The sequence below is a fragment of the Streptomyces mirabilis genome, assembly GCF_039503195.1.
GTDB lineage: Bacteria > Actinomycetota > Actinomycetes > Streptomycetales > Streptomycetaceae > Streptomyces > Streptomyces mirabilis_D.
In genome coordinates this window covers 6,174,700-6,290,042 of sequence record NZ_JBCJKP010000001.1, presented here as the reverse complement: position 1 = coordinate 6,290,042, position 115,343 = coordinate 6,174,700, and the positions used below count along the sequence as shown (strand labels likewise).

The 115,343-nt window shown below is 71.3% G+C and carries 90 protein-coding genes, 4 pseudogenes and 1 riboswitch (2 of these 95 only partly in view); of the genes and pseudogenes, 33 read left to right on the top strand and 61 right to left on the bottom strand.

Annotated elements, in window-relative coordinates; genetic code table 11:
• The 4 genes in view from AAFF41_RS29040 to AAFF41_RS29025 are tightly spaced (at most 51 nt apart) and all read right to left on the bottom strand, a layout consistent with a single transcriptional unit that may run on beyond the window.
• Window positions 1-976, bottom strand: the 5' portion of a protein-coding gene (locus tag AAFF41_RS29040) for an ABC transporter permease (RefSeq protein WP_343324859.1). It extends 983 nt beyond the left edge of the window; the window shows 976 of its 1,959 coding nt (coding positions 1-976); its start codon is at window positions 974-976; the stop codon falls past the left edge of the window.
• On the bottom strand, window positions 976-2,097 hold the full coding sequence (locus AAFF41_RS29035) for a quaternary amine ABC transporter ATP-binding protein (protein ID WP_343324858.1): 1,122 nt from the start codon (window positions 2,095-2,097) through the stop codon (window positions 976-978). Before AAFF41_RS29035 ends, AAFF41_RS29040 begins: the two co-directional genes overlap by 1 nt.
• On the bottom strand, window positions 2,097-3,644 hold the full coding sequence (locus tag AAFF41_RS29030; RefSeq protein ID WP_319751711.1) for a GMC family oxidoreductase: 1,548 nt from the start codon (window positions 3,642-3,644) through the stop codon (window positions 2,097-2,099). Before AAFF41_RS29030 ends, AAFF41_RS29035 begins: the two co-directional genes overlap by 1 nt.
• 51 nt (window positions 3,645-3,695) lie before the next feature.
• Window positions 3,696-5,234 carry an aldehyde dehydrogenase family protein gene (locus AAFF41_RS29025; protein ID WP_343324857.1) on the bottom strand — a complete coding sequence of 513 codons (1,539 nt, stop codon included), beginning with the start codon at window positions 5,232-5,234 and terminating at the stop codon, window positions 3,696-3,698.
• 270 nt (window positions 5,235-5,504) lie between these two features.
• On the opposite strand from AAFF41_RS29025, the gene AAFF41_RS29020 reads away from it, so the two are divergent.
• Window positions 5,505-6,428 carry a GNAT family N-acetyltransferase gene (locus AAFF41_RS29020; RefSeq protein ID WP_343324856.1) on the top strand — a complete coding sequence of 308 codons (924 nt, stop codon included), beginning with the start codon at window positions 5,505-5,507 and terminating at the stop codon, window positions 6,426-6,428.
• 7 nt (window positions 6,429-6,435) lie between these two features.
• Here the strand turns inward: AAFF41_RS29020 and AAFF41_RS29015 are convergent, their stop codons facing one another.
• The 8 genes from AAFF41_RS29015 to AAFF41_RS28980 all read right to left on the bottom strand — a co-directional run bounded on the left by AAFF41_RS29015 (window position 6,436) and on the right by AAFF41_RS28980 (window position 15,761).
• The gene (locus AAFF41_RS29015) at window positions 6,436-7,368 is read right to left on the bottom strand and encodes a hypothetical protein (RefSeq protein WP_343324855.1); all 933 of its coding nucleotides are present in this window, start codon (window positions 7,366-7,368) and stop codon (window positions 6,436-6,438) included.
• A 41-nt stretch (window positions 7,369-7,409) separates the two neighbouring features.
• On the bottom strand, window positions 7,410-7,772 hold the full coding sequence (locus tag AAFF41_RS29010; RefSeq protein WP_075028428.1) for a hypothetical protein: 363 nt from the start codon (window positions 7,770-7,772) through the stop codon (window positions 7,410-7,412).
• Complete coding sequence (locus tag AAFF41_RS29005) at window positions 7,765-9,468, bottom strand: hypothetical protein (RefSeq protein WP_343324854.1); 1,704 nt, start codon at window positions 9,466-9,468, stop codon at window positions 7,765-7,767. Before AAFF41_RS29005 ends, AAFF41_RS29010 begins: the two co-directional genes overlap by 8 nt.
• Window positions 9,469-9,705: 237 nt before the next feature.
• On the bottom strand, window positions 9,706-10,695 hold the full coding sequence (locus AAFF41_RS29000; RefSeq protein ID WP_266584999.1) for a malate dehydrogenase: 990 nt from the start codon (window positions 10,693-10,695) through the stop codon (window positions 9,706-9,708).
• An 804-nt stretch (window positions 10,696-11,499) separates the two neighbouring features.
• The gene (locus AAFF41_RS28995) at window positions 11,500-12,819 is read right to left on the bottom strand and encodes an XRE family transcriptional regulator (RefSeq protein ID WP_343324853.1); all 1,320 of its coding nucleotides are present in this window, start codon (window positions 12,817-12,819) and stop codon (window positions 11,500-11,502) included.
• A 396-nt stretch (window positions 12,820-13,215) separates the two neighbouring features.
• The gene (locus AAFF41_RS28990; protein ID WP_343324852.1) at window positions 13,216-13,851 is read right to left on the bottom strand and encodes a helix-turn-helix domain-containing protein; all 636 of its coding nucleotides are present in this window, start codon (window positions 13,849-13,851) and stop codon (window positions 13,216-13,218) included.
• 268 nt (window positions 13,852-14,119) lie between these two features.
• Complete coding sequence (locus tag AAFF41_RS28985) at window positions 14,120-14,587, bottom strand: DUF3017 domain-containing protein (protein ID WP_343326370.1); 468 nt, start codon at window positions 14,585-14,587, stop codon at window positions 14,120-14,122.
• 319 nt (window positions 14,588-14,906) lie between these two features.
• Window positions 14,907-15,761 (bottom strand): bifunctional methylenetetrahydrofolate dehydrogenase/methenyltetrahydrofolate cyclohydrolase, encoded by an 855-nt coding sequence (locus AAFF41_RS28980; protein WP_054233749.1) that lies wholly within the window; start codon window positions 15,759-15,761, stop codon window positions 14,907-14,909.
• A gap of 280 nt (window positions 15,762-16,041) precedes the next feature.
• Between AAFF41_RS28980 and AAFF41_RS28975 the strand changes: the two genes are divergently transcribed.
• A complete protein-coding gene (locus AAFF41_RS28975) occupies window positions 16,042-16,650 on the top strand; it encodes a proline-rich domain-containing protein (protein WP_343324851.1) in 609 nt (202 codons plus the stop codon).
• A 307-nt stretch (window positions 16,651-16,957) separates the two neighbouring features.
• Here the strand turns inward: AAFF41_RS28975 and AAFF41_RS28970 are convergent, their stop codons facing one another.
• Entirely contained in the window at window positions 16,958-17,389 is a 432-nt protein-coding gene (locus AAFF41_RS28970) for a peptidase inhibitor family I36 protein (RefSeq protein WP_060898688.1), read from the bottom strand.
• Window positions 17,390-17,613: 224 nt separating this feature from the next.
• Here AAFF41_RS28970 and AAFF41_RS28965 point away from each other — a divergent pair, with 224 nt between their 5' ends.
• Window positions 17,614-18,729: a helix-turn-helix domain-containing protein gene (locus AAFF41_RS28965; protein WP_343324850.1), complete on the top strand. Its 1,116-nt coding sequence runs from the start codon at window positions 17,614-17,616 to the stop codon at window positions 18,727-18,729.
• A 55-nt stretch (window positions 18,730-18,784) separates the two neighbouring features.
• On the opposite strand, the gene purH is transcribed toward AAFF41_RS28965, so the two are convergent.
• Both purH and purN read right to left on the bottom strand, forming a co-directional pair.
• Window positions 18,785-20,374 carry a bifunctional phosphoribosylaminoimidazolecarboxamide formyltransferase/IMP cyclohydrolase gene (gene purH / locus AAFF41_RS28960; protein WP_067366834.1) on the bottom strand — a complete coding sequence of 530 codons (1,590 nt, stop codon included), beginning with the start codon at window positions 20,372-20,374 and terminating at the stop codon, window positions 18,785-18,787.
• Window positions 20,371-20,991: a phosphoribosylglycinamide formyltransferase gene (purN, locus tag AAFF41_RS28955; protein ID WP_060898685.1), complete on the bottom strand. Its 621-nt coding sequence runs from the start codon at window positions 20,989-20,991 to the stop codon at window positions 20,371-20,373. Before purN ends, purH begins: the two co-directional genes overlap by 4 nt.
• 466 nt (window positions 20,992-21,457) lie before the next feature.
• On the opposite strand from purN, the gene AAFF41_RS28950 reads away from it, so the two are divergent.
• Window positions 21,458-22,291, top strand: a complete 834-nt coding sequence (locus AAFF41_RS28950) for a hypothetical protein (RefSeq protein WP_343324849.1) — start codon at window positions 21,458-21,460, stop codon at window positions 22,289-22,291.
• 237 nt (window positions 22,292-22,528) lie between these two features.
• Here the strand turns inward: AAFF41_RS28950 and AAFF41_RS28945 are convergent, their stop codons facing one another.
• Window positions 22,529-24,073 carry a cell division protein PerM gene (locus tag AAFF41_RS28945; protein ID WP_319751724.1) on the bottom strand — a complete coding sequence of 515 codons (1,545 nt, stop codon included), beginning with the start codon at window positions 24,071-24,073 and terminating at the stop codon, window positions 22,529-22,531.
• A 108-nt stretch (window positions 24,074-24,181) separates the two neighbouring features.
• Here AAFF41_RS28945 and AAFF41_RS28940 point away from each other — a divergent pair, with 108 nt between their 5' ends.
• Window positions 24,182-25,408, top strand: coding sequence for a sigma factor-like helix-turn-helix DNA-binding protein (locus AAFF41_RS28940; protein WP_343324848.1), 1,227 nt, complete (start codon window positions 24,182-24,184; stop codon window positions 25,406-25,408).
• Window positions 25,409-25,470: 62 nt separating this feature from the next.
• Here AAFF41_RS28940 and sucD read toward each other — a convergent pair whose 3' ends face one another.
• From sucD to AAFF41_RS28910, 6 genes are all read right to left on the bottom strand, one after another.
• Window positions 25,471-26,355, bottom strand: a complete 885-nt coding sequence (gene sucD, locus AAFF41_RS28935) for a succinate--CoA ligase subunit alpha (protein WP_075028438.1) — start codon at window positions 26,353-26,355, stop codon at window positions 25,471-25,473.
• A 21-nt stretch (window positions 26,356-26,376) separates the two neighbouring features.
• A complete protein-coding gene (sucC, locus tag AAFF41_RS28930) occupies window positions 26,377-27,555 on the bottom strand; it encodes an ADP-forming succinate--CoA ligase subunit beta (protein WP_060901446.1) in 1,179 nt (392 codons plus the stop codon).
• Window positions 27,556-28,234: 679 nt separating this feature from the next.
• Entirely contained in the window at window positions 28,235-29,179 is a 945-nt protein-coding gene (locus tag AAFF41_RS28925) for a hypothetical protein (protein ID WP_343324847.1), read from the bottom strand.
• A gap of 104 nt (window positions 29,180-29,283) precedes the next feature.
• Complete coding sequence (locus AAFF41_RS28920) at window positions 29,284-30,480, bottom strand: VWA domain-containing protein (RefSeq protein ID WP_319751727.1); 1,197 nt, start codon at window positions 30,478-30,480, stop codon at window positions 29,284-29,286.
• The gene (locus AAFF41_RS28915; protein ID WP_343324846.1) at window positions 30,477-32,834 is read right to left on the bottom strand and encodes a DUF5682 family protein; all 2,358 of its coding nucleotides are present in this window, start codon (window positions 32,832-32,834) and stop codon (window positions 30,477-30,479) included. The genes AAFF41_RS28920 and AAFF41_RS28915 overlap by 4 nt, the downstream gene beginning before the upstream one ends.
• Entirely contained in the window at window positions 32,831-33,997 is a 1,167-nt protein-coding gene (locus AAFF41_RS28910) for an ATP-binding protein (protein WP_343324845.1), read from the bottom strand. Before AAFF41_RS28910 ends, AAFF41_RS28915 begins: the two co-directional genes overlap by 4 nt.
• Before the next feature lie 133 nt (window positions 33,998-34,130).
• Here AAFF41_RS28910 and AAFF41_RS28905 point away from each other — a divergent pair, with 133 nt between their 5' ends.
• The gene (locus AAFF41_RS28905) at window positions 34,131-35,486 is read left to right on the top strand and encodes an SWIM zinc finger family protein (RefSeq protein WP_343324844.1); all 1,356 of its coding nucleotides are present in this window, start codon (window positions 34,131-34,133) and stop codon (window positions 35,484-35,486) included.
• 54 nt (window positions 35,487-35,540) lie between these two features.
• Window positions 35,541-37,221 (top strand): annotated as a pseudogene (locus tag AAFF41_RS28900) (DUF5691 domain-containing protein).
• A gap of 101 nt (window positions 37,222-37,322) precedes the next feature.
• On the opposite strand, the gene icmB reads toward AAFF41_RS28900, so the two are convergent.
• Complete coding sequence (icmB, locus tag AAFF41_RS28895; protein WP_060901461.1) at window positions 37,323-37,739, bottom strand: coenzyme B12-dependent isobutyryl CoA mutase small subunit; 417 nt, start codon at window positions 37,737-37,739, stop codon at window positions 37,323-37,325.
• Window positions 37,740-38,194: 455 nt separating this feature from the next.
• Here icmB and AAFF41_RS28890 point away from each other — a divergent pair, with 455 nt between their 5' ends.
• Together AAFF41_RS28890 and AAFF41_RS28885 are read left to right on the top strand one after the other, a co-directional pair.
• Window positions 38,195-39,067 (top strand): esterase/lipase family protein, encoded by an 873-nt coding sequence (locus AAFF41_RS28890; protein WP_319751731.1) that lies wholly within the window; start codon window positions 38,195-38,197, stop codon window positions 39,065-39,067.
• Window positions 39,068-39,151: 84 nt separating this feature from the next.
• Entirely contained in the window at window positions 39,152-40,831 is a 1,680-nt protein-coding gene (locus tag AAFF41_RS28885; protein ID WP_343324843.1) for a peptidoglycan DD-metalloendopeptidase family protein, read from the top strand.
• 98 nt (window positions 40,832-40,929) lie between these two features.
• Here the strand turns inward: AAFF41_RS28885 and pcrA are convergent, their stop codons facing one another.
• Window positions 40,930-43,473, bottom strand: coding sequence for a DNA helicase PcrA (pcrA, locus tag AAFF41_RS28880; protein WP_343324842.1), 2,544 nt, complete (start codon window positions 43,471-43,473; stop codon window positions 40,930-40,932).
• Window positions 43,474-43,811: 338 nt separating this feature from the next.
• Window positions 43,812-43,983: riboswitch (cyclic di-AMP (ydaO/yuaA leader) on the top strand.
• An 8-nt stretch (window positions 43,984-43,991) separates the two neighbouring features.
• On the opposite strand from pcrA, the gene AAFF41_RS28875 reads away from it, so the two are divergent.
• Together AAFF41_RS28875 and AAFF41_RS28870 are read left to right on the top strand one after the other, a co-directional pair.
• Window positions 43,992-45,161 (top strand): C40 family peptidase, encoded by a 1,170-nt coding sequence (locus AAFF41_RS28875; RefSeq protein ID WP_343324841.1) that lies wholly within the window; start codon window positions 43,992-43,994, stop codon window positions 45,159-45,161.
• A gap of 95 nt (window positions 45,162-45,256) precedes the next feature.
• Window positions 45,257-46,255: a tellurite resistance/C4-dicarboxylate transporter family protein gene (locus AAFF41_RS28870; RefSeq protein WP_343324840.1), complete on the top strand. Its 999-nt coding sequence runs from the start codon at window positions 45,257-45,259 to the stop codon at window positions 46,253-46,255.
• A gap of 65 nt (window positions 46,256-46,320) precedes the next feature.
• Here AAFF41_RS28870 and AAFF41_RS28865 read toward each other — a convergent pair whose 3' ends face one another.
• Window positions 46,321-46,674, bottom strand: coding sequence for a hypothetical protein (locus tag AAFF41_RS28865; RefSeq protein ID WP_319751736.1), 354 nt, complete (start codon window positions 46,672-46,674; stop codon window positions 46,321-46,323).
• A 412-nt stretch (window positions 46,675-47,086) separates the two neighbouring features.
• Between AAFF41_RS28865 and AAFF41_RS28860 the strand changes: the two genes are divergently transcribed.
• The gene (locus tag AAFF41_RS28860) at window positions 47,087-48,169 is read left to right on the top strand and encodes a C40 family peptidase (protein WP_319751737.1); all 1,083 of its coding nucleotides are present in this window, start codon (window positions 47,087-47,089) and stop codon (window positions 48,167-48,169) included.
• 137 nt (window positions 48,170-48,306) lie between these two features.
• Window positions 48,307-48,939, top strand: a complete 633-nt coding sequence (locus AAFF41_RS28855; RefSeq protein WP_060901459.1) for a hypothetical protein — start codon at window positions 48,307-48,309, stop codon at window positions 48,937-48,939.
• A 22-nt stretch (window positions 48,940-48,961) separates the two neighbouring features.
• Here the strand turns inward: AAFF41_RS28855 and AAFF41_RS28850 are convergent, their stop codons facing one another.
• Both AAFF41_RS28850 and AAFF41_RS28845 read right to left on the bottom strand, forming a co-directional pair.
• Complete coding sequence (locus AAFF41_RS28850; RefSeq protein ID WP_319751738.1) at window positions 48,962-49,768, bottom strand: response regulator transcription factor; 807 nt, start codon at window positions 49,766-49,768, stop codon at window positions 48,962-48,964.
• The gene (locus AAFF41_RS28845) at window positions 49,765-51,054 is read right to left on the bottom strand and encodes an ATP-binding protein (protein WP_388412658.1); all 1,290 of its coding nucleotides are present in this window, start codon (window positions 51,052-51,054) and stop codon (window positions 49,765-49,767) included. The genes AAFF41_RS28850 and AAFF41_RS28845 overlap by 4 nt, the downstream gene beginning before the upstream one ends.
• A gap of 178 nt (window positions 51,055-51,232) precedes the next feature.
• On the opposite strand from AAFF41_RS28845, the gene AAFF41_RS28840 reads away from it, so the two are divergent.
• Together AAFF41_RS28840 and AAFF41_RS28835 are read left to right on the top strand one after the other, a co-directional pair.
• On the top strand, window positions 51,233-52,699 hold the full coding sequence (locus tag AAFF41_RS28840) for a PspC domain-containing protein (protein ID WP_343324838.1): 1,467 nt from the start codon (window positions 51,233-51,235) through the stop codon (window positions 52,697-52,699).
• Window positions 52,686-52,910 carry a hypothetical protein gene (locus AAFF41_RS28835; protein WP_319751741.1) on the top strand — a complete coding sequence of 75 codons (225 nt, stop codon included), beginning with the start codon at window positions 52,686-52,688 and terminating at the stop codon, window positions 52,908-52,910. The genes AAFF41_RS28840 and AAFF41_RS28835 overlap by 14 nt, the downstream gene beginning before the upstream one ends.
• A gap of 130 nt (window positions 52,911-53,040) precedes the next feature.
• Here AAFF41_RS28835 and AAFF41_RS28830 read toward each other — a convergent pair whose 3' ends face one another.
• Together AAFF41_RS28830 and AAFF41_RS28825 are read right to left on the bottom strand one after the other, a co-directional pair.
• Entirely contained in the window at window positions 53,041-53,577 is a 537-nt protein-coding gene (locus AAFF41_RS28830; RefSeq protein ID WP_343324837.1) for a DoxX family protein, read from the bottom strand.
• Between the two features lie 234 nt (window positions 53,578-53,811).
• Window positions 53,812-55,116, bottom strand: coding sequence for a hypothetical protein (locus AAFF41_RS28825; protein WP_388412663.1), 1,305 nt, complete (start codon window positions 55,114-55,116; stop codon window positions 53,812-53,814).
• 165 nt (window positions 55,117-55,281) lie between these two features.
• Here AAFF41_RS28825 and AAFF41_RS28820 point away from each other — a divergent pair.
• A pseudogene (locus tag AAFF41_RS28820) lies at window positions 55,282-56,196 on the top strand (DUF4429 domain-containing protein); the annotation flags it as partial.
• Window positions 56,197-56,217: 21 nt separating this feature from the next.
• Here AAFF41_RS28820 and AAFF41_RS28815 read toward each other — a convergent pair.
• Window positions 56,218-57,012, bottom strand: a complete 795-nt coding sequence (locus AAFF41_RS28815) for a class II aldolase/adducin family protein (RefSeq protein ID WP_319751744.1) — start codon at window positions 57,010-57,012, stop codon at window positions 56,218-56,220.
• Window positions 57,013-57,201: 189 nt separating this feature from the next.
• Here AAFF41_RS28815 and AAFF41_RS28810 point away from each other — a divergent pair, with 189 nt between their 5' ends.
• A complete protein-coding gene (locus AAFF41_RS28810) occupies window positions 57,202-57,720 on the top strand; it encodes a pyridoxamine 5'-phosphate oxidase family protein (protein WP_343326369.1) in 519 nt (172 codons plus the stop codon).
• Window positions 57,721-57,729: 9 nt separating this feature from the next.
• Here AAFF41_RS28810 and guaA read toward each other — a convergent pair whose 3' ends face one another.
• Window positions 57,730-59,310 (bottom strand): glutamine-hydrolyzing GMP synthase, encoded by a 1,581-nt coding sequence (gene guaA, locus AAFF41_RS28805; RefSeq protein ID WP_343324836.1) that lies wholly within the window; start codon window positions 59,308-59,310, stop codon window positions 57,730-57,732.
• 530 nt (window positions 59,311-59,840) lie between these two features.
• Here guaA and AAFF41_RS28800 point away from each other — a divergent pair.
• The gene (locus AAFF41_RS28800; protein ID WP_282459373.1) at window positions 59,841-60,164 is read left to right on the top strand and encodes a chorismate mutase; all 324 of its coding nucleotides are present in this window, start codon (window positions 59,841-59,843) and stop codon (window positions 60,162-60,164) included.
• 522 nt (window positions 60,165-60,686) lie between these two features.
• Here AAFF41_RS28800 and AAFF41_RS28795 read toward each other — a convergent pair.
• Window positions 60,687-61,940: a hypothetical protein gene (locus AAFF41_RS28795; RefSeq protein ID WP_343324835.1), complete on the bottom strand. Its 1,254-nt coding sequence runs from the start codon at window positions 61,938-61,940 to the stop codon at window positions 60,687-60,689.
• Window positions 61,941-62,163: 223 nt separating this feature from the next.
• Between AAFF41_RS28795 and AAFF41_RS28790 the strand changes: the two genes are divergently transcribed.
• The gene (locus AAFF41_RS28790) at window positions 62,164-63,144 is read left to right on the top strand and encodes an LAETG motif-containing sortase-dependent surface protein (protein WP_343324834.1); all 981 of its coding nucleotides are present in this window, start codon (window positions 62,164-62,166) and stop codon (window positions 63,142-63,144) included.
• Window positions 63,145-63,241: 97 nt separating this feature from the next.
• Here the strand turns inward: AAFF41_RS28790 and AAFF41_RS28785 are convergent, their stop codons facing one another.
• The 7 genes from AAFF41_RS28785 to AAFF41_RS28755 form a co-directional block, all read right to left on the bottom strand.
• Complete coding sequence (locus AAFF41_RS28785; protein WP_343324833.1) at window positions 63,242-65,047, bottom strand: GMC family oxidoreductase N-terminal domain-containing protein; 1,806 nt, start codon at window positions 65,045-65,047, stop codon at window positions 63,242-63,244.
• A gap of 57 nt (window positions 65,048-65,104) precedes the next feature.
• Window positions 65,105-66,742: a succinic semialdehyde dehydrogenase gene (locus AAFF41_RS28780; protein ID WP_319751750.1), complete on the bottom strand. Its 1,638-nt coding sequence runs from the start codon at window positions 66,740-66,742 to the stop codon at window positions 65,105-65,107.
• Window positions 66,743-67,080: 338 nt separating this feature from the next.
• The gene (locus tag AAFF41_RS28775; RefSeq protein ID WP_343324832.1) at window positions 67,081-68,736 is read right to left on the bottom strand and encodes a serine/threonine-protein kinase; all 1,656 of its coding nucleotides are present in this window, start codon (window positions 68,734-68,736) and stop codon (window positions 67,081-67,083) included.
• A 103-nt stretch (window positions 68,737-68,839) separates the two neighbouring features.
• Window positions 68,840-70,528, bottom strand: a complete 1,689-nt coding sequence (locus AAFF41_RS28770; protein ID WP_319751752.1) for a serine/threonine-protein kinase — start codon at window positions 70,526-70,528, stop codon at window positions 68,840-68,842.
• A 110-nt stretch (window positions 70,529-70,638) separates the two neighbouring features.
• Entirely contained in the window at window positions 70,639-72,387 is a 1,749-nt protein-coding gene (locus AAFF41_RS28765; protein WP_319751800.1) for a serine/threonine-protein kinase, read from the bottom strand.
• 164 nt (window positions 72,388-72,551) lie between these two features.
• Window positions 72,552-75,398: a protein kinase domain-containing protein gene (locus tag AAFF41_RS28760; protein WP_343324831.1), complete on the bottom strand. Its 2,847-nt coding sequence runs from the start codon at window positions 75,396-75,398 to the stop codon at window positions 72,552-72,554.
• 225 nt (window positions 75,399-75,623) lie between these two features.
• A complete protein-coding gene (locus AAFF41_RS28755; protein WP_343326368.1) occupies window positions 75,624-77,921 on the bottom strand; it encodes a serine/threonine-protein kinase in 2,298 nt (765 codons plus the stop codon).
• Between the two features lie 344 nt (window positions 77,922-78,265).
• On the opposite strand from AAFF41_RS28755, the pseudogene AAFF41_RS28750 reads away from it, so the two are divergent.
• A pseudogene (locus AAFF41_RS28750) lies at window positions 78,266-78,524 on the top strand (serine hydrolase); the annotation flags it as partial.
• 136 nt (window positions 78,525-78,660) lie between these two features.
• Here AAFF41_RS28750 and AAFF41_RS28745 read toward each other — a convergent pair.
• Window positions 78,661-80,367, bottom strand: coding sequence for a glycerol-3-phosphate dehydrogenase/oxidase (locus AAFF41_RS28745; protein WP_343324830.1), 1,707 nt, complete (start codon window positions 80,365-80,367; stop codon window positions 78,661-78,663).
• Window positions 80,368-80,628: 261 nt separating this feature from the next.
• Here AAFF41_RS28745 and AAFF41_RS28740 point away from each other — a divergent pair, with 261 nt between their 5' ends.
• Window positions 80,629-81,837, top strand: a complete 1,209-nt coding sequence (locus AAFF41_RS28740) for a nucleotide sugar dehydrogenase (RefSeq protein ID WP_319751756.1) — start codon at window positions 80,629-80,631, stop codon at window positions 81,835-81,837.
• A 123-nt stretch (window positions 81,838-81,960) separates the two neighbouring features.
• Window positions 81,961-82,563: a hypothetical protein gene (locus AAFF41_RS28735; protein WP_343324829.1), complete on the top strand. Its 603-nt coding sequence runs from the start codon at window positions 81,961-81,963 to the stop codon at window positions 82,561-82,563.
• Window positions 82,564-82,646: 83 nt separating this feature from the next.
• Here AAFF41_RS28735 and AAFF41_RS28730 read toward each other — a convergent pair whose 3' ends face one another.
• From AAFF41_RS28730 to AAFF41_RS28715, 4 genes are all read right to left on the bottom strand, one after another.
• The gene (locus tag AAFF41_RS28730) at window positions 82,647-83,771 is read right to left on the bottom strand and encodes a GuaB3 family IMP dehydrogenase-related protein (RefSeq protein ID WP_010986406.1); all 1,125 of its coding nucleotides are present in this window, start codon (window positions 83,769-83,771) and stop codon (window positions 82,647-82,649) included.
• Between the two features lie 127 nt (window positions 83,772-83,898).
• Window positions 83,899-85,404, bottom strand: coding sequence for an IMP dehydrogenase (gene guaB / locus AAFF41_RS28725; protein WP_060901470.1), 1,506 nt, complete (start codon window positions 85,402-85,404; stop codon window positions 83,899-83,901).
• 275 nt (window positions 85,405-85,679) lie between these two features.
• Window positions 85,680-86,255, bottom strand: a complete 576-nt coding sequence (locus AAFF41_RS28720; protein ID WP_060901477.1) for a sigma-70 family RNA polymerase sigma factor — start codon at window positions 86,253-86,255, stop codon at window positions 85,680-85,682.
• Window positions 86,256-86,511: 256 nt separating this feature from the next.
• The gene (locus AAFF41_RS28715) at window positions 86,512-87,123 is read right to left on the bottom strand and encodes a response regulator transcription factor (RefSeq protein ID WP_003948568.1); all 612 of its coding nucleotides are present in this window, start codon (window positions 87,121-87,123) and stop codon (window positions 86,512-86,514) included.
• A gap of 388 nt (window positions 87,124-87,511) precedes the next feature.
• On the opposite strand from AAFF41_RS28715, the gene AAFF41_RS28710 reads away from it, so the two are divergent.
• Window positions 87,512-87,844, top strand: coding sequence for a WhiB family transcriptional regulator (locus AAFF41_RS28710; RefSeq protein ID WP_060901471.1), 333 nt, complete (start codon window positions 87,512-87,514; stop codon window positions 87,842-87,844).
• Window positions 87,845-87,910: 66 nt separating this feature from the next.
• On the opposite strand, the gene AAFF41_RS28705 is transcribed toward AAFF41_RS28710, so the two are convergent.
• Entirely contained in the window at window positions 87,911-88,807 is an 897-nt protein-coding gene (locus AAFF41_RS28705; RefSeq protein WP_319751758.1) for a LysR family transcriptional regulator, read from the bottom strand.
• Window positions 88,808-88,886: 79 nt separating this feature from the next.
• On the opposite strand from AAFF41_RS28705, the gene AAFF41_RS28700 reads away from it, so the two are divergent.
• The 3 genes from AAFF41_RS28700 to AAFF41_RS28690 all read left to right on the top strand — a co-directional run bounded on the left by AAFF41_RS28700 (window position 88,887) and on the right by AAFF41_RS28690 (window position 91,251).
• Window positions 88,887-89,555: an MOSC domain-containing protein gene (locus tag AAFF41_RS28700; RefSeq protein ID WP_319751759.1), complete on the top strand. Its 669-nt coding sequence runs from the start codon at window positions 88,887-88,889 to the stop codon at window positions 89,553-89,555.
• Window positions 89,556-89,685: 130 nt separating this feature from the next.
• Window positions 89,686-90,459, top strand: a complete 774-nt coding sequence (locus tag AAFF41_RS28695) for an SDR family NAD(P)-dependent oxidoreductase (protein WP_343324828.1) — start codon at window positions 89,686-89,688, stop codon at window positions 90,457-90,459.
• An 84-nt stretch (window positions 90,460-90,543) separates the two neighbouring features.
• Window positions 90,544-91,251 carry an ester cyclase gene (locus AAFF41_RS28690; RefSeq protein WP_343324827.1) on the top strand — a complete coding sequence of 236 codons (708 nt, stop codon included), beginning with the start codon at window positions 90,544-90,546 and terminating at the stop codon, window positions 91,249-91,251.
• Window positions 91,252-91,343: 92 nt separating this feature from the next.
• Here AAFF41_RS28690 and groL read toward each other — a convergent pair whose 3' ends face one another.
• From groL to AAFF41_RS28670, 4 genes are all read right to left on the bottom strand, one after another.
• Window positions 91,344-92,972: a chaperonin GroEL gene (gene groL, locus AAFF41_RS28685; protein WP_060901475.1), complete on the bottom strand. Its 1,629-nt coding sequence runs from the start codon at window positions 92,970-92,972 to the stop codon at window positions 91,344-91,346.
• 129 nt (window positions 92,973-93,101) lie between these two features.
• Window positions 93,102-93,410, bottom strand: a complete 309-nt coding sequence (gene groES, locus AAFF41_RS28680) for a co-chaperone GroES (RefSeq protein WP_060901476.1) — start codon at window positions 93,408-93,410, stop codon at window positions 93,102-93,104.
• Between the two features lie 273 nt (window positions 93,411-93,683).
• Window positions 93,684-94,463: a polysaccharide deacetylase family protein gene (locus AAFF41_RS28675; RefSeq protein WP_319751762.1), complete on the bottom strand. Its 780-nt coding sequence runs from the start codon at window positions 94,461-94,463 to the stop codon at window positions 93,684-93,686.
• Window positions 94,460-95,389, bottom strand: a complete 930-nt coding sequence (locus tag AAFF41_RS28670) for a polysaccharide deacetylase family protein (RefSeq protein ID WP_319751763.1) — start codon at window positions 95,387-95,389, stop codon at window positions 94,460-94,462. The genes AAFF41_RS28675 and AAFF41_RS28670 overlap by 4 nt, the downstream gene beginning before the upstream one ends.
• Before the next feature lie 110 nt (window positions 95,390-95,499).
• On the opposite strand from AAFF41_RS28670, the gene AAFF41_RS28665 reads away from it, so the two are divergent.
• On the top strand, window positions 95,500-96,681 hold the full coding sequence (locus AAFF41_RS28665) for a class I SAM-dependent methyltransferase (protein ID WP_319751764.1): 1,182 nt from the start codon (window positions 95,500-95,502) through the stop codon (window positions 96,679-96,681).
• 47 nt (window positions 96,682-96,728) lie between these two features.
• Here AAFF41_RS28665 and AAFF41_RS28660 read toward each other — a convergent pair whose 3' ends face one another.
• Together AAFF41_RS28660 and AAFF41_RS28655 are read right to left on the bottom strand one after the other, a co-directional pair.
• Window positions 96,729-98,045, bottom strand: a complete 1,317-nt coding sequence (locus AAFF41_RS28660) for an RNA polymerase sigma factor (protein WP_415925967.1) — start codon at window positions 98,043-98,045, stop codon at window positions 96,729-96,731.
• A gap of 149 nt (window positions 98,046-98,194) precedes the next feature.
• A complete protein-coding gene (locus tag AAFF41_RS28655) occupies window positions 98,195-98,551 on the bottom strand; it encodes a YciI family protein (protein ID WP_060901481.1) in 357 nt (118 codons plus the stop codon).
• Here AAFF41_RS28655 and AAFF41_RS28650 point away from each other — a divergent pair.
• The 3 genes and pseudogenes from AAFF41_RS28650 (at window position 98,550) to AAFF41_RS28640 (ending at window position 102,460) form a co-directional block, all read left to right on the top strand.
• Window positions 98,550-99,029: a class I SAM-dependent methyltransferase gene (locus AAFF41_RS28650; RefSeq protein ID WP_343324826.1), complete on the top strand. Its 480-nt coding sequence runs from the start codon at window positions 98,550-98,552 to the stop codon at window positions 99,027-99,029. The genes AAFF41_RS28655 and AAFF41_RS28650 overlap by 2 nt on opposite strands.
• A 90-nt stretch (window positions 99,030-99,119) precedes the next feature.
• A pseudogene (locus tag AAFF41_RS28645) lies at window positions 99,120-102,252 on the top strand (Tn3 family transposase).
• An 85-nt stretch (window positions 102,253-102,337) separates the two neighbouring features.
• Entirely contained in the window at window positions 102,338-102,460 is a 123-nt protein-coding gene (locus AAFF41_RS28640) for a hypothetical protein (RefSeq protein WP_319751766.1), read from the top strand.
• Between the two features lie 118 nt (window positions 102,461-102,578).
• Here the strand turns inward: AAFF41_RS28640 and AAFF41_RS28635 are convergent, their stop codons facing one another.
• The 4 genes from AAFF41_RS28635 to AAFF41_RS28620 form a co-directional block, all read right to left on the bottom strand.
• Window positions 102,579-103,097: a hemerythrin domain-containing protein gene (locus tag AAFF41_RS28635; protein ID WP_181649891.1), complete on the bottom strand. Its 519-nt coding sequence runs from the start codon at window positions 103,095-103,097 to the stop codon at window positions 102,579-102,581.
• Between the two features lie 367 nt (window positions 103,098-103,464).
• Window positions 103,465-104,118, bottom strand: a complete 654-nt coding sequence (locus tag AAFF41_RS28630; protein ID WP_230193429.1) for an FMN-dependent NADH-azoreductase — start codon at window positions 104,116-104,118, stop codon at window positions 103,465-103,467.
• Window positions 104,119-104,253: 135 nt separating this feature from the next.
• A complete protein-coding gene (locus tag AAFF41_RS28625; protein WP_057582123.1) occupies window positions 104,254-104,625 on the bottom strand; it encodes a DoxX family protein in 372 nt (123 codons plus the stop codon).
• Window positions 104,626-104,889: 264 nt separating this feature from the next.
• Entirely contained in the window at window positions 104,890-105,501 is a 612-nt protein-coding gene (locus AAFF41_RS28620; RefSeq protein ID WP_319751767.1) for an NADPH-dependent F420 reductase, read from the bottom strand.
• Window positions 105,502-105,685: 184 nt separating this feature from the next.
• Between AAFF41_RS28620 and AAFF41_RS28615 the strand changes: the two genes are divergently transcribed.
• The 3 genes from AAFF41_RS28615 to AAFF41_RS28605 all read left to right on the top strand — a co-directional run bounded on the left by AAFF41_RS28615 (window position 105,686) and on the right by AAFF41_RS28605 (window position 107,865).
• Complete coding sequence (locus tag AAFF41_RS28615; RefSeq protein ID WP_181649889.1) at window positions 105,686-106,159, top strand: MarR family winged helix-turn-helix transcriptional regulator; 474 nt, start codon at window positions 105,686-105,688, stop codon at window positions 106,157-106,159.
• 277 nt (window positions 106,160-106,436) lie between these two features.
• Complete coding sequence (locus AAFF41_RS28610; RefSeq protein WP_143606564.1) at window positions 106,437-107,108, top strand: recombinase family protein; 672 nt, start codon at window positions 106,437-106,439, stop codon at window positions 107,106-107,108.
• 430 nt (window positions 107,109-107,538) lie between these two features.
• Window positions 107,539-107,865: a hypothetical protein gene (locus AAFF41_RS28605; protein WP_343324824.1), complete on the top strand. Its 327-nt coding sequence runs from the start codon at window positions 107,539-107,541 to the stop codon at window positions 107,863-107,865.
• Here AAFF41_RS28605 and AAFF41_RS28600 read toward each other — a convergent pair.
• The 6 genes from AAFF41_RS28600 to AAFF41_RS28575 all read right to left on the bottom strand — a co-directional run.
• Complete coding sequence (locus tag AAFF41_RS28600) at window positions 107,858-108,856, bottom strand: LCP family protein (protein WP_343326367.1); 999 nt, start codon at window positions 108,854-108,856, stop codon at window positions 107,858-107,860. The genes AAFF41_RS28605 and AAFF41_RS28600 overlap by 8 nt on opposite strands.
• Before the next feature lie 202 nt (window positions 108,857-109,058).
• The gene (locus AAFF41_RS28595; RefSeq protein ID WP_343324823.1) at window positions 109,059-110,429 is read right to left on the bottom strand and encodes an endo-1,4-beta-xylanase; all 1,371 of its coding nucleotides are present in this window, start codon (window positions 110,427-110,429) and stop codon (window positions 109,059-109,061) included.
• Between the two features lie 72 nt (window positions 110,430-110,501).
• Complete coding sequence (locus AAFF41_RS28590) at window positions 110,502-111,578, bottom strand: LacI family DNA-binding transcriptional regulator (RefSeq protein ID WP_319751770.1); 1,077 nt, start codon at window positions 111,576-111,578, stop codon at window positions 110,502-110,504.
• 112 nt (window positions 111,579-111,690) lie between these two features.
• On the bottom strand, window positions 111,691-113,916 hold the full coding sequence (locus tag AAFF41_RS28585) for a beta-xylosidase/alpha-l-arabinosidase (RefSeq protein ID WP_343324822.1): 2,226 nt from the start codon (window positions 113,914-113,916) through the stop codon (window positions 111,691-111,693).
• Between the two features lie 42 nt (window positions 113,917-113,958).
• Window positions 113,959-114,840 carry a carbohydrate ABC transporter permease gene (locus AAFF41_RS28580; RefSeq protein WP_319751772.1) on the bottom strand — a complete coding sequence of 294 codons (882 nt, stop codon included), beginning with the start codon at window positions 114,838-114,840 and terminating at the stop codon, window positions 113,959-113,961.
• Window positions 114,837-115,343, bottom strand: partial view of a carbohydrate ABC transporter permease gene (locus AAFF41_RS28575; protein ID WP_388412685.1) — the 3' portion only. It continues 510 nt past the right edge of the window; only the last 507 of its 1,017 coding nucleotides appear in the window; its start codon lies off the right edge, out of view; its stop codon occupies window positions 114,837-114,839. The genes AAFF41_RS28580 and AAFF41_RS28575 overlap by 4 nt, the downstream gene beginning before the upstream one ends.

Below are 115,343 nucleotides of genomic sequence, written 5' to 3'. Positions count from 1 at the left end.
TCACCCGGTCCAGGACGACCGCGAGCAGCACGATCGGGATGCCGGCGGCGAGCGCGGCGCCCACGTCGACGGAGGCCAGCGCCTGGTAGACGCGGTCGCCGAGGCCGCCCGCGCCGATCACGGAGGCGATGACCGCCATGGACAGGGCCATCATGATCGTCTGGTTGAGACCGAGGAGGAGTTCCTTGCGGGCCAGCGGGAGGCGGGCGGTCAGCAGGCGCTGGCGGACGGTGGCGCCGAGCGAGGTGACGGCCTCCATCACCCCGGCGTCGGCGTCACGCAGGCCGAGCGCGGTGAGGCGGGCCATGGGCGGGGCGGCGTACACGACGGTGGCGAGGACGGCGGCGGGCACTCCGATGCCGAAGACGAGGACGACGGGGAGGAGGTACGCGAACGCCGGGAGCACCTGCATGGTGTCGAGGACGGGGCGCAGCGCGCGGTAGGTGCGGTCGGAGAGACCGGCGGCGAGGCCGAGCAGCGCGCCCAGCAGGACGGACGCGAGGACGGCGACCACCATGAGCGCGAGGGTCTGCATGGTCGGCACCCACATGCCGAGCAGTCCGCAGGCGAGGAACGCGGCGGCCGTGCCGAGCGCGAGCCGTACGCCCGCCGTGCGCCAGGCGACGAGTGCCGCGACGGCTGTCACACCGGCCCAGCCCGCCGCGAGCAGCACAACGTAGACGGCGCGCACGGAGAGGACGACGGCGCTGCTGACGTACCCGAAGAAGTACAGGAACAGGGGGTGGCTGTCCCGGTTGTCGATGATCCACTCGCTGGCTCTGCCGAGGGGCGCGGAAAGATCGACGGTGAGGGCGCCCGGCCAGGTGCCGCTCGCCCAGTGGGAGTCGAGGACCGGGACGATCACGGCCGCCGCGACGGCGAGCAGCAGCAGCTTGCCGACGGCCCGGTGTCCGCGGAGGTTCTTGAGCAGCGCGGAGACGCCGGAGTGACCGACGGTCGCGGTGACGGTGGCCATCAGGCTGCCTCCCCACGGGGGCCGTCCGGCGCCCCGGTGGCGGGCGTGTCCGCGCCGGCCACGACGCCGAGCAGCGCCGCCGAGTCCACGACGCCGAGGCAGCGTCCGTGGTCCATCACGCGGGCGGGGTCGCCCGAGCGGGCCACCGCCTCGATGGCCTGGGAGACGGTCGCGTCGGGTGCGAGCGCCGGGCCCCGGGCGGCCTCCGCGGCGGACGCGGCCCGCATGGCCGTACGGACGGTCATGACCTGTTCGCGCGGTACGTCCCGGACGAACTCGCGGACGTAGTCGTCGGCGGGTGAGCCGACGATCTCCTCGGGGGTGCCGAGCTGGACGACACGGCCGTCGCGCATGAGCGCGATGCGGTCGCCGAGGCGCAGCGCCTCGTTGAGGTCGTGGGTGATGAAGACCATCGTGCGGCCCTCGTCCTGGTGCAGCCGGATGACCTCTTCCTGCATGTCGCGCCGGATCAGCGGGTCGAGCGCGCTGAACGGCTCGTCGAAGAGCAGGACCTGGGGGTCGACGGCGAGCGCGCGGGCGAGTCCGACGCGCTGCTGCTGACCGCCGGAGAGCTGGGCGGGCCTGCGCTGTTCCATGCCCTCGAGGCCGACCTTGGCAACGACCTCGGCGGCCCGCTTCCGGCGCTCGGCCTTGCCGATGCCCTGGATCTCCAGGCCGTACGCCACGTTGTCGAGCACCGAGCGGTGCGGGAGCAGGCCGAAGTGCTGGAAGACCATCGCGGCGCGGTGGCGGCGCAGTTCCCGCAGCCGGTTCTTGTCCATGGCGCGTACGTCCTCGCCGTCGATGACGATCGCGCCCGCGGTCGGCTCGATCAGCCGGGTGAGGCAGCGGACCAGCGTGGACTTGCCGGAGCCGGACAGCCCCATGACGACGAAGACCTCGCCCTTGCGGACGTCGAAGCCGACGTCCCGGACGGCGGCCGTGCAGCCGGTGCGGGAGCGGAGTTCGGCGGGGTCGAGGGCGGCGAGCCCGGGGTCGGCGGGGACGCGCTCGGCCTTCGGCCCGAACACCTTCCACAGGCCGTCGACGGAGAAGACGGCGTCGGCGGAACCGGGTGCACTGGCGGGCGGACGGGCAGGGGTGCCGGTGGTCGTACTCATCACGCACCGCCCCCGATCAGCTCGGCGCATTTCTCCCCGACCATGAGCACTCCGATCATCGGGTTCACGGCGGGCATCGTCGGGAAGACGGACGCGTCGGCGATCCGCAGACCGTCGAGACCGCGCACCCTCAACTCGGGGTCGACCACGGCCAGTGGGTCGTCCGTGGCGCCCATCCGGCAGGTGCCCGCGGGATGGTAGACGGTGTGCGCGACCTGACGGGCGTACGCGCTCAGCTCCTCGTCGTCGGTGACCTCGGGCCCGGGGCACACCTCGCGCTTGAGCCAGCCGGCGAGCGGCTCGGTGCGGGCGATCCGGCGGGCGATGCGGATGCCCTCGACGAGGGTGCGGCCGTCGTAGTCGTCCTCGTCCGTGAAGTAGCGGAAGTCGAGGGCGGGCTTGACCGATGGATCGGCGCTGGTCAGATAGAGGCGGCCGCGGCTGCGCGGTTTGGGGATGTTGGGGGTCATGGAGACGCCGTGCGCCGGGCGTTCGTAGCCCAGCCGCTCCGGGTTGTCCGTGAAGGGGATCTGGTAGAAGTGGAACATCAGGTCGGGGCCCGCCTGTTCGGGGTCTCGGCGCACGAACAGGCCCGCGTCGGAGTCCATCGCCGAGTTCTCCGGGATCGGCCCGTCGGTCTCCCAGACGATGACCGACTCGGGGTGGTCGAGCAGGTTCTCGCCGACGCCGGGCAGGTCGTGGGCGACGGGTACGCCGAGCTCCGCCAGGTCGTGGGCGGGCCCGATCCCGGAGTGCAGCAGCAGTCGCGGCGAGTCGACCGCGCCCGCGCACAGCAGGACCTCGCGCCGGGCCCGTACGAGGCTCTCCGTGCCGTCCTTGGCGCGCACGTGCACGCCCGTGGCGCGCGTCCCCTCCAGCTCCAGCCGGTACGCCCAGGTCTCCAGCAGCAGCGTGAGGTTGGGCCGTTCGTCCATCACCGGGTGGAGATACGCGACCGACGCGCTGGAACGCTTGTTGTTCTCGGGGTGGTAGGCGAGGTCGAAGAAGCCGGTGCCCTCGGTGAACGGCTTCTTGTTGAAGCCCTCGACGCGGGGCACGCCCAGCGCGCCCTGGGCGGCTTCGACGAAGTCGCGGGCGATGGCGTTGCGGTCCTTCTCGTCGACCGGGACGATGTTGTTGAGGAGCCGCGCGAAGTATGCCTCCATGGGCACCGCGCCCCAGCCCTTGGCGCCCGCCGCCTCCCACTCGTCCCAGTCGGACGGCAGCGGCTTGAAGGCGATCAGCGTGTTGTGGGACGAACAGCCGCCGAGGACGCGGGCCCGGCTGTGCCGGATGTGCGAGTTGCCGCGCGGCTGCACGGTGGTCGGGTAGTCGTAGTCCAGCTCGCCGCCGAGCAGGCCCATCCAGCGGCGCAGGGTGAGGACGTCCTCACGGCCGACGTCGCTGGGACCGCCCTCGATGACGGCGACCGTCACGTCGGCGTTCTCGGTGAGACGGGAGGCGATGACGGAGCCTGCCGTGCCGCCGCCGATGACGACGTAGTCGTACGTGTTCTCGGACGCGTTCTCGTGAGTGCTTTCGTGCATGGGGGTGCTCCAGGGTGCAAGGGCAAGTGCTGTGTGGGGTGGGGGGCTACGTCACTGGGGTAGGCCCGCGAACCAGCGGACCGGCTTCGGCGCCAGGTTCTGGTAGACGTGCTTGGTCTCGCGGTACTCGGCGAGGCCCGCCGGGCCCAGTTCGCGCCCCACACCGCTCTTCCCGAAGCCGCCCCACTCCGCCTGCGGGAGGTAGGGGTGGAAGTCGTTGATCCAGACGGTGCCGTGCCGCAGCCGTCCCGCGACGCGGCGGGCGCGGCCCGCGTCGGTGGTCCAGACGGCGCCCGCGAGCCCGTACTCGGTGTCGTTGGCGAGCGCGACGGCCTCGTCCTCGGTGCGGAAGGTCTCCACGGTCAGGACGGGCCCGAAGACCTCCTCGCGGACCACCTTCATCTCCCGGTGGCACTGGTCGAGGACGGTCGGCTCGTAGAAGTACCCGGTGGCGGGCCGTTCGGCGGACGGCTCGGGGCGGCGGCCGCCCGCCCGCAGCACCGCGCCCTCCGCGAGCGCGGAGGCGACGTACGCCTCGGTCTTCTCGCGCTGTCCCTCCGACACGAGGGGGCCGCACTCGACGCCGTCCTCGGTGCCGCGGCCGAGCCTGATCCGGCCGGCCCTGCGGGCGAGTTCGGCGACGAAGCGCTCGCGGACGGACTCCTCGACGATGAGCCGGGATCCGGCCGAGCAGACCTGGCCGCTGTGGATGAAGGCGGCGTTGAGTGCCTGGTCGACGGCGGTGTCGAAGTCCTCGTCCGTGGCGCAGGCGTCGGCGAAGACGACGTTGGGGTTCTTGCCGCCGAGTTCCAGGGCGACCTTCTTGACGCTCTCCGCGGCGGCCCGCGCCACCTTCGTGCCGCTGACCAGGCCGCCGGTGAAGGAGACGAGGTCGACGTCGGGGTGCTCGGCGAGGCGTGCGCCCACCGTGTGCCCCGGGCCGGTCACGAGGCCCGCGACCCCGGCGGGCAGGCCGGCCTCGGCGAGCAGCCGTATCAGCGCGACCGTCGTCAGCGGGGTGATCTCGCTCGGCTTGACCACGAAGGTGTTCCCGGCGGCGAGGGCGGGCGCGATCTTCCAACTGGCCTGCAGGAGCGGGTAGTTCCAGGGGGTGATCAGCGCGCAGACACCGACGGGCTCGTGCACGACGACGCTGTGGACGTCGGCTGACCCGGCGTCGACGACCCGTCCGCCACCCTCCCCCACGACGAGGTCGGCGAAGTACCGGAAGGCGTCCGCGACACAGTCGATGTCGACCCGCCCCTCTTCCAGGGTCTTCCCCGCGTCGCGGCTCTCCAGGAGTCCCAGCTCCTCGCGGTCGCGGACGAGGAGGTCGGCGACGCGGCGCAGCAGCGCGGCGCGCTCGGCGACGGGGGTGCGGGGCCACTCCCCCGTGTCGAAGGCGTGGCGGGCGGCGGCGACGGCTGCGTCCGCGTCCCGCTCGTCGCCCTCCGCGACCACGGCGAACGGCTTGGCATCCGCGGGATCGAGGATCTCGCGGGTGGCACGGGAGACGGCCTCCCGCCACTCTCCACCCACGTGAAGGGTCTGTTGTGCCTGCTGAGCCTGGTGCGCTTGGTGTCCGGCCATGGTCGGTGTTGCCTTCCGTTCCTGTTCCGTGCCCCTGCGTGCCCGTGTGTCACACGCGTGTCGCTCTCGGGGACCGGGAGCGCCTGCCCCTCGACCCGGAATGCATGCACAACCAGTGACCGAAAGTGCCCGGCGTCACTGAAAAAAGAGCAGAAATACGACCAAAAACCGCAAAACGCACACCGGCCGACTCGGTCGCCATCTCGCAGCCGGGAAGCGAACTGCAGAAGTTCCGAAGCGGTCCGGGCTTTCTTTGACTAAAGTCAAAGGATGACTCGGTCGGTGTCAGCGGAGGACGTACGGGCGCTGCGGCGCTTCAACCGGTACTTCACCCGGCGCATCGGAGCGCTCGACGACCACTACCTCGGACAGGACCGGCCGCTCGGCGAGGCGCGGCTGCTGTTCGAGATCGGGGACGGGGCCTCGCTGCGGGAGCTGCGCGGCCGGCTCGGCCTGGACGCCGGGTACCTGAGCCGGATGGTCCGGGCGCTGCAGGCTCAGGGGCTCGTGCGGGTGAGCGTCCCGGCCGAGGACAGCCGGCTGCGGGTCGCGGAGCTCACGCCGGCCGGGCGGGTCGAGGTCGAGGAGCAGAACCGGCGGGCCGACGCGCTGGCCGAGGGGCTGCTCGGCTCCCTCGACGAGCGCCGGCGCGGCGAGCTCACCGCCGCCATCACCGCCGCCGAGCGGCTGCTGCGGCTGGCCGCGATCACCGTCGAGTCCGTCGACGGTGCGTCGCGCGACGCGCGCGAGTGCCTCGCCGGGTACGCCGCCGACATCGACGCACGGTTCCCGGAGGGCTTCGACCCCGCCGCCCTCGTACGGCCCGACGAGGTGTCGGGGGTCTCGGGCGCCTTCCTGGTCGCGTACGAGGAAGGGCGTCCCATGGGGTGCGGGGCGCTGCGCAGGCTCGCACCGGACACCGGCGAGATCCGGCATGTGTGGGTGCGGCCCGAGGCCCGGCGGCTCGGCCTCGCCCGCCGGATCCTCGACGGACTGGAGCGGGCGGCCGTCGCGCGCGGGTACGGCGTCGTGCGCCTCGACACCCACGCGGTGCTCACCGAGGCGCAGGCGATGTACCGGGCGTGCGGCTACACCGAGATCCCGCGCTACGACGACAACGTCTACGCCGCCCACTGGTTCGAGAAGCGGCTGCCAACCCGTCGGAGGACCCGCGGAGGATCGGCGCAGAACTGACGGAGGACTAGGTACTGCTCGCGCAGTTCGTGTCGGCGGGGCAGAAGGAGTTCAGGGCCGTGGTGAGTGGGCCCGTCATGTCCACGCCCTCGGGGCCGCTCGCGTTGATCGCGTAGAGCGTGCCGTCGGCGGCCCGGAAGCGGTGGTCGACCACGTGCGTGGCGCCCTTCTGCGGGCTGTCGTAGCGGTAGGTGACCTCCGTCCAGTCGGTGCCGTTCTGCCGCTCGATGAGCCGGTACCCCGGGAGCTTCTGCGAGATCGCCTCGGCCTGGGACGACGACTCCGCCAGGGAGCTCTCCTTGACCTCGAACAGCATGAGCCTGCTGCTGCCGCCGGGGGCCGTGTAGGTGACGACCGGCGCCAGCTTGCCCTGGACCTCCTCGCGTACCCAGCCGTCGGGCACGTCCACCGTGTAGCCCACCGAATCCACCGACCTGCTGTAGCCGGGCAACGGCTCCGGGGTCGTGGGCTGCGTCGCCGGGTCGCTGGACCCGCCCGAACCGGCGTAGATGTCCGGACTCCCGGAGGTGTACCCGGTGTCCGGGGAAGGAACGCTCTGGGTCGCGGTGACGGTCACCGCCGGGCGCGACGGGTCGGCGCCGGTGTGCCCGGACGAGTCGCCCCTGGTCAGCGCCCACACCGCACCTCCGACACCGCCCGCGAGGACGGCGACGGCCACGATCACCACCAGCAGCCGGCGCGAGTCCGTGGGGGCCGGACCCCGGCCGCCGCCGGAACTCCCGCCGGGCCCGGACCACGACGGTGGTGGCAGGGGCGTCTCGGGCGGGCGCGGTGGCCCCGCCTGGGTCGTCGCCGACGCCCACCACTGCTGCTCCGCGTCCGGCGGCACCCCGCCACCACCGGCCCCGCCCCTGCCCTGCCCGCCCGCGCCGTCGTCGTCGACCCACCGCTGGCGGTCCTCGTCCCACCGTTGCGCCACCTCGTCACCCCGTTCCCACTAGACCCGACCCGCGCCGACCGCTATCCAGCCAGCTGCGCGATCACCTGCACCACGGCCGCCGTCGACGCCAGCCCCGCCACGGCCGCGGCGGCGGTCTCCAGGCGCATCCGCAGCCGGCCGAGCCGCGCCGGGTCCGCCTGGCCCGTTCTCTCGATCTCTCCCTGCACCACGGCCAGTTCGCCGTCGAGGCCGGTCGTGTCGTCGGTCTCCGTGAGCAGCCGCAGATGATCGCGCAACGTGCGGACGGCCTCCAGGAGCGCCACGGTCGTCTCGTCGGCGCCGGCCGCGGGCGGCGCCTCGTGATAGTTCGCGGTGCCGTGGTCGCCGAAGTTCACCGCACTGCGCGTGATCCGGTCGACCCGCCCGCCCGAGCCCTCAGTCATCCCTGTTCCCCTCGTTGTACGACGCGCCCCCACTGCCCATGGAGACGGCGCTCTTGCTGATCCGGCCCACCGCGGTGCCGCCGCTCATCTGCCCGATGAACTGGCCGCCCGCGGCCACGTTGAAGATGTTCTGCTCGAAGCTGCCCGTCTCACAGCCGCTGCGCCGCAGCGCCTCGCGCACGCCGCTCGCGATCCGGTCCTCGACGGTCTTGATGTAACGGCTGACGTCCATCTCCTGGAACAGCGACAGCCGGTCGGTGCTGCCCATCTCCCGCACGGACACCAACGGGGCGTCCGGCGGGGCCTGTTCGGGCCGGGCCAGCCAGGTGCGCAGGCACTGGACGAGGGTGCGCAGCATGGAGAACCCGGCCACCACGCCCGTCGCCGGGGCGGACAGCACCGTCCGCAACACCTCACGCCCCGTCGCGCCCTCCCCGGAGGCCGCGATGAAGTCGACGCGCCGGTACTCCTCGAAGATCGGCCCCAGCACGTGCGGCACGACTTCCAGGACCAGCATCCCGCCCTGCGTGTGGACGCGGACCAGCACCGAGACCACCACCTGCTCGTCCCAGGCGCCGACCCTGACCCGCAGGAAGTGACGGCGCGCCTCGCCGCCCTCGTCCACCGCCCCGTCCAGGTGCAGCCGGGCCGACGACGGCTCGTACACACCCTGATTGCGGCCCACGCCGTACGGCAGGTAGACGAACTCCTCGACCTCCAGGTCCTTGAGCCGGTCCCGGCTGGTGCGCGCGGCGGACTCCCGCAGCGCCTCCAGCTTCGGTACGACCAGGTCGAGGATCTGCCGGTTGGTCAACTGCACCGGCGGGCGGCGTCCGTTCGCCGAACCGTCGCCGGTCTGCTCGGGCAGCTTGCCGTTCAGGCCGTCGAACGGCTTCTTGGCGGGGGTGATCTCCATCGCGAACGACCAGGGCTCGTACGGCTTTCCCGCGCCGACGAACGGCCGGTGGGCGTCGTAGAGCGCCACGGACGCGTGCTGCTCCCAGGTGACGGCCCGCGCGACCCGGAGCTGACGCTCGCTGCCCATGGGCAGCGCCACGGTCGTACGGGCGAAGGCGTCCCGGGACAGTTCGACGCTCATGACCGCGGCCACCTGGGAGCGGTGGGCACCGATCACGAAGGTGAGCAGGAGCGGGAAGATCACCAGAAAGGGGTCGTGGAGCAACTGGGTGAACGCGTACACCCAGTAGGCGAGCTCCGCGGCCCGCGCCATGAAGGTGAGCCCCCAGGCGGTCGCCCTGCGCGGCAGCCGCAGCCGGGCGGACTCGTCCCGGCTCGCGGCGTACATGCTCATGCCCCACCCGGACGCGACCCGCGCGGACCACAGCAGAAAGCAGACGGCGGCGTAGAAGAAGACCGCGAGGGCGCCGAACGCCTCCGCGAAACCCTGGGGTCCCGCGTCTGCGACGCCGGTGGCCGCCCGGACCATCTCCACCAGGAAGAACACGACCCAGATGGCCAGCAGCCCGAGCCCGGTCAGCGCCTCCCTGCGGCGCGCGCGCAGCGCGTGCGCGAGCACGGCGACGACGTCGACACCGAGGGACGGTGCCGCGGGCCGCTCCTCGTGCCCTATGAGTTCGTCGATGACCCGTGCCCGGAACACGGTGTCCAGATGTACTCCGGCACACAACAGCCGTGTCGCCTCGCTGTGTGCGTACCGTCTCTCCGATTCCGTCACTGGGACCACCCCCGTGTGTCTCCCCCGGTCGCGCCCCAGCTCTCTTGAGCAGCCCTGCGCTTCCCTACCGGACCGTACGTCACGACGATAGCGAGAGTTACTCCCCGTGCACCCCCGCATACAGCGAGAAAGCACGTACGTTCGATGCGTACTTTCTGTACGCATGCGTCGGCCCCGCCCGGAGCACTTCCCGGGCGGGGCCGATGAGTTGCGAGTGACTCAGGTGAGCCGGGTACGTCAGATCAGACCGAGACCGCGGACCGCGTCGCGCTCCTCCTCGAGCTCCTTGACGGAGGCGTCGATACGGGCGCGGGAGAACTCGTTGATGTCCAGGCCCTGGACGATCTCGTACTGGCCGTCCTTGGTGGTGACGGGGAAGGAGGAGATGATCCCCTCGGGCACGCCGTAGGAACCGTCCGAGGGGATACCCATGGAGGTCCAGTCACCGTCGGCGGTGCCGTTGACCCAGGTGTACACGTGGTCGATCGCGGCGTTGGCGGCCGAGGCGGCGGAGGACGCGCCACGGGCCTCGATGATCGCGGCACCGCGCTTGGCGACGGTCGGGATGAAGTCCTCGGCGAGCCACTTCTCGTCGTTCACGACCTCGGCGGCGTTCTTGCCGGCGACCGTGGCGTGGAAGATGTCCGGGTACTGGGTGGCGGAGTGGTTGCCCCAGATGGTGAGCCGCTTGATGTCGGCGACCGTCGAGCCCGTCTTCTTCGCGAGCTGGGTCAGCGCGCGGTTGTGGTCGAGGCGGGTCATCGCGGTGAAGCGCTCGGCCGGTACGTCCGGGGCGGCGGCCTGGGCGATGAGGGCGTTGGTGTTGGCCGGGTTGCCGACGACGAGGACCTTGATGTCGTCCGCGGCGTGGTCGTTGATGGCCTTGCCCTGCGGCTTGAAGATGCCACCGTTGGCGGAGAGCAGGTCACCGCGCTCCATGCCCTTGGTACGGGGGCGGGCGCCGACGAGCAGCGCGACGTTCGTGCCGTCGAAGGCGACGTTCGGGTCGTCCGTGATGTCGATGCCGGCGAGCAGCGGGAAGGCGCAGTCGTCGAGCTCCATCGCGGTGCCCTCGGCGGCCTTCAGCGCCGGCGTGATCTCCAGGAGGCGCAGCTTGACCGGCACGTCCGCGCCGAGCAACTGGCCGGAGGCGATGCGGAAGAGCAGGGCGTAACCGATCTGGCCGGCCGCGCCGGTGACGGTGACGTTCACGGGAGTGCGGGTCATGGCGTTCTCCGTATGACAGCAGGCGGTGGGGCGTCCCTGCCCCGGGGTGCAGGATCGTCCCCTGCGTCCACCGCAATGATCGATCAAAGGAACCGATGATCGATCTCTCGGCGTCAAGAGAGATCCGCCGTCAGGCTATCGCGCATCCAGGATCCCGGACGGCCGGGTCCCGTGTGGCCCACCCCACAACCCCCCGGCGGGGCGGCCGTCGGTCCGGGAGAGGGTGACGCGACGACCGCCGTCGGGGTGACCGGCCGGGGGCCGGATCCCGTGGGGGTACGTTGCGCCTGCCCCAACGGCGCCGGAACATTCCTGGGCATCGGCTTTCGAGGGTGGGTTTCTTCGACTGCGGGTGAGCGGGGGTTGCTCCCGCAGTTCCCCGCACCCCGGGGGACGGCGCTGCACCCCGAAATTCCGGCCGCCTGTTGCCTTTTGCCTTTTGGCCGACGGTTGGTGGGTGGGGCTCTTGTCGGCCGACGGTTGGTGGGGGGCTCTTGCTCGCGCGGCCCCTCGGGGGTTTCCTCGACTGCGGGACGGTGGGGGCTGAGCGCCAGTTCCCTGCGGGATGCTGCCACGTCCGCGGAACGGTGGGGGCGGGGCACGCAGTTCCCCGCGCCCCTGAAAGCCTCGGCTCGACCGGCGTTCGAGGACGGGGCCGGAGGCCGACGCGGGGGGTCCAGGGGGCGCAGCGCCCCTGGCGGGGTCGAAGGGGCGGAGCCCCTGGGGGAGGGGACGGGTAAGGGCGGCGGGGGCGAGGGACCGTGTTGTGCGTGCCCACCCACCCCAGCCGATCCCCCCGCTACTTCACTTCGTGCAGCCCTTCTGGCCCGATTTCAACGTGACGCACGCCTTCGCCTCGGCGGCATCCTTCACGGCGATCATCGGGGTGTACGCATCGGTGGCGTTGTCGACGGTCCCGGTCTGCTTGGCAGCGGTACCGGCCGTCACCTGCACCGAGTCACCGATCACGGCCTGGGTGATCCGGGCCCAGGCCGCGGCGCAGGTCTTGCTGTAGCGCACCTCGACGAGAGTGGTCCCCACGGTGATGCTGGTGCTGGTCGTCGCCAGCTGCCCACCGCACCCCATGTTCTCCGGGTCCTTGCCCGTGCAGTCGGCGCCACTGCACTTCACCCCGGCCGGCAGATCGGGATTGACCGCGGCGGACGTCGAGGGCGTCTTCGGCGCGCTCGCCGCCTTCTTGCCGTCGCCGCCCCCGGTGAAGTACACGGCCGCGGCTATCACCACGAGCGCACCCACAACCCCCGCGAGGAACATCGTCAGCCGCCGCTTACGCCGCGCCGCCACGTCCGGGCCGGATCCCCCCACGGGCGCACCCGGCCCACCGGCACCGACAGACCCGGCCGCACCCACGGAACCGCCCGGCCCCGACGAACCCCCAGAACCCGCGGAACCCACAGAACCCGCGGAACCCCCCGGCCCCACGGCCCCCGTCGCCGGAGTCGACGGACCGAACCGCCCCCCGTCATCGGACGGCGTGGCGACGACCCCCCAGCCCCCGCCACGCGAGCCCCCACCGGACGAAGGCCCTCCCGAAGACCCGCCCGAAGAGGACCCGCCGTACCCGGCACCCCCACGCGCCCCGCCCCCGAGCGACGACGAAGAGCCGAACGACGAGTCCTCCACCTCCGTGGCGGACGGCTGCGGCGGCACCGTCGGCGACACCCCCGCGGGCCCGGCGATCCCCGGCGTGATGCCGGGCGTCGCGGTCGCGCTGCCCCCCTTGCGGGCCTGCTTGCCGTTGCTCCCCTTCGCCGGGGGCGCCCCGAACTCCCCTAGCGCGGCGCGCGCCTGGGAGATCCGGATCGCTTCCATGGTCATGTCGTGGCGCATCTCCGAGCGGCTCCACGCACGCTCGGCCAGCTCCCACATGGTCGTCAGATGGATGGGATTGGTCCCGGTCACCTCGGCCAGGGCGACGATCGCGCCCTTGGGCGCGAGGAGCCGACCGTTGAGGTACCGCTCCCAGGACGTCTTGCTGTAGCCCGTACGGTCGGCCACCGCGGCGATGCCCAGCCCGCTCCGGTCGACCAGTCGGCGCAACTGGCTGGCGAACTCCCTGACCTGCGGATCGAGTTCATCCGGCAAGTCCCTCCAACGAGGCATTACTGCTCCCCCTGCTTCTTTCCCCCCGTACGTGCCTGACTGTTCCCCCGCGTGTTTCGGCACCCGTCCGCCGAGTCCCCCGGCCCCGCCGGTCCCCGTTCTGGCTACCCACAGGGATGCGATCGGTCAGGATCTCAGTTCCCGGGATGGGGGCGCACGGGAGCATTCGGGCCCGGGCATGCACCGTTGCACGCCCCACGGGCTGCGGCCCATTGTCCCATCGACGTCATGCCCGCCAATCGGACCCTCGTCCTCCGCAACAGGACGTCCGATACCGTCCCGATTGGCCACGCTATCCGGGTTGTTGGGATGGATCAGGGTAAATCCTTGAACTTGTCAAGACATCGACACAACGGGAACACAGGTGCGACCTCACCCGTCACGAGAACGCTCAGCTCACCCGAGGGTGACGGCGCCCACGACGGCGGCGAGGAGGATGACGACGGCGAGGAGGGCCGCGTAGAGGAGGAGGCGGGGCGTACGGGGCCCGGCGGGCCGCCGGGACGACTCCTCGTCGAGCAGGTCCCACCACGGGAGCGTGGGGTCCTCCTCGTAGCCGTCACGGCCACGCGCGGCGGAATCGGCGCGCGCGACGGGAACGCCCTGCACGGCCGGGACGGAGGCCTCGGCGCCGGGAGCGGATTCGCCGCCGGGGACAGAGACGGGGCCGGGGACGGGGCCGGGGACGGGGCCGGGGACGGGACCGCCCGCCGGTACCCGTACGGGCGGCCCGGACGACACGGGCGGCACGGGCTCGCGCGGCCAGGCCCGCACCGCCAGTTCCCAGCGCACCCCGAAGCGTTCGGTCTCCTCGCCCGCGACACCCGCGACCCGGCACAGGGCGACGACCGCCTGCCGCGGCGGCGGCTGGCTCGCGTTGAGGTAGCGCTGCCAGGAGGACTTGCTGTACGCGGTGCGCGTGCCCAGCGCGACCAGGCTCATCCCGGTGCGGTCCTTGAGCAGCCGCAACTGCTCGACGAAGTGCCGTACCTCCGCCGGAAGCTCCTCCGGCAGCGGCTGCCAGGCACTCATCGCTTCACCCACCTCCCGCGGCGCTCACCAGGCGCCCCGTGTCGTTCCCTGTGAGCGATTGACGGCGCCGGGCGGTGGACGGTTCCCGTCACGCGGCGCGGACACCGTGGCGGAATGGTCACTTCCGTGCCACAGGGAACTGACGGCTGTTGTACAGGCGGTGCCTATACAGAAGGGTTGACCCGGGCGGTCCGGCCGCCCGGCCGCGGCCCGTCCTTACTGGGGGAGGGGACGGGCCGCGCCCTGCTTCAGGGCATGCGCGGGGGTCTCAGCGGACCGTGAAATGCAGCGTGTCGTCCAGGAACGGGATGACCAGCCACGGGTTGGGCTGTGCCATCAGCGAGAGCAGCACGATGGCGACGCCCAGCACGCCGTACGTGAGCATGTCCGTGAAGCGGGAACGGACCGCGAGCATGCCCACGTCGGGCAGCATCCAGCGCATCACGGCACCGGCCAGCAGCGCGGCGCCGATCAGGATCGTGCCGAGCCGGAACACGTCGAGGGCGGTCAGCAGCAGGCCGAGTCCGACGGCCGACAGCACGGCGAGGATCGGCCACTGGCGGGCCGGGGCCGGGGCGTCGCCGCCCGCCGCCCGGCCGCCGCCCTCGGGCCGCGCGGTGTCCCTCGTGAACAGGGGAAAGCGCCTTGTGGTGCGGCGCGGCTTCCCCTCGGCGTCGGGCGCGCTCACGGCGTCGAGCGCACCCGGCTCGCCCTCGGCACCCTCGGTCTCCCGCACACCCGCCACGCCGTTCACGGACCCCGCCTTCCCCGAACCGGCCACGCCGTTCACGGACCCCGTCTTCCGCACGACGGACTCACCGCCCACGGACCCCGCCTTCCGAGGACCGGCCTCACCGTCCACGGACCCCGCCTCCCGCACGACGGACTCACCCTTCACCGCCCTCCGCACGGCCGACCCGCCGTTCACGGACGCGGCTCCCCGTACGGCCGACTCGGCGTCGGAGCCGGTGTCGGCGTCGGAGCCGGCGTCGGAGCCGGCGTCGGAGCCGGTGTCGGCGTCGATGTCGCGGGCCGCTGCGTCCTCGGGGCCGCTGTCAGCCGACACTGCGCTCCGCCGCTTCCACCACGTTGACCAGCAGCTGGGCGCGGGTCATCGGGCCCACGCCGCCGGGGTTCGGGGAGATCCACGCGGCGACCTCGGCGACGTCCGGGTGGACGTCTCCGACGATCTTGCCCTCGGCGCTGCGCGAGACACCGACGTCGAGGACGGCGGCACCCGGCTTCACGTCCTCGGCGCGGATGAGGTGGGCGGACCCGGCCGCGGCGACGATGATGTCGGCGCGCTTCAGGTGCGCGGAGAGATCACGGGTGCCGGTGTGACACTGGGTGACCGTCGCGTTCTCGCTGCGCCGCGTCAGCAGCAGCGGCATCGGACGCCCGATCGTCACCCCGCGGCCGACGACCACGACCTCGGCGCCCTTGATCTCCACTCCGTAGCGGCGCAGCAGGGTGAGGACGCCGTTGGGGGTGCACGGCAGCGGGGCCGGCTCGTTGAGGACCAGCCGCCCGAGGTTCATCGGGTGCAGGCCGTCGGCGTCCTTGTCCGGGTCCATCAGTTCCAGGATGCGGTTCTCGTCGATGCCCTTGGGGAGCGGGAGCTGGACGATGTAACCGGTGCACGTGGGGTCTTCGTTGAGTTCGCGCACCACCGCCTCGATCTCCTCCTGCGTGGCGGTCGCGGGCAGTTCACGCTGGATGGAGGCGATACCGACCTGGGCGCAGTCGCGGTGCTTGCCCGCGACGTACTTCTGGCTGCCGGGGTCGTCGCCGACCAGGACGGTCCCCAGGCCGGGCGTGACGCCCTTCTCCTTGAGAGCCGCCACGCGGGCGGTCAGATCGGACTTGATCGCGGCTGCGGTGGCCTTGCCATCGAGAATCTGGGCGGTCATGACCCCATCCTCGCGGATGACCCGCTCCCGGTTCCAATCCGGGCGCCCCTTTCCCCCTGTGACCAGCCGAGATCAGCCGAGATCAACCGTGATCAGCGATGTTGCACTTGCACAACACCTGCACAACACCATCGGAAGGGCTCTGGACAAATAAGTAAGGCATTGAGAACGATGAACATCACAGTGCCGCGGACAGTACCGGGGGGACGGACCGCTCTGTAGAACTCTCCTCCGCACCTTGCCGCGCGTCCCCGCACCAGGCAACGGAGGAACACCCGCCATGAGTTTCGGCGACCCGAACAACCCCTACGGTCCCCCGCAGGGCCAGCCGGCCGGCTACCCGCCCCAGGGCCAGCCCGGCTACGGCTACCCCCAGGGCGCCCCGCAGCAGCCCGGTTACGGCTACCCGCAGGCCCCGCCGATCGGCCAGCAGCCGTACGGCGGCTACCCCGGCGGCGCGATGGAGATGCCCGGCACGGTCAAGGCCGCGCGCGTGATGCTGTTCGTCATCGGCGGTCTCCAGGTGCTCGGCGCCGTCCTGATCGCGATCTCGGCGCTCGCCGTCTCCGCCGCGAAGAACAACGCGGACCTCAAGAACGACGTCCAGTTCCAGCAGCTCGCGGACTACTCGGCCGGTGTCCTGTGGGGCATCACGGTCGCGGTCCTGGCGTGGGGCGTCTTCGCGATCTGGCTCGGCGTCAAGTGCGCGAACGGCGGCAGCGGGGTCCGCATCGCCGCGCTGGTGTTCGGCATCCTCACCGCGATCCTCGGGATCTACCCGTTCATCGTCATCGGTCTGGTGCACACCGTGCTCGCCATCCTCATCGCGGTGTTCGTCGGCAAGGCGGACGGCGCCGCCTGGTTCGACCGCCCGAAGTACGCGGTCTGAGGCCACCGGCGGCACAGCCGCCACGAGGCCGACTCCGAGGCCACGAAGGCGACTTCCCGCCATTCGATTCGCTCCGAGGGCCGTGTCTCACCCTGCGCAGGGGGGACACGGCCCCAGTGCGTCTGTGTGCCGTCAACCACCCGCCGCCAAAGCGACGGGCTGCCTCCATCGGTCGGCGGGAGGCACGTAGACAGGGCGGACCGGGTCTCACAGGCCTGGTTCGCGTGCCGGAACGGCGGTGGTCTCCGCCCCTCCCCCGAGGGGGCCGGAGACCACCGCCGCGCCCGTGCGCGAGCCGCCCTCCGGGTCAGCCGCAGTTACCGGTGATCCACTGGTGGGACCGCACCTTGTAGGTACCGGCGAGGTTGCCGCCCTGCTGCTGCCGGGTGCAGCCGATCCGGCCGTTGTAGTTGGTGTTCGCGTAGAAGGCGACACCGCTGTACGACCCGGTGCCGGCGTTCCACACCGACTTCACGTTCGTCGTGGCGGCCCAGGAACACTTGATGGCGCCGCTCTGCCAGTCGGGGTCGGCGACGCTCCACGAGCACTTGCTGCCGGTGAAGTTGAAGCCGGTCCAGAAGCAGACGTCACCCGACGCGCAGTCCACGGCGGCGGCCGAGGCGGGTGCCGCCGACGCGGAGGCGGGCAGGGCCAGCGTGGTGGCGGCCGCCGCGCTGACGGCGAGGGTCGCGAGCAGCGGGGAGAGTCGGCGCGGACGACGTGTCACGGAAAGGTTCATGGGTCTGTTTCTCCTTGCGATGCGGCTGCTGGTGGTCGGACAGCCAGAAGGTGGCAACGCGTGTCCCGGCCGGGCAAGGAGACCGGGCGGGCTGGGACGCCGGGACGGCCGGACGCCCGCTACTTGGCGCGTTATCTAACCCCTGGGACGGCCGTGGGACGGCTACTGTGTCCAGCCACTGGAACGTCTGACCAGCGTGCCGTAAGTGCCAGGGGGGAACCGCGATGCCCGCGTGCCCGGAAACCGAACGGTTCGCCGCGCTGTTGCGCTCGCTGAAGAACCGGTCCGGTCTGAGTTACGAGGCCCTCGCCAAGAAGACCGGCACGGCCGGATCCACACTGCACCGCTACTGCCGCGGCACTTCGGTGCCCCAGGACTACGGCAGCGTGCACCGGTTCGCCACCGCCTGCGGCGCGACCCCGGACGAACTGCGGACACTGCACCGGCAGTGGGCCCTGGCCGACGCCGCCCGGACGGAACCGGGGACGGGGACGGAGGCCGACGCAGACGTTGTCGAGGTCGTCGATCTCGTGGACAGTGACGGCGCCGTGGAGCCGGGAGCGGTGGAGCCGGGAGCGGTCGAGCCGGGAGCGGTCGAGGTCGGGCCCGTTCGGCCGGTCCGTCAGGGCCGGTTCGGTCGTGACCAGTTCCGGCAGGGCCGGTTCCGTGTCGTGGTGATCGGCGCCGTGGTCCTGACGCTCGGTGTCTCCGCCTGGGCCCTGACGACCGATCACCCGTCGTCCGGCAGCAGCGGCGGCGGCTCCGCGGCGGACGGCCGTCTGCTCTTCTCGGCCGCCTGTCAGCCCGTGGTGGCCATGGGCCAGCACGACGCGTGCGTGGGTGAGGTACAACGGCTGCTGCACGCCAAGGGGGCGGACATCGACGTCGACTCGGACTTCGGCCCGCAGACGCTGCGCCGGGTCACCGCCTTCCAGGTGTTCAGCGGTCTCCAGCCCAACGGAGTCGTCGGGGACGCCACCAAGAAGGCGCTCTACACCTCGAACGTACGCATGACCGTCTGGCCGCCGGCGAAGGTACGGCAGCACATCCGCGCGGTCTTCACCGACGCGCCCGACGCGGCGGTCGCCATCGCGGACTGCCAGTCGTTCCTCGACCCGCTGCACATCCTGCCCAACACCAACGGCACCCGTAACTGGGGTCTGTTCCAGATCTCCGACCTGCGCCTGCGTGAGCTGGGCGGGACCCCGCGTCAGGCGCTGGACCCCGAGTGGAACATCAGGGCGGCCCAACGCCTCTGGAGCAGGAAGCGCGACTTCCACGACTGGCCGAACTGCGAGCGCGCGGTCAAGGGCGCCACCACCACCGCGCCGGCACGGTAGCGGCGGCCCACCGGAACCCCGGTGGACCGCCGCGCACGCACCGACCTACCGCGGATCAGTGGAAGAAGTGCCGCGTCCCCGTGAAGTACATGGTGATGCCCGCCTTCTTCGCGGCCTCGACCACCAGCTCGTCACGGACCGAACCGCCGGGCTGGACCACGGCCCTGACGCCCGCCTCGGCGAGGATCTCCAGACCGTCGGGGAACGGGAAGAACGCGTCCGAGGCCGCGTACGACCCACGGGCCCGCTCGGCGCCCGCCCGCTCGACCGCGAGCTTCGCGGAGTCGACGCGGTTGACCTGGCCCATGCCGACGCCGACCGAGGCGCCGTCCTTGGCGAGCAGGATCGCGTTGGACTTCACCGCGCGGCAGGCCCGCCAGGCGAAGGCCAGCTCGTCGAGCTCGCCCTCGTTCAGGGCGTCACCGGTCGCCAGGGTCCAGCTCGCCGGGTTGTCACCGTCGGCCTGGAGACGGTCGGTGACCTGGAGCAGCGCGCCGCCGTCGATCGGCTTGAGCTCGGTCGGGTTCGCGGGCGCGCGGTGGGCGCGCAGCACGCGGATGTTCTTCTTCTTGGTGAGGGCTTCGAGGGCGCCGTCCTCGTACTCGGGCGCCACGATGACCTCGGTGAAGATCTCGGCGACCTGCTCCGCCATCTCCTTCGTGACCGGCCGGTTGACCGCGATCACACCGCCGAACGCGGACAGCGGGTCACAGGCGTGCGCCTTGCGGTGCGCCTCGGCGACGTTCGAGGCGATCGCGATGCCGCACGGGTTGGCGTGCTTGATGATCGCGACGCAGGGGTCCTCGTGGTCGTACGCGGCACGGCGCGCGGCGTCCGTGTCCGTGTAGTTGTTGTACGACATCTCCTTGCCGTGCAGCTGCTCGGCCTCCGCGAGACCGCCGGCGCCCGAGGTGTAGAGCGCGGCGGGCTGGTGCGGGTTCTCGCCGTAGCGCAGGGTGTGCGCGCGCTCCCAGGTGGCGCCGAGGAAGTCGGGGAACCGGGAGGCGTCGACGGGGGCGTACTCGGAGGCGAACCAGGAGGCGACGGCGACGTCGTACGCGGCCGTGTGCTGGAAGGCCTCGGCCGCGAGCCGCTTGCGGGTGGTGAGGTCGAAGCCGCCGGTCTTCACGGCGGAGAGGACGTCGCCGTAACGGTCGGGGCTGGTGACGACGGCCACGGACGGATGGTTCTTGGCGGCGGCACGGACCATCGAGGGGCCGCCGATGTCGATCTGCTCGACGCACTCGTCGGGCGTCGCGCCCGAGGCGACGGTCTCACGGAAGGGATAGAGGTTGACGACGACGAGATCGAACGGCTTGACGCCCAGCTCTTCCAGCTGCCGCTGGTGGTCGGGCAGACGCAGGTCGGCGAGGATGCCGGCGTGGACCTTGGGGTGCAGGGTCTTGACGCGGCCGTCGAGGCACTCGGGGAAGCCGGTCAGGTCCTCGACCTTGACGACGGGGACCCCGGCCGCGGCGATCTTCGCGGCGGTGGAGCCGGTGGAGACGAGCTCGACACCGGCCTCGTGGAGCCCGCGGGCAAGCTCTTCGAGCCCGGTCTTGTCGTAGACGCTGACGAGCGCGCGCCGGATGACCCGCTTGGTGCCCTCGGTGCTCTCGGCCGTGACTGTGCTGTCGGCGGTCACTGGATAACTACCTTTCGTCCCTCAATGCGATAGCCGTTGCGGGCGAGCCGCCCCACGACATCGACGAGCAGTCTTCGCTCGACTTCCTTGATGCGCTCGTGCAGAGCGCTCTCGTCGTCCTCGTCCCGGACCTCCACCACGCCCTGAGCGATGATCGGTCCGGTGTCGACGCCGTCGTCGACGAAGTGGACGGTGCAGCCGGTGACCTTCGCGCCGTACGCGAGCGCGTCGCGTACGCCGTGGGCCCCCGGGAAGCTGGGCAGCAGGGCGGGATGCGTGTTGACGAACCGCCCACCGAACCGGGCGAGGAATTCCTTCCCCACGATCTTCATGAACCCCGCGGAGACCACCAGGTCGGGCTCGTGGTCGGAGACGGCCTCGGCGAGCGCGCCGTCCCACTCGTCCCGGGTGTCGTAGTCCTTGACGCGGCGGACGAAGGTGGGGATCCCGGCCCGCTCGGCCCGGGCGAGCCCCTCGATGCCGTCGCGGTCGGCGCCCACGGCCACGATCTCGGCCCCGTAGGCCTCCGGCCCGGCCGCGGCGATGCCGTCGAGCAGTGCCTGCAGATTCGTGCCTGATCCGGAGACCAGCACGACGAGGCGCTTGGTCTTGGCCACGACGGGGCCCTTTCTCGGGGGAGCGTTTGTACGGTCGTACGAATGCTTCGCGCCCCTGGATACGGGGAAGTCTACAAAGCGGCCGACCGTCAGCAACGATACCGGCACACCGGGCGGCCCCCACGGGACGGGGGCGTGGCCGGAAGGTAGCGTCTGCGGTGGATCCCTCCGGGAACACCGTTCAGCACGGGGGAACGCCCTGTGCGCTTGGGACGTTGACCTGGGACGGGTAGAACGTTCGGGGTACGAGCCCCGGGGGCGAACGTCCGGGGCGCGGGTCTCGGACGGAAAACCCGGGGCAGGGACTCCACGGAGCGGTATCCGGGGCGAGAATCCCGGGTCCTGATCCTGAAAACGAACGCCCGGGGTGCGAGCCCCGGGCAGGACGCTCGGGGTGAGCGTCGCGAACACGATGCCGTGTGGACACGCCGCCCGCCAGAACCACCAAGGGGAAGACGCACACCTGATGCCGGACCGCAGTCTCCGACTCCCTCCGCTGCTGCTGCGCGAGCGGCGCCCTTCGCCTACCCCGCCGCGGGAGAGCGGGGACACGCCCGCGGGTGGGAACGGTTCCGCGGACGGACACGGCCCGGACACAGACTCCGGCACGGGCTCCGGCTCCGGCTCCGGCTCCGGCTCCGATGACAATCCCTTCGCTCCGCCGCCGGAGGGCACGCCCGACCGCCCCTGGCAGCCTCGACGTCCCGCGTCCGGCCACAGCCCGAACGAGAACGACGGTTCCGGCCCCGGGTCCGACCCCGGACAGTCCCCATGGGGCAGCCAGTGGAGCGACCGGCAGCCGGGGCGTTCGTCCGGTGGCGGTTTCGGCGACCGTCCCGGGGCTCCGCACGGTCAGGGCGGCCCGGAAGGTCCCGGCGGTGGGCCGGGCGCCGGAATGCGCTGGGACCCGACGGACCCCGCCCAGCGCCGCGCGCGCTACGCGCTGCTCTCCGGAATGTGGGCGTTCTTCTTCGCCCTGTTCAGCTGGCCTTACGTGGCGCTGCTGCTCGGTGCGCTCGCCCTGTACTGGGGCGTCAGCGCACTGCGTGCCAAGCCGCGCGCGCAGGACCCGGACATCCCGGCCCCCGACGCGAACACCCGCCCCCAGACGACCGCCGCGGTCAGCGGCCTCGTCACCGCGTCCCTGGCGATCATCATGGTCGCCGCGACCTTCACCGCGCAGCTCGTGTACAGCGACTACTACTCCTGCACGAACGACGCCCTCACCAACTCCGCCAAACAGTCCTGCAACGACCTCCTCCCGAAGGACCTGAGGGGCGTCTTGGGAACACGCGGCTAGCGCAAACGGGACATGCGGGCGTGGTCCCGCCCGCTGAAGGACGCGCCCCGTCAGGGGCGAGGGGAACGGCGCGCCCAGCCCCCACCCACCCGCAGCAAATCAACCTGCCCCCCCGGGGGCGCGGCCCCGGGCGGGGTCTGGGGCGCAGCCCCGGGAATGATGGGGTCCCCCTGCTCGAGCGAAGCCCAGAGCTTGGGGGGTAGGGGCGGCGGGGCGAGGAAGCCGGGGGCCGCTCACTCACCCCATGTCATCGGAGGGCAAGAGGTCGTACGGCTCCAGGCTCGGATCCCGCGCCGGGACCGACCCCGAAGCCGGACCCGCCCCCACCGTCGAACCCACCCCCACCGCAGGAGTCGGCTCCCCCTTCGGCACCGGCTCCACCGGACCCCCCTCACCACGCGACCGCCCCGCCCAGACCCTCCACGAGAACCACGACCGCCACGCCCCCCACGAGGGCCACGAGAGCCGAGAGCGCCACGAGGTTCGAGAACGCCACGTAGGCCAAGACACCCCCCGTCTCCGCCAAAGCCCCCACGCCCACAACCCCACCCCCACAGGAAGCCCCACCCCCACCGTCCAAACCACCGCCGCTCCCCCCACCTGCCACCACACCGGCCCGAAGTGAGCCAACGCCGCCACCCCCAAGGGCCCACCCGCCACCCCGGCCAGCACCGCCATCACCAGCCCGCACCCCACGGCCGCGACCCCCACCCCCAGCACGACCCGCCCCCCCGACCAGGCCTCCCGCCCCTCCCCCGGCGCCCCCGCGGTCACCAGGAACCACGCCACCGTCACCCCCGCCACCACCGGCACCCCCATCCCCACCTCATTCCACACCGCCCCGGGCACCGGCACCGCCGCCAGCAGCGGAAACGCCGGCAGCAACGGCCCCGGCCCCGCCGCGGACAACGGACCCGCGACATGCCCGGCCCCCAGCACGACCCCGGGCCCGAGCCCGTACGCGGCCCCCCACACCGCCGCGTTCGGCACCAGCGCCAGACAGAGCAGAAGTACCGCGAACCGCCCCGACCACACCTCGGTGAGCTGCGGGAACGAGTCCCGGACAGCATCGCCGTGCCACACCAGCGACGCCGCCACCAACAGCGAGCCACCCCCGACGAGCACCGCCGCCCCGGCCCCGGCCGCCCGCGCGGAGGCCCCGAGGAATTCGGGCGGGCAACGGCGTACGCCGGCGAGCAACCGCCGGACCCGCGCGAGCTCGGGGAAGCCGGCGCGTCCGTACGCCGCCCACACACCCACCCCCGCCGCACTCCCGGCGAGCAACGGCAGGCATCCGGCGGTCCACAGCCACGACGGCCGCAACTCCCCGCCCGAGCAGTACAGCGCCGCCGCCAGTCCGACCGTCAGATAGCCCCCGACGACCCCCGTCCACACCGTGCCCGGCTCCGCCTCGGCCCCGGCGTCCGCCACGCCACGCACCGCCCGGTACAGCAGCCACACGGGCAGGACGACCAGCAGCAGCGGTGTCACACCCACCGGCATGGGCAGGCCCGACAGGGTCTCGGTGCGGACCAGCTCCACGCCGTGCGCGAGCAGCCACAACGCGGCGGCCACGTGCAGCGATCCGCTCGGCCCGCTGTCCGGATAGGGCGAGCTGATCCACAGCATCATGACGAGGACGGCGAACGAGCCGAGTCCGAGCCCCGCCGCCAGGGCGCCACCCAGGAGGCTGGCGCCCAGTCCGGACGAACGGTGGCGCATCCGGGTGAGCAGGGGCGGCAACGACAGCCTGCGGTCGGTCATTTGGGTCACGCCCGCCATGTTCCCAACGACACGCGCTTTCTCGTCGTAACAGGCGAACCTTGGATGTGTCGCTCAATATGCAGCTATGTACTTTTTCGTACTAAGGGGCACCCTATGGGGTCCGCCATGACACGCACCCCTGAGACCCCGCTGCCCTCCCCCAAGGAGTGCCGCCGCCTGCGCGAGGCCCAGTCGCTGAGCCAGGCCGACGTCGCGGCCGCGTTGGGCGTCACTCGTGCGACGGTGCGCTCGTGGGAGAAAGGCCGTACGACGCCACGCGGCACCAAACGGGATGCGTACGCACGACTGCTGACGGGCGCCGAGGAGGTGACCCCCCATCAGGAGAACCCGGCTCCCGCCCTGGTCGGCGCCGCCACCGGCCCCGTACAGGCGTCCCCCGACCGTGCCGAACCCGCCCCCGAGCCGCCCTCCGAAACCTCATCCGCCTCCGAACTCGCCCCCAGACCCGCTCCCGAACTCGACCCTGATCCCGCACGCGGCCCCGAACCCGAGCTCGGCTCCGGGCTCAGCCCCGAAGCCGAACCCCTTTCGCCCTCCCTGACGCCCGATCAGGCCTTCGACGCCCTCTACGCGTTCTGCGCCCCCGCCCTCGTACGGCAGACCTACCTGCTCACCGGGCGGCGCGAACTGGCGCGCGAGTCGGTGGAGCGCGCCTTCCAGCTGGCCTGGCACCGCTGGCCCGAGGTGGCCATGGACCGCGATCCGGCGGGGTGGGTGCGGGCGACGGCGCACGAGTTCGCGCTCTCGCCCTGGCACAGGCTGCGCCCCCGGCACCGCAACCCGGAGCCGCCGCCCGCCGCCCCCGCGGACCGCGCGCTGCTCGACGTACTCCTGCAGCTGCCGCCCGTGTACCGGCGGACCCTGCTGCTCTACGACGGGGTCGGGCTCGATCTGCCGGAGACCGCGGCCGAGACGGAGGCGAGCACGCCCGCGGCGGCCAACCGGCTGCTGCACGCGCGCGAGGCCGTGGTCACGCGGCTGCCGGAGCTGGCGGAGCCGAAGGAGTTGCACCGGCGACTCGCCGAGGTCGCCTCCGCCGAGCGGCTGCGCGCCGCGAAGCCCACCACGGTCCGCTGGGGCGGAGAGCAGCGCGCCCGGCACTGGACCCGCGCCGCCATCGCTTTCACGGTCGTCCTCATCGGCGCCACCACACTGACGCTCCGTACGGCCCCGGACCACTACGAGCCGCCGCTGGCGCCCGGCGCCACGGTGTACGGGGTGCCGCCCCGGGTCGCACCCGGACCGCTGTCCGCGGAGGAGCTTGCCCTGCGCGCCAAGCTCAAGGGGGAGACGGTCAGCGGGCCGGAGCGGCTGGTTCCGGAGGCAGGCTGAGCCGGGTACGACGACGGGCTCGCACCCCCGTGGGGATGCGAGCCCGTTCAGTCTGGAGAAGGTCAGCCGGCGAGGATCTCGCGGGCCAGCTTCGCCGTCTCGGTCGGCGTCTTGCCGACCTTGACGCCGGCGGCCTCGAGGGCCTCCTTCTTCGCGGCGGCCGTGCCGGAGGAGCCGGAGACGATGGCGCCGGCGTGGCCCATGGTCTTGCCCTCGGGCGCGGTGAAGCCGGCGACGTAGCCGACGACCGGCTTCGTCACGTTCTTGGCGATGAAGTCCGCCGCACGCTCCTCGGCGTCGCCGCCGATCTCACCGATCATGACGATCAGGTCGGTGTCGGGGTCGGCCTCGAAGGCGGCGAGCGCGTCGATGTGCGTCGTACCGATGATCGGGTCGCCACCGATGCCGACGGCGGACGAGAAGCCGATGTCACGGAGCTCGTACATCATCTGGTACGTCAGCGTGCCGGACTTCGAGACCAGGCCGATGCGGCCCGGCTTCGTGATGTCGCCCGGGATGATGCCGGCGTTCGACTGGCCCGGGGTGATGAGACCGGGGCAGTTCGGGCCGATGATGCGGGTCTTGTTGCCCTTCGACTTCGCGTACGCCCAGAAGGCGGCGGAGTCGTGGACGGCGATGCCCTCGGTGATGACGACCGCGAGGGGGATCTCCGCGTCGATCGCCTCGACGACGGCGGCCTTGGCGAAGGCCGGCGGCACGAAGAGGACGGACACGTTGGCGCCCGTCTTCTCCATGGCCTCCGCGACCGTGCCGAAGACCGGGATCTCGGTGCCGTCGATGTCGACGGACGTGCCCGCCTTGCGCGGGTTCACGCCACCGACGATGTTCGTGCCGTCGGCCAGCATGAGCTTGGTGTGCTTCATGCCCGTGGCACCGGTCATGCCCTGGACGATGACCTTGCTGTCCTTGTTGAGGAAGATAGCCATGGCGGTTGTTTCCCTCGTCCCTTACTTCGCAGCCGCGAGCTCGGCGGCCTTGTCGGCCGCGCCGTCCATGGTGTCCACGCGCTGGACCAGCGGGTGGTTGGCGTCCGACAGGATCTTGCGGCCCAGCTCGGCGTTGTTGCCGTCCAGACGCACGACCAGCGGCTTGGTGACTTCCTCGCCCTTGTCCTTGAGCAGCTGGAGCGCCTGGACGATGCCGTTGGCGACCTCGTCACAGGCGGTGATGCCGCCGAAGACGTTGACGAAGACGGACTTGACGTCCGGGTCGCCGAGGATGATCTCCAGACCGTTCGCCATCACCGCGGCGGAGGCGCCGCCACCGATGTCGAGGAAGTTGGCGGGCTTGACGCCGCCGTGGTTCTCACCGGCGTACGCGACGACGTCGAGGGTGCTCATGACGAGACCCGCGCCGTTGCCGATGATGCCGACCTCGCCGTCGAGCTTGACGTAGTTGAGGTTCTTGGCCTTGGCCGCCGCCTCGAGCGGGTTGGCGGCGGCGTGGTCGACCAGCGCCTCGTGCTCCGGCTGGCGGAACTCGGCGTTCTCGTCCAGCGACACCTTGCCGTCGAGCGCGATGACGCGGCCGTCGGCGACCTTGGCGAGCGGGTTGACCTCGACGAGGAGGGCGTCCTCCTTGATGAAGGTGTCCCACAGCGTCACCAGGATCTCGGCGACCTGCTCGGCGACCTCGGCCGGGAACTTCGCCTGGGCGACGATCTCGCGGGCCTTCTCGATCGAGACGCCCTCGTTGGCGTCGACCGGGACCTTCGCGAGGGCCTCGGGGTTCTCCTCCGCGACGACCTCGATCTCCACGCCGCCCTGGACGGACGCCATGGCGAGGAAGGTGCGGTTGGTGCGGTCGAGGAGGTACGAGACGTAGTACTCCTCGGCGATCTCGGGCGCGGTCTCGGCGATCATCACCTTGTGGACCGTGTGGCCCTTGATGTCCATGCCGAGGATGTCCGTCGCCCGGGCGACGGCCTCGTCCGGGGTGGCGGCGAGCTTGACGCCGCCGGCCTTGCCGCGGCCACCGACCTTCACCTGGGCCTTGACGACGGACTTGCCGCCAAGACGCTCGGTCGCCTCGCGGGCTGCCTCAGGCGTGTCAATGACTTCACCGGCCAGCACCGGTACACCGTGCTTGGCGAAGAGGTCCCTCGCCTGGTACTCGAACAGGTCCACGCGCGTCCGTCCCTATCAGTGATCTCGCGGTTCGTTGGATGCGTGGGCGTGCCGCGAAGGGCAACGTGACGTCCGCTGTCACAAGGGTGGCGCACACGGTGTCCGAGCGCGCGGCATGTCCGTCTCGCAGGTTATCGCCGCAGGACGTGGGTCCCTAAATCGCAGGTCACACCTGAGCGGTGATACCTGTCACAGATCTTGCCGGGACGGGGCCTCACCAGGCTGGGGTTTGCCTGGTGAGGCCCCTCGAACAGCCCCTGAGGGGCCCAGGGAGGGTGATCCCCACCCCAATGGGGACCACCCTCCCCATCCGCGGGGTTCCGGTCGGACACAGCCGACGGCTTTCGGCCGTCCGGGGCCGTGGCCCCGCGGAGTCGGTCAGTGGATACCGCGAGCGCTACGGCGGGAGGGACGGTCAGACGCCGTACGTGCCGTACGCGGCGTGGCGCGGACAGCTCGGCGTGACGGACTCGGCCGCACGTCGTCCGCGACCCCCGCCGCGAAGCCGCCGACATTCACCTGGCCGCCGTAGGCCAGACCGGTGGCGCCGCCGGATCCTGGGCTTCCTTCCGGGGACCGGAAAGGGTCCGGATCGGGCCGGAGAGGGCCGGAGAGGGGCCGGACGGCGGGCAGACCTGTTCTTCCCCGCGCGGCAGGCCGTCAGCGGGGAAGAACCGCCCTAACCGGGGAAGAGCGGAATGTCCCGGTACCTGTCGCGGGTCTCGGCCGCGGTCACCGCCGCGGGAGCGCCGGGCACGAGCCGCAGCGGCGCCCGGTGACTCGGAGTGACGACGGCATGAGGATCGCCGTGGCGCGGCGTGCCGCTGTCGACGGCAGCCTGACCGCCCGGCGCGCCCGTGGGGTCGCCGGGGGGTGCCTGACGGTCGGACCCCGATCCCGGCGCCACACCCCGGTGCTCGCCGCGCACGGCGACACCGTCCGTGTCCGTACCGAGGCGAGCGGGGCCGTAGTACCTCGGACCGACGGTCCCGGCGTCCCCGTGCCGCACCACCGCATGCGACGACGAGGGCACAGCACCCGCACCCGAGTGCTGGGGCCCCGAGCCGGCGGACGGAACCTGACCCCCCGCGCCCGGAGGCGAGGGCGGACCGGGCGGACCGGGCAGCTCGGGCAGGGACGGCAACGAGGGAAGGGACGGCAGGGTCTTCGGCGGAGCCTGGCCCAACTCGCCGGTCACGGTCTCCACGAGATCACCGACCGGTCGTACGACGCTGTCGGCAACCGGCCGTACGACGTGCCGGACGGTGTCGGTCACGCGGGTGACGGCGTCGCCGCCCTGAGCGACGGTGTCCGTGACGGCGGCGTGAGTGACGGCGTCCGTGACGGCGGCGTGAGTGACGGCGGCGTGAGTGACGGTGGGGGCCACCGAGTGCGCCGGGAGCGGAGCACCCGGCTTCACCAGCCGTTCCGGCGAACTCGTCGGAACCGTCGGAACCAACCCGCCCGCCGCATGTGCCCGCTCCCCACAGAGGAGCCCGAGCGCGAACAACCCGGCCACCAGCAGCGCCAGTCGCAGCGCACGTCGCCCCGCCACCGTGTGCGTCATGTGTGTCATGCGCAGAGCGGCACCGGCGAGGGGCAGTTCGGCGGCGGGCGGGGTCAAGACGGGGTGATCCTCCGTGCGGCGGGAAGAGGCGTCGATCCTCGCACGGGTCTCCCGAGGTCGCGCAAGCCCCCTGTCGCCGTCATCACCGATGGCACGTCTCCTCAGGCGGTGTCCGGTATCGGAAGCGGCCGCTTCTCGATCGCCGCCGCCATCACCTCGGGAAACAGGTCGGGCGTACAGGCGAACGCCGGTGCACCCAGCGCCGCGAGCGCCGCCGCGTGCTCACGGTCGTACGCGGGCGCCCCCTCGTCGGACAACGCCAGCAGCGTCACGAACTGCACCCCCGACGCCTTCATCGCCGCGACCCGCTTGAGCATCTCGTCGCGTATACCCCCTTCGTAGAGGTCGCTGATGAGCACGACCACCGTGTCGGCGGGGCGGGTGATCTGCGACTGGCAGTACGCCAACGCCCTGTTGATGTCCGTACCGCCGCCCAACTGGGTGCCGAAGAGGACGTCGACCGGATCGTCGAGCTGGTCGGTCAGATCGACGACGGACGTGTCGAAGACGACGAGCCGGGTCGCGATGGACCGCATCGACGCGAGGACGGCACCGAACACGGAGGCGTAGACGACGGACGCCGCCATGGATCCCGACTGGTCGATGCAGAGGACGACCTCCTTCTTCACGGACTGCGAGGCACGCCCGTAGCCGACCAGCCGTTCGGGCACGACCGTGCGGTACTCGGGCAGGTAGTGCTTGAGGTTCGCCGCGATCGTGCGGTTCCAGTCGATGTCGTGGTGACGGGGTCTGCTGATGCGCGTACTGCGGTCGAGGGCGCCGGTGAGAGTCGCCCGCGTGCGGCTCGCGAGCCGCTTCTCGAGATCCTCGACGACCTTGCGCACGACCGCCCGCGCCGTTTCCTTCGTCGTCTCCGGCATGGCCTTGTTGAGGGAGAGCAGCGTGCCGACCAGGTGCACATCGGCCTCGACCGCTTCCAGCATCTCGGGCTCCAGCAGGAGGGTGGACAGCCCGAGCCGGTCGATGGCGTCCCGCTGCATGACCTGCACGACGGACGAGGGGAAGTACGTCCGGATGTCCCCGAGCCAGCGTGCGACCGACGGCGCCGACGCCCCCAGCCCCGCCGAACGGTCCCGCCCTGCCCGCCCCTTGCCGTCCTTCCCGTACAACGCGGTGAGCGCCCCGTCCATCGCCGCGTCCTGCCCCGCGAGCGCGCATCCGGTGCCGTCCGCCTCCTCACCTCCCAGCACGAGCCGCCATCGCCGCAGCCGCTCGTCGGCGTCGGTGGGTCCGGTCGGACCGTTCGATCCGGTCGCTTCCACAGGTGCCGCTGTCATCGGGTCACCCCCGCAAAGTCGTCGTCGTAGGCCTCGCCCAGCCCCAGCAGCAGGCTCAGCACCGGCAGGACCGCGTCGGCGCGCTCGGGGTCGAGGTCGGGCGCGAACCCGGGTATCCCGGAGGCGGCCTCGGCGCTCCCCCGCGCCCCCGGGCCGCGCCGGACCAGCTCGCCCAGCGTTCTGCGCACCCCTGCCTCGTACGCCGAGAAGGTGCGCCGCAGCAGTGGCAACACATCGGTGAACGCCTCCGTCGGCACCCCGGTCAGCCACGCGTCCACCAGACCGAGCAGCCGCTCGTCGTGCACGAGCAGCATCCCGCCCCCGGAGCCACCGCCGACGAAGCCCTCGATCCACGCGGCCGCGTCCCCCGGCTCCGTACCCGGCGACAGCACGAGACTCATGAGCCGCGCGGCCTCGTCCTGCCCCAACTCCCCGTCGTCCAACAGCAGTCGTACCGCCCGCCCGCGGATCACCCCCGGCACGGTGTCCCGCCCTGCCAGCACCCGGAGTACGGAGTGCCAGCGCTCGCGTATGCCGCCGGAGGCCGCCGTGCCCGGCTCCCCCAACAGCCCCACCGCGCCGTGCACCGCGTCCACATGGCCTCGCATGTGCTCGGCGGCCTCGGCGTCGATGGCCGAACAGGCGGGTGGGAGCCCGACGAAGATCCGCTCGGCGAGGCCCATGGCGACGTCCGTGAGGGCGTGTGTGTCCGTGCCGCGCACATCGCCGTACCGCAGGGAGCGGACCAGCGCGGGCAGGGCCTGGGCGAGATGACCGACATCCGCGTCCAGCGCCGCCCGGTCGGCGAGGACCCGCATCACCACGGGCAGCGCGTCCGGGAGTTCGGCGAGCAGACAGCGCTCGGCCAGTGCCGTGACCTCGGCCAGGGCGTGCGCGGCGACGGCGTCGGCCTCGGCCTTGCCGGTCGCCGCCGACAGCACCGTCGTGCCCCAGACCCCGGCCTCGGCGACCCGCACGGACAGCTCCGGCTCCCAGCGCAGCCGCCAGGTCTCCCGGAAGGTGCCGGTGCTGCCGCGCGAGGCGGTGGGCTCGCCCCACGCGATACCGAGCAGCCGCAGCCGGTGCAGGAGTCCGCTCCGCCCTGCGTCGGTCTCCCCCCGCAGGTCCAGCTCCAACTCCCGCTCCATCGGCTCGGGTTTCAGTCGCAACCGCTTCTGCGCACGCGCCAGATCGCGCTGCAACGGCACCGCGGGAGCGGACTGGGGCACCTCGCCCAGCACATCGCCGACCACGAGCCGGTCGTGCACGAGCCCCAGTGGCACGTCCGAGCCCTCGCACATCACGGCTCGTACGGCGTCGGTGGTCTCGGTCAGCCCGGGCAGTGGGCGACCGCGCATCGCGGCGAGGGTGTCGGCCAGCCGAACCGCCTCGATGACGTGCGCCGCCGACACCATCCGGTCCTCGTCGCGCAGCAGCCTCGCCACCTTCGTCATCCAGCGCTCGACGGGACGGTCCGGGGCGGCGAACAGATGCCCGTACCAACCCGGCGAGTCGATGCCCGCGCCGTACCCGCTGACCCGCGACAGCCTCCGGTGCGTCCACGGCACCCACGTCATGTCGGCCTTGGCCTTGGGTAGCCCCTTGAGCAGCGCCCGATCGGCGGCCACGCTCGGCTTCTGCCGCAGCGCAGGCACGTGCCAGGCCCCGCACACCACGGCCACCTCGTCCCCGAACTCCCGCTGCGCCGCCCGCAACTGGAGCCGCATGTACGCCTCGCGCACCACATCCCGGTCGTGTCCCCCGACCCCGTGGACCTCCCGCAGTGCCCCCATCGCCTCCTCCAGCGCGGTGAACGGCGCGAACGGGTCGGCCCCGACCCCGGCCCCGCCGCGGTGCTCGACCACGTCCTCCCACCAGCGCTCGGGATCGTCGTGACCGGCCGTCTGCGCGAGGACGGCGAGGGGGTCGATCCGCACGTCCGTGTCGACGGAACGGTCGGACGCACCGACCTCCTCCGCCCCCTTCTCCTCCTCCGTCGCCCCCTTCTCCTCTTCGTTCCCCCACGCGAGCGTGTGGGTCGCCGGGAGGTCGATGAAGCGGGCCAGGACTCCGTGCTCCAGGGCCCACCGGATCGCCACCCACTCGGGGGAGAACTCGGCGAGCGGCCAGAAGGCGGAGCGGCCGGGCTCGTCCACGACATGGGCGAGGAGTGCGACGGGAGGACGCATGTCCTTCTCGGCGGCGAGCGGGATGAGCGCGTCCGCCTCCGGGGGTCCCTCGATCAGTACGACCTCGGGCGTCGCCGCCTCCAGCGCGGCCCGCACGGCACGGGCCGACCCCGGGCCGTGATGCCGCACCCCCAGCAGCAACGGCCCCGTCGCGAAGGTCGTCATGCGCTCACCTCCCGGCAGGCCCGGTAGAAGTCCTTCCAGCCGTCCCGCTCGCGGACGACCGCCTCCAGATACTCCTGCCAGATGACCCGGTCGGCGGCCGGATCACGGACGACGGCGCCGAGGATGCCGGCCGCCACGTCGGACGCGCGCAGGACGCCGTCGCCGAAGTGGGCGGCGAGGGCCAGGCCGCCCGTGACGACCGAGATCGCCTCGGCGGTGGACAGCGTGCCGCTGGGCGACTTCAGCTTTGTCCGCCCGTCGGCCGTCACCCCGTCGCGCAGCTCCCGGAAGACGGTGACGACACGGCGGATCTCGTCGATGCCCTCGGGCACGGCGGGCAGGTCGAGGAACCGGCCGATCTGGTCGACACGCCGCGAGACGATGTCGACCTCGGCGTCCGCGCTCTCCGGCAGGGGCAGCACCACCGTGTTGAAGCGGCGGCGCAGGGCACTGGACAGCTCGTTCACCCCGCGGTCGCGGTCGTTGGCGGTGGCGATCACGTTGAAGCCGCGGACGGCCTGCACCTCCTGGCCCAATTCCGGTATGGGCAGGACCTTTTCCGACAGGATCGTGATCAGTGTGTCCTGCACGTCCGCCGGGATGCGGGTCAGCTCCTCGACCCGGGCCGTCATGCCCTCCGCCATGGCCCGCATGACCGGGCTCGGCACGAGGGCGTCCCGGCTGGGGCCGTGGGCCAGCAGCTGCGCGTAGTTCCAGCCGTACCGGATCGCCTCCTCCGGTGTGCCGGCCGTGCCCTGCACCAGCAGGGTCGAGTCGCCGCTGACCGCCGCGGCCAGGTGCTCGGACACCCACGTCTTCGCGGTGCCGGGCACGCCGAGCAGGAGCAGGGCGCGGTCGGTGGCGAGCGTGGTGACGGCGACCTCGACGATGCGGCGCGGTCCCACGTACTTCGGTGTGATCACCGTGCCGTCCGGCAGCGTGCCGCCCAGCAGATAGGTGGCCACCGCCCAGGGCGACAGCCGCCAGCGGGCGGGCCGCGGCCGGTCGTCCTGCGCGGCCAGCGCGGTGAGTTCGGCGGCGAAGGCGTGCTCGGCATGTGGTCGCAGCGCCTCGCCCGCGCTCTCGCTCACGCCTTCGCCCAGGCCCTCGCTCACGGGCGGACGGACGGTCGTCGGTTCAACGGACGCAACGGGCACGGACATGGCTCGCTCCCCCTCCAGCTCGGCCGGTTCGGATCTGGTTCCACCGTGCACCACGCCACTGACAATGCGCTCTGACCTGCGCAAATAAGCTCGCGAAGGTCGATTGTCAGTGGCGGGACCTACCTTCGATGACATGACTCAGCAGGGGGTGCGCTGGACGGCGGATCAGGTGCTGGCACTGGCGCCTGATGCCGCGTCACGTACGGCCAGCAGCAAGCTCGGCGCGGCCGGGCCGTGGTCGGAGGCAGGCAGTTCTGACGAGGGGACGGTATGGGGACTGTGCAGGGGAAGCGGCAGCAGGCCTTATCAGACGGTCATCGACATCGCGGACTCCACCGGGCCCGCGTACACGTGCAGTTGCCCGAGCCGGAAGTTCCCGTGCAAGCACGCGCTGGGACTACTGCTGCTCTGGGCGGGCGCGGACGGTTCGGTACCGCGAGGGCCGGCGCCGGACTGGGCGGAGCAGTGGATAAAGGGGAGACGAGAGCGAGCGGCGGAGAAGGGGACGACGGGCGGGGCATCTGGGACGGCGTCACCGGGCGATCCGGAAGCGGCCCGGCGCAGGGCGCGGCGGCGGGCCGAGCGGATCACCGCGGGGGCGGCGGAGCTGGAGCAGCGGTTGGCGGATCTGCTGCGGGGCGGCCTCGCGTCGGCCGAGCAGGCGGGGTACGGGATGTGGGAGGAGACGGCGGCCCGCATGGTCGACGCGCAGGCGCCCGGACTGGCCGCGCGGGTCAGGGAATTGGGGGCGATTCCCTCCTCCGGACCCGGCTGGCCGGTGCGGCTGCTGGAGGAGTGCGCGTTGCTCCATCTCCTCGACCAGGGCTGGCTGCGCCGTGAGCGGCTGCCGGACGACCTGGCCGCGACGGTTCGCTCGCGGGTGGGGCTGCCTGGTTCGGCGGACGGGCCACCGGTGCGGGACCGCTGGCTGGTCCTCGCCCAGTACGACACGGCGGACACCCGGCTCACGACCCGCAGGATCTGGCTCTACGGCGCGGGGAGCGACCGCACCGCGCTGCTCCTCTCCTATGGGGCCGCCGGCCGTGCGCCGGAGCTGACGCTGCCGGTGGGGCTGGCCTTCGAGGCGGAGGTGTCCGCCTATCCGGGCGCCGGGCAGCTCCGTGCGGCCCTGGGCGAGCGGTTCACGCCGCCCGCCCCCGCGCGGACACGTCCACCGGGGCTGACCGCCTCCCAGGCGGCGGCCCGCTTCGGCGAAGCCCTGCGGGCCGACCCCTGGCTCGACTCCCACCCGGTCACGCTGGTCCGGGTGATACCCACCCCTGACGGCGACACCTGGCAACTGGCGGACGCCGACGGCGACTTCGCCCTCCCGATCGCCTCTTCCCTTCTCTCCCGACCCGGGCTGTGGCGCCTCGCCGCCCTGTCCGGCGGCGCCCCCGTCACGGTCTTCGGAGAGTGCGGCCACCGCGGCTTCACTCCCCTGACGGCCTGGCCGGAGGGCGTCGGGGAGCCGGTGTCCCTGTGCTGACCACCGGCACCGCCCCCATCACTGGCACCAGCACCAGCACCAGCACCAGCACCACTGTCACCGGTCAAACCATCAGCACCGCCTCCCCACGGAAAGGACGCTCATGAACACGACCTCCGCCTCCGCGGGCGCGTCCGTCGGAGGTTCCTGGGAGGAGCTCGTCACGATGGCCCTGCTCGGGACCGAGCGGCGCCCGCCTCCCGCCTGGGCCGCCGGGCGCGAGGCACCGGTGGCCCTGCTGGACGCGGCCGCGGTGGAAACCCTGCGGCGGCGGGCCGGGGTGCGGGCCGCACGGGCGGCCGCCCGTCCCGAGCCCGCCGCGCCCGACCCACGACGGGCCCTCCCGCCCGCCGCGGCCCACCGACTCACGACGCTGCTGGCGGACCGTCCCGGCACGGGAGGCGGTGGTCGCCGGGGCACGGCGCCCGACCTCATGGAGCTGCTGCCGCAGTGGCTCGCGCTGGCGAACGCGCGGGGTTTCGCGCCGCCCCCGGAAGCACTGCCCGCGCTCCTCGACGCCGCCCGGGGCCGTACGGACCTGCGGCCTGCGGCCCTTGCCTTCGCCGGGCCACGCGCCCTGTGGCTCGCCCGGCTGAACCCGGACTGGCGCTTCGCCCTGCGGTCGCTGCCCGGCGGCGGCACCGCGCTGCCCGGCCCAGAGGACCCCGGGCGCGCGCAACGGCTCTGGCAGGAGGGTCTCTTCGCCGAGCGGGTCGCACTGCTCACCTCGATACGGGCCCAGGACCCCGGGGCCGCGCGCGAGCTGCTCGCCACCACCTGGGCGACCGAGCGGGCCGAGGACCGGCTGATGTTCCTCGACTCCTTGCGCTCCGGACTGTGCGCGGCGGACGAACCGTTCCTGGAGCGGGCGCTCGCCGACCGGAGCCGCAACGTCCGGGCCACGGCGGCGGAACTGCTGTCCGCGCTGCCCGGTTCGGCGCTCGCCGCGCGGATGGCGGCGCGGGCCGGCACCTGCGTGGCCGTCGACCGGACGCGGGGCACACCCTCGATCGTCGTCGAGGCGCCGCACGAGTGCGACGCGAGCATGGAGCGCGACGGTGTTGTCCCGAAAGCTCCGGCGGGACGAGGGGAACGGTCGTGGTGGCTGGGCCAGTTGGTCGAAGCAGCGCCGCTCGGGACATGGTCGCGACGGCTCGGCGGACGTACGCCGGAGGAGATCGTGGCGCTTCCGGTGGCGGACGACTGGCAGAGCGAGCTGCATGCCGCGTGGTGCCGGGCGGCGGTACGGCAGCGGGACCCGGGCTGGTCCCGGGCTCTCCTCGGCGCGCCGTCGGCTCCGGAGGCCGGCGGGCCGGGAGCGGTGTCACTGGCGGAGCGGTCGAAACTGCTCGCCACGCTGGGCTCCGCCGAGCGGGCCGAGTGGGTGGCGGGGTTCATCGCCACGCACGGTTTGTCCGAGGCGTTCCAGTTGCTCGGGGTCTGCGCGGTGCCGTGGGCGGGACCCCTGGGACGGGCGGTGGTCGACGCGCTCAATATCGCGCGGGACGCGGGGAGTTATCCATGGAGCTTCAGTGGGGTGATGGGGCTGGCCGAGCGGTGCCTGGATCCGGCGGAGGCGGGGCGACTGGAGGGACTCACGGCAGTCGCCGACGAGCCGGAGAACGCGGCGCCCGGTGCCGGTGGCTACTGGGCGGAGGCCTTCCAGCGCCTCGTCACCACCCTGCGTCTGCGCGCGGCGATGTCCTCGGAGCTGGACGGTGCGGAACCACGCTGACAGGAGCGCCCCTCGCGGGGCACGGGGAACTGCGCGAACAGCCCCCACCCACCCGCGGCCGCCCCACGAGCGGTGGGGACCGCACGTCCGCCGGAGAGGTGCTACGCGCCGGCCGGCTGGCGCACGTTCGCCCGGACCCACTCCACGATCGACGTGGTCGTCGCGCCCGGCGTGAAGATCTCGGCGACGCCCTTCTCCTTGAGCGGCGCGATGTCCGCCTCGGGAATGATCCCGCCGCCGAAGACCTTGATGTCCTCCGCGTCGCGCTCCTTCAGGAGATCGATGACCGCGGCGAACAGTGTGTTGTGGGCGCCGGAGAGGATCGAGAGGCCGATCGCGTCGGCGTCCTCCTGGATCGCGGTGTCGACGATCTGCTCCGGGGTCTGGTGGAGCCCGGTGTAGATGACCTCCATACCGGCGTCGCGCAGCGCCCGCGCGATCACCTTGGCCCCGCGATCGTGGCCGTCGAGCCCCGGCTTGGCCACCACCACGCGGATCGGACCGGCTGCCACACCCATCACTGCCTCCATGAACGGACTTCATCGACCGCCCCGCACCGCACCGGCAGGGGAAGTGAACGAACGTTATCGTCAGATCCGTGCAAACCGCAGTTTCCCGCTGAAGACCGAGGGGGAAATCACACGGTGGGACACATTCGCCGCGCACCGCTCCGCGTCACTGCGGCACGCGCGCCGCAGGGATCTGCGACGCGCGGGCCGTGGCCGGAGCCTGCGCAAGGAGAGCCGCCAGCGGGTGGCAGCACCACCGTCGCATCACGGAGGAGCGACGGCGGTGCGGCGCACCGGCGGGAGCACGACGGCAGGGAATCCCGTCGCGTCACCGGCGCACCACACGCCACGGACGCACCGTCGGCACCCGCCCACGCCATCGCCACCGGCACCACCACCGCGGCTTTCCACGAGGGCACACGGGGGACAGAGCGGTCCCGCTGCGTGCCGACTGGAGGTCGGCCATGAAGGTCACCGGGGCTGAGTTGCCCTTTCTCCCTCTCCGTCAGCGCCTGCTGCCCAGCCGACTGACCGGGCTCTCGGTGGCCCTGTTGAAGGCGACGGCCCTGGAGATCGCCATCCTCGCCGGGCACCTCCTCCTCTATCCGTCCGGCATCACCCAGGAGCGCCGCGGCACCCCCGCGCTCCCCCCGCCCGACGCGCCCCGGCTGCCCACCGGGACCAAGCCGCCGGTCGTGCTGCTGCACGGCTTCATCGACAACCGTTCGGTCTTCGTGCTGTTGCGCCGCAACCTCGCCCAGCACGGCAGGCAGCACATCGAGTCGCTCAACTACTCGCCGCTGACGAACGACATCCGCGCGGCCGCGGAGCTGCTCGGGCGGCACATAGAGGACATCTGCGAGCGCACCGGGCGCGAGCAGGTGGACATAGTGGGGCACAGCCTCGGCGGACTGATAGCGCGCTACTACGTCCAGCGCCTCGGCGGGGACCTGCGCGTCCGCACCCTGGTCACGCTCGGCACGCCGCACGCGGGCACGAAGGTCGTTCCGCTGATGAACGCGCACCCGATCGTCCGTCAGATGCGGCCGGGTTCCGAGGTGATCGAGGAGCTGCGCAAGCCCGCGCCCGACTGCCGTACGCAGTTCGTGAGCTTCTGGAGCGACCTCGACCATCTGATGGACCCGCTGGAGACCGCCTCCATCGACCACCCGGACCTGCTCGCACAGAGCGTCCAAGTGAGCGGAATCGGACATCTCGCCCTGCCCGTCCACCCCGCGGTCGCCGCCGGGATACGGCAGGCACTCGACTTCGAGGAGACACAGGCCCGCCCCGTCGCCGCGCCCGCCGCCGAAACCGGGGGTCTGACAGTGGCGTAACGCCTCCACAGAACACCCTCAACATCGAACGGCAATCGAACGCCAGGCCAAAGCCGTGCCCGCCCTCCCCCGAAACACGGCCGAATGCCCGTTTCCCGAGTGGAGGAAACCTGCGGAAGATTGTCGCGCCCGCGTACCGCCGGGTACAGTCGCCGCACTGCTCTGCCAGCCCCTGTTGTCGAGGCGAAAGAGAAGTTGGTGAACGACCGTCACCCGTCGGGGACCGCAACGCCCCCGGCTCCGGCCTCCGATGCCGCCGCGGCGCCCTATGCGTCGTACGGTGGCCAGGAAGTCCAGTACGGCGACTTCACCTCGTACGACGGCTACGCCACCACCGGTACCTACGCGACCGGAAACTTCGAGACCACGGGTTTCGAGACCGCGGCCTTCGCGGCCGACCCTCTCTTCGGCGACATGTCGGGCGGCGGCGGCACGGGTTCGTACGACGCCACGCAGTGGAGCACCGGCAACCACCAGATGCCGCACTACGATCCGTACGCCGCACAGCACCAGGCGGCGTACGACACGGGTGCCTACGACACGACCGCCTGGGCGAGCGGATACCAGCAGCTCGCCGACATCCCCGCGCAGCACCCGGGCCCCGAGGGCACCGGTCAGTGGGACGCGGCCGCCTGGCTCCAGGCCGAACAGAGTGGCCAGACCCAGCAGTGGACCGCGCACACCCAGGAGACCGGCGCGTACGACGCCACGCAGTGGAACATCGCGGGCGAACACGACCCGTACGACGGGTACGAGCAGCACCAGCAGGCCGAGTCGTACGAGCAGCAGCTCGCCGCCGAGGCCTACGAGCACCAGCCGGTGTCCGAGTCCGACGGGGACGACCAGACCTTCGACCGGCCCTTCGACCAGCAGGCGACCGCGACCTTCGAGCAGGTGTCGTACGAGGAATCCGGCGCCGCGGAGGACGAGTTCGAGGACGCCGGTGACGCGCAGGACGCGCCACTGCTGGAGGACATGGAAGAGGTCACTCCGGTCCCCCGCCCCGCGAACCGGTCCGGGTCCCGTTCCCGGCGGCGCAGCCCGGCGAAGCGTTCCGCCTTGCTGACCGTCGCGGTGCCCTCGGCCTGTGTGATGGGGGTCGCGGGGATCGCCGCCGCCTCCGTGGGCACCATCGGCGGGAACGACAGCAAGGACAACACGACCCTCAGCGCGTCCGACGGGACCGCGGTGAAGCCGTCGGCCGTCAACAACAAACTGGACACGCAGCTCCAGAGCCTCTCCGCGGGCGCGGACGACTTCGCCGACCGGGCCAGCCGGACGCAGGAACGTATCGACCTCAAGGCGCAGCAGGCCGCCGAGAAGCAGAAGGCGGCGGCGGAAGCGGCCCGCAAGGAGCGGCTGCGGCCGAAATTCGTGCTCCCGGTCACGCAGAAGGGCCTCAGCGCCTACTTCGGCCAGGCCGGCGTCAACTGGATGTCCGTGCACACGGGCATCGACTTCCCGGTGTCGTACGGCACGCCGGTGATGGCCGCGACCGACGGCACCGTACGGACGCAGTGGAACAGCGCGTACGGGAACATGGCGATCGTCACCGCGATGGACGGCACGGAGACCTGGTACTGCCACCTCTCCAGCTACAAAGTGCCGTCGGGCACGGTCGTGAAGGCCGGTGAGCAGATCGCGTTCTCCGGGAACTCCGGCAACTCGACCGGTCCGCACCTGCACTTCGAGGTCCGCCCCGCGGGCGGCTCGGCGATCGACCCGCTGCCGTGGCTGCGCAGCCACGGCCTGGACCCGACGTAACCCACGGGGCCTCGGGCCAGACGTGACCAACCGGCCCTTCACTCGGCGACGTGACCGAACGCCGTCGCCGCCGAGTTCCCCGCTGCCGTCCCGTAGGACTACAGCTTCTCCACCGGCGCGTACCGCAGCAGCAACCGCTTCGGCTTCGCCTCGCCGAAGTCGACCGTCGCCTCCGCGTTCGCACCCGTCCCCTTCACGCCGACCACGGTGCCCAGGCCGAACTGGTCATGGGTGACCCGGTCGCCGACCGAGAGCGAGACCACCGGCTTCTCGGAGATCCCGCGGCGCGTCGCGAAGCCGGAGGCGCCGGACGCCGCGGACCGCGAACGCGAGGACGACAGCGAGGCGGCCACACCGGAGACGGGTCCCGAGGGCATGGGAGCGGTCGCGCCGGTGCGCTTCCACTCCAGGTGCGTCTCCGGGATCTCCTCCAGGAAACGGGACGGCGGGTTGTACGAGGGCTGGCCCCAGGCGCTGCGCATGGACGAGCGGGTGAGGTACAACCGCTCCCGCGCGCGCGTGATGCCGACGTACGCGAGGCGCCGCTCCTCCTCCAGCTCCTTGACCTGTCCCAGCGCGCGCATGTGCGGGAAGACGCCGTCCTCCATGCCGGTGAGGAAGACGACGGGGAACTCCAGGCCCTTGGCGGTGTGGAGGGTCATCAGCGTGATGACGCCGTTGCCGTCCTCCTCGTCCGGGATCTGGTCGGAGTCGGCGACGAGCGCGACACGCTCCAGGAACGCGGAGAGCCCACCGGACGCCGCACCAGCACCAGCAGCCGCCGCACCCGCAGCAGCGCCCGCCCCCGTGCCTTCGCCCCCGCCCTCGCCGGTCTCCTGCTCGAACTCCAGGGCCACGGCGGCGAGCTCCTGAAGGTTCTCGATCCGGGTCTCGTCCTGCGGGTCGGTCGAGGCCTGCAGCTCGGCGAGGTAGCCGGTGCGCTCGAGGACCGCCTCCAGGACGGTCGCCGGGCCCGCGCCGGACTCGACGATGGTGCGGAGGTCCTCCATGAGCGTGTTGAACCGCTTCACGGCGTTCGTCGACCGCGCCGCCATCCCGTACGCCTCGTCGACGCGGCGCAACGCCTGCGGGAAGCTGATCTTCTCGCGCTGCGAGAGCGCGTCGATCATGGCCTCGGCGCGCTCGCCGATGCCACGCTTGGGAACGTTCAGAATGCGGCGCAGGGGGACCGAGTCCTCGGGGTTGGCCAGGACCCTGAGGTACGCGAGGACGTCCCGGACCTCCTTGCGCTCGTAGAAGCGGACGCCGCCGACGACCTTGTAGGGCAGACCGACGCGGATGAACACCTCTTCGAAGACACGGGACTGGGCGTTCGTCCGGTAGAAGACGGCGACGTCGCCCGCCCTGGCCTCGCCCGCGTCGGTGAGACGGTCTATCTCGTCGGCGACGAACTGGGCCTCGTCGTGCTCGGTGTCGGCGACATAGCCGGTGATGTTCGAACCGGCGCCCGCGTTGGTCCACAGGTTCTTGGGGCGGCGGGACTCGTTGCGCTCGATGACCGCGTTCGCGGCGGTCAGGATCGTCTGGGTGGAGCGGTAGTTCTGTTCCAGCAGGATCGTCGTCGCGTCCGGGTAGTCCTCCTCGAACTGGAGGATGTTGCGGATGGTCGCCCCGCGGAAGGCGTAGATCGACTGGTCGGCGTCGCCCACGACGCACAGCTCGGCCGGCTCGAGCTCGCCCTCGGCGGGCGGCACGTCCTCGGGCCGGTCACCGGCGGCCGGGCCGACGAGCTCCCTGACCAGGGCGTACTGCGCGTGGTTCGTGTCCTGGTACTCGTCGACCAGGACATGGCGGAAGCGGCGCCGGTAGTGCTCGGCGACGTCCGGGAAGGCGCGCAGCAGGTTGACCGTGGTCATGATCAGGTCGTCGAAGTCGAGCGCGTTCGCCTCGCGCAGCCGCGACTGGTACATCGCGTAGGCCTGGGCGAGGGTCTTCTCGAAGCCGTCGGCGGCCTGGGCTGCGAAGTCCTCCTCGTCGATCAGCTCGTTCTTCAGGTTCGAGATCTTGGCGCTGAAGGACTTGGGCGGGAAGCGCTTGGGGTCGAGATCCAGATCACGGCAGACGAGCGCCATCAGCCGCTTGCTGTCGGCGGCGTCGTAGATCGAGAACGAGGAGGTGAAGCCGAGCTTCTTGCTCTCCCGGCGCAGGATCCGCACACACGCGCTGTGGAAGGTCATCACCCACATCGCGTTCGCGCGCGGGCCGACGAGCTGCTCGACGCGCTCCTTCATCTCGCCCGCGGCCTTGTTCGTGAAGGTGATCGCGAGGATCTGGCCGGGGTGGACATGGCGCTCGCCCAGCAGATGGGCGATGCGGTGGGTGAGCACCCGGGTCTTGCCGGAGCCCGCGCCGGCCACGATGAGCAGCGGGGAGCCGGAGTGCACCACGGCCGCGCGCTGGTTCTCGTTCAGCCCGTCCAGCAGGGCCGCCGGGTCCACGGCGGGGCGGTGCGCGCCGTCGCGGTAGTAGGCGTCCCGGCTCGCGGGCACGTCGAAGCGGCCGCCGAACAGGTCGTCCGGAAGCGGCTCCGGCGCCCCGTCCTCGGGCGGCGGAGGCTCTTCCTCGTGGGCCCCGGAAGGCTGGAGGTCCGCCAGAAAGCTGTCATCAAAGAGGCTGCTCATCGCTCTCCGAGTCTAGGCGGCCCCACTGACAACCCGCGGCCACCCTGGAAACCCGACCGGTTTTTCCGCGACCGCGCATGATCTCTTCCCACGACCGCGCATGATCTCTTTCCGTGACCGCACCTGATCCCTTTCCGCCACTCTTTCCGCCGGGGGCGCCGTCACCGTTCAGGATCGTTTCATTACGGTCAGCCACAGTCGGTCCGGATCAATGGCCCCCAGGATCAAGGTCACAAAAAAGTATCGGGCATATCGCACATCAAACTTCACAGAACACTTATGAGTTGGCTAGCGTGCCGGGCAGGCCGCTCGACCCAACCGGCGAACATCGCCGGGCCGTGCGGCCTCCGCCGAGTCCGGTGCGCCGTACGGCAGCCGGAGCCGGGGACCCAACCGACCTTGGGGTGAATCGGTCCAACTGTCCGCTGGGACAAGGACCGTAGGGCAAACCTTCCGGAATCACCCGCCCGAACCCGACAGCTAACTCGGTAGGCGGAAGACGGAAGGAGTCGCCTCTCTTGGCGTCGCATCGCAAGTGGAGTCCTACGGGTACACGCATAGCGGGTATACGGACCCCCGCCCTCGCCACGGCGGCCCTCACCTCCGTGGCCCTGCTCTCCCAGACGGCGAACGCCGCACCCTCGGCCGACTCCAAGCCGAGCATCGAAGAGGTCGAGAAGAAGGTCGACGACCTCTACCACCAGGCCGAGGCGGCGACCGAGAAGTACAACGCGACCAGGGAGAAGACCGCGCAGCAGCGCAAGCGCGTCGACTCCCTCCTCGACGACGTGGCCCAGCGCACCGAGAAACTCAACACCGCGCGCGATGAGCTGGGTTCGTTCGCCGCGGCGCAGTACCGCACCGGTGCCTCCGCCCCCGACACGGCGACCCTCCTGCTGGCCGACAATCCGCAGGACTACTTCGACCAGACCCAGCTGATGGACCGGCTGACCAGCCGCCAGAAGGTGGCCGTCGACGACTACATCACCGAGCAGGCCGCCACCACCAAGAAGCGCGCGGAGGCCTCCCAGAGCCTGCAGACGCTCACCACGACGCAGAGCGCGCTGAGGACGTCCAAGGCCGACGTGCAGCGCAAGCTCGCCGAGGCGCGCGACCTGCTCTCGAAGCTGACCGCCGAGGAGAAGGCGCGGCTCGCGGCGATCGAGAAGAAGAAGCAGGAAGCGGCCGACCGCAAGGCGGCCGAGCTGGCGCAGCAGCAGGCCGCGGCGGAGAAGAAGGCCCAGGAGGCGGCCGCCCAGCAGCAGACGACCACCGGGACCACCGCCACCACCGGGACCACCGGGAGTTCGGCCACCGACTCCTCGTACACCGCCAAGGCCGACAAGGCCCTCGCCTTCGCCCGCGCCCAGGTCGGCAAGCCGTACGTCTGGGGCGCGACCGGGCCCGGCTCCTACGACTGCTCCGGCCTCACCCAGGCCGCTTGGAAGGCCGCCGGCGTCGATCTCCCGCGCACCACCTGGGACCAGGTCAACGTGGGCACGACGGTGCCGCTCTCCGACATCAAGCCCGGCGACCTCGTCTTCTTCTACGACGACATCAGCCACGTCGGCCTCTACATCGGCAACGGCATGATGATCCACGCCCCCAAGCCGGGCGCGTACGTCCGCGAGGAGTCGATCTTCTACGGCGGCGAGTCGATCATCCACAGCGTGGTGCGTCCGGCCTAACGCCTCGACGCCCGCCGCGCGCGCGTGGGGCTCATCGAGCTCCACGCGCGCGTGGCCCGCCGCCAACCCGCTCGAAGGTCCTTAGCATCGGGCCCATGTCAGCCATCTCCCCGCCCGGCACCCGGTGGACCGGCCTGCGTACCTGGTGGGCGCAGAGTCCGCCGGGCGCCGGAGCCGCGATCCTGGCCACCGGCATCATCTCGATCGGGCTGGAGCAGACCGGCTACGAGATCCTGTCCCGGATCGTGCTGGTCCTCGCGGCCGTCGGCTGGCTCGGGCTCGCCGCGGCCTTCGCCGTACGGCTGCTGCGGGAGCGGGAGCGGTGGCTGACGGAGGCCCGTACACCGAGCGCGCTCACCGCGGTCGCGGCGACGACCGTGCTCGGCACGCGGCTGGTCACGCTGGGCTGGGAGGTGCCGGCCGAGGCCCTGCTCGCCCTGTCTGCGGCACTCTGGCCGGGACTGCTCCTCCTGGTCGTACGGCAATGGCGGCCCCGTATGCCCGGAGCGGTGTTCCTCGGCTGTGTGGCCACGCAGGGGCTCGCGGTGCTGGGCGCGACGCTCGCCCCCGCGACGCACACGGACTGGCTCGCGCACACCGCGCTGGTGCTGTTCTGGCTGGGGCTCCTGCTCTACACGATGGCGCTGTTCTACTTCGACTACCGCGAGGTCGCCACGGGCGCCGGGGACCAGTGGATCGCGGGCGGCGCGCTCGCCATCTCGGCGCTGGCGGGGTCGAAGCTGATCCTCGCGTACCAGGCGAACATCTACCTGTGGAACAACGACGACAACGGCGTGCTGCGCTGGGTGACCGAGGCGCTGCTCGTGCTCGTCCTCGGCACGTACTGCGTGCTGGCCGTGGCGGAGGCCCTGTGGCCCCGACCGCGCTACGACGTGCTGCGCTGGGCGACCGTGTTCCCGCTCGGGATGACGGCGGTGGCGACGCTGTCGGTCGCGGCCGCCATCGGCGTCGGCCGGCTCAGGGGGCTCGGGCAGGTGCTGCTGTGGATCTCGGTCGCGGCGTGGCTGGCGCTGGTGGCCGTAGCGGTCAGGCGCCACGGGAGCCGTAGCGGTCATGCCCCGCAGGAGCCGTAACGGTCGGGCATCCGTAACGCCGTCCGGAAGCGCCGTAGCCGTCCGTGGGGGCCTTCGGGGGGCCGTCAGGTCCAGAGCACCGCGATGAAGATGTTCGCGGTCGTGAGCAGCCCTACGAGCCCGAACAGGCCCTTGTCCACCTTCTCGTCGTCCCGCTTCACATAGACGAGTCCGAGGATCACGATCAGCAGGGCGAGCTTCACGCCGATCTTGATGGTGTTGACCGAGTGGCCGTCGGCCTGGTTGAGGCCGACGAGTGCGACGCCCGTGACCAGCATGGTCAGCGCGCCGTGCAGCATGGCGGGGACGAACCGGGCGGTGCCCTGGCCCATCGCCTTCATCTGGGTGAGGAAACCGCCGAGGAGCGAGGCGATGCCGATGATGTGCAGGCCGACGAAGAGATGGATGAGTACGTCCATGGGGCCGGAGCCTAATCGGCGGCCCTGACCTCTCTTGTCACCGGCCCACCCCCTGTAGACCCGTACCACCTGGGAACCACCGATGGTCCCGGAACCGCCCCATCGGTCATCACACCGCGTGAAGTCGACCGCGCCGGGCCGGGATCACGGTCACATACGGTCGCCCCGCGATCCAGTGGTGCCACTTCCGTACATGACGTTACCGAGACATCACTCTCAGGTTTAGCGTCCTCCACCAGGTGACCGGCTCCCCACCGCCGCCCGGGCCAGGGGCGGCAGCCGGACACCACCGCCGAGAAAGGTCCGGCGGCGGCCCGCTCCCCCTGTGTGGGCCGCCGCCGGACGTGTCCCCGCCGACCGCGCTCGTCCCCGGCGGTCGTAGGCAAGTCCCCCGGGAAGGATGTGGGCCCTCGTGGCAGCGCACCGAAAGCCCAGACAGCGCTCGCTCGGTGGAAACACGGCCCGCACCGCCGCGACCATCGCCCTCGCGGGCGCGGCCACGGCGACGGGCTTCGACGGGACGGGGCACGCGGACCCGCAGCTGTCGCCGGCGCAGGTGAAGGCCAAGGTGGACAAGTTGTACGAGGAGGCGGAGGTCGCCACCCAGAAGTACGACGGCGCGAAGGACAAGGCCGACAAGGCGGAGCAGCGGCTGAACGCGCTGCGCGACGAGGCGGCGCGCAAGGAGGACCGGCTCAACACGGCTCGGGACGCGCTGGGTTCGATCGCCGCCGCGCAGTACCGCAGCGGAGGCCTGGACCCCGCGCTGCAACTCGCGCTCTCCGACAACCCCGACCAGTATCTGGAAGGGGCCGCGTTCGCCGAGCGGGCCGGCAGCCGGCAGGCGGAGGCCGTGGCCCGGGTGCGCAAGCAGTTGCGGGAGATCGAGCAGCTGCGCGGGGCCGCGCATGTCGAACTGGCCTCGCTCACGTCGCGTCAGGCGGAGCTGAAGCGGGCCAAGAAGACGATCACCGGGAAGCTGGACACGGCGCGGCAGCTGCTGTCCCGGCTCACCGACGAGCAGCGCGCGCAGCTCGGGGACCTGGGAGCGGCCGGAGGTACGGGAGGCGCCGGGCAGCGCGCCTCGCGCTCCGCCGTGCGGGACCTCGGCCCGGTGTCGTCGCCCGGCTCCGTCGCGGCACCCAACTCGCGTGCGGCGGAGGCCGTCGCGTACGCCTACGGGAAGCTCGGCAGCCCCTACGTCTGGGGCGCCACCGGGCCCGACGCCTTCGACTGCTCGGGCCTGGCCCAGGCCGCGTACCGCGCCGCGGGCATCTCGCTGCCGCGCACGACGTACGCGCAGATCAACGCCGGACACCGGGTCTCACGGTCCGAACTCCGCCCCGGCGACCTGGTGTTCTTCTACTCGGGAATCAGCCATGTGGGCATCTACGTCGGAAACGGCCAGATGATCCACGCCCCGAACCCATCGGCGCCCGTACGGCTGGCGCCCGTCGACGAGATGCCGTTCGCGGGGGCCACCCGAGTGGCGTGAAAGACGCGGGGGCGACCGCGGTGTGGTGCGGACGGAGAAGTGGATCACGGTAGCGTCGGCGCGGACTCTGTTTCCGTCGTCATCGCTCCGTCGTCCCGTCGTCGCTCCGTCGTCGCTCCGTCGTCCGAGAGGTTCTGATGCCCGGCTCTCTGCTGCCGCCTCCGCCGCCGCCCGCGCACATCAGGACCTGGCCGGACCGCGCCGCGCTGCTGGCCGACCGGGGGCGGGCCCTGGAGGAGCTGCGCAGGCGGAGCCTCGGGGTGCACCGGGTGCTGCTGCTCTGGCTGCTGGCGCTCGCGGCGATCGTCGGCTGGGCGCTGCTGGTGCTGCCGCTGCGACAACTCGAGCAGCGCGACCCCACCGGTTTCGTCCTGGGCCCGCTCTTCGCCCTGCTGGGCCTCGCCGCGCTCGCCCCGACCGTCGTCGCCGTCGCCCTCTCCGTGCGCCGGGACCACCACATACACCGACTGCTGGACGCCTGGTCCGAGTTGGACCGGCACCCCGCGACCGACTCCCGGCTCCGCTCCCCCGGCCTCAGCCTCTTCTGGCTGCTCTCCTCGCTCGGCGTCTGCGCGATCGGTGCCTGGACGTCCTTCACGGCGGCGGCGCGGGCCGAGCCCGGCCACCCCCTGTACAGCGATGTCGTCCAGGGCATGGGCATCGGCCTGATCCTGTGGCTGACCGGCCTCATCGGCATCGTGAAGGCCGTACGTCACTACCGCTGGGCGCTACGGATACTGGGCCGGGCGACCGACGCGGAACACCGGTAACCAACCCTCTCGACGCGATCGGTTAGACCAGCCGACGCGCGGTGGCCCATCGGGTCAGCTCGTGGCGGTTCGACAGCTGGAGCTTCCTGAGGACCGCCGAGACGTGCGACTCGACCGTCTTCACCGAGATGAACAGCTGCTTGGCGATCTCCTTGTAGGCGTAGCCGCGGGCGATGAGACGCAGGACCTCGCGCTCGCGCTGGGTGAGACGGTCGAGGTCCTCGTCGACGGGCGGGGCGTCGGTGGAGGCGAACGCGTCCAGGACGAATCCGGCCAGGCGGGGCGAGAAGACCGCGTCGCCGTCCTGGACGCGGAAGACGGAGTCCACCAGGTCCGTGCCGGTGATGGTCTTGGTGACGTAGCCACGGGCGCCGCCGCGGATCACACCGATGACGTCCTCCGCGGCGTCCGACACGGAGAGCGCGAGGAAACGGACCGGCTGGCGGGCGTCGGCCATCAACGGGGCGCAGCGGCGCAGCACTTCGACACCACCGCCGCCGGGCAGATGGACGTCGAGCAGGACGACCTCGGGCCGGGTGGCCGTGATGACCGTGACCGCCTGGTCGACGTCCGCGGCCTCGCCGACCACCTCGACGCCGGTCCGCTCGGTCTCTCCGATCTCGGCCTGCACTCCCGTACGGAACATGCGGTGGTCGTCGACGAGCACGACGCGCACACGGCGTCCTCCCCCGGCAGAGGCCGCGCCCGCACCGGCGACAGGCTCGGTGGTCGGTCCCGGGGCCGACTCGGCCCCGGCCGTACCCGCGGCGGCATCCTCCGGCCCGTTCGATGCCGGGGTCTGCCCGGTCGGTCCGTTCACGTCGCTCATGACGTCTTCTCCGCCCTTTCCATCTCCAGCTCGACCTCCGTGCCGCCGTCCGGCACCGCGCGCAGTCGCGCCGTGCCGCCGTTGCGCTCCATGCGGCCGATGATCGATTCTCTAACGCCCATGCGGTCGGCGGGTATCCCGTCGAGGTCGAAGCCGGGACCGCGGTCGCGGACGGACACGAAGACCGTCCTGCCCTCGACTTCGGCGTAGACCTGTACGGCGCCGCCCTCGCCACCGTACTTGGCGGCGTTCACCATCGCTTCGCGCGCGGCCTGCATCTGTGCGGTCAGGCCCTCGTCGAGCGGGCAGTCGCCCACGACGACGACCTCGATGGGGACGCCGTGCTTGTCCTCGACCTCGGCCGCGTTGCGACGGACCGCCTCGGCCAGGGTCGTCGGCTCGTCCGCCTCGTCCTTGCCGGTGCCCTCCGGTTTGTAGAGCCAGGCGCGCAGGTCGCGCTCCTGGGCGCGGGCGAGCCGGCGCACCTCGTTCGCGTTCTCCGCGTTGCGCTGGATCAAGGTCAGGGTGTGCAGCACCGAGTCGTGGACGTGGGCGGCGACCTCGGCCCGCTCCTGGGCGCGGATGCGCATCAGGCGCTCCTCGGAGAGGTCCTGGGTCATGCGCACGAGATAGGGGCCGGCGAGGAGCGCTGTGCCGACCAGGACCGCGAGTGCCGCCTGGAGGACCGACCCGAGGTGGGCCGCCGAGCCCTGCAGCACGAATATTCCGGACACGCCCGCGGTGACGAGCAGGACACCGGCCGCGGAGCGCAGCAGCGTGAGCGTACGACGACGACGGCCGACCTCGACCCAGCGGGCCCGCCGCGCGTTGTCCGCCTGGCGCCAGACCAGGGCGACGCCCGCGCCGACGAGAACGGTCGGCCAGAGATAGGCCCGTGCCCCACCGCCGAGATTCACATTGCCGACGAACACCATGGCCACGACGACCATGAGGATCAGGGCGACCATCTGGCCCCGGTCCGGCTTGCGGGCCACGAGTCTGCGGCGGCCGTCGGGGGCGGTCTCGGTGGTGAAGGCCGGGGTGCGCCCGGAGTCGACGCCGCCGACGCCGAGCGGCACGAAGAACCAGAACGCGGCATAGAGCAGCGCTCCGAGGCCGTCCGCCATGAACAGGCCGACGAACACCAGCCGCACCCAGATCACGGGCAGCCCGAGATGCCCGGCGAGCCCTCGCGCCACGCCCCCGAGCCAGCGTCCGTCGCTGCTGCGGTAGAGCTTGCGCGGGGGCCGCGGGTCGTCGAGGGGCACTGCTGCGGCTTCCGGCATGCCATCGATGGTCACACGGGCGGAGGGCAGGAGCATCAGGGTGGACCCCCGAGACTCCCCTGATCTTCGAGAGACCGGTGCGCGAACGGTTCCCTCCGACCCCGTCAGGGCCGATATCAGGGTTCGGCCAGGGTCGTCCCGACTGCCGCCGGGCCTTCCCGCCCGTCACCATGGACACATGACAGATCAGCAGCACGCGGCAGCGGAGCCGGATCCCGGCCCCGGCCCGGGCGCCCCACCATCGGGTGCCGGGCCGCGGGACGCCGCGCCGCCCTCCGTGGGCACCGCCACGGGCTCCGCGGGCGCCGCGGAGGGTGCGGGAGCGCCGGGCGCGACAGGTCAGGAGCCGCGCGCGCACGGGGAGCCGTCGGCGCCCGAGGGCCCGCGCAGGTTCCGGCGCGACCGGCGGCAGAAGATGCTGGGCGGTGTGTGCGCCGGGCTGGGGCGGCAGTGCGACATGGACCCGGTGATCTTCCGGATCGTGCTCGCCGTGCTCTCCGCCACGGGCGGCATCGGTCTCATCTTCTACGGCTTCGTCTGGCTGTTCGTTCCCTACGACGACGAGGAGGAGAACGAGGTCCGCAAGCTCCTCACCGGCCGCGTCGACGGCCACGCGCTGGCGGCCGTGCTCTTCGCGCTGGTCGGCTGCGGGGTGTTCCTGTCGATGTTGAGCAACGGCAGCGTGCTGACGTTCGCCGTCGTCCTGTCCCTGCTTCTCGCGGGCGCGGGGTACTGGTCGCAGCAGCGCGGCGCCCCCGACCCCGACCCGCTCGCCGCCCAGGCGGTGGCGGACGCCCCGCCGGAGGCGCAGGCCCCGCCCGTCCCCGTCTCCTACCCCTCCTGGTGGCGCGACCCGATCGTCAAGGACGGCTCGCACGTGGGCGGCACCGGCTATCTGTGGGGCCCGCCGGACGCCCGGGACCGGGATGTCGCGGCGGCGCTCAACATCGCCCGCGGCACGCCCCGCCCGGACATACGGGACCTCCACGCGGCCCGTGAGCCGCAGCCGCGCGGCCCGCGCTGGATCGGCGGCTGGGTCTTCCTGCTCGCCCTGGTCGCGGGCGGCCTCGGCACGGGCCTGACGTGGAACGACCATCCGCTCGCCACCAGCCTGCAGACCGGTCTGTCCTGCGCGCTCGTCGTGTTCGGCCTGGGCATCGCACTCAGCGCGTTCGTGGGGCGTACGGGCGCGGGGTCGATCTTCCTCGCAGTGATCACGGCGGCGCTGCTGGCCAGCTCCGTGGCCATGCCGAAGGACATCAGCACCCACTGGATGCGGGTCGAGTGGACTCCCAGGACGGCTGCCGCGGTCCCGGAGCGTTTCGACCTCGGCACGGGTGTGGGCACCCTCGATCTCACCCATCTCGGCCTCACCAAGGGCCAGACGGTGACGACGACCGCGGAGGTGGGCGCGGGCCAGTTGAAGGTGATCGTCCCCAAGGACGCGACCGTGAAGCTGAACATCGACGTGGGCGTCGGGGACATCCAGCTGCCGGGCGACGGCAAGAAGGACGTGGATGTGGAACCGGGCAAGCACAAGCAGGTGACCCTGCCGGCCCCGACCGGCGGCAAGAACGGCGGCACGCTCGACCTGAACCTCCAGGTCGGCGTGGGACAGGCGGAGGTGATCCGTGCCACGTCATGAGTTCCAGCCGGGAAAGCTGGTCGCCGGCCTCTTCCTCACCGTCGCGGGCGTCACCTACGCGGGCGACGCGGGCGGTTGGTGGGACACACCGTGGTTCGCGATCATCCCCGTCGTCACGGGTGGGCTCTGTCTGGCGGGCGCGGTGGCGTTCCTGGCCCATGGCATACGTCGGCGACGGTTGCGGCGACGGGGAGCGGGGGTGTCCGGGTAGCGGGGGCGTGAACGGAGCACTGGTGGGTGCAGGGCGCTCCACTCCCTGCACCCACCAGCCCGCGATGCCGTGCGATCCACCCTGCGATGCCGTGCGACGCTCCGCGCTGAACCGCCCTGACCCGCGTTGCTCAGGAGCGGAGGTCTCCGGACCGTTGGCCGCGCCTCGCGCGCAAGGCCGCGTCGACGGAGAAGACCGAGGCACCCGCGAGGACCAGGGGCAGCCAGGCCATCAGGTAGGCGAGGTCGTTGCCGTAGTAGTACGGGTCGGAGGCCCAGCTCACCGTCAGCCACAGGCTGAGGGAGATGAGCGCGCCGCCGAGGGCCGCGAGGCGGGCCAGCAGGCCGATGAGCGTGCCGATGCCGACGGCCAGTTCACCGAAGGCGATGGCGTAGCCGAAGCCGACGGGGCTCTTCAGGGCGAGGTCGACGAGGGCCGGGATCGCAGCGGAGTCGTGCACGTTGTGCATCAGCTCGCCGATCGAGCCGGAGCCGGAGTCGGAGAGGAAGGCGCTGTTGGTGAGTTTGTCGAGGCCGGCGTAGATGAAGGTGACGCCGAGGAAGACGCGCAGGGGCAACAGGGCGTAGCGGGTGGCGGTGTCCCGCCAATCTCGTCCGCCGCCGTCGAGATAGGGGGTTTGGGTGTCCGACCGCATACCGTGAGTCATCGCTCTCCGCCGCCTCTCGCCACGTGCCGTTGACCCCTCAACAGACCATACGTACGAGAGCGGGCTCCCGCTCAACGCTCGGGGCCAGTTTTTTCGATGGCGCGGGCGCGCCCCCAAGAGGCGCGGAGAACTGCGCGAACGGCCCCCACCGGCCCGCGGTCGAACGACTCCGGTGAGCCCACCCGCCCGCATTCGAACTTACTCCGGTGAGGCCCCCGCCCGCAGCCGCGGAGCTCAGTCCGTCACCTCGATCAGGCAGCGGTTCGTTTCCACTCCGGCTGCCGTGACGACCTGGACCTCCACCCGGCCCGGTTCCACGTCGACCGGGACCGGCACGGTCAGGACCGCGTCCGTGGGGTTGCTGAAGCCGCCGGGGACCGGCACCAGGGGGACATGGACGTGCACCGCGCCGATGCGGACGACCATGCGGGACAGACGGTCCGCGCTCTGGGCGCCGGGTGGGACGAAACCGGCGCCCCGGATCTCGATGTCGTCGCCGGTGCGGATCGGCGCGTCGAGGTCGCCGGCCTCACGGGAGCGGACGACGGAGAGGATGACGGGGCGGCCGCCCTCGGCGTACTTCCCGGCGAGGTAGGTGGCCGCCGAGACGAGGACCAGGAGCGCCAGACCCCAGGGGAGGTCGGGCAGTTGCTCCGGGCGCCTGGCGAGCCGTACCGCCGCGAAGACCAGGGCGACGGCGCCGATGACGACGTACTGGATGTCGGCGAAGCTGCCCCGGCCGGAGTCGTCCGTGAGGAGGTCGGCGGCGCGCGGCCGGTCCGCGCGTACCTTCTGCAGGCGTTGCCCGAGGACCCGCAGGCCCACGACCCGGCGTACCACCACCGCGATCGCGCAGACGACGGCGACGACGGTCACCACACCCGCACCGCGGGCGAGTTCGAGTCCGGCGATCAGGTCGTCGCGCTCGCCGTGGGCGGAGGCCGCCGCCAGTTGACCCACGAGGACGAGTACGGCGTAGACGACGAACAGGACCCAGCCGGCGGCCATCGCCCGTGAGGTGGAGAGGCGGTTGTCCTCGCCGACGACCGGGGCGAGTGCCCCGCCCCGCGCCCGGTGCAGACAGCCCGCGCCCGTCAGCCCGGCGGCCACCACCAGAGCGGCCAGCAGGCCCGCCGTGCGCGCCGCCGTCCAGCCCGCGCCGATCGCCGTGAGCGCCTGGACGATGAGCAGGGTCAGAACGGCCCCCCACACCGCGTACGCCGTGCGTCGCCACAGGCGTCCCAGCCATGCCTCGCCGTCGACGCGTCCGCGCTCGGCGACCAGGTCGGCGGACTGGGTGAGTTCGTCGGAAACCCACTGCCGGGACGCGGACGCCGAGTGCGCGACGGCGGCGGGCAGTCCCTGGCCGGACGCCAACTCGTCGCGCCTGGCGAGGAACGCGGCGACGGCGCGCCGGTGCCCCTCGCGCGCCCCGTGCGGACAGTCCCCGCAGGTGCAGCCGCCCGTGTGCGCCGCCCCCTGTCCCGCACCGAGCCCGCCACCGCGCTCCGCGCCGTGTCTCGCCTCCTGCACCGCCACGCCCGCTGCCGCCTTCCCCGCGCCGAGAGCTGCCTCGCAAGCCTTGCAACTGCCTTGCGATGACAGGGCATTGTGCCGCACGAAACAGTGCCCGCGTCGGGCAGGTCCGGTCAGCGTGGGTGAAGCGCGGTTACCCCGTGTTGACCCGGCTGCGAGAATTTCCCCATGGCCGAGATCATCCAGCGCGACGGGACCTGGGCCTTCGACGGCAGCACGGTCAGGATCACGCCGGGGCTCCATCGCTCCGTGCCGTTGTTCCGGCAGACGTACGGAGAGATCGCCGTTCCCCTGGAGGCGGTTTCAGGCATCGTCTACGAACCCGAACGCAAGCGCGGCAGACTGCGCCTCAGGCTCCGTGAGGGTGCCGATCCGCTGCTGCAGGCGACCGGCGGGCGGCTGCCCGACGCGGCGGACCCGTACCGGCTGACGGTCGACATCGACCGTACCGGGGTCGCCGAGTACGTCGCCGAGGAGATCCGGCACGCCCTGCTCCTGGACCAGATCCCCAAGGAGCCGGCGAAGGCCTTCCTCCTCGCGGGGCCGCCCGTGCCCGTGTCCGTCCGGTCCAGCGACGGCACGGTCTCCTTCGACGGCGCGCAGGTGCGGATCGACTGGGCGGACACCTCGGACCGGGTCAAGCGGGCGACGGGGCCGCGGATCATCGCCGTCGGGGACCTGGTGCAGGTGGAGTGGCTGCCCAATTCCGGTTACGAGGACGGGTTTCTGCGGTTCGTGACGCGCGAGACCGTGTTCTCCAAACTGCCGCCGGAGAAGGATCCGTTCGCCCTCGACCTGTGGGGCAGCGCCCGCCGCGACCTGCTCACGGCGCTCGTCGCCGCCGCGGTGACCGCCCGGCTGCCGCATCCGTCCCTCCGGGCGGACGAACACGTCGACCGGCCGCCGCAGCTCACCGCCGCGGCGGGACCAGGATCGGCACCGGTAGCAGCATCGGTACCGGCCCAGGCCGACCATCACGACGTACTGCTGCGGCGGCTGCGGGAGCTGGGCGAGCTGCATCGCGACGGGGTGCTCACGGACGAGGAGTTCGCGGCGACCAAGGCGGCGGTACTGCGGGGTTTCTCAGCCGTCGCGCACCGGAACTCAGCTGAGGAGGTCCGGTGCGCTGCGGCTGATGTCCTGCCACAGCGGCTGGTAGTTGATCCACGCCACCAGGTCGCCGCCGAGCTGCTCCCGGGTCGCGACCGCCTGCTTGTGGTCGATGAGGAGGGGGCGGCCCGCGGCCCGTGCGGTCAGCTGGACCTGGCTGGAGCGCTCCATCGACAGGAACCACCAGGCCGCCGCGTCCACCGAGTCGCCCACGGTCAGCAGCCCGTGGTTGCGCAGCACGAGCGCCTTGCGGGTGCCGAGCGCGGAGGCGATCCGGCGGCCCTCCTCGGTGTCCACGGCGACACCGGTGTACGAGTCGTACAGCGCGTGGTCCTCGTAGAAGGCGCAGCTCTCCTGGCTGATCGGGTCGAGCAGGTCACCGAGGGCGGACAGGGCGCGGCCGTGCACGGAGTGGCAGTGCGCGACGGCGACGACGTCGGGGCGGGCGGCGTGGACCTGCGCGTGCACGGTGAACGCCGCCTGGTTGACGTGGTAGCGGCCCTCGATCACCTGCCCGTCCTGGTTGGCCATGACCAGGTCGCTCACGGTGACGTGCTTGAAGGGCATCCCGAAGGGGTTCACCCAGAAGCAGTCGCTGTACTCCGGGTCGCGCGCGGTGATGTGACCGGAGACCCCGTCCTCGAAGCCGAGCCGCCCGAAGATCCGCAGCGCCCCGGCCAGCCGCTCCTTGCGATGACGTCGCTCGTCGTCCAACGAGTCGTACATCGGCGGCATGGCGAACTGCAGCTGGTCGGTGGGCAGGGGCACGGGCGGCGTGGGCCCTTGCATAGGTCCTCCAGCACTGGCGTGTCCGATACGGAGCGGAAGTTACCTCTGGTCGGTGCAGGAGAACAGAGCCGTTCGGTGAAGAGAGTGCGCAACCGTTACGAGAGGGCCGGAGCCGGGGCCCGAGATCGCCGACCGAGCGCCCGCCCATACCCGACAGCAGGTGTCGGGTATGGGCGCCACACTCACCGTATGAGCGCTGCCAACGGCCTTGCCGAAAGCCCTGCCGAAGAGGTGAACCCCGCGCGCTGGGGCACCTTCGCCGCCACCGAACCCTCACTCGCCCGGTCCGTCGAGGAGCGTTTCGGGGCCTTCCCGCACCACGTCCTCGCGACCCTCCGCAAGGACGGTTCGCCCCGGACCACCGGCCTGGAGGTGCGTTTCCTGCGCGGCGAGCTGTGGCTCGGCATGATGCCGGACTCGCTCAAGGCACTCGACCTGCGCCGCGACCCGCGCTTCGCGCTCCAGGCGAACCCGGGGCCGGGCACGGCGATGGGGGGCGGGGACGTCCGCATCAGTGGACGGGCCGTCGAGGTCGGCGACGGGGCGGCCAAGGCCGCGTACGTGAAAGAGGTGGAACCGCCGGAGCCGTTCCACCTCTTCCGCACCGAGCTGACGGAGGTCGTACGGACCTACGTCGAGGACGACACGTATCTGGTCGTCCAGGTCTGGACGCCCGGAGAGCCGGTGCGGACTCTCAGGCGGACCTGACGGGTGGGACTACTCCCACTCGATCGTGCCCGGGGGCTTGCTCGTGACGTCGAGGACGACTCGGTTGACGTCCGCGACCTCGTTGGTGATGCGGGTCGAGATCTTGGCGAGGACCTCGTACGGGAGGCGGGACCAGTCGGCGGTCATCGCGTCCTCGGAGGAGACGGGGCGCAGCACGATCGGGTGGCCGTACGTGCGGCCGTCGCCCTGGACGCCCACGCTGCGGACGTCCGCGAGCAGGACCACCGGGCACTGCCAGATGTCACGGTCCAGGCCGGCCGCCGTGAGCTCCTCGCGGGCGATGGCGTCGGCCTCGCGGAGCAGGTCGAGCCGCTCCTTCGTCACCTCGCCGACGATCCGGATGCCGAGGCCCGGGCCCGGGAAGGGCTGGCGCTGGACGATCTCGTCGGGGAGACCGAGCTCCTGCCCGACCATCCGGACCTCGTCCTTGAACAGCTTGCGCAGCGGCTCGACGAGCTCGAACTCGAGGTCCTCGGGGAGGCCGCCCACGTTGTGGTGGGACTTGATGTTGGCCGTGCCGGTGCCGCCACCGGACTCGACCACGTCCGGGTAGAGCGTGCCCTGGACCAGGAAGGCGACGTCCTCGCCCTCCGCGGCCTCGGCGATGATCTCCGCCTGGGCCTGCTCGAAGACCCGGATGAACTCCCGGCCGATGATCTTCCGCTTCTCCTCGGGGTCCGAGACGCCCTTGAGCGCGGTGAGGAAGCGCTCCTGCGCGTCCACGACCTTCAGCTGTACGCCGGTCGCGGCCACGAAGTCCTTCTCGACCTGCTCGGTCTCGCCCTTGCGCATCAGGCCGTGGTCGACGTACACGCAGGTCAGCTGGGAGCCGATGGCCTTCTGTACGAGGGCGGCGGCGACGGCGGAGTCCACGCCGCCGGAGAGACCGCAGATGGCGCGCTTGTCGCCGACCTGCTCGCGGATGAGGGCGACCTGCTCGTCGATGACGTTGCCGGTCGTCCAGTTCGGCGTGAGGCCCGCGCCGCGGTACAGGAAGTGCTCGAGCACCTGCTGGCCGTGCGTGGAGTGCATGACCTCCGGGTGGTACTGGACGCCGTACAGCTTCTTCTCGTCGTTCTCGAAGGCCGCGACCGGGACGACGTCCGTGGACGCCGTGACCGTGAAGCCCTCGGGGGCGGCGCTGCACGCGTCGCCGTGCGACATCCACACCGACTGCTCGTCCGGGGTGCCTTCGAAGAGGGTCGATCCGGACTTGGAGACGTGCAGGGGCGTACGGCCGTACTCGCGGGCGCCGGTGTTGTCGACCGTGCCGCCGAGGGTCGTCGCCATCAGCTGGAAGCCGTAGCACATGCCGAAGACGGGGACGCCTGACTCGAAGATCGCTCGGTCGAGGCGGGGGGCGCTCTCGGCGTACACCGACGAGGGGCCTCCGGAGAGGATGATCGCCGCGGGGTTCTTGGCGAGCATCTCCTGGACCGGCATGGTGCTCGGCACGATCTCGCTGTAGACCCGGGCCTCGCGGACGCGGCGGGCGATGAGCTGGGCGTACTGCGCACCGAAGTCGACGACCAGGACGGTGTCGGGGGCGGCGGGGGACGCTTCTGGCACGGTTTGCCTTCCGGCGGTGAGCAGGGGGTGTGGGGTATCGAGTCTACCGGGGGTCCACGCGAGCGTGCCTGCACCGGGTTCTCCGCCCCCGCCGCCCTTGCCCGACCCATCCCCAGGGGCTCCGCCCCTTCGCCCCCGCCAGGGGCTCCGCCCCCGGACCCCCGATCGGCCTGAACGGCCTCGTCCTCAAACGCCGGATGGGCTGAAAGATGGGCGCCAGCGCACTTGAGGGGCGCGGGGAACTGCGCGGCCGGCCCCACCGGGCCCGCGGCCGAACGGACCGGGCCGGTGGGGGACGTGGGGCGAAGCCCTACCCTCCACGAGCCGGGTCCGGGTCTCAGGATCCGAACCCGCTTGGACGTGGCACGGCCCTGTGGGCATACTGCTTGCATGCTCACGCAGGCGACCTTCGTGTTTACCTATGGCAACCGGCCCACCGGCTGCCATGGTCGTGCTGCTTGAGCAACTGACAAGCGACTTCCCAGGCGCCCCGGGCCGACAAGGCCCGGGGCGTCTGTCGTTTCCGGGTCCTGCCGATCCGCGGCACCTCATCCCAAGAGGAGCCCACCATGGCCGACGTACTCGACAAGACCGGCGCCCGTACCGACGAGGCCGCAGACGTGATCACCGGCGCCCGTGAACGCATCGACGCCCTCGACGACCGGATCATCGGCCTCGTCCAGGAACGGATGGCCGTGTCGAAGGTGATCCAGGAGGCCCGGATCGAGTCCGGTGGCCGCCGGGTGAACCTCTCACGCGAGATGGAGATCCTCGCCCACTTCAGGGACGCGCTCGGCAAGCCCGGCACCTCGCTCGCCATGACGCTGCTGGAGCTGTGCCGCGGCCGCGTCTGACCCCGTACGCGACGCACGCACGTACGCATGCCCTCTCACCCGTACGGCGCGTGACCGGGGCGCCGCGGACTTCGTTGGTCCCGGTGTCCGTGCCAGCCAGGGGCGGGCCCGAAAGAACCACGCGTGGCTCCACTGGGGCGATGAGACGTACGGATCGTGCCGTACGTCGTGGGACCTCGTCCCAGGGGTGTGACCGGACGGCAGGGGACAGCAGCCCGGTCACTCAAGAGAACGGTCGGCTCCGGGGACGCCCGGGGCCGTCCGGCGGAAGCTGTTCCACGGGCCGGGCACACCCCCAGGCTTCGGCTTCCGCCCTGCTCCACGGTCCCACGTCCCGTGCCCCGTGTCCGTACCCCCGTAGCCATACCCCGTGTCCGTACCAAGACCCGCGGCGCAACCCCCGGCGCCGCTCCCCAGGCACCGGCGCTGCCCTGACGTCGGTGCTGGCGAAGAAGGGCCCCGCGGTCTCCGTCCCGCGGGGCCCTTCGCGCGCCCTTCGGATCCCATCCCCGTCGGATCCCGTCAGGTGCGGGACACCGTGCCGCACGTCTCCGTGCCGGAGTGCTCGATGTCCCGGCTGCGGTCGTACGGGTCGGTCGTGGGCCCCGTCGGAGGCGCGCCGGTCGGGGCGGCCGAGTCGAACTGGGGGTGCAGGAAACCGTCGTGGACGTCGCAGGCGGTGTTGCCGAGGTCCTGGTCGTACCGGGTGATCGACAGCTTGCCGGGAGTGGCCTGGTACTTCCGCGGGTCGAGGAGTTCGAGGTCGAGGACGCGGCGCACGATGGTGCGGGCCACCTCGGTCGAGCCCCCGCCGGAACCCTCGGTCGGCGCCCCCGACGTCTCCGTCGTCCCCGGCGCCTTCGATGCCTTCGATGCCTGGATCAGGGGGTAGACGAAGGTGTAGTCCATGTGGATGGCGACGGACGCGTGTGCGCCCGCCTTGAACGTCGTCCGGCCACGAACCTTGACCACATCCCCGGCCGGCCGCACCTCGGCCGGATCGAACCGGCTGAAGAGCATCAGCGGATCGTGCTTCTTGCCCGGCGCGCGCAGCCAGCTGTTCACGTCGTCGAGCATGCGGGGCTGCTTCGGGTCGAGGACGGCGAGCGCGCTCTCGGGGCGCTCGCCCCGCAGGGTCCCCGGGGCCAGGTTCGCGCCGACGAGCAGGGTCTTCGCCCGCTTCAGGGCCGCGGCCACCTGCGCGCTCGTGAACGTACCGACCGACGTCGCCTTCGGTACGACGATGGCGGCGGCGCCGTCGGCCCAGCGCTCGGCGGGCGAGCCGGCGAACGGCCTGTCGAGGGTGGGCGTGCCGGGCGCGGCGCTGGAGGGAGCGGCGGTCGGAGACGCGGTCTCGGCGGGCAGCGCGGCGGCGGACGCGCCCCCGGACGGCGTATCGGACGACGCATCGGACGACGCATCGGACGACGTGCCGAAGGGGTCGCCGGGCAGCAGCGACGGCTTGACCGCCACCAGCGCCACGGCGATCGCGACGGGCACGCCGAGGATCGCCCACAGCCGGCGCCGCCGGGCCGCGCGCCCGTCCATCTCCCGCCAGGCCGGACCCGTTCGCCACCCCTCGGGCTGGGCGCCCTTGGCGTCCTTCTGCCGGAGCCGTTCGGTCACCATGCGTGCCCGGGCGGACGGCTCCTTCGGCGCCGAACTGCGGATGTCACGTTCGGTGTCGCGGGCGAACCGCTCCCACACGTCGTCGGGGACGGAGGGTTGCTTGAACTCCCCGGACTCCCCCGCCCCTTCGGGCTGCTTGTCAGACACGAGGATCAGTTCTAAGTGGATCGAAAGCCGGTACACAAGGCAGATCCATGCAGATCCGTGTGTGACACAGCCCACATAAGAATTCTGTGAGTGAAGGCACAACCGTTCACAGGTTTCGCGGGTCACACCTGCAGAACCAACGGCCACACCCGCGCCCCACACGCGGAGGCCTCATCCCATACGCGTACCGTGATGACGCGGTACCGGACTTTCCGAGGTCTTCATGAAGCTTCGCCGTGCCATGGCCCTTGCGGCCGCAACGGCAGCAATAGCCCCGCTGGCGCTGCTTTCTGCGCCGGCCGCATTCGCGACGGACGAGAGCTCCTCCCCCACCGCGACGGCGTCCGAGTCCGCGAGCGAGTCCGCGTCGGCGACCCCGACCGAGACCACTCCCGCGCCCACCGCGACCACGTCCGCGTCGGCGACCGAGACCGCTCCGACTTCGAGCGCCTCCGCCACCACTTCGACCTCCGCGACTCCCGCGCCGAGCACGTCGACGTCTCCCGAGCCGTCCGACACGCCGCAGCCCGAGCCGTCCGAGTGCCAGGACTCCAAGGTCGACGTCTCCATCTCCGGCCTGCCCGGCAAGATCGCGGCGGGCAGTGGTTGGCACAAGTTCTCCCTGAACGTGCTCAACAACTCCAAGTCCACCCTGAACGAGCTCGGCTTCTTCGCCGGCGCGTCCTCCGACAAGGCGGGCGACGACCTCTTCCAGAGCAAGAAGGTCCAGCTCCAGGCGTACAACGAGGACACCAAGGCCTGGGAGGCCGTCGACTCCGAGGGCTACGCGGTCGGTTACGTCGGCTACACCGACGAGCTGAAGCCCGACTACGAGGTCGACATCCCGCTCCGTATCAACGTGAAGTCCAGCGCCCCGGTGGGCGCCGGCTTCTCCCTCGGCGCCAGCATCTACGGCGACGCCGACGGCTCGTGCACGGGCTTCGGCGAGGTCGCGTACAAGTTCCAGATCGTCTCCGCGGGCACCGACACCAACGGCACCAAGCCGCAGGAAGGCGGCCAGGTTCCGGTCTCGGACAAGCCGGCCGACAAGGGCAACACCCCGGTGGTCAACGGCAGCCTCGCCGAGACCGGCTCCAGCTCCGCCCTGCCGACCATCGCCCTCGTCGGCGGTCTCGCCGTCGTCGCCGGTGCCGGTGCGGTGTTCGTGGTGCGTCGCCGCAAGTCGGGCGACGCCACCGCGTAAGCAGCCAGTGGGCCAGTAGGGACGAATAGACCTACGGCTACAAGAAGGACCCGCACTCGGAGGGGGGTGCGGGTCCTTCTCGTATCCGGAGACGGAGTTACGGTTTCGGCGGCACCGTCGGCATCCCCAGGAACGGCAGCCGCAGCGCGCCGAAGGCGTCCGCGGGTACCGCCGGGTCCCGGGGCTCGACCGGCTTCAGACGCTCGTACGCCGCCCCCGGCGCCGGGCGCGGGTCCGCCTCGCCCTTGTTGGGCCAGTACGACATCGCGCGCTCGGCCTGGGCGGTGATGGTGAGCGACGGGTTCACCCCGAGGTTCGCGGAGACCGCGGCACCGTCGACGACGGAGATGCCCGGGTGGCCGTACAGCCGGTGGTACGGGTCGATCACGCCGGTCTCCCGGGAGTCGCCGATCGGGCAGCCGCCCAGGAAGTGCGCGGTCAGCGGCGTTCCCATCAACTCGCCCACGTTGCTGCCCGCGAACCCGTTGATCTCCGCGGCGACGGCGGACGCGGCCTCGGACGCGGCCCTGATCTGCTTGGGGTTGGGCGCGCCGTGCCCCTGCCGGGCCGTCAGCAGGCCCTTCCCCGCGCCCTTCGGCTTCAGGTAGGTCGTCAGGGAGTTGTCCAGCGACTGCATCACCAGACCGATGATGGTCCGCTCGGACCAGCGGCGGTTGGAGAGCGAGCGGAGCACGAGGAGCGGGTGCTTCGCCGCGTTCACCAGCCATCCCGCCACCCTCGACGAGCCCTCCGCGTACGGGACCTGGAGGATGGACAGGCCCCCCATGGCGTTCGAGCCCTTGCCGTAGCGGACGGGCTCGATGTGGGTGTTCTCGTCCGGGTGGATCGAGGAGGTGATGGCGACACCCTGGGTGAAGTCGGCCTTGGGCGTGCCGTGCGCCTTGCGGTAGCGGCGGTTGTCGGTCTGCGCGCCCACCAGCGCCTCGGAGTTGGTGCGGGTCAGCTCGCCCAGCCTCGGGGAGAGGTACGGCAGTTGGCCGCCCGCCTTCATCCGGTGCAGCAGGGTCTGCGTGCCGTAGGTACCCGCGGCGATGACGACCCTGCGCGCCTTGAGCGTCCGCCCCTCGCCCTTGCGTTTCTCGTCCGTGGGCAGGGTGGCGACGGCGTATCCGCCCTGCGAGTCGTCGGTGACGGACACGACGGTGGTCATCGGGTGCACGACCGCGCCCGCCTTCTCCGCCAGGTACAGGTAGTTCTCGTTGAGGGTGTTCTTCGCGCCGTGCCGGCAGCCGGTCATGCACTCGCCGCACTCGGTGCACGCCTTGCGGGCGGGTCCGGCGCCCCCGAAGTAGGGGTCCTCCACCTCACCGCCGGGCCCGGCCTTCGCCGTGCCGTCCGCGTCCTGCCCGTCGCCGAAGAAGACGCCGACCGGCGCCATGTGGAAGCTGTCGCCGACGCCCATCCGCTGCGCGGCCGCCTTGAGATGGACGTCGGAAGGGGTCATCGTCGGGTTGAGCCGCACGCCGAGCATGCGGCGGGCCTGGTCGTAGTACGGCTTCAGCTCCGCCTGCCAGTCGGTGATGTCCTTCCACTGCGGGTCGTCGAAGAAGGCCTTCGGCGGTACGTAGAGGGTGTTGGCGTAGTTCAGGGAGCCGCCGCCGACTCCGGCGCCCGCCAGCACCATGACGTTGCCCAGCAGGTGGATGCGCTGGATGCCGTACATGCCGAGCGCCGGCGCCCACAGGTAGTTCTTGATGTCCCAGGAGTTCTTGGGCAGCGCGTCACGGGTGAAGCGACGGCCCGCTTCCAGCACTCCTACGCGGTAGCCCTTCTCGGTGAGCCTGAGGGCCGTGACCGAGCCGCCGAAGCCGGAGCCGACGACGATGACGTCGTAGTCGTAAGCGGTGTCGTCCGGGTTGTGGACGGAGTTCTCCTGTGACACGTGCTGCTCTCCTCATTGAGAACGTGGTGCGGCCTGACGGAGCCCTTGGCGGAGCCCTTAGCGCAGCCGGAGCGCCTTCATCACCCTCAGGCTGCGGCTCATGAACTGCGCGTACTTCTCGTCGTCCATGCCGAGCGAGGGCGCCATCGGCAGCAGCCGCTGCTGGGCGACGGTCTGTGCCTCGGTGTACTTGAGGATGCCCTCGGAGCCGTGCCGGCGGCCGAGGCCGGAGTCCTTCATGCCGCCCATCGGCGACTGGACACTGCCGTACGCGGGCGCGTATCCCTCGTTGACGTTGACCGTGCCGGTGCGCAGCCGTGCCGCGACCGCGCGTCCGCGCCGCCCGTCCTTCGTCCAGACGGAGGAGTTGAGGCCGTACGACGTGGAGTTGGCGAGTTCGACGACCTCGTCGTCCGTCTTGAAGCGGTAGAGGGAGACGACCGGCCCGAAGGTCTCCTCGTTGCAGACGGCCATGGGGGCTTCCACGCCGTCGAGGATGGTGGGCTCGTAGAAGTAGGGGCCGATGTCGGGGCGGGCGACGCCGCCGGCGACGACCTTCGCGCCCTTCGCGACCGCCTCCTCCACGTGCCGGGTCACGGTCTCCAGCTGCCGCTCCCCCACCAGCGAACCCATGTCGGCGCCGTAGGCGAGGGAGGTGCCGAGCCGCATGGCCTTGGTCCGGGCGGCGAAGCGCTCCGCGAACGCGTCGGCGACGGACTCGTGGACGTACAACCGCTCGATGGAGATGCAGAGCTGGCCGGCGGAGGAGAAGCAGGCGCGGACGGCGCCCGCGGCGGCCTTGTCGATGTCGGCGTCCTCCAGGACCACCATCGCGTTCTTGCCGCCGAGCTCGAGGGAGACGCCGACGAGCCGGGCGGCGGCGCCCTGGGCGACCTCGCGGCCGGTTCGGGTGGACCCGGTGAAGGAGACGTAGTCGGCGTGCTTGACGACCTCCGGCCCGACGACCGGACCGTCCCCGATGACGACCTGGAAGACCTCGGCGGGCAACCCGGCCTCGACGAGCAGGTCGCGCGCCCACAGGGCGGTCAGGCAGGTCTCGGTGTCCGGTTTCATCACCACCGCGTTACCCGCGACGAAGGCCGGGAGCGCGTCGCCGACGGAGAGTTCGAGGGGGTAGTTCCAGGGCGCGATCTGGCCCACGACACCGCGCGGGTGGCGCAGTTCGGTGACCTTGGTGAGGGTGGGCATGGCCCCGGCGTGCCGCTTGGGGCGGAGGTAGGCGGGAGCCTTCCTGCCGTAGTGGCGGGCGGCCACGACGACGGCCTGCACCTCTTCGTGCGCGTGCAGCCGGGCCTTGCCGGTCTCCAGCTGGATGAGGTCGAGCACCTCGGCCTGGCGGGCGAGCACCAGGTCGTGGAAGCGGAGCAGGACGGCGGCGCGCCGCCGCACCGGCGTGGCACCCCAGGCCACCTGCGCCTTACGGGCCCGCTCGAAGGCCTCCTGTACGTCCTCGGGGGTGGACTCGGGCAGGTCTGCCAGCTTCTCGCCGGTGAACGGGGTGTGGTTGGCGGTCCGACCGGAGCCGACGACACCCTTGGTGAGCTGGGCGACCAGCTCGGGCGTGACCACGTCGGCGGCGGTGCGGGCGCCCACGGGAGCGGGGGCGAGGGGATTGGTGCCGGTCTTTTCCGACTTGACCGTGGCGGTGATTTCCGAGGCCTGCGAGTCCGTCATGAGGCGCAGCGTATGACGGAGCGAGGGCTTTGGGTACCCGTTGGTAACCCGCTTTCACCGACTGCACACACCGCGCCAGTGGACACTGGCAGGGAACGCCCTGATCAGGGCGTTGTTCGGGAGCTCGGCGCCGCCTTGCGGATGCCGAGGCGTGCACGGGCGCTCTTGAACAGCGAGGTGCCCCGACGGCGCGCGCGGCGTCCGACGCACCCGTTACGCCCCACTCATGTTCCACTCGCGTTCCACGATCACCGCACGGGAAATCTCCCAGGAAAACCCTCTTTTCCGTCCTGCCTTCTCCCGCGCCGATTACCCGCGAGCCGCAGCAGAAGCCCCCTCTACAACTGGTCGATGTCCAGGTTCGCGATCGCCGTCCTGGCGACTTCACGGCCGCGTGTCGTGAAGTCGCCCTTGCCCGGATAGCTGATCGTGAGCTTGTACATGTCGCCCTTGGACGTCTTGTAGTAGAAGATCTTCACCTCGCGCGGGCGCGGGTTCTGGCTGTCGGTGGTCGTGTAGCCGACGGTGTTCTCGGCGGCCTGCCTGCCGTGGTACTTCGCGTTCTCCGGGGACGTCCGCGGGGACTCGGGCATGCTCAGCTCGTACCCGCCGCTGCCCTTGAAGTCGTCGTTGTCGGCGTACATCTCGGCGGCCGAGGAGTCCTTGATCCGGTGGCTCGTGTCCTCGGACTTCTCGATCAGGGTCAGGCCGATCCAGATGCTGCCGCTCCAGTCGGTGTACGTGACCCAGTGCCCCTTGTCCGACGTCCGGTCCGGCGTCGATCTCTGGTAGCCCGCGGGTGCCGCCAGTGTCGCGGCGACGTCCGTCTCGTGGTGCTTCTTCCAGCCGTCGGGCAGCGGACCCGCGAACGGGTTCGCGAACACCAGGTACGCCGCCACCGCCGCCGCGACGACCACCGCGCCGAGGCCGATGAACAGGGGCTTGCGGCGCACGCGCAGGCCCTTGCCGCCCGGACCCGCGATCTGCACCACCTGCGTCGGCTCCGGGGCGGGTGGCTCGGCGGCCTCCTCCAGCATCCGTCGGACCCGGTCCGCGCCGGGGCGGCGGGAGGGGTCCTTGTCCAGGAGCCCGTTGATGGCCTCCGCCAGCGGACCCCGCGCCGAAGCGGGCGGCGCCGGGGTGGAGTTGAGGACCGACTGGAGCGTCGCGGGCGTGTTGCTGCGGCGGAAGGGCGACACGCCCTCCGTGGCCGCGTACAGGACGACACCGAGCGACCAGAGGTCGGAGGCCGGCCCCGGACGCTGGCCGAGCACCCGTTCCGGCGCGATGTACTCGGGCGACCCGACGAAGCCGCCCGTGGCCGTCAGATTCGTCTCGCCCTCGATCTGCGCGATGCCGAAGTCGGTCAGGACGACCCGGCCGTGCGGGCCGAGCAGCACGTTGTCGGGCTTGACGTCCCGGTGCAGGATGCCCGCCGCGTGCGCCGCCTCCAGCGCGCCGAGCACCTCAAGACCGATACGCGCCGCCTCACGCACCCCGAGCGTGCCCTCCTGGAGGGCGGCGCCCAGCGAACGGCCCCGCACCAGCTCCATGACGATCCAGGGCTGTCCGTCCACGACCGCGACGTCGTGGACGTTCACCACCGCCGGGTGGTCGAGCCGGGCCGCGGCGCGCGCCTCGCGACGCATCCGCTCGAAGACATTGGCGCGTTCACGCTCGGGAAGGTGGTCCGGGACGCGGGGCTCCTTGACGGCGACCTCACGGTCCACCGTCTCGTCCTTGGCCCGCCAGACCGTCCCCATCCCACCGTGGCCGAGCTTGCCGAGCAGCCGGTAGCGGCCCGCGATGAGCCGCCCGGTGCCGGGATCGGGGTCGGGATCGAGGTCGGGACCGGTCGCGGTCACAGGATGGGGCGCGGGTACTGGATCGGGCGCGGACCCGACCGTCGGTTCCGGGGCGACCCGGGTCGGCGGTTGCAGAACGAAACTCGTCGGCTCGTCGGCTCCGTAAGGGACTCCCCCGTTGTTCCTCATGGGTCCATCCCTATCGCGGCACGCTCTCCGGCATCCAGACCCGTCGCGCACCGGTCACAGACCCGTGACGCGGACCGCCCCTTATCTCCCGTTTACCTCCCGCCTACGGGGCGACGAAGGTGTCCAACGCGACGTCGAAGTACTCCTTCGCCTGCGTCACCTTGCCGACCGGGGCCGACACCCACACGTCGTACGTCCGGCCGCCTTCCTCCCAGCAGAGGTCGTACGTGTGCCGCGCGCCCTCCGCCGTGGTGAAGCCGTTCCAGGTGAACTCCCAGAGCGCGGCGGGCTGTCCGTCGTGCGTGGTCGAGGTGACGGTGCCGTCGTGGTAGCCCGGGTTCGTGGACGGCCCGTCGGCGTCGGAGCGCCGCATCACCGCGAGCGGGCCGCCCGCCTCGGGGTCGGTCGCCTTGATGCCGAGGCGGAAGGTCTGGCCCGGCGACATGTAGAAGATCCGCTCGCCCTGCGGATCGCGGGTGAAGCCGTCCGGTACGGCGAGCGAGAACCCGTCCGGGTCATGGACCGTCCGGTAGCCCGAGGGTGCCGGGCCGGAGGCGGCGGTCGGCTTCTGCTGCCGGGTGACGGTGACCGTGGGGGCGGGGCTCGGTGAGGCCGAGGACCCCGGCGCTGCGGGCGCGCTCGGGGAGTGCGACGCGCTCACGGACGTGCCCGGCGCCGAACTGGCGGACGGCGTCGACGTACCGCCCCCGCCGTTGCCCCCGCCGCCCCCACCATGGTTCACCAGCAGCACCGCCGACACGCCCGCCCCGGCCACGGCGGCGACCAGCGCCGCGACGACGAGCGTGGTCCGCGCCGACCGCTTCGGGGCACGGTCGGACCCGGCGGCAGGGGGAGGAACCGGTGGAGGGGAAGGGTGCGCGGCCTGCTGGACGGGTGACTTCCGCTTCGGTACGTCCCGTTGCGTGGGCGTGTAGCCGGCCGACGCGGCCCGCGGCGTACGGCCCGTCTCCAGGAACGCCCTGAGCAGCCGCTCCGCCTCCACCGCGTCGAGCCGCCGCTCCGGATCACGCTCCAGCAGCCCCCGTACGACGGGCAGCAGGGGTGCGGCCTGCGCGGGCGGGCGGATCTCGTCCATGACGACGGCGTGCAGGATGCCACCCAACGAGTCGCGGCGGAAGGGCGATTCACCGCTCAGGACCGTGCAGAGCAGCGCCCCGAGCGACCACAGATCGGACTCGGGGCCGGTTCTGACCCCGGACATCCGCTCGGGCGCGGTGTACTCGGGCGAGCCGACGAACGACCCGCTCTCGGTGAGCGTCGTGGCGCCCGCGACCTGGGCGATGCCGAAGTCGGTGAGCACGACACGGTCGGTGCCCGCCTCCATCAGGACGTTGGCGGGCTTGAGGTCACGGTGCAGGACACCCGCCTCGTGCGCGCGCCGCAGCGCGCCGAGGAGGGCGAGGCCGATCCGGGCGGCCTCGCGCGCGTCGACCGGACCGTCGGCGGAGATCCGCTCGGCGAGCGAGCCGCCGTCGATCAGCTCCATGACGATGTACGGCCGTTCGTCCTCCTCGACCACGTCGTGCACGACGATGATGTGCGGGTGGTGCAGCTGGGCGACCGCGCGGGCCTCGCGCAGGGTGCGGTCGCGCTGCGTCCGGGCCTCGTCGGCGGAGAGCGAGTCGTCGAGGGCGACCTCCTTCACCGCGACCTGCCGGGCGAGCAGCTGGTCGGTGGCGCGCCAGACGACACCCATGCCGCCCCGGCCGATCCTGGCCTCCAGCCGGTAACGGCCGCCGATCACACGGACGTTCTCCCCCTCGGTCCCCATACGCCCCATCATGCCGCACCGGACGGACGCGCTCCGGGCCCCGGACCGCGCGATGGTTGTTATCCGGCCTCGTCAGACCGGTTGTGACCGGTTCGTGTCCGTCCGGCCCGTCAGGTCTTGGGGAGCCAGCTGCGGAGAATCACGTCGAACTGCCGGCGCGCCGTGTCCCAGTCCGCCGCGGGCGAGGACATGTAGATCGCGTACTCGACACCCTCCCGGCTGCGGTACGTCTGCTCGATCGCCCGCCGCTTGCCGGGGAACGGCGTCTGCTTCGGCAGCGCGGTCCAGGTGAAGTCCCACAGGGAGCCCGGGCAGTCGCGGAACGTGTTGGACTGCAGTTGCACCTGGTGGTAGTCGACCAGCTTGGTCAACTGCTGTTCCAGGTCCTGCTGGTGTGCGTACGGCGTGGGGAAGTCCGGCGAGTCGTCGATGGCGATGCGGACGAAGTGCTTGCCGCCGTCGGGCGTGTAGTCGACCTGGTTGCCGTTGGCCTGCCGCTGCCAGGTCTTGTCGGGCAGGGAGATGGTGAAGCCCTCGACGTCGTCCCGCTGCACCCAGGTGTCGGGCACGGCGCCGGACGGCTCCTGGGAGCCCGAAGTCGCGGTCGGGGTGCTCCCGGGCTTGGTGGTGCCGGGATGCGCGGTGCCGGGCGAGGCACTGTTGTGGGTGTCGTCGGTCCGTGCGCCGTTCACATAGTGCATGGCCACGGCGCCGCCACCGCCGATCAGGGCGGCGAGTACGACCACGAGAGCGATCGTACGACCGCGGCGCCGTCTCCCGGACGCGCCCCCGGAGCCGGTGCCCTCGCCCAGGGGCCCGGGCACCGGCGCGTGAAGCGTCGGCGTCGCCCCGTGCGCGCCCGATCCATGCGCCACGGACCCGTGCGACGCCGTCTCGTGCGCCCCCGGTCCGTGGGGCGCGGCGCCGTGCGATCCCGTCCCCTGGGGCGCCGTCCCGTAGGGCGCCACCCGCTGCGCGCCGATCCCCATGGTGCCCGTGTCCACGTGCTGTTGCGTCGGCACATACGCCTGCGCCGCACTCGGCCGGCGCCCCTCCGCGGCCTCGGCGAGCATCTGCTCGGCCTCTTCCGCACCGGGCCGCACGGCCGGGTCCTTGTTCAGCAGCGCGGTGATGACGGGCCCGAGCGGACCGGCGTGCTGCGGCGGCGCGGGCTCCTCGTCGACCACGGCCTGCATGGTGGTCAGCGGCGAGGTCCGCCGGAACGGCGAGCGCCCCTCCACCGCCGTGTACAGCGTCGCGCCGAGCGCCCACAGGTCGGCGGACGGGCCGGGGTCGTGCCCGCGCACCCGCTCGGGCGCCAGGTAGTCGACCGAGCCGACGATCTCGCCGGTACGCGTGATGGTCGTGTCGCCCTCGACCTGAGCGATCCCGAAGTCGGTGAGCAGCACCCGCCGGTCGGAGGACAGCAGTACGTTGCCGGGCTTCACGTCACGGTGCAGCACGCCGGCGGAGTGCGCGGCGCGCAGGGCGCGCAGTACCCACAGCCCGATCCGCGCCGCCTCGGCCGGTTCGACGCGCCCCTTCTCCTTGACCTCGTCGGCCAGTGAGTTGCCCTCGACCAGCTCCATGACGATCCAGGGCCGGTTGTCGTGATCCAGGACGTCGTGCACGGTGACGACGGCCGAGTGGTTGATCCGGGCGGCGGCCCGCGCCTCGGCGTGGGTGCGCGCCAACAGCACGGCCCGGTCGCTCTCCGTCACGTACAGCGCGGCCGTCAGCTCCTTGACCGCGACGGCACGGTGCAGCACCTCGTCGTGCGCACGCCACACGCGGCCCATGCCACCGCTGCCGATGGATTCGACAAGTCGGTAGCGGCCCGCGAGGAGCAGGCCCTGCATCTGATTCACGTTTCCCCGCAATGGTATTGACAGGGTCAGACTAAAGATCGGTCCCCGCGCAGGGAACCGGCGGGGTCGTACGGAGACCGCACTGTGACGGTTCTCCCTTCCGTGTACGGGAGGGAACCATTCGGCGTTCAGCGGTTCATGAGGAAGGAAATCGCTCAGCCGGTGACTTGGTAGGTCGCCGACGCCTGCTCGTACAGCCTCGTGACCTCGTCCCGTTCGGCCTCCGGGCCACGCACCTGCACCACGTGGTAGTGGCCGCCGACGATGATCGCGAGATTGCGGACGTACAGCGACTGACCCGCGGAGTTCTGCCAGGTGAACTGCCCCTCGGCCATGGTCCGTCCGCCCACGTCGATCCGCCGCATCCCGCTGGACGTGGCCCACGTCGAGTCGCGGAACGGCTGCAACTCGCTCTCGGTCTCGCGCTGGTACGTCAGCGGATCGCCGCCGTACTTGCTGGTGCTGTCCCGTCCGGGTACGACGATGAGCTCGAAGTCGCCCTGGGAGTAGACCACCTGGCCGCGCCCGTTCTTGGGCGTGCGGTTCCAGCCGTTGGCCACGGCGACCTGGAAGCCCTCGGAGTCCTTGCGCAGGGTGAAGCCCTGGCCGACCGCTGGGTCGTTGGACCGCGAGGTCGTCGAACTGGCGCCGCCCGAAGGGTTCGTGTCCGCGCCGGGAGAGGTCTGGTCCGGGCGCGGCCGGCTGCTGGCGCTGCCGTCGGCGCCCGTGCCCGCGGTGTTCCCGGGTGCCGGGCTCACCTGGCTCGCGGAGCCGGTCCGTTCGCCGTTCGCGTCGCTGTTCGGGTCGGTCTTCTTCGGCATGAAGACCATCGCGTACGCGACCGCCGCGACCAGCAGGAGCAGGACCAGCAGGAGCAGGTTCCGGCCCAGCTTGCGGGGTTTGGCCGTCTCCGTCGACCTGGCCGGCCTCGCCTGCCGGTCGTGCTTCGCGCGCTTGTGGCGGGCGTGCGCGCTGGTCGCGGGCAGTCCGGCCCGGCGCCTGCGGACGAGCTCGCCCCTGCGCCGTACGATCGGTAGCCGGCTGGGGTCGAGGGGCGGGGCCGCGACCACGTGCGCGCCCGCCTCGGGTTCCGGCGCGGACCGCACCAGCGAGCGCAGCCAGCCGCTCAGCTCCTCGAAGTCCAGCCGCTCGGTGGGGTCCTGCCGCAGCAGCGACTCCACGACGGGCCGCAGTGGCCCGCACTCCTCGGCGAACGCGGGCGGCTCCGCGCACACCAGCTGCACCAGCTCCGCGGTGTTGTCCTCGGGGTAGGGCGCGTGTCCCTGCACGGCCCGGAAGAGCAGGGCGCCCAGCGCCCACAGATCGGTCTGGGGACCGATCGGCGCCGCCAACTGCCAGTTCTCGTGCACCGGCCCGGCCTGCTCCGGCGCCCATCGCTCGGTCACCGGACCGACGACGGCCATCCGCGCCTGCCGGGCCCGCTCCGCGGCGAGCGCGGTGGCGGGACCGCGCCGCGGGGGCGCACCGGCGACCAGCTCGTCCCAGCGGCCGTTGGGCGTCGGGGCGGGGGTGGACTGCTGCCCGGGCACGAGGGCGGGGGTGCCGTGGCTCTGGGCGCCGTGGGGGCCTTGGATTCCTGGGGGAACCGCGGTGCCGCTGTGTGTACTTCCATGACCGGCCGGGGGGCCGGGGAGCGCCGGGTGCCCCTGACCGCCATGGCCGCCGGGAGCTGGGTCGGGACCGGGGCCACCGAATCCGGGGCCGTTGACGCCAGTGGCGGTACCGGGGCCGCTTCCGGGGCGGGGCTGCGCGCCGGGCCACGCGCCCGCGCGTCCCACACCGACGCCGTACGGGTCGGCGATCTGACCGGGGGGCGGGGTCTCCGGCCGCTGCTCCCCACCCTGCCCGGAGCCCTGGGTCCCCGGAGCGGAGCCGTCCTCCGGCGGGGCGGGACGGGGCGCGGGCAGTGCCGCCGGACCGCCCCGCTGCTGCTCGTGCACACGGGCCGCGGCCCGGGCTCCGGCCCGGTACGCGGCGATGGCTCCGGCCCGGGCCGCCCGGGCGTCGCCTCCGGCCTCCAGCGCCCTGCGCGCCAGGGCCGCTCCGCCGTCGACGGGCGGCTCCCCCACGGGAGTGGTGTTCTCGGCCCGCGCCTCGATCGCGGCCCGCCGCGCGGCCTCGGCATCGGCCCCCTGCGCACTGGCGACCACCGCGCCGAACGAGGCTCCGGGCCTCCCGCCGGAAGTACCACCGGCTCCCCCACCGGGCAGTCCTCCGGTCGCTCCACCAGGCGCGGCACCGCGCGCGCCGGCCGCCCCACGCGGGACACCGGCGCCCGTACCCGTACCCGCTCGTGAATCCGCACCGGGACCCGCGAGGGGCGAACCGGCGCCCACGCCTCCCTCACCCCCGGGACCCTCGAAGTCCTGTACCGGCACCGGGTCGTACCCGCACAGTGCCTCCTCCGCGGCGCCGGCGGCCAGGCCGGTCAGCATCACCCGGCCGTCGTCGCAGACGAGCACCGTGCGCACGGTGATGTTGCGGTGGACCCATCCGTGCGCGTGCAGCACCCGCAGCGCGGTGACGACGTCGGCGGCGACCTCGGCCGCCCGGTAGGGGCTCAGCGGCTTCTCGGCGAGCAGTGCGGCCAGCGACCGCGCGGGCACCAGTTCACTCACTATCCACAACGACCCGCCTTCGGCGAACACGTCGAAGACCTGGTCCAGCCGGGGATGGTCGGGAATCTGCGCGGCGGCCTGCGCCGCCTCGATCGCCCGTAGTACGGCGGGTTCGGTGGGCCTGCGCGTGGTCCGTGCGGAGGCGCGCCGCGCCCCGCCGTCCCGCGCCACGAACCCTTCGGGCAGCCCGTCCGCGTCGAGCATCTCCGCCTCGACGACCTCCGGCAACGGCACCTGCCGGACGAGGACTTCCTGACCGCTGTAGGTGTCGAAGGCCCGGCTCTCGGCGAGTTCGTACTCGTCGGAGGGCGGCAGCGGCAGGCGGTAACGGTCGGCGAGTACCCGACCCGCATAGTCGTCCACGACGCCTCCCCCGGCCGCCCGGTGGTCAATTCCGTTCGCCTCGCGTCCCGTTACGGCTTCGTACGGTCCGCAACCACTCACGATACGTGCCGGAGGCAACCCGCAATGTCGGGATGCGAGATGTCACCGCCCCGTGACCGACCCCTACAACAGACACCCCGGGCGAACCGGCCCGAACCTCACGGCATGAGCACGCGGCTCACGACGTGGGCTCGGGCCCGTGCCTCACGACTTCGGCTGGAACGTCGCCGTCAGGGTCTTCCAGGTGTCCTTGCGCAGCTCGCTGTCCCAGTCGGATGCCTTCGCCGTGTACATCAGCCCGTACCCGAGATGGTCGTTCACGACGAACCCGCGGTCGATCGACCGGTACTTCGTGCCGCCGTCCTGATAAGTGAACTCCCAGTCGGCCGTGTTCCAACCGCGGTAGTCCACCTTCTCTATGCGCACCCGCTTGTACTGCGAGCGCACCATGTACCCCTCTTGGTTCTTCCAGTCCGCCACGGGGTCGCTCTTGGGCGTGGTCGTCCAGCCGACGAGGAGCTTCTGCCCGTCGGGACCGGTGAAGCGGGCTCCCGCGTCATCCGTCGACTGGTACTTCCACCCCTTGGGCAGCCCGATCTTGAACCCCTGGCCGCCCTCGTACGTCGACACGGCGGTGGAGCCCGAGGAGCCCGACTCCTTGCCGTCGCCGCCCGTCCCGCTCGTTCCGTTCGTGGCGGCGGCGCTGCCCGACGCGTCGGTGTTCGGCGCGCCGCCCGAACTCCCGTCCCCGGCCGACCCGGTGGCACCGTCCGTCTTGTCGCCCCTGTCGGTGTGAGAGCCGCTGGTCGCGCCCTTGCCGCCGCTGCCCGCGGTCACCCCGTTGGACGCGGCCGCCTTGGTGTCACCGCTCTTGCCGTTCTTCGCCCCGCTGTCGTCACCGCCACCGAGGGTCAGGGCCAGCACGGTGCCGATCACGGCGAGCGCCACGACCACCGCGATGATCACCAGGGTCCGCCGCGACACCACATCGGTGAGCGGTGCCCGCGGCACGGGCCGCGGCGGCCGCTCGGGCGCCACGGGCCACCCGGAGGCAGGCCTGGCCTCGCCGGCCGAACCGGCCGAACCGGTGGAGCCGGTGGAGCCGGAACCTCCCGAACCCGCCGAGCCGAGAGCCCCCTTCGAGCCGGCGGGGCCGGAGGCCGAGCCAACTGGCGCGCCGTCACGCACGCCCGGCTTCGGGGAGCCCTCCGCCGCCTTGTCGCCCTGGCCGGGCGTGACCGTCCCGGACTTCGCCGCAGCCGCGGCGGGCTTCGACACGTCCACGCGCGGCGGAGCCGGGGGAGCCTTCGGAGCGACCGGAGCCGCCCCCTCCACGCCCACCGAACCGGAAGCCGCGGTACCGCCGGCACCACCCGCGCCGCTCGCACCGCCCGTCCCGCCCGCGGCGCCGGACTTCGCACGGGCCGTCGCCGCAGCGGTGGCCGCCGCCGTGGCCGCACCGGCGACCGAGGCGGCCTTCCGCACGGAACGCAGCGCTCCGCGCAGCCGCTCCCCGGCCTCCTCGCCCCGCTTGGCCCCGGAACCGCCCGAGCCACCCGAACTCTTCTTGCCCCGGCCCTCGTCCGGCACCGGCGGCAGCACCACGACCTTCGTCGCGTCCGCCGGCTCCGGCACGGTCTCCTTGGGCTCGGGGGCGTAGACCACCTCGCTGAGCATCGCCCGGGCGCGCTCGTTGTCGAGCCGCTGCGCGGGGTCCTTCACGAGCAGCCCGTAAATCACGTTCTCCAGCGGGCCCGCGTTCTTCGGCTGCTCCACCGGCTCGGTCATCACCGCGGTGAGCGTCGCGATCGCGGAACCCTTGTCGTACGGCGGCACGCCCTCGACCGACGCGTACAACAGCCCGCCCAGCGACCACAGGTCGGCCGCGGGGCCGGGCTTGTGCCCGCGCGCCCGCTCCGGCGAGATGTACGAGGGGGCGCCCACCAGCATGCCGGTCGAGGTGATCGACGGGTCGCCCTCGACCTGCGCGATGCCGAAGTCGGTCAGCACGACCCGGCCGTCGTCGGAGATCAGCACGTTCGACGGCTTCACGTCGCGGTGCAGAATGCCCTCGCGGTGCGCGGAACGCAGCACGTCGAGTATCGCGAGCCCCACCTCGGCGGCGCGCTTCGGCGTGAGCAGGCCGTCCTCGCGGATGACCTCGGCGAGCGACTTGCCCTCGACGAGCTCCATCACGATCCACGGCCGGTTGTCCTCGTCGACCACGTCGAAGACCGTCACCGCGCCGTTGTTGCGAATCCGCGCGATCGCCTTGGCCTCACGCAGCGTGCGCGTGATCAGCCGTCGCTTCTCGTCGTCATCGATGCTCGACGGGAACCGCAGCTCCTTGACGGCGACCGTGCGGCCCAGCGTTTCGTCCTGGGCCCGCCACACCGTGCCCATGCCGCCGCGGCCGAGAACATCTCCCAGCCGGTAGCGCCCGGCGAGGAGACGTTCGCTCTTGTCCTGACGGGATGCTCCCGCCCGCTCCGCCTCCGACATGCGTCCCCTCATGCAACCCGCCCTGACAGAGCCTTCATTGTCCCTCACCCGACAAGCGCTCAGCGCCCAGGGGGCCCTTCGGCCTACAAGCCCCCGACGACCGGCACGCCCCTCACCTGCGGACCACCCGCTCGTGCGCACAGGTCCGTCCTCCCATGATGTGCCGCAACAAGGAAGGAACACCGATGGCTGCGCCCCGGACACCTCGGACACTCCTGGTCATACCCGCGCCTCTGGCCGTCCTGTCGCCGGCCCCGATCGACCTGCCGCGCCTGATGCCGACCGCCGGTCCTTCCCACTCCACCACACCCTCGGCCGCCCGTCACACCCCCAGGTCCGCGGCGCTCCCGCCCCGCCAACCGCGCGAGATGCTCGACACCCGCGCCGCACACGGCCTGTACGGCATGGGTCTGTATCCGGAAACTGTCGTGCGGCACCACGGTGTGGGGGCACGACAGCCACATGTCCGGCAGCTACGTGCGCACCGCGGCCACCGTCGACGGCCGTCGTGTCCTCACCTTCCGGGTGAACACGGACGGGATCGAGGACCCGGAGCTCGAACCCGACCTGCTCGCCGCCGAGTTCTGCCCTGGCACCCAGTAGAACGGCCGGGTTTCGAGCAAAGATCCCAGCTCACGACACCCGTTCGAGTGACGTTCACGGGAACTCCTGGGAACCCCGGGGCCACCGGGAACCCCCTGGAACTCCCGGGCAGGCCCTCGCCGACAGCAGGGCCCGATCAACGCGGCACGATGTCCGGCGCCCCCAGCCGCGCCGCGTCCGCCGTCTGGTCGTCCGGCTGACGCTGGGACTCCCGCTCCGCCTCGACCCGCTTCTCGTAGTGCTCCACCTCGCGCTCGATCTGGTCCTTGTCCCAGCCGAGCACCGGCGCCATCAGATCGGCGGCCTCGCGGGCGCTGCGCGTACCGCGGTCGAAGGTCTCGATGGAGATACGGGTGCGCCGGGTCAGCGCGTCGTCCAGGTGCCGCGCGCCCTCGTGCGAGGCGGCGTAGACGATCTCGGCCTTGAGGTAGTCCTCGGCGGCCGGAAGGGGTTGGCCCAGCGCGGGGTTGGCGGCGATGAGCTCGAATATCTCCTCGGCCAGCACACCGAACCGGTTCAGCAGATGCTCCACGCGGACCACATGGAGTCCGGTGCGCTGCGCGGTGCGCGCCCGCGCGTTCCACAGCGCCCGGTACCCCTCGGCCCCGAGCAGGGGGATGTCCTCGGTGACGCATTCGGCGACCCGCTGGTCGAGGCCGTGCACCGCCTCGTCGACCGCGTCCTTGGCCATCACCCGGTACGTCGTGTACTTGCCGCCCGCCACGACCACCAGTCCCGGCACCGGATGGGCCACGGTGTGCTCGCGCGAGAGCTTGCTGGTCGCGTCCGACTCGCCCGCGAGCAGCGGCCGCAGTCCCGCGTACACACCCTCCACGTCGTCGCGGGTCAAAGGCACCGAGAGCACCGAGTTCACACGCTCCAGCAGATAGTCGATGTCGGCGCTGGAGGCCGCGGGGTGGGCCTTGTCGAGGTTCCAGTCGGTGTCCGTGGTGCCGATGATCCAGTGCCGCCCCCAGGGGATCACGAAGAGGACGGACTTCTCCGTGCGCAGGATCAGACCCGTCGCGGCGTTGATCCGGTCCTTCGGCACGACCAGGTGGATGCCCTTGGAGGCCCGTACGTGGAACTGACCTCTCTCGCCCACCATGGCCTGGGTGTCGTCGGTCCACACGCCCGTGGCGTTGACGATCTGCTTGGCGTGGATCTCGTACTCCCCGCCGCCCTCGACGTCCTGCACCCTGGCGCCGACCACACGCTCGCCCTCGCGCAGGAATCCGGTCACGCGGGCACGGTTGGCGACCTTCGCGCCGTACGCCGCCGCCGTGCGCACCAACGTGGCCACATAACGGGCGTCGTCCACCTGTGCGTCGTAGTACTGCAACGCGCCGACCAGCGCGTCCTTCTTCAAGGCGGGTGCTATGCGCAGGGCGTGGGCGCGCGTCAGATGGCGGTGGGCGGGCAGTCCGCGTCCATGTCCGCTCGTCATCGACATGGCGTCGTACAGCGCGACGCCCGATCCCGCGTACAGCCGCTCCCAGCCCTTGTGCTGGAGCGGATAGAGGAAGGGCACCGGCTTCACCAGGTGCGGTGCCAGGCGTTCCAGAAGGAGCCCACGCTCCTTCAGGGCCTCGCGCACGAGGGCGAAGTCGAGCATCTCGAGATAGCGCAGGCCGCCGTGGATCAGCTTGCTGGACCTGCTGGAGGTGCCCGACGCCCAGTCACGTGCTTCGACCAGACCCGTGGACAGGCCGCGCGTCACGGCGTCGAGCGCCGTCCCCGCACCGACCACGCCCGCGCCCACCACCAGCACATCCAGCTCACGCTCGGCCATTCCCGCCAGGGACTCGGCGCGCTCCGCCGGCCCCAGTTTCGCTGTCCTCACCGCTGCCTCCCGCTGTCTGTCGCGCTGGCCGCACCTGTCCGGCGACGCCCGGCTCACGTCCCCCTGCCCCAAAGTCTGACCGCGATGTCCGTCATCGGCCACCACGCGCCCCCAGCCTGTGGACAACACTCCCGGAAACTCGCCCGCCCAATACCGCGAATCGGTCATATTTACTCCTAGTCTGACATTGCGCTCGCCCGTTCTGTCCACAGGGCTTGCGCACCTGTCCCGCTTCGGTTATTGGGAAGGACGGCCCACGCCATGCCCGCAGATCTCGCCGTCATCGGACTCGGACATCTCGGCCTGCCCCTGGCCCAGGCCGCCGTCGCCGCCGGCATCCCCACGCTCGGCTACAAGACCGGGCCGGAGGGCGGCTCACTCACACCGGCCGAACTGCGCCGGATGCTCTCGGGGGGCTTCCGGCCGACCACCAACCCCGCCGAACTCGGCCGAGTCCGCACCGCCGTCATCTGCGCCCCGACCCCACCCGTCCCCGACGGCACCCCCGACCTGGGCCAAGTGGCCTCGGCCGCCCGCACCCTGGCCGAACGGCTGCGCCCGCACACCACCGTGATCCTGGAGTCGTCGGTCCACCCCGGCACCACCGAGGACTTCCTGCGCCCGCTCCTCGAAGAGGGCTCGGGCCTGCGCGCGGGGCGCGACTTCCACCTCGCGTACTCACCCAGCCGCGTCGATCCCGGCAACCGGGACTTCACCCCCGCCAACACTCCCAAGGTCATCGGCGGCCTCACCTCCGCCTGCACCGAGTCGGCCGCCGCCTTCTACGGGCGCCTCACCGACAAGGTCGTACGCGCGCGTGGTCCCCGCGAGGCGGAGACCGTGCAGCTCCTGGAGAACAACTACCGGCACGTCAACATCGCCCTGGTCAACGAGATGGCCGTGCTCTGCCACGACCTGGGCGTCGACGTGTGGGACGTCATCCGCTGCGCCGAGACCAAGCCGTTCGGATTCCAGGCGTTCCGGCCGGGGCCGGGCGTCGGCGGCCACGGCATCGCCCAGGACCTGGCGGGCCACTCGGGCCGCACCCTCCGAATGGTCGAACTGGCCCAGCAGGTCAACAGCCACATGCCGCGGTACGTCATCCAGCGCGCCGCCACGCTCCTCAACGAACACGGGAAATCGGCCCGCGCCGCGCGCGTGCTCCTGCTCGGCGTCACCTACAAGCCCGATCTCGCCGACCAACAGGGCACGCCCGCCCACGAGATCGCCCTGCGCCTGATGGAGCTCGGCGCGACCGTCAGCTACCACGACCCGCACATCCCGGCCTGGAACGTCCTCGGCCGCCCCGTCCCGCGCGCCGACTCCCTCTACGAGGCCGCCGCCGACGCCGATCTCACGATCCTGCTCCAACAGCACCGCACGTACGACCTCCAGGGGCTCTCCGTGAAGGCCCAGCTCCTGCTGGACACCAGGGGAGCGACCCCGACCGGAGCCGCGCACCGGCTCTGACCCCGGCGAAACCCCTGGACGGGATGTCACTGCCGACTGCTACTGTGCGTCAGCTCTCGCACACCAGTGCGCCCGCGTCCCGGGCGCTCCCAGGTGTGCGCTCACATCCCTGGGGGGAACCACATGAGTCAGTCGTCTCCGCCGCCGTCCGGTCCACCGACCGACAACCCGTACGCGGACCAGAACCCGTACGCCGACCAGCCGGGCCGGCCGCCCGCGCCGCCGCAGGAGACGGCCCAGGCCGGGTTCCCGCAGCAGGGTGCCCCGCAGGGCGCACCCCAGCCGGGCTTCCCGATGGCCCCCGTCGCCCCGGCCGCTCCGGTGCGCGACAAGCTCGGGCTCGGCCTCGCGGCCGCCGTCGGTGCCGCCCTGGTCGCGGCGGGCGTCTACGGAGTCGTCATCGGACTCACCAAGCACGAGATCGGCTGGGCGGCCGTCGGCGTCGGCTTCCTGATCGGCCTCGCCGCGGGCCGCGTCGGCGGACGCAACCCGATCCTGCCGATCGCCAGCGTGATCCTTTCGGTGGCCTCGGTCTACCTCGGCCAGTTGGTCGGCGAGGCCATGCTCGGCGCCAAGGAGGTCGGCGTCGGCTTCAACGAGATCTTCTTCCACCACTTCGGTGTGGTCCAGGAAGCCTGGAAGGCCCAGGCCGACCCGCTGACCTTCCTCTTCTTCGCCATCGCCGCCTACGCGGCCTTCTCCGGCGCCAAGAAGGCCGGTCAGTAACCCAGCCCCGGTATGCGCGAGGGCCCGCCCACCTCATGGTGGACGGGCCCTTCGGCGTCGTACGAACCGCCGTACCGCGTCCGCTAGCGCTTGTGCTGCGCGTCCGCGACCGTCACCTCGACGCGCTGGAACTCCTTGAGCTCGCTGTAGCCGGTGGTGGCCATGGCGCGGCGGAGGGCGCCGAAGATGTTCATGGAGCCGTCGGGGATGTGCGAGGGCCCGGTGAGGATCTCCTCGATGGTCCCGACGGTGCCGAGGTCGACCTTCTTGCCGCGCGGCAGCTCCTCGTTGACCGCTTCCATGCCCCAGTGGTGGCCCCTGCCGGGCGCGTCCGTGGCGCGGGCCAGCGGGGAGCCCATCATCACCGAGTCGGCGCCGCAGGCGATCGCCTTGGGGAGGTCGCCGGACCAGCCGACACCGCCGTCCGCGATCACGTGCACATAGCGGCCGCCGGACTCGTCCATGTAGTCGCGGCGGGCCGCGGCCACGTCGGCGACGGCGGTCGCCATCGGGACCTGGATGCCCAGCACGTTGCGCGTGGTGTGCGCGGCGCCGCCGCCGAAGCCGACCAGGACACCGGCGGCGCCCGTGCGCATCAGGTGCAGCGCCGCCGTGTACGTGGCGCAGCCGCCGACGATCACGGGGACGTCGAGCTCGTAGATGAACTGCTTCAGGTTCAGCGGTTCGGCGGCACCGGAGACGTGCTCCGCGGAGACCGTCGTACCGCGGATGACGAAGATGTCCACGCCCGCGTCGACGACGGCCTTGGAGAACTGGGCCGTGCGCTGCGGCGACAGGGCGGCCGCGGTGACGACGCCCGAGTCGCGCACCTCCTTGATGCGCTGCCCGATCAGCTCCTCCTTGATGGGAGCGGCGTAGATCTCCTGGAGGCGGCGGGTCGCGGTGTCCGCGTCCAGCTCGGCGATCTCGTCGAGCAGCGGCTGCGGGTCCTCGTACCGCGTCCACAGGCCTTCGAGGTTCAGTACGCCCAGGCCGCCCAGCTCGCCGATGCGGATCGCGGTGGCCGGGGAGACGACCGAGTCCATCGGGGCCGCCAGGAACGGCAGCTCGAAGCGGTAGGCGTCGATCTGCCAGGCGATCGAGACCTCCTTCGGGTCTCGCGTACGGCGGCTCGGGACGACGGCGATGTCGTCGAAGGCGTACGCCCGGCGGCCGCGCTTGCCGCGCCCGATCTCGATCTCAGTCACGTGTGTGGCCTTTCCCTCTTCGTTTCTGCGCCTCCCAGTATCCCCGACACCTACGACAAGGGCGGCCCCGGAACCTCCGGAACCGCCCTCACGTACACGCACGGCCAGTCGTCAGTACAGGTGACGGCTAGTCGTTACGGCTGTAATTCGGCGCCTCGACCGTCATCTGGATGTCGTGCGGGTGGCTCTCCTTGAGGCCCGCCGAGGTGATCCGGACGAACCGGCCCTTGGACTCCATCTCGTCGATGGTGGCGGCGCCCACGTACCCCATGGTCTGGCGCAGACCGCCGACGAGCTGGTGCAGCACGTTGGCCAGCGGGCCGCGGTAGGGCACCTGGCCCTCGATGCCCTCGGGCACGAGCTTGTCGTCGGAGGCCACGTCCGCCTGGAAGTAGCGGTCCTTCGAGTACGACCTGCCCTGGCCCCGGGACTGCATGGCGCCGAGGGAACCCATGCCGCGGTACGACTTGAACTGCTTGCCGTTGATGAAGAGCAGCTCGCCGGGCGACTCCTCACAGCCCGCCAGGAGGCTGCCGAGCATCACCGTGTCGGCACCGGCGGCCAGCGCCTTGCCGATGTCGCCGGAGTACTGCAGACCGCCGTCGCCGATCACCGGGACACCCGCGGCACGGGCCGCGAGGGCCGCTTCGTAGATGGCGGTGACCTGCGGGACGCCGATGCCGGCGACCACACGGGTGGTACAGATCGAGCCGGGGCCCACGCCCACCTTGACGCCGTCGACGCCGGCGTCGATCAGGGCCTGGGCACCGTCACGGGTGGCGACGTTGCCGCCGATCACGTCGACGTGCACGCTCGACTTGATCTTCGCCATCCAGTTGAGCGCGTTGCTGTTGTGCCCGTGCGAGGTGTCGACGATCAGGAAGTCCACCCCGGCCTCGGCCAGCGCCTGAGCGCGCTCCAGCGCCTCGGGGCTGGCGCCGACGGCGGCACCCACCAGCAACCGGCCCTCGGCGTCCTTCGCGGCGTTCGGGTACTTCTCGGCCTTCACGAAGTCCTTGACCGTGATGAGGCCCTTGAGGACGCCCGCGTCGTCGACCAGCGGAAGCTTCTCGATCTTGTGGCGGCGCAGCAGTTCCATGGCGTCGGTGCCGGAGATGCCGACCTTGCCGGTGACCAGGGGCATCGGCGTCATGACCTCGCGCACCTGGCGCGAACGGTCGGTCTCGAAGGCCATGTCACGGTTGGTGACGATGCCGAGCAGCTTGCCGCCGCCGTCGGTGACGGGGACACCGCTGATGCGGAACTTGGCACACAGGGCGTCGGCCTCGGCCAGCGTCGCGTCCGGGTGCACCGTGATCGGGTCGGTGACCATGCCGGACTCGGAGCGCTTCACCAGGTCGACCTGGTTGACCTGGTCCTCGATGGAGAGGTTGCGGTGCAGTACACCGACGCCTCCCTGCCGGGCCATGGCGATCGCCATGCGCGACTCGGTCACCTTGTCCATCGCCGCGGAGAGCAGCGGGATGTTCACACGTACGTTGCGGGAGATACGCGACGAGGTGTCGACCGCGTTGGGCAGCACCTCGGAGGCGCCCGGCAGCAGCAGCACGTCGTCGTAGGTCAGCCCGAGTGTCGCGAATTTGGCGGGCACTCCGTCGACGTTGGCAGTCATGACACCTTCCCCAAATGGCCTTGATCGGTGCGGATGTCCATGCTAACGGGAAGCAAGGGTCTCCCATTCCACGGTTCGGATCGCCCTCGGGCTTCGTAGGTTCGTACGGGCGGGGTGGCGACGCCGTTCAGCTGTGGCCCGGGCCCGGTCCCCGCGGCAGAACGACGCGAACCCCACGCCTGCCAAAAAACCGGTCCGCCCCTTGGGAGGGCGGACCCGTCGCGTCGGCCGAAGCGTCCCCGGAGGTCCCGGTGTCGGCGGCCCCTGAGAGCCGCCTACTGCTCCGCCAGCGCCCGCAACCGGCTCAGTGCGCGGTGCTGGGCCACCCGAACGGCGCCCGGTGACATTCCCAACATCTGGCCCGTCTCCTCGGCCGTGAGGCCCACCGCGATGCGCAGCAGAAGCAGCTCGCGCTGGTTCTCGGGGAGGTTGGCCAGGAGTTTCTTGGCCCACTCGGCGTCGCTGCTGAGGAGAGCGCGCTCCTCCGGGCCGAGGGAGTCGTCGGGGCGCTCGGGCATCTCGTCCGAGGGAACCGCCGTCGAACCGGGGTGGCGCATCGCGGCGCGCTGCAGGTCGGCGACCTTGTGCGCGGCGATGGCGAAGACGAACGCCTCGAAGGGGCGCCCGGTGTCCTTGTAGCGCGGCAGCGCGAGGAGCACCGCTACGCAGACCTCCTGGGCCAGGTCCTCGACGAAGTGCCGCGCGTCGCCCGGAAGCCGGGAGAGGCGGGTGCGGCAGTAGCGCAACGCCAAGGGATGTACATGCGCGAGCAGGTCGTGCGTGGCCTGCTCGTCGCCGTCGACCGCGCGATGGACGAGCGCACCGATCACCGTCGTCTCGTCGTCGCGCATCGGTCCATGGTGCCTTGGCGTCGTCTTGTCCGTGGCACCGCGTCCGTAGTTGTGCACCGAAGCGTTATGAGCAGGTGCGCCGGAACTCATCTCCTGCGCCCTCCCCTTCCGCTCGACCGACTCGTCCCCGAGGAACTCCACACCTCAAGCATGCGGCATCCGCGGCGAAACGAGCAGCGGGCACTCGGCGGGCGTTGTTGTCGGCCCCGCCCACCATGAGGTAGGCGGGGTGCGTCGTACCCCCGCGACGGCTCACCTAACGAACCAGACCCCACCGGAAACCGAGCGCCACGGCGTGCGCGCGGTCCGAGGCGCCGAGCTTCTTGAAGAGCCGTCGGGCGTGCGTCTTCACGGTGTCCTCGGAGAGGAACAGCTCGCGGCCGATCTCGGCGTTGGAGCGGCCGTGACTCATGCCTTCCAGCACCTGGATCTCACGCGCCGTGAGCGTCGGCGCCGCGCCCATCTCGGCCGACCGCAGTCTGCGCGGGGCGAGCCGCCAGGTGGGGTCGGCGAGCGCCTGGGTCACGGTCGCGCGCAGCTCGGCGCGGGAGGCGTCCTTGTGCAGATAGCCGCGGGCCCCGGCGGCGACGGCGAGCGCCACACCGTCCAGGTCCTCGGCCACGGTGAGCATGATGATGCGCGCACCGGGGTCGGCGGACAGCAGCCGCCGAACGGTCTCGACGCCACCCAGTCCGGGCATGCGTACGTCCATCAGAATCAGGTCCGAGCGGTCGGCACCCCAGCGGCGGAGGACTTCCTCGCCGTTGGCTGCCGTCGTCACGCGCTCGACGCCGGGCACGGTCGCCACCGCTCGGCGGAGCGCCTCTCGGGCAAGCGGGGAGTCGTCGCAGACGAGGACGGATGTCATGGCCGCCCTCCGCAGCTGATGCGCGTCACCTTGAGCCTCCAGGCTGGTACGAATCGTCATCTGTGCGGTCGACACTCGCCGACGGAACTGCCGTCTGCCCGAGCGCTTGTTCCTTCAACCGCCTCCGCACTCTCAACGACGGTCACTCGAAAGAGTTACGGGGCAGTCGGTCGCCTTCGGCACTCTACGTGAGGGCGTGGACACGAGGCAGACATGCGCAACGGACCCTCAACGTTTCATCACAACCTATGCCCCATTCAGCCTGTTTTCTTCCCCTTTGCTGGTGTCTGCGGCTAGATTCGCAATGAGTCATATTTTCATCTCCTTAGATCGTAGATGTACGGTCGGTGGGCAGAGCGGCCCAGAACGGCAACAAGGGGACAAAGCAATGGCAGATTTCTCCCGCCTTCCCGGTCCGAACGCGGACCTCTGGGACTGGCAGCTCCTCGCGGCCTGCCGCGGGGTCGACAGCTCGCTCTTCTTCCACCCGGAGGGCGAGCGCGGTGCGGCACGGAGCGCTCGCGAGAACTCGGCCAAAGAGGTCTGCATGCGATGCCCGGTACGCGCCCAGTGCGCTGCGCACGCCCTGGCGGTGCGCGAACCGTACGGCGTATGGGGCGGCCTGACCGAGGACGAGCGCGAGGAACTCATGGGGCGGGCGCGCAACCGGCTGGTGGCGGCGTCGACCACCGGGAGCGGCGATCCCGCTTCGAACAACTGAAGGAACGTTTCTGCTTTTCCGTCCACCGTCGGGCACGCGCACGCGTGCCCGTGCTTTTGGGCGGCGTCAGCGGCTCGCGGCCCGCGCGAGTCGGTCGAGCGTCGCCGCCACCGCCGGCACCTGCGCCAGGTCCGGCAGGGTGAGTGCGACGATCTCGCGCCGCACCGGCGGCTCCACCGTCACGGTGCGCGCACCCTTGGGGCGTACGGACTCGATCGCGAGCTCGGGCAGGACCGCGACCCCGAGGCCCGCGCCGACCAGCCCGACCACGGCCGGGTAGTCGTCGGTGGCGAAGTCGATGCGGGGCACGAAGCCCGCGGCACGGCAGACCTCCACCAGTTGTCCGCGACAGCGCGGACAGCCCGCGATCCACGGCTCCCCGGCGAGTTCGGCGATCGCGACCGATCCGGCCCGCGCGAGCCGGTGCTTCTCGGGGACCAGCCCGACGAGCCGGTCCCGCAGCAGGGGCCGTACGACCAGGTCGTCCCACTCCTCGGCACCCGCGGCTCCCTCGTAGCGGAACGCGAGGGCGATGTCGCAGTCCCCCGCCCGGAGCTTCTCGACGGACTCCGGCGGCTCGGCCTCCTCGAGGGAGACACGAGTGCCGGGATGCGCGGCGCGCAGCGCGGCGAGGGCCGTGGGGACGAGCGTGGAACTGCCGCTGGGGAAGGAGACGAGCCGGACCCGGCCCGCGCGCAGGCCCGCGATCGCGGCGACCTCCTCCTCGGCCGCGGTCAGGCCCGCGATGATGCCCGCCGCGTGCCGGACCAGCGCCTCGCCCGCCTGGGTGAGGCGCATCTCGCGGCCGGTGCGGACGAGCAGCGGGGTGCCTACGGACGATTCGAGCGCCTTCATCTGCTGGCTGACGGCGGGCTGGGTGCAGCCCAGTTCACGTCCCGCCGCCGAGAAGGAGCCGGTGGCGGCGACGGCGCGCAGGACACGGAGATGACGGGCCTCGATCACCTTCCGAGCATAAGTGAGTCTTGGGTACGGCGGCGAATATTGCGTCGCTGCTTTGGTTCTCATCGCCTAGCGTGCTGTCATGAAGCTTCTGTCCCTGAACATCGGCCGTCCTCGGGCCGTCCCGTACACGGACCAGCCCGAGGGCGTGACCGGCATCGACAAGCGACCGGTGGGCGGGCCGGTGCGGGTGGCGGCACCCGGGCCCAAGGGGGTCGGCGCGAGCGGCCTCGCCGGAGACGCGGTGTGCGACCTGCGCCATCACGGCGGGAACGACCAGGCGGTGTACGCGGTCGCGCGCGAGGACCTCGACGACTGGGGGCGCGAGCTCGGCCGGCCGGTGGCGAGCGGCGCGTTCGGCGAGAACCTGACGACCCAGGGGCTCGACGTGTCCGGCGCGCGGATCGGCGAGCGCTGGCGCGTCGGCTCCGAGGTGGTCCTCGAAGTCACCTGCGGGCGCATCCCCTGCCGTACGTTCCAGGGGCACGTCGGTGAGCAGCGCTGGGTGAAGCGGTTCACCCAGAAGGGCGCGCCCGGCGCCTATCTGCGGGTGATCGAGCCGGGCGAAATACGGGCGGGCGACCCGATCGAGGTCGTGCACCGGCCCGACCACGAGGTGACGGTCGCCCTCGCCTTCCGCGCCGAGACGACCGAACGGGCGCTGCTGAAAAGGGTGTTGGCCGCGGGCGACGCGCTGCACCCGGAGTTGCTGGAGATGGCGGAGAAGTACGTGGCACGGCACAGCGGCTAGCCGCTCGGAGCGGGGGCGCGGCGCGGGGGCGCGAGGCGGGGCGTCCGGGGCGTGCGGGGAACTCGTGGAGCAAGATGGGCGTTGGGTGGCGGGCGCGCGGCGCGGCTGGTCAGGTCACTAGCCTTGGGCCATGACAACGGCTCTGATTACGGGATCGACCGCGGGCATCGGCGCCGCCTTCGCGCGGCGGCTGGCGGCTGACGGGCACAACCTCGTGCTGGTGGCGCGCGACACCGAGCGGCTGGGCGAGCAGGCGACCGAACTGCACGACCGGCACGGCATCGAGGCGGAGGTGCTGACCGCCGACCTGTCGACCGACGAGGGCATCGATGCGGTGGCCGCCCGCCTCTCCGACCGCAAGAACCCGGTCGACCTGCTGATCAACAACGCGGGCTTCGGCAACAAGGGCCACTATCTCGAGGTGTCGATGGCCGACGAGCTGACGATGCTCAAGGTGCACTGCGAGGCGGTGCTGCGGTTGACGTCGGCGGCGACCGAGGCCATGCGGGAGCGCGGCCGGGGCGGAGTCGTCAACGTCGCGTCGGTGGCCGCGTTCGTGCCGCGGGGTACGTACGGGGCGTCCAAGGCGTGGGTCGTGCAGTTCACGCAGGGCGCGGCGCGGGATCTGGCGGGCAGCGGCGTACGGCTGATGGCGCTGGCCCCCGGCTTCGTCCGCACCGAGTTCCACCAGCGGGCCGGGATGGGCACGGACAACATCCCGAACTGGATGTGGCTGGATGCGGACAAGCTGGTCGCGGCGGCGCTCGCGGACCTGGCCCGCGGCAAGTCGCTGTCCATCCCCGACCCCCGCTACAAGGCGCTGATGGGCCTGGTGAAGGTGGCGCCGCGAGGACTGCTGGGCGGGATCACGTCGAAGACGGGCCGGAAGTACGGCCCCCGGTAAGGGCCACCGCGCAGTGGGTGGTGTCGTCCCTCCGGTGGGAAACTGAGGGTGTTCAACCGGACCCAGGGGGCCGGAGGCGACGCCATGACATTCGTACAGCTCATCGATTGCAGGACCAGCCGGTTCGACGAGATGAACCAGCTGATGGACACATGGGTCGAGAGGACCAGGGGCAAGCGGACCGCGACGCACAGTGTGATCGGCAAGGACCGCTCCGACGCGACCCACTTCGTAGAGATCGTGGAGTTCCCCTCGTTCGAGGACGCGATGCGGAACTCGAACCTCCCCGAGACCGAAAGGATCTTCCAGGAGATGGTGGCGCTCTGCGACGGGCTGCCGACGTTCACCGACCTGGACGTGGTGCGGGACGAGCAGTTGTTCGCGGCGAACATCCGCAGGTTCTTCGAGACGTTGGCCGGCCCGGGTGAACTGCCGCCGCTCAACGGTCTGATGGTGGAGAGCTACCACGACCACGATCCCGCCAACGAGCAGGACACCATCGGCCTCGACGCGATGCGACGCGAGATCGAGATGTGGCGCGGCGGTTTCGACTTCACGTTCACCGTCGAGGACCAGCTCACCCAGGGCGACCGGGTCTGCACCCGGTGGGCCTGGAACGGTACCCACAAGGGCGACTTCATGGGGATCCCGGCGACCGGGAAGCAGGTCACCATGACCGGCACGACCGTCTTCCGCTGCCAGGAGGACGGGAAGATCGCCGAGGGCTGGTGGCAGTACGACCGGCTGGGGCTGTTGGCTCAACTGGGGGCGCTGGACGAGCTGGAGCAGTAGTGCGGTGCTCGGTGACGCGGTAGCCGGTGGTGCCGCGTACGGGAGAAGCCCCCGTTCCGTGCGGAACGAGGGCTTCTTCGGGAGTACGAGACTCAGTGGGAGTGCCCGTGGCCGTGGCCGTGACCGGCGTCGGCCTCCTCCTCGGCCGGCTTCTCGACGACCAGGGTCTCGGTCGTGAGGAGCAGGGAGGCGATGGAGGCGGCGTTCTCCAGGGCGGAGCGGGTGACCTTGACCGGGTCGATGACACCGGACTTGACCAGGTCGCCGTACTCGCCGGTGGCCGCGTTGAAGCCCTGGCCCTTGTCGAGCTCGGCGACCTTGGAGGTGATGACGTAACCCTCCAGGCCGGCGTTCTCGGCGATCCAGCGCAGCGGCTCGACGGCGGCCTTGCGGACGACCGCGACACCCGTGGCCTCGTCGCCGGTCTTGCCGAGGTTGCCCTCGAGGATCTTCACGGCGTGGACGAGCGCGGAGCCACCACCGGAGACGATGCCCTCCTCGACCGCGGCGCGGGTCGCGGAGATGGCGTCCTCCAGACGGTGCTTCTTCTCCTTGAGCTCGACCTCGGTGGCTGCGCCGACCTTGATCACGCACACGCCGCCGGCCAGCTTCGCGAGGCGCTCCTGGAGCTTCTCGCGGTCCCAGTCGGAGTCGGTGTTCTCGATCTCGGCCTTGATCTGGTTGACCCGGCCGAGGACCTCCTCGGAGTTGCCGCCACCGTCGACGATGGTGGTGTCGTCCTTGGTGACGGTCACACGGCGGGCGCTGCCGAGCACGTCCAGACCGACCTGGTCGAGCTTGAGGCCGACCTCCTCGGCGATGACCTGACCACCGGTGAGGGTGGCGATGTCGCCGAGCATGGCCTTGCGGCGGTCACCGAAGCCGGGGGCCTTCACGGCGACGGCGTTGAACGTGCCGCGGATCTTGTTCACGACCAGGGTCGACAGGGCCTCGCCCTCGACGTCCTCGGCGATGATCAGCAGCGGCCGGGAGGCGTTGGACTGGATGACCTTCTCCAGCAGCGGCAGCAGGTCCTGGATGGAGCTGATCTTGCCCTGGTGGATGAGGATGTACGGGTCGTCGAGGACGGCCTCCATACGCTCCTGGTCGGACACCATGTACGGCGACAGGTAGCCCTTGTCGAAGGCCATGCCCTCGGTGAAGTCCAGCTCCAGGCCGAAGGTGTTGGACTCCTCGACGGTGATGACACCGTCCTTGCCGACCTTGTCCATCGCCTCGGCGATGAGCTCGCCGACCTGCGGGTCCTGGGCGGACAGCGCGGCGACGGCGGCGATGTCCGACTTCTCCTCGATCGGGCGCGCGGTGGCGAGGAGCTCGTCCGAGACCGCCTTGACGGCCGCGTCGATGCCCTTCTTCAGCAGCGCCGGGGAGGCACCCGCGGCGACGTTCTTCAGGCCCTCGCGGACGAGCGCCTGGGCCAGCACGGTGGCGGTGGTCGTACCGTCACCCGCGATGTCGTTGGTCTTGGTCGCCACCTCCTTCACCAGCTGGGCGCCGAGGTTCTCGTACGGGTCGTCGAGCTCGACCTCGCGGGCGATGGTGACACCGTCGTTGGTGATGGTGGGTGCGCCGAACTTCTTGTCGATGACGACGTTGCGGCCCTTGGGGCCGATCGTCACCTTCACCGTGTCGGCAAGCTTGTTGACGCCGCGCTCGAGGGCGCGACGGGCGTCCTCGTCGAACTTCAGGATCTTCGCCATGGGAGCGATTCAGCCCTCTCGGAAAACTGGGGTGAACGAACCGCGCCCCCGACGCCCGGCTGGTTATGGTCGCGGGGGCCAGGGGCGCAGTTCACTGCAAAACTGGGTCAAACGGTGAAGCTCGGCGAACTACTTCTCGATGATCGCGAGCACGTCGCGAGCCGAGAGGACGAGGTACTCCTCGCCGTTGTACTTCACCTCGGTGCCGCCGTACTTGCTGTACAGCACGATGTCGCCGGTGCTGACGTCGAGCGGCAGGCGCTCGCCGTTCTCGAAGCGGCCCGGGCCCACGGCGAGGACGACGCCCTCCTGGGGCTTCTCCTTCGCGGTGTCCGGGATGACCAGGCCAGAAGCCGTGGTCTGCTCGGCGTCCAGCGGCTGGACCACAACACGGTCCTCGAGCGGCTTGATGGCAACCTTGGAGCTGGTGGTCGTCACGATCCGACCTCCCCCTTCGGAGATCTCACGGGGTTAACTGTCTGAGGTGGCGACCAGGTGGATCCGTCGTCGCGGGTGCCGGACCTGCCCGTCGCTATTGGCACTCTCCAGGGGGGAGTGCCAGGGCCGAGACTATGACCGCGGTTAGCACTCGGTCAAGCGGAGTGCCAAAGCGTCCGGCGTGGCGTGGGGTTTTTGGGCACCCAGCGCGCGTGTCGGCGCGCCCGGGGCGCACGGCGCGAGCCACCCTCAAGCCCTTGCCCTCTCGAAGGTCTAGAGGTAGTTCTCCAGGCGCGCCGGTGTGAAGCCCTCCGCCTGGATGCGCCGCAGGAGTCTGATCGTCGCCTCCGTGAGGTTGGGTTCCTCGAAGCCGGAGAGGATGTCACCCGGTCGCAGACGGCGGGCGTCGGGCTCCCGGCCGAGGACGACGGCCGCGACCCCGCAGTCGGCGGCGGCGTGCAGCGTGGTGGTGTCGTAGGTGCCGTAGGGGGGACGGAAGAGCCGGGGGCGGACGCCGAAGCGGGCCTTGAGCTTCTCCTGCTGGCCACAGATCTCGGCCCGCTGGCCCGCGTACGGCAGTCCGCGCAGCGAGGCGTGGTGCAGGGTGTGGTTCTGCACGCTCGCGCCGACCGTCCGCAGCTGGGCGAAGTGCCCGTACCCCGGCCCGACGACGCTGTCCGTGAGGAACATGCTGACCGGCAGCCGCAGGTCACGGACCATGTCGACGAACCGCGGATCGCGCTCGGCACCGTCGTCGTACGTCAGGAAGACCACCTTGTCGCGGGTGTGTACGCGGTCCACGACAGGGGCCAGCCCCGGCGCCGCGCCGCGGAGGGCGGGCCGGGCGGGTTGCCGCGGCGCGGCGGCGAGCGGGGTGGGCAGCCCCCAGTGCCGGTACGTCGCCGGGGTCGGGCCGTTCGGCCTGGACCTGCGCACCTCCTGCGCGGCCTTCTTGCCCAGCCGTTCGATCGGGTCGACGGACTGGGCACAGCCGGTGCAGTTGGTCAGGAGCGCCGCGGTGAGCGCCCCCGCGACCAGCGCCCGCGTTCTCACAGGTAGTCCTCCAGCCGTGCCACCGCGTACCCCTTGTCGGTGACCAGCTTCAGGAATCGGCGGACCATGTCGGGCATGGTGCCGTCCCAGTCCTCCCTGCCGCGGAAGTGGGTGAGGACGATGTCGCCGGGGTGCAGGTCGCGGTCCCAGTCGCGGTACTCCCAGTGGTCGACGAAGACCTCCTCGTCCCAGATCGGCGCGTACTTGATGCCGCAGGACTTGGCGGCACGCAGGGTGTCCTGGTTGTAGTTGCCGTAGGGCGGCCTGAAGACCTTCGGACGCTTGCCGAACTGCTTCTCCATGATGTCCTGCATGCCGCAGATCTCGTCCCGCTGCTCCTCGTACGACAGCCCCGGCAGGTAGGGGTGGGTGAGGGTGTGGTTGTTGAGGGTGACGCCCCGGTCGCGCATCTTCCGGAAGTACCCGTAGTCGTCCTTGACCAGGTAGTTGCTCAGGAAGGCGGTGTACGGGATCTTCAGGTCGCTCATCATCCTGAGGAACGCCGGGTCCTTCTCGGAGCCGTCGTCGATGGTGAGGAAGACGACCTTGTCCTTGGTGGGGACGGTCGTGAAGACCGGCGGCAGGCCGAGCTCTTCCTGATCGGTGACCTCGAAGCCGTCGCGGGGTCCGATGACCGGCTTCCTCGCCGGGGCCGGCGGCGCGGCCAACGGGACCTTCGCGAGCCCCCAGTGCTTGGCCGCGACGGCCCGGGCGGCCTGTTGCGCGCGGAGTCTGGCGGCGTAGGAGTCGAGAGCGCGGGCCGGGGGCGCGTGCAGCGCCTGCTGGGGTCCCTCGACGGGACGGGCGCCGTTGGTGTCGTCGTCGGCGCAACCGGACGCGAGGGCGGCGACGGCGAGGACGGCCACCCCGCCCCACACGCGCACCCTCTTTGCGTTGTTTTTGTACTTTTGTCGTACTGGTCGCATGGTGTCGGATCCTCGCAGGCCACCGCTCGTCCGGGGCTCCGACACCGCGACCGGGGACGCACCGTCCACCGACTGGCCCACACCCACCCGCGCTGACCGACAATGGGCCGGTGAACGACGTCTCCTTCGCCTCTCTCCTCACCCCCGAGGGCCGCGCCCTGCTCGACGAGGTGCGCGGCACCGAACCGGCCCAGGAGCTCGCCGTCGCCACCCGGCTGCGCCGCGACCATCCGGCCGACCTGGTCTCGGCGGCACTCGGGCAGGCGCGGCTGCGGCAGCGGGCCGCGGCGAAGTTCGGCGCCGAGGACGCGGAGCGGATGTATTTCACCCCGAACGGGGTCGAGCAGTCGACGCGCACCACGGTCGCAGCCCATCGCGCGCGGCGGCTGCGGTCCCTGGGTGTGCGCTCGGTCGCCGACCTGTGCTCCGGCATCGGCGGCGACGCGATCGCGCTGGCCCGTGCCGGGATCCGCGTCCTCGCCGTCGACCGCGACCCGCTGACGGTGGCGGTGGCGCGCGCGAACGCCGAGGCGCTCGGGCTCGCCGACCTGATCGAGGTGCGCGAGGCCGATGTCACCGAGGTCGGCACGGAGGCGTACGACGCGGTCTTCGTGGACCCGGCGCGGCGCGGCGGACGCGGCCGCATCTTCGATCCGGAGGCGTACTCGCCCCCGCTCTCGTGGGCGATCGCGACGGCCCTGAAGGCCCCGCTCGCCGCCCTGAAGATCGCCCCTGGCATCCCCCACGAGGCGGTCCCCGCCGAGGCCGAGGCCGAGTGGATCTCGGACGCCGGTGACGTGAAGGAGGCGGTGCTGTGGTTCGGCACCGAGCCGGGGCTGGTGCGGGCCACCCTGTTGCCCGGCCCGCGCGAGCTGCGCGGCCGCGGCCTGCCCGACCCCGCGGTGCGAGAGGTCGGGCGCTACCTGTACGAGCCCGACGGCGCCGTCATCCGCGCCCATCTGGTCGCCGAGGTCGCCGAGGAAGTCGACGGCGGCCTCGTCGACGAGACGATCGCGTACATCACGGCGGACGAACTCCGCCCGACGTCGTACGCCGCCGCCTACGAGATCACCGACCGGCTTCCCTTCAACGTGAAGAAGTTGAAGGCGCTGCTGCGGGAGCGGGGCGTCGGGGTACTGACGGTGAAGAAGCGGGGGTCGGCGGTCGAGCCGGAGGAACTCCGCAAGAAGGCCCTGCCCAAGCAGCACGGCCCCCACGCGGCCACCGTCTTCCTGACCAGGGTCGCGGGGGCACCGACGATGCTGCTCGGCCACCCGGCCCAGCGCTCCTAGAGGGCGTGCACGGCGTCGCGGGGCGGACGGGAATGTGACGACAGGGCCTAGCGGCAGGCCCGCGCCCTCGTCTCCAGCAGCTCGCGTTCCCGTTCGTTGCGGGCCAGGCCCGCGGCTCGTTCGAACTCCGCGCGGGCCTCCTTCGTGCGGCCGAGGCGGGCCAGCAGGTCGCCCCGGACGCTGGGCAGCAGGTGGTAGTCGCGCAGGGCCGGTTCGCCGGCCAGCCGGTCGACGATCTCCAGCGCCGGGGCGGGGCCCTCGGCCATGGAGACGGCGACGGCACGGTTCAACTCCACCACGGGAGACGGGGAACGGGTCGCCAGCAGTCCGTACAGGGTGGCGATCTGCCGCCAGTCCGTGTCCTCGTACGCGTACGCCTGGGCGTGGCAGGCGGCGATGGCGGCCTGGAGGGCGTACGGGCCAGGGGGTCCGGTGGTGACGGCGCTCGCCCGGCCGAGGGCGGCGAAGCCGCGGCGGATCAGCAGGCGGTTCCAGCGGCGCCGGTTCTGGTCCTTGAGGAGGACGGGCTCGCCCGAGGGGCCGGTGCGGGCGGCGGCGCGGGACTCCTGGAGTTCCAACAGGGACACCAGCCCGTGCACTTCGGGCTCCTTGGGCATCAACTCGGCGAGTACGCGGGCCAGTCGCAGCGCGTCCTCGCACAGGGCGGGGCGCAGCAGGTCGTCGCCCGCCGTGGCCGCGTACCCCTCGTTGAAGACCAGGTAGATGACCTCGAGCACGGATCCGAGGCGGGCCTCGCGGTCCGGGCCGTAGGGGACCTCGAAGGGGACGCCCTTCGCCGCCAGGGTCCGCTTGGCGCGCACGATGCGCTGGGCGACGGTCGCCTCCGGGGCGAGGAAGGCGCGGGCGATCTCGGGGGTGGTCAGACCGCCGACGAGGCGCAGGGTGAGAGCGATGCGGGCCTCGGCGGAGAGGACGGGGTGGCAGGCGGTGAAGACGAGCCGCAGCAGGTCGTCGTCGATGTCGTCCGGGTCGGAGGGTTCGTCGAGGTGGTGCGGGGCGGTCACCGAGAGGTCCCGCCCCACCTCCGCCAGCTTGCGCGCGTACTGCTCCCGGCGGCGTACGAGATCGATCGCACGACGCTTGGCCGTGGTCGTCAGCCAGGCGCCCGGGTTGTCCGGGACGCCGTCCCGGGGCCATTGCTCCAGCGCCGCGACCAGGGCGTCCTGCGCGAGCTCCTCGGCGATGCCGACGTCGCGGACGATGCGGGAGACGCCCGCGATGACGCGGGGCGACTCGATCCGGAAGATCGTCTCGACGGCTTCGACCGCTTCGACGGCATCTCGGGTGGCCCCGGACGCGACGGGTTGCGTGACGGGCGTGACGGTGGGCTGTTGCTCTTCCACAACCCACCATCAGACACCCACGGCGACCGCAGGCCAAGGAATGGCCAGGGCCTTTCCGGCGGATCAGGCCGGAGGGAAGCAACGGTGCCTCACCGGCGCAGGTGTGCGTGCCAAGCCCCGCGTCTGCGGCATGAGCCGCCGGACAGGCCCTAGCCCTCGGCGATCTCCCGCACCTCGCAGGTCACCGTCCAGTGCTCCTCGTGCACCTTCAGGAACCGCTTGGTCCACTCCAGGGCCTCGGCCATGTCCTTGCACTGCATGAGCGCGTAGCCGCCGACGACCTCCTTGGACTCGGTGAAGGGCCCGTCGGTGACGGACAGCTGCCCGCCCGACCAGTGCACCCGCTTGCCCTGGGCGGACGGCGTCAGCCCGGCGGTGTCGAGCATGACCCCCGCCTTGGTGATCTCCTCGATCAGCTCGCCCATCCGCTGCATCAGCTCCGGGCTCGGGCCTTCGGCGGGCGCGGTGCTCTCGTCGATCTGGACCAGCGACAGGTAACGCGGCATGGTGACTCCTCGTGTGCGTGGTGCCTCGGAGGCGGGGCTTCTCCCTGCCTCTCACCCGTGCGTCGAACGGGAGACGCCCGTTTCGACACCGTCCCCGAAAATCTTGGAACTTTCTCGCCGGGCGCTGCCGCGGGGTTCGTGTGGGCAGGGTCCTCGTATGCCCTTCGACCACAACGATCACTACCACCGGATGCTGCTGCGGAAGTTGCCGAAACACGGGCGTGTCGCCCTCGACGTCGGCTGTGGCACCGGGGGTTTCGCGCGGCGGATGGCGGCGCGGGGTTATGAGGTCGACGCCGTCGATCCGTCGGCCGAGGTGATCGCCGTGGCGCGGCGGATCGGGGTGGCCCCCGGTTCCGGCGGACGGACGTGGCCTCCGCCGCGCTGCCGAAGGGGCACTACGACGTCATCACCTGTCTGGCGAGCCTGCACCCGGCCTTGGGGACCAGCGGAACAGCCAGTAACGCTAAGCACTTGATCTTGGGCTTCTAGCACAGGTGATCGGTGCCGTGCGGGGATTCGGCGGAAGGTCCCCGATCGCTGGTGGGGGATGGCTACGGTCCGCCGCATGCCGGTGGAATTTCTGACTGATGAGCAGGCTGAGGCGTATGGGAAGTTCGCCGAGGAGCCGACGAAGCCCGAGCTGGAGCGGTTCTTCTTCCTTGATGACGAGGACCTGAAGCTGATCGCGAAGCGGCGCGGCGACCACAACCGTCTCGGCTTCGCGCTTCAGATGTGCACGGTGCGGTACATCGGGCTGTTCCTGGAGGCCCCCTCGCGGTGCCGTGGCCGGTCGTCGAGCATCTGGCCGAGCAGCTGGGGATCGGGGATGTCTCCCAGATCAAGCGGTATACCGAGCGCAGGCCGACGCCGTACGAGCACGCGTGGGAGATACGTGACGCGTACGGCTATCACCAGTATGAGGACCACGACCAGGGCCGGAAGTTCAGGGCCTTCCTGCACGGCCGGGCGTGGACGGCGCACGCGGAGGGGCCGAAGGCTTTGTTCGATCACGCGGTGGGCTGGCTGCGCCGCAACCGGGTGCTGCTGCCGGGAGTGAGTGTGCTGGCCCGGCAGGTCGCCGAGGTCCGCGGCGTCGCGGACAAGCGGCTGCACGCCACGGTCGCCAGGGCGGCCCGGCGGGCGGACCCGGCTCTGCCCGGCGACCTGGTTGCCACGCTGAAGACGCCGGAGGGCAAACGGCATTCGGAGCTGGAGCGGATGCGCCGGCCGCCGACGCGGACCACCGGCACCGCGATGAAGGCCGCGTTGCAGCGGGTCGAGGACATCGCCGCCTTCCAGTTGGGCCGTCTCAGGCTGGAGCAGGTTCCGCCGAACCGGCTGTCCGCGCTGGCCCGGTACGGGCTGGGCACCAAGGCGCCGAAGCTGGAGCGGACCCCGGAGCCCAAGCGCACGGCGATGCTCACCGCGGTGATGCGCCACTTGGAGGCGAAGGCGATCGACGACGCGCTGGACCTTTTCGAGATCCTGATGGCCACCCGGCTGATCAGCTCCGCGAGGCGGTCCACGGACAAGCAGCGCCTGTCCACGCTGCCGCAGTTGGAGAAGGCGGCACGGATCACCGCCCGGGTCTCGAAGGTGATCATCGAGGAGCTGGAGCTCATCGAGGGGAGCGGCTGCGATGTCGACGTGGCCGGGCTGTGGCGGGCCTTGGAGGAGGTCGCGCCTCGGGCCGCGCTCTCCAGCGCGGCGGCCACGGTGGTGAGCCTGGTGCCGGAGGACGACGACACGGCGGAGACCGCGCTGCGTGGGGCGCTGGCGCTGCGCTACAACACCGTCAGGCCGTTCCTGTCGCTGCTGGGTGAGTCGAAGGCGCTGGACGCGGCGCCCGCCGGCAGACGGATCCTCACTGGGGTGCAGCGGCTCCCGGCTCTCTCCCGGCGGAAGGTGGGCGAGAAGCCGCTGCTGCCGCGCGAGGTCGACGACAAGCTGGTGCCGGCGCACTGGCGCAAGGCCGTGTACGCGAACGCGGAGCTGCCGCAGGGGGCGGTGGACCGGGATGCGTACGTGGTGTGTGTGCTGGAGCAGCTGTTCGGCGCGCTGAGGCGCCGCGACATCTTCGCCTCGCCCTCGCACCGCTGGTCCGACCCGCGAGCCCGGCTGCTTCAGGGCAAGGGTGGGAGGCGGTGCGCGAGGACGTCCTGGCCGGCCTGAGCCTGGCCGAGGACGCCGAACAGCACCTTCGGGAACTGGTCGCCGTGCTGGACGCGACGTGGAAGCAGATGGCCGAGCGCCTTCAGGAGGCGGGCTCCGACGCGAAGATCAGCATCGAGGTGCAGCCCAACGGCCGGGCGAAGCTGAACGTGGAGAAGCTCCATGCGCTCGGTGAGCCGAAGTCGCTGAAGTGGCTGCGCGAGCGTGTCGAGAAGATGCTTCCGAAGATCGACCTGCCGGACCTGCTGTTCGAGGTGTACTCATGGACCGGGTTCCTGGACGCTTTCGTGCATCTGGACGACGGCAGAACCCGGATGAAGGACCTGACCACCTCGGTCGTCGCCCTGCTGGTGAGCGAGGCGTGCAACATCGGGATGACCCCGGTCATCAACCCCAACCACGAGGCTCTGACCCGCTCCCGGCTGGTCCACGTCGACCAGTACTATCTGCGCGCCGACACCATCGCCGCGGCGAACGCGGCCCTGATCGCCGCCCAGGCCCAGGTGCCCATCGTCGAGCACTGGGGAAAGGGGCTGCTGGCCTCCGTCGACGGCCTGCGGTTCGTCGTCCCCGTCCGCACCATCAACGCCGCCCCCTCACCCAAGTACTTCGCGAAGAAGACCGGCATCACATGGCTGAACGCCATCAACGACCAGGTCATCGGCATCGGACAGATGGTGGTGCCCGGCACCCCGCGTGACTCCCTGTTCATCCTGGACGCCTTGTTGAACCTGGACGGCGGAGTGAAGCCGGAGATGGTCGCCACCGACAACGCCTCCTACTCCGACATGGTCTTCGGCATCTTCAAGCTGCTCGGCTACCGCTTCTCCCCGCGCTTCAAGGACCTTCAAGACCAGAGGTTCTGGAAGGCCCAGATGCCCGGCGCCGAGACGGCCGGCGAGTACGGGCCGCTGGAGGCGATCGCGCGGAACAAGGTGAACGTGAAGAAGGTGATCACGCACTGGCCGGACATGCTGCGGGTCGCCGGCTCCCTGGTCACCAACCAGGTCCGCGCCTACGACCTGCTGAGGATGTTCGGCAGAGAAGGGCATCCCGCCCCGCTGGGGCAGGCGTTCGCCGAGTACGGGCGCATCGCCAAAACCCTGCACCTGCTCGCCGTCGTCGACCCGGTCGACGACACCTACCGCCGCCAGATGCACAAACAGCTCACCGTCCAGGAATCCCGCCACAAGCTCGCCCGCGACATCTGCCACGGCAAGAAGGGCACCATCCACCAGGCGTACCGGGACGGGATGGAGGACCAGCTCGGGGCGCTGGGGCTCGTGCTGAACGCCGTGGTCCTTTGGACGACGCGCTACATCGACGCCGCCGTCGCCCAGCTCCGCGCGGAGGGCTACGAGATCCGCGACGAGGACGTCGCCCGGCTCTCCCCGCTCAAGCACAAGAATCTGAACGTCCTGGGCCGGTACAACTTCACCGCCTCCCAGCCGGTGAAGGGGCTGCGGCCCCTGCGCGACCCGGATGCTGTCGACCTCGACGATGACGACGACGGCCAGGAGGAGTGAGCGCCGCATCCGCCGTCCGGGGCGGGTCGTTGTACTTCGAGAAGACCACCGCCGACCGGCGGGGCAGTGAGAAGGGGGCGCCGGTATGACCGTGACGGACTCGCACGACGAGATGAGGGAGCACCTGCGGGAGGCCAACGAGCGGTTCGCCGCCGACCGCAGGGACGCGCCGATGGCCATCCGCTTCGAACCCATCGAGGCGACCTGACCTCCACGAAGCCTCAATTTTCGTGTCAGAGTCAAGCTCAGCGTCCAGCTTCAAAGCCTCCATGGCGCGGCGGCACGGCCGTCCGCGGCTCCAAACTCACCCTCCCGGCCAGAACAGCTCAGGCGTGCCAGTCGTGGTCCATCCGCAGGAAGTACGGGAAGAGGGTGCGCTCCTCGAAGTCGAGATGGGCCTGGAGGTGGTCGGCAAGCGCGACGATCTGTTCCAGCACCACGTGGACGGAGCGCTCGTCCTTGGGGTTCAGCTGCCGCGCGTCGGCGCGGATGCTCACGATCATCTGTTTGACCTCCTCATGCTCGCGCCGGAGCCGCCCGATCTGATCGGTGAGCTCGGGGAACCGGTGCTGCATGACCGGCAGCATCCGAGCGTCCTCGATCGTGTGGTGGGCGTCCAGGTGGGCGCAGAAATGCTGGCAGCCCACCTTGAGCTGCCAGGTGAGGTCCGCGACAGTCAGACCGCCGAGCAGCTCCTCGATGTCCTCTGCGCGTGTGGTCGCCGCATCGAGCACCTCAAGCCCCTTGCGCAGGGCGGCGACGTCGCTGCGCAGCGGCGCATGCGCCATCAGCAGCTGCTGCACCATCTGGCGGCCGGCGACAGTTCCCGCCTGCGGCTGTGTCATCGTCGATGCTCCTTTGCGACTGCCTCGCGCACGGCGGGCGCGACCTTCTCGATGATGGGGCGCAGCGCGGACTCGTCGACCGGGCCGCTGAAGATGTAGCCGTTCATGCCGTGCTCGACCGACCAGCTCGTCAGCAGGTCGACCCGCTGCGTAGTCGAACGGTCACCGACCAGGTTGTAGACCCGGTTGGTCCGGCTCGGGTCCCGCCCGGCAGCGCCGGCCGCCTCGTCGATTCGCCGGTTCGCGTCGTCCAGCTCCTCCGGGGCGAGAAATTCCTTCGAGGGCAGCCAGCCGCCTGTCCCCGCTGGAGTTCGCCCACGGCGGCCGTGAAGCGTGCTTCACGGCCGCCGTCCGGAGGGCGCTGTTTCTAGGCGGCGATGCGGTGGGCTATCGCCTTGGCCGTGGAGGCTGCGTCGTCCAGTGCCTGCTGGCGGGAGGCTTCGAAGAGGGGGATCAGCTGGGACATCGCCGGGTTGTGTACGGCCATCGTGAGTTCCGGGACGATGAAGTTCACGTCCAGGGCGAGCGCGTCGGCCAGAACGGCCGTGAGGTAGTTCTGCACGTATTCGTAGCCCTCGCGGGGCGTGCCCGGGGCGTAGGAGCCGCCGCGGCTGGCGACGACGGTGACGGGGGTGCCCTTGAGCCTGGAGCTTTCCACGCCGGCGGTGCGGCCGACGAGGACGATGTTGTCGAGCCACGCCTTGAGGGTCGAGGGAATCGAGTAGTTGTACATCGGAGCGCCGATCAGTATGGCGTCGGCGTTCTCCAGCTCGTCGATCAGCGTCAGCCGGTGGGCGAGGGCGGCGGCCTGGGCGGGGGTGTGCGTGGCCGGGTCGGTCTGGCCGGCGGTGTGGGCGTCGGCGGTGAGGTGCGGTACGGGGTTCGTGGCGAGGTCACGGTAGATGACCGTGCCCTCGGGGTGGTGCTCCTGCCAGGTCCGGCGGAAGGCGGCGGTCACGGCGCGGGAGGAGGAGGCGTCGCCGGAAAACAGCGAGGAATCGAGGTGCAGAAGAGTGGTCATGGGATGTTCCTCAGGTGTAGCAGTGGTCGGGAATGCGGATGATCGGTGACGGTCCGCGTGGCGAGGGCGTCGCGATCACCCGGCCGGGTTTGCCGGGCGGAAGGTGAGCTGTGGCGCCTCGGATTCAGGCGCTGGTCAGGAGGCGAGGACGAGCGTGGCGGCGGCAGCGATCGCGATGACGGTGAGGATGATGGGTGCCATCGCGTTGCCGCGGGTCTCGGGGTTGGCGTAGTCGCCGGACTTGGCGTGGAAGCCGACGGCTCCGACGAGCAGGACTGCGAATCCCAGGGCGGCGGCAACGCCGATGGGCTGCCAGAAGAGACCGGCGATGAGCCCTGCGGCTGCGGCCAGCTCGGCCAGCCCGATGAACCGGACCAGCGGGGCGCTGAAGCCTCCGGGAGACTGCAACTGGGCTGGAATGCTGCCCTTGAGCAGGGCTTTCGGTAGTCCGGCGGCCAGCCCGACAACGGCGAGCAGAACGCTCAGTACGGCGGCGAAGACAAACACGGGTCATGCCTTTCTGGAGAGTGATTCGGACCGCCCGAGCTGTGAGGGACCGGCATCCGTGGAGGATGGGTGTGCCGGCGGGTTTTGCTGCTCACGCGTGAGCGTTGCTGTAGTGCGGTCTCATCGATGGAGAGCGCTGCTGCGCGGCAACCCGGCCGCGGGCCGGGCGCCGGCCGCCGCGGTGCGGCCGGTGACGGCAGACGCTGAGGCGGGACGGCTCGTCGGCGCCGGCCGCACCGCCTGTGGAAGGCGGAATGCGGCCGATCAGGTGAGGGGCTGTTCGGTGAAGTTCCTGAGCACCAGTGCGCCGGGAACCTCGATGAGGCGTCCGCCTTCGTCGATCCTGCCGAGTTCCACCGGCGACAGGCCGAGCGTGCGGGCGAGCTCGGCGATCTGGGAGCTGGCCTCCCCGGAGTCGCTGGAGACGAAGACCACGCGCTTGCCCTGGCCGGAGGGCACTTCGGCGGCGAGCGTCTGGGCGGGAAGGTGGTTGAAGCCCTTCACGATCTGGGCGCCGGGCAGGACCTCGGCCGCGTACTGCGAGGAGAGCCGACCCTTGAGGACGTCGCCCGCGTTGGGCGCGTAGTGCGCGTTGGTGGTGTCGACGACGATCTTCCCGTTCCAGTCGGGCAGGGCGTTGCCGAACGTCTCGACTGCGCCGAACGGGATGGCCATGAAGATGACGTCGCTCGCCAGTGCCTCGGTGAGCGTCACGGCCCGGACCGTGGAACCCCAGGAGGCGGCGAGTTCGCTGATCGAGCCCGGTCCGCGGGTGTTGGCGATGCTGACCTCGACTCCGGCCCGGGCGAAGACGCGCGCCAGCGCCGAACCGATGTTTCCGGTGCCCACGATGGCGTAGCGGGTGTCTGCAGACATGAGTGCTCCCTGTTCCAGTAATTGCTGAAGGCTGTCGAGGCGGCAGAGCAGCTTCGTCGTCCGGCCTGTTGTCGCCGCGTTTCTGTAGGCGGCTCCGACCTCCGCAAGTCCATTTGGTTGAGGTGTTAACCAAACCGTACGACGGACTGGTTAACATGTCAACCAAAGCGGTAGGATGGGCTTCATGGACGAACCGCGATGGCTGGACGAGCGTGAACAGCGGGCTTGGCGCAGCCTCATGAAGATGCAGGCCGGCCTGTCCGAATACATCGAGCGGCAGCTGCGCACCCACAGCGGGCTGTCCACCGCCGACTACCAGGTGCTGGCGCACCTGTCTGAGGCGCCCGAGGGACGCCTGCGGTCGTTCGCACTCGGAGATGCGCTGCAATGGGAGAAGAGCCGTCTGTCGCAGCATCTGACCCGCATGCAGAACCGCAACCTCATCCGCCGCGAGCGATGCGCGACCGACCAGCGAGGGGCCGTCGTGGTCATCACCGAACAGGGCCGCACCCTCGTCGAGGCAGCCGCCCCGCTCCACCTGGCTGACGTGCGCAATGTGCTGATCGACCACGTGACCCCTGCGCAGATGGACCTGCTGATCGAATTGGGAGACCAGGTGGAGGCGCGACTCGCCGAGATCGATCAGAAACCGGGATGACCCCTTGCGTCCCCGCCGGGCTGCCGCCGACCGTGCCGTCAGAGTCTCGCCCGGGGTGCTGATGAGGGCCCGGCATCGCACCAACCGCCCTTACTGCGACACTCCCATCCAACAAAGAAGACGATGCGGGTCGACGAGCCTCGCCTTCAAAAAACGAACGTTTTCTGAAGATCACCGTGCGGGGGTCCGCACACCCCGCAGCCCCTTCAAAAAACCCTTCAAAAACCTGGGTCATTCAAGAACCCTCGACCACCGTTTTCTGACATGATCCGGGGTCATGAGTGACACTCCGGAGCCGTCCGGCCACCCCGAACTCCTCGTTGCCGAACCGCTTGTCTGCACCGAGATCAAGATCGGGTACGCGCGGGTGTCCAGCGGCGGACAGAAGCTCGACCGGCAGATCGACGCCCTCACCACCGCCGGATGCCGGAAGATCTTCTCGGACAAGAAGTCCGGAAAGAACGCCCTCCGCCCGGAATTGAAGGCGTGCCACGCCTTCCTCGACGCTGGCGACACCCTCGTCGTCCCGTCGCTCGACCGCTACGGCCGCAGCCTCCAGGACCTCATCAACATGGTCGCCGAACTCCGGACGCGCGGGATCGGCTTCACCTCGCTGCACGAGAACCTCGACACCACCACCCCCGGCGGCCGACTCGTCTTCCACGTCTTCGCCGCTCTGGCGGAGTTCATCCGCGAACTCATCGTCCAGGGCACCCGCGAGGGCCTGGCCGCCGCCCGCGCCCGCGGCCGGGTCGGCGGGCGCCCCACCGTCGCTACCGAGGAAGTCATCCGCGCCGCCCGCGACCTGCTGCCCGACCCCGGCCGCTCCATCACCTCGATCGCCAAAATGCTGGGCATCTCCCCGGGCACCCTCTACAACCACATCCCCGACCTCCAAGACCTGCGCGCCTCCGCCGTCCCCCACCAGCTCGACGCTGCGGAACGGTGACCCCACGTGCCGATCCGTCCCTAGGACCGCGAGCGTTGTCCCGCCGACTGGCCGGACATCTCCAACGCCATCAAGGAACGCGCCGGCTGGCGGTGCGAGTGTGAAGGCGAGTGCGGACGCGGCAGTCACCCCGGCCGGTGTCCCAACCGGCACGGACAGCCCGTGTACGGCACCGGTTCGCGGGTCATCCTGACGACGAGAGCGCGCACCTCGACCACACGCCGGAGAACTGTCACCCGGCCAACCTCAAAGCCATGCCAGGGCTGCCACCTGCACTACGACCGTAACCACCACGCCCGTACCCGGGCCCAGACCCGGCATACCGCGCTCGAAACCGGCGGGCAGCTGACGTTTGAGTTGTAGGCGAACGTAGCAAGATCAAGTGCTTAGCGTTACTGGCTGTTCCGCTAGTCCCCAAGGCCGGCACCACATGCCGTTCGGCACGGTGACCAGGTTCCGGGAGGCGCTCGCGCCCGGCGGGGTGCTGCTGCTGCTGGGCTGCTACGCGGGGATCACCTGGTGGGACCTCGCCGCCGTGCCCGCCAATGCCGTGGCACGGGCGGGGGTGGCGGTGGGTGAGCGGCTGCGCGGAGGCGGAGCCGTGCCCCCGCGGGCGCCGGTGCGCGAGCCGCGGATGTCGCTGGCGGACGTCCGGAGCGAGGCGGACCGGCTGCTGCCCGGCTCCCGCGTCCGCCAACTCCTCTACTGGCGTTATCTGTTGACGTACCGGGTCGGCGGGGTCGACCGGGTCACTTGAGCGAGGCCCACAGGTCGCTCGCCTCCGGCTCGTCGGCCACCACCCGGTTGGGGTTCGACGGAGCCGTCACCACCGGCATGGTGATCGTCTTGACCTTGTCGGAGGAGAGGGACTTCAGACTCTGGCCGAGCTTCATCAGTTCGCCCAGCGAGTCGAGCCCGGTGTCCGTCGTCAGACTGCCGGTGACGGCGTCGGCGACCTTGTAGAGCTTGGTGGGGTCGGTCAGCAGGGACGTCGACGCCATCTGTTCCAGGAGTGCCTTCACCAGCTTCTGCTGGAGGCCTATGCGCCCGAGGTCGCTGCCGTCACCTATGCCGTGCCGGGTGCGGGCCAGCGCCAGGGTCTGGGTGCCGCCCAGGTGGTGCGTGCCCGCCTTCAGGTGCAGATGGCTCTTGTCGTCGTCGATGTTCTGGTCCGTCGTCACCGTGACGCCGCCGAGCGCGTCCACCAGTTTCGCGAACCCGGAGAAGTCGATCTCGATGTAGTGGTCCATGCGGACGTCGGTGAGGGACTCGACGGTCTTCACCGCACAGACCGGACCGCCCACCGAGTACGCGCTGTTGAACATCGCGCTGTACGCCACCGAGGTCGCCCCGCCGGACGAGGTCGGGCACGACGGGCGGGTCACCAGGGTGTCCCGGGGGATGCTCACCACCGTCGCCTCGGTGCGGCCCTCGTCGATGTGGACGACCATCGCCGTGTCGGAACGGGCGCCCGAGCTGTCACCGCCCCCGAGCGCGGCGTTCGCCTTCCCGCTGCGCGAGTCGGAGCCGAGGACCAGGATGTTCACGGCGCCGCTCGGCAGCGGCGCGGCCGAGGCGGACACGGCCGCCGACGGCGTCGACACCGCCTTCGCCGGACGGTCGTCGCCCAGCGCGCTGTTGATGTCCACGCTCTTGATGTTCTGGTTCAGATGCCAGTAGACCCAGCCCGCCCCCGCCACGGAGAGCACGAGGACGCCGGCGAGCGAAATGCCGGCGGCTTTCAGCAGACCTCTCCGCCGTCCGGCACGTCTCGCGGCGCCCTCGTTCCCGTCCCCGCTCTCGACCCCGTCCCCGTCCCCGCGCCCGGCCCCACGTCCGCCCCCGCGCTCCTCTTCTGCAGTCACGCGGAGGAACGTAAGTCCGAATTATTACGAGCAGGAACCTCTTCTGGGGTTTCCTTCGGAAAATCTAAGACTTCTCACGCCGCCCTCAGCCCAGCGTCACCGTGGGCACCGGATTGCTCCCGCTCCATGACGCGTTGAACCCGAACGTCGCTGATCCGCCGTTCGGTACCGTTCCGTTGTAGGAGGCGTTCGCGCACGTCACCGCCACACCGGACTGGGTGCAGTCGGCGTTCCAGGCCTGGGTGATCCGCTGGCCCGCGCCGTACGTCCAGCTCACCTTCCACGACGACAGCGCGGCCCCCGAACAGGCGATCCTCACCTGTCCCGTGAACCCCGAGTTCCACTGGCTCTGGATGCTGTACGCCGCCGTGCAGACACCCGCGGGCGGTGGTGTCGTGGTCCCGCCCAGTGAGCCCGCGATCGCGTGGTACGCCGGTTTCGGTACGTAGTTCTCGTCGTACGGGGTCGCCGCACCGTAGCCGGAGAAGACGTCCGGGATCCAGGAGTCGGAGTCGGTGAAGCCCCAGACGGTGACGCCGTAGCACCGGGACACCGCCACGCACGCGTCGAACACGGCCTTGTAGTCGGCGGCCTGCTGCGTCAGCTTCGCGCTGTCGGAGGGGAGTTGCATACGGATGTCCAGCTCCGTGACCGCCACGTCGACGCCGAGGTCGGCGAAGCGCTGGATGTTCTGCTGGAGCGTGGACGGCACCTGGCCGAGGATGAGGTGGGCCTGGAGACCGACCCCGTCGATCGGGACGCCGCGCGCCTTCAGCGACTTGACCAGGTTGTAGAGGGCGGTGCTCTTGGCGTTGACGCCCTCGACGTTGTAGTCGTTGATGTAGAGCTTGGCGCTCGGGTCGGCCGCGTGCGCCCAGCTCAGGGCCTGCGCGATGTAGTCGGAGCCGAGGCCGTTGTACCAGAGGGTCGAGCGGTAGGTGCCGTCCTCGTTGAAGGGCTCGTTCACCACGTCCCAGGCGGCCAGCTTGCCCTTGTAGCGGGTGACCTCGGTGCTGATGTGGTCCTGGAGGAGGGCGCTGAGCTGGGCCGACGTCCAGGTGCCGTTCGTCAGCCAGCTCGGGTTCTGGCTGTGCCAGACCAGTGTGTGGCCGCGCACCTGCTGGTTGTGGGCCTGCGCGAAGGCCACGATCTGGTCGGCCTCGGCCCAGTTGTAGGTGCCCCGGGTGGGTTCGACGGTCTCCCACTTCATGGCGTTGCCAGGAGTGAGCGAGTTGAACTGGGCCCCGGCGATGTCGCCGTACGTCCCCGTCAGCTTGGACCCGGTGACGGCGGTGCCGATGACCTTGCCCTTGGCGGCGGCGAGGTCGCGCAGCGGGGTGTCGGCCGCGTGAGCGGTCGTTGCGACCGCGAGCAGGGCGCCCACCACCGCGCCGCCGGTGAGGAGCGCCGTGAGGCGCGCACGTAAGGAAGTTCGGGAGGTTCGGGAGGTTCTCATTGCGGGTGCCTCCGAAAGTTTCGGTCATGCAACCGATTGACTCGGAGAGTGTCGGGCCGAGCGCCCCACTCGTCAATGACAGGAACAGCAATCCGTTCCCTGTGCCGGAGGCGCCCCCGTACTGCTGCGCACCACCAGACTCGTCGCCAGCTCCACTCTGGTCCCCGCCGCAGGCCGCTCCTCGCGCCCGAGCTCCAGCACCAGCTTGGCCGCCGCCTCCGCCATCTCCGTCAGCGGCTGTCGTACGGTCGTCAGCGGCGGCCCGACCCAGCGTGCCACCGGCAGATCGTCGAACCCCACGACGCTCAGGTCCTCCGGGATGCGCAGGCCCAGTTCGCGGGCGGCCTCGTACAGGCCGAGCGCCTGGAGGTCGTTGCCGGTGAAGACGGCCGTCGGGCGGTCGGGGCGGCGCAGCAGGTCGAGGCCCAGCCGGTAGCCGTCCTCGTGGTGGAAGTTCCCGACTCTGATCAGCTCCGGGTCCACCGGCAGTCCCGCCGTCTCCAGCGCCGCCCGGTATCCGTCGATGCGCGCGCGGCTGCACATCATCCGCGAGGGCCCGCTGATCGCGCCGATCCGCCGGTGCCCCAGGTCGACGAGATGGCGGGTCGCGGCCAGCCCGCCGTGCCAGTTGGTGGCGCCGATGGACGGCACGTCGTCGCCCGGGTCGCCCGCCGGGTCCATCACCACGAACGGGATGGACCTGCTGGTCAGCAGCGCGCGCTGGGACTCGTCCAGCCGGGACAGGACGAGGATCACGCCGTGCGGGCGGCGGGCGGCGACCTGGTCGGCCCAGGTACGCCCGGGAGTCAGCCGCCCCGCGCTCTCCGAGAGGACGACGCTCAGCCCCTCCTCCCGCGCCACGTTCTCGACGCCCCGGATCACCTCCATCGCCCAGGCGCTCTCCAACTCGTGGAAGACCACGTCGATGAGGGGCGAGCGGGTCGCCTCGGCCCGGCGGCGCCGGTAGCCGTACGCGCGCAGCAGCTCCTCGACCCGGGTGCGGGTGGCCGGGGCGACATCGGCCCGGCCGTTGAGCACCTTCGAAACAGTCGGCGCGGAGACGCCGGCCTCGCGGGCGATCTCGGCGAGGGTCGCGGTCCCCGAGGAACGGTCCGCCATCCGATTCTCCACGGGCTTCGCGGGATTCATGGGCGCGATCGTATCCCCGGGTGCACGCCGGGCGACCCCTCTCCGACCCCAGCGAGGTCCGTAACATTCGGAGACTGACTGGAAACATTCGGCCGCCGTGAGAACCGACGGCTCACTTCACGCGCACCTCGCACCGCATCCGCCGCTCCCGGCCCACCATCCGCTCGGGCCCGGTCAGCGTCACCGGCACCGCGTACCGCACCCCGCCCTCGGCACTGGACGCCCCCAACCGCAGCTCCAGCTCCCCCGGTTCGACGATCCGGTCGCCGTCCGGGCCGGTGTACGCGGCCAGGTCCGCCGGGACCGTGAAGTGGACCTCCGCCGACGCGCCCGCCGCCAGCGGCACCCGCGCGTAGCCCACCAGCCGGGCCACCGGACGCGCCACCTTGCCGACCGGGTCGTGGAGATAGAGCTGCACGACCTCGGTACCGGCCCGCTCCCCCGTGTTGCGGACGATCAGCCGCAGGGTCGTCTCGCCGTCCGTCGGGAACGCGGTGTCGTCGACCGACGGCGCCTGCCAGTCGTACGTCGTGTACGACAGCCCGTGTCCGAAGGCGAACAGCGGCGTCGGGTCGAGGTTGCTGGCCCCGCTGAGCTGTCCGAGCGGCGGCGCGAGATACGTCCACGGCTGTCCGGCCCGCTCCCGCGGCACGCTCACCGGGAGCCGCCCCGACGGGTTCACCCGCCCGGACAGCACCCCGGCCACCGCGGGACCTCCCTCCTGTCCCGCGAAGAACGCCTGCACCACCGCCGCGCACCGGTCCGCCCAGCGCCCGAGCGCGTACGGCCGCCCCGACAGCAGCACCAGCACGACCGGTATGCCGGAGGCCAGCGTCTTGTCGACCAGCTCTCCCTGCCCCTCGGGCAGTTCGAGGTCGGCCGCGTCGCACCCCTCGCCCGAGGTGCCCCGCCCGAACAGTCCCGAGCGGTCGCCGACCGCGACCACACACACGTCGGCGGCCACCGGATCGTCCGTGAACTCCACGTCCGGCAGTTCGGCGCGCAGCGCCTCCAGCAGCGTCGGCACGTCCACCCCCATCTCGACCTCGGGGTGGTCGAGGAGGACATGACGGGGGAAGGTGTAGCAGCCGAGCATGGCCGCGGGATCGTCGGCGAGCGGACCGAGCACGGCGATCCGCCGCACCCCGGGCGCCAGCGGCAACGTACCCCCGTTGGCCAGCAGGACGACCGACTCCTCCGCCAGCTGCCGGGCCAGCGCCCGCATGTGCGGCGGATCGAGATCGGCGGAAGAGGAGTCGGCGGGCGGCGCCCAGTCGGGGTCCAGCAGCCCCAGTTCGCACTTCTGCGTCAGCACCCGCAGCGCGGCCCGGTCCACGAACTCCTCGTCGAGGGGCCCGGAGCCGTAGCAGCGCACGGCGGGCAGCTCGACGTCCACGCCCGCCGCGAGCGCGAGCGCGGCCGCCCCCGAAGGTGAGTCGGTGAGCCCGTGCGCGGACTCCAGGAGGGACACCCCGAAGTAGTCGGCCACGACCGTGCCGGTGAACCGCCATTCCTCCCGCAGGAGTTCGGTCAGCAGTCGACGGTGAGCGTGGGCGGGCAGTCCGTCGAGGTCGTTGTACGAGGCCATCACCGAGCGCGCCCCGCCCTCCCGTACGGCCATCTCGAACGGCGGCAGGATGACGTCCGCGAGTTCGCGCGGGCCGAGCGAGGCGGGCGCGTGGTTGCGGGCGCCTCGGGAGGCCGAGTAGCCGGCGAAGTGCTTGAGGGTGGCGACGACACCCGCCGACTCCAGGCCCTGGACATAGGCGGTGCCGACGGTCGCCACGAGGTAGGGGTCCTCCCCGATCGACTCCTCCGTTCGGCCCCAGCGGGGATCGCGTACGACGTCGAGGACCGGGGCGAGGCCCTGGTGGACGCCGACCGAGCGCATCGAGGCGCCGATCGCCGCCGCCATCTCCTTCACCAGGGCCGGATCGAAGCTCGCGCCCCAGGCGAGCGGGGTCGGGAAGACCGTCGCCCGCCAGGCCGTGAACCCGGTGAGGCACTCCTCGTGGGCGAGCGCCGGCAGCCGAAAGCGGTTCGCGGATCGGATGCGCTCTTGGAGGGCGGCAAGACGGGCGGCGCCCTCGGCCGGGTCGACCGGTGCGGTGCCGAAGGGGCGGGTCAGCTGGCCGAGCCCGTGCGGGAGCAGCCGCGTCAGGTCGATGTCCTCGGACAGCGCGTGCTGCAGCGGCGCCATGTCCCCGCCCGGGGTCTGGTTCGAGCCGGGCCAGACGCTGTAGAGCTGGGCGACTTTCTCTTCCGTGGTCATACGGGCGAGCAGATCGGCGGCGCGGACGCCTGCGGGCAGAGCAGGGTCCTGCCAGGGGTCGGTCATGTAACTCCTCACATCCACAGGGGCATCTGGAGGGGCTGGTGTTCAGCCCTTGGTCGCGCCGAGCGTGATGCCGCCGATCAGCTGTCGTTCGGCGACCGCGTAGAAGGCCAGGGCGGGCGCCATGGCGAGGACCAGATAGGCGAAGATGCGGGCCACGTCGGAGGCGTACTGGCCCTGGAACTGTTGGATGCCGACAGGGACGGTCCACCAGGTGGGTTCGCTGAAGACGAGCAGGGGGAGCAGGAAGTTGTTCCAGCTGCCCACGATGGCGAGGACGGAGACGGTGCCGAGCGCCGGACGGGCCAGCGGCAGCAGGATGCGCCAGAAGAAGCCGAACGGGGAGCAGCCGTCGAGGGTGGCGGCCTCCTCCAGTTCGCCGGGGATCTCCCGGAAGAAGCCGCGCAGGATGACGATCGTCATGGGCAGGCCGAACGCGGCCTGGGGCAGGATCACACCCCAGGGGTTGTCCAGCAGCCCGAAGGTGCGCAGCAGGATGAACAGCGGCAGGATCGCCACCGCGAAGGGGAACATCAGCCCCATGGTGAAGACGGTGAAGAGCACTTCCCTGCCCCGGAAGGCGAACCGGGCGAGCGCGTAGGCGGCGAGCGCCGACGCCCCCACGGTCAGCAGGGCGGTGGCGACCGCGATGAGGGTGCTGCTGCCGACGGACCGCCAGAACGGTCCCGAGGCGAGCAGCGAGGTGTAGTTCGAGGTCACCCAGGGGTGGGGAAGGCCGAAGGTGTTGCTGGAGAGCTGGTCGGTGGACTTGAAGCCGGAGACCAGGGCGTACAGCAGTGGGGTCACCATGACCGCGCCGACCAGCCACAGGATCACGTACACGGGCAGCGTGCGCAGCCTGCGACGGCGTACGACGCTCTTGGGGACCGTGTTCTTCACGACCGCGCTCTTCACGACCGCGCTCATCGGTTGGCTCGCATGGTGGTGATGGCTCCTTCGGTGTCGCGGCGCAGCACGAAACGCTGGTAGGCGAGGGCGAAGACGAGACTGATCAGGAACATCGCCACGCTGATCGCGCTGGCGTAGCCCATCTGGTAGCGCTTGAAGCCGTACTGGAACATGCTGATGACCATGGTCTCGGAGTGGTGGTCGGGACCGCCCGCGGAGATCACCCACACCAGGTCGAAGAGCTGGATGGCGCCGATCACGGACAGGAACACGCTGATCCGCAGGGTCGGCGCGAGCAGCGGGAGCGTGACGTGGCGGAAGCGCTGCCAGCCGCCGGCGCCGTCGATGCGTGCCGCCTCGTGCAGCTCCGCCGGGATGCCCTGAAGGCCTGCCAGGTAGAGCATCATGTGGAAGCCGAAGTACTTCCAGGTCATGACCAGGAAGAGGGTGGGCAGGACGGTGTTCTGGCCCGCGAACCAGAGCCCGCCCAGGCCGTCGAGACCGACCGCGCCGAGGACCTT

Bases quoted from the DNA above. Each gene is read 5' to 3' on its own strand.
- AAFF41_RS29020 (WP_343324856.1), top strand. From the start codon at position 5,505: ATGACTCGGTCGGTGTCAGCGGAGGACGTACGGGCGCTGCGGCGCTTC.
- AAFF41_RS28670 (WP_319751763.1), bottom strand. From the start codon at position 95,389: ATGCGACCAGTACGACAAAAGTACAAAAACAACGCAAAGAGGGTGCGC.
- AAFF41_RS28780 (WP_319751750.1), bottom strand. From the start codon at position 66,742: ATGACGGACTCGCAGGCCTCGGAAATCACCGCCACGGTCAAGTCGGAA.
- AAFF41_RS28855 (WP_060901459.1), top strand. From the start codon at position 48,307: ATGCCCGGCTCTCTGCTGCCGCCTCCGCCGCCGCCCGCGCACATCAGG.
- AAFF41_RS28995 (WP_343324853.1), bottom strand. From the start codon at position 12,819: ATGCCTCGTTGGAGGGACTTGCCGGATGAACTCGATCCGCAGGTCAGG.
- AAFF41_RS28850 (WP_319751738.1), bottom strand. From the start codon at position 49,768: ATGAGCGACGTGAACGGACCGACCGGGCAGACCCCGGCATCGAACGGG.
- AAFF41_RS28605 (WP_343324824.1), top strand. From the start codon at position 107,539: ATGCCGTTCGGCACGGTGACCAGGTTCCGGGAGGCGCTCGCGCCCGGC.
- AAFF41_RS28690 (WP_343324827.1), top strand. From the start codon at position 90,544: ATGACATTCGTACAGCTCATCGATTGCAGGACCAGCCGGTTCGACGAG.
- AAFF41_RS28755 (WP_343326368.1), bottom strand. From the start codon at position 77,921: ATGTCGGAGGCGGAGCGGGCGGGAGCATCCCGTCAGGACAAGAGCGAA.
- AAFF41_RS28980 (WP_054233749.1), bottom strand. From the start codon at position 15,761: ATGACCGCCCAGATTCTCGATGGCAAGGCCACCGCAGCCGCGATCAAG.
- AAFF41_RS28655 (WP_060901481.1), bottom strand. From the start codon at position 98,551: ATGCCGCGTTACCTGTCGCTGGTCCAGATCGACGAGAGCACCGCGCCC.
- AAFF41_RS28610 (WP_143606564.1), top strand. From the start codon at position 106,437: ATGAGTGACACTCCGGAGCCGTCCGGCCACCCCGAACTCCTCGTTGCC.
- AAFF41_RS28710 (WP_060901471.1), top strand. From the start codon at position 87,512: ATGGCAGATTTCTCCCGCCTTCCCGGTCCGAACGCGGACCTCTGGGAC.
- AAFF41_RS28720 (WP_060901477.1), bottom strand. From the start codon at position 86,255: ATGCGCGACGACGAGACGACGGTGATCGGTGCGCTCGTCCATCGCGCG.
- AAFF41_RS28650 (WP_343324826.1), top strand. From the start codon at position 98,550: ATGGTGACTCCTCGTGTGCGTGGTGCCTCGGAGGCGGGGCTTCTCCCT.
- AAFF41_RS28870 (WP_343324840.1), top strand. From the start codon at position 45,257: ATGTCAGCCATCTCCCCGCCCGGCACCCGGTGGACCGGCCTGCGTACC.
- AAFF41_RS28620 (WP_319751767.1), bottom strand. From the start codon at position 105,501: ATGTCTGCAGACACCCGCTACGCCATCGTGGGCACCGGAAACATCGGT.
- AAFF41_RS28735 (WP_343324829.1), top strand. From the start codon at position 81,961: ATGAGTCAGTCGTCTCCGCCGCCGTCCGGTCCACCGACCGACAACCCG.
- AAFF41_RS28815 (WP_319751744.1), bottom strand. From the start codon at position 57,012: ATGCAAGGGCCCACGCCGCCCGTGCCCCTGCCCACCGACCAGCTGCAG.
- AAFF41_RS28830 (WP_343324837.1), bottom strand. From the start codon at position 53,577: ATGACTCACGGTATGCGGTCGGACACCCAAACCCCCTATCTCGACGGC.
- AAFF41_RS28775 (WP_343324832.1), bottom strand. From the start codon at position 68,736: ATGAGGAACAACGGGGGAGTCCCTTACGGAGCCGACGAGCCGACGAGT.
- AAFF41_RS29010 (WP_075028428.1), bottom strand. From the start codon at position 7,772: ATGACTGAGGGCTCGGGCGGGCGGGTCGACCGGATCACGCGCAGTGCG.
- AAFF41_RS28910 (WP_343324845.1), bottom strand. From the start codon at position 33,997: ATGTCCGTGCCCGTTGCGTCCGTTGAACCGACGACCGTCCGTCCGCCC.
- AAFF41_RS28945 (WP_319751724.1), bottom strand. From the start codon at position 24,073: ATGGCGGGCGTGACCCAAATGACCGACCGCAGGCTGTCGTTGCCGCCC.
- AAFF41_RS28810 (WP_343326369.1), top strand. From the start codon at position 57,202: ATGAGCGCTGCCAACGGCCTTGCCGAAAGCCCTGCCGAAGAGGTGAAC.
- AAFF41_RS29000 (WP_266584999.1), bottom strand. From the start codon at position 10,695: ATGACCCGCACTCCCGTGAACGTCACCGTCACCGGCGCGGCCGGCCAG.
- AAFF41_RS28700 (WP_319751759.1), top strand. From the start codon at position 88,887: ATGAAGCTTCTGTCCCTGAACATCGGCCGTCCTCGGGCCGTCCCGTAC.
- AAFF41_RS28765 (WP_319751800.1), bottom strand. From the start codon at position 72,387: ATGCAGGGCCTGCTCCTCGCGGGCCGCTACCGACTTGTCGAATCCATC.
- AAFF41_RS28585 (WP_343324822.1), bottom strand. From the start codon at position 113,916: ATGACCGACCCCTGGCAGGACCCTGCTCTGCCCGCAGGCGTCCGCGCC.
- AAFF41_RS28990 (WP_343324852.1), bottom strand. From the start codon at position 13,851: ATGAGTGCCTGGCAGCCGCTGCCGGAGGAGCTTCCGGCGGAGGTACGG.
- AAFF41_RS28865 (WP_319751736.1), bottom strand. From the start codon at position 46,674: ATGGACGTACTCATCCATCTCTTCGTCGGCCTGCACATCATCGGCATC.
- AAFF41_RS28695 (WP_343324828.1), top strand. From the start codon at position 89,686: ATGACAACGGCTCTGATTACGGGATCGACCGCGGGCATCGGCGCCGCC.
- AAFF41_RS28965 (WP_343324850.1), top strand. From the start codon at position 17,614: ATGCCCGCGTGCCCGGAAACCGAACGGTTCGCCGCGCTGTTGCGCTCG.
- AAFF41_RS28940 (WP_343324848.1), top strand. From the start codon at position 24,182: ATGACACGCACCCCTGAGACCCCGCTGCCCTCCCCCAAGGAGTGCCGC.
- AAFF41_RS28885 (WP_343324843.1), top strand. From the start codon at position 39,152: ATGCCCGTTTCCCGAGTGGAGGAAACCTGCGGAAGATTGTCGCGCCCG.
- guaB (WP_060901470.1), bottom strand. From the start codon at position 85,404: ATGACTGCCAACGTCGACGGAGTGCCCGCCAAATTCGCGACACTCGGG.
- AAFF41_RS29030 (WP_319751711.1), bottom strand. From the start codon at position 3,644: ATGCACGAAAGCACTCACGAGAACGCGTCCGAGAACACGTACGACTAC.
- AAFF41_RS28905 (WP_343324844.1), top strand. From the start codon at position 34,131: ATGACTCAGCAGGGGGTGCGCTGGACGGCGGATCAGGTGCTGGCACTG.
- AAFF41_RS28890 (WP_319751731.1), top strand. From the start codon at position 38,195: ATGAAGGTCACCGGGGCTGAGTTGCCCTTTCTCCCTCTCCGTCAGCGC.
- AAFF41_RS28635 (WP_181649891.1), bottom strand. From the start codon at position 103,097: ATGACACAGCCGCAGGCGGGAACTGTCGCCGGCCGCCAGATGGTGCAG.
- AAFF41_RS28615 (WP_181649889.1), top strand. From the start codon at position 105,686: ATGGACGAACCGCGATGGCTGGACGAGCGTGAACAGCGGGCTTGGCGC.
- AAFF41_RS28770 (WP_319751752.1), bottom strand. From the start codon at position 70,528: ATGGGGACCGAGGGGGAGAACGTCCGTGTGATCGGCGGCCGTTACCGG.
- AAFF41_RS28950 (WP_343324849.1), top strand. From the start codon at position 21,458: ATGCCGGACCGCAGTCTCCGACTCCCTCCGCTGCTGCTGCGCGAGCGG.
- groL (WP_060901475.1), bottom strand. From the start codon at position 92,972: ATGGCGAAGATCCTGAAGTTCGACGAGGACGCCCGTCGCGCCCTCGAG.
- AAFF41_RS28580 (WP_319751772.1), bottom strand. From the start codon at position 114,840: ATGAGCGCGGTCGTGAAGAGCGCGGTCGTGAAGAACACGGTCCCCAAG.
- AAFF41_RS28920 (WP_319751727.1), bottom strand. From the start codon at position 30,480: ATGACAGCGGCACCTGTGGAAGCGACCGGATCGAACGGTCCGACCGGA.
- AAFF41_RS29035 (WP_343324858.1), bottom strand. From the start codon at position 2,097: ATGAGTACGACCACCGGCACCCCTGCCCGTCCGCCCGCCAGTGCACCC.
- sucD (WP_075028438.1), bottom strand. From the start codon at position 26,355: ATGGCTATCTTCCTCAACAAGGACAGCAAGGTCATCGTCCAGGGCATG.
- AAFF41_RS28970 (WP_060898688.1), bottom strand. From the start codon at position 17,389: ATGAACCTTTCCGTGACACGTCGTCCGCGCCGACTCTCCCCGCTGCTC.
- AAFF41_RS28590 (WP_319751770.1), bottom strand. From the start codon at position 111,578: ATGAATCCCGCGAAGCCCGTGGAGAATCGGATGGCGGACCGTTCCTCG.
- AAFF41_RS28840 (WP_343324838.1), top strand. From the start codon at position 51,233: ATGACAGATCAGCAGCACGCGGCAGCGGAGCCGGATCCCGGCCCCGGC.
- AAFF41_RS28740 (WP_319751756.1), top strand. From the start codon at position 80,629: ATGCCCGCAGATCTCGCCGTCATCGGACTCGGACATCTCGGCCTGCCC.
- icmB (WP_060901461.1), bottom strand. From the start codon at position 37,739: ATGGGTGTGGCAGCCGGTCCGATCCGCGTGGTGGTGGCCAAGCCGGGG.
- AAFF41_RS28790 (WP_343324834.1), top strand. From the start codon at position 62,164: ATGAAGCTTCGCCGTGCCATGGCCCTTGCGGCCGCAACGGCAGCAATA.
- AAFF41_RS28640 (WP_319751766.1), top strand. From the start codon at position 102,338: ATGACCGTGACGGACTCGCACGACGAGATGAGGGAGCACCTGCGGGAG.
- AAFF41_RS28845 (WP_388412658.1), bottom strand. From the start codon at position 51,054: ATGCCGGAAGCCGCAGCAGTGCCCCTCGACGACCCGCGGCCCCCGCGC.
- AAFF41_RS28975 (WP_343324851.1), top strand. From the start codon at position 16,042: ATGAGTTTCGGCGACCCGAACAACCCCTACGGTCCCCCGCAGGGCCAG.
- AAFF41_RS28915 (WP_343324846.1), bottom strand. From the start codon at position 32,834: ATGACGACCTTCGCGACGGGGCCGTTGCTGCTGGGGGTGCGGCATCAC.
- AAFF41_RS28595 (WP_343324823.1), bottom strand. From the start codon at position 110,429: ATGAGAACCTCCCGAACCTCCCGAACTTCCTTACGTGCGCGCCTCACG.
- AAFF41_RS29025 (WP_343324857.1), bottom strand. From the start codon at position 5,234: ATGGCCGGACACCAAGCGCACCAGGCTCAGCAGGCACAACAGACCCTT.
- AAFF41_RS28630 (WP_230193429.1), bottom strand. From the start codon at position 104,118: ATGACCACTCTTCTGCACCTCGATTCCTCGCTGTTTTCCGGCGACGCC.
- pcrA (WP_343324842.1), bottom strand. From the start codon at position 43,473: ATGAGCAGCCTCTTTGATGACAGCTTTCTGGCGGACCTCCAGCCTTCC.
- AAFF41_RS28715 (WP_003948568.1), bottom strand. From the start codon at position 87,123: ATGACATCCGTCCTCGTCTGCGACGACTCCCCGCTTGCCCGAGAGGCG.